Genomic DNA, 111673 nt, shown 5'->3' on the forward strand with positions numbered 1-111673 from the left:
GCGCGCGGCGTCGAGCCCGAGCACGCTGGCGACGGCCACCGCCGCCGCGATGGTGCCCAGCGTTCCCGTCAGGTGCCAGCCGCCGGGATGGTGGAGCGGAGCCGCGCGCCCGACGCGCACGCCGGCCTCGAAGCCCAGCGCATAGGCGATCATCAACTGCCGGCCGGTGATTTTTCGGGTTTGCGCGACCGCCAACAGGGCCGGCAGGATCGGCGAACTGGCATGGAGAATGACCCCTCCCATATGGGTGTCGTCGAAGTCGAGGATATGCCCCATCTGGCCGTTGGCCATCGAGGCTTCCAGCAGGCCCATGCGCAGCGTGTGGCCGAGCACGGGAGCGGCCTCGCTGGAGTTCAGCGCGGCCAGCGTGCGAATCAGCGTGTGCGCCGTCGCATGGCGGCTGCCGGCCAGCGCGCAGCCGATCCAGTCGAGGACGCCGCGCCGCGCGGCCTTGCGCGCCTCCTCGCAAAGGTCGTCATAGCCGGCATCGGCGACAAACGCCGCGAATTGCCGGGTCAGCCCGAGGCCGAGCGGAGCCGCCCCATAGTCTACCGTCGCACGGCCTTGATCCGTCATGCCTGATGCCTCATCACCTTGTGCCTGTATCCCCGGGAGCGCCGCCGCTGCCCATCGGCGCCGATTGACTTACGGGCCAGGCACCCATTATTGCATACAAATGAATACCGAATGCAACACTCGATGTCCGCAATCGCGAGGAGCCGGCGATGCCGCATTCTGACGGATCTGGTATTTCGCCTCAGGCGCAGCGGCTGGCCGCCTATGTATCGGCGGCGCTCGATACGCCGCTGCCGCCCGAGGTCGCGCTGAAGACCCGGTGCCACATACTCGATACATTCGCGGCGATCGTTTCCGGCTCGCGGCTGAAGGTCGGCCGGCTGGCCACGGCTTTCGCCGAGGCGCAGGGCGGCAAGCCGGAGGCGACCCTCATCGGCACGGCGCAGCGCGTCCCGGCTGTCGTGGCAGCCCTCGCCAACGGCATGTCCGCGCATGCCGACGAGACCGACGATTCGCACCTGCGCGGCCGATTCCATCCGGGTTGCGGCATCCTGCCCGCCGCTTTCGCCGCCGGCGAGGCCTGCGGCTCCAGCGGCGAAGACCTCATCCGCGCGGTGGCGCTGGGCTACGATGTCGGCGCGCGCGCGGTGATGTCGCTCGGCTTCGCCCGGCCCGACACCGCCCTGCACAGCAGCCATAGCCTCGGCCCGCTTTTCGGCGCGACGGCCGCGGCGGCCGCGCTCTATCGCCTCGGTCCGGCACAGGTCCGCCACGCCTTTTCCTATGCGGCGCAGCAGGCATCGGGCATCCCCTTCTGGCAGCGCGATTCAGAGCATGTCGAGAAGGCCTTCGACTTCGGCGGCATGGGCGCGCGCAACGGCATGACCGCCGTGGCGCTCGTCGCCGCCGGCTTCACCGCCGTCGACGACCCGTTTTCCGGGCGCCACAGCCTGTTCACGGCCTTCGCCGAGAACCCGGACCCGGAGGTGCTTGTCGCCGACCTCGGCACGCGCTTCGAAATCATCGATGCGTCGATCAAGAAATGGTGCGTCGGCTCGCCGATCCAGTCGGTCCTCGATGCGGTCACCGCCCTCATCGCCGCGCACGATATCCGTCCGCAGGAGATCGCCGGCGTCACCATCACGGTGCCCGACGACCGCATCCATATCATCGACAACCGGACGATGCCGGCCGTCTGCGCCCAGCACCTGGCCGCGCTGGCGCTGAGCGACGGCACCGTCACCTTCGAGAGCACCCACGACGAAAGCCGCATGAGCGACCCGGCGGTGCTCGCCATGCGCAGCAAGATCCGCCTGCTGCCAAGCGCGGAGTTGACGGCGGCGCGCCCGGCAAGACAGGCGATCGTCGAAATCGAGCGGATCGGCAAGGAGACCGTGCGCCACCACGCCAAAGCGGTGCGGGGAACGCCGGACAATCCGATGGCGGTGCCGGAGATCGTGGCAAAGGTCGAGGACCTGATCTCGCCGGTGATGGGCAAGGCCCGCACCGAGGCGCTGATTGCCGCTGTCCTTGCGCTCGACACGCTCGGGACGGTGCGTGACCTCGGCCCCCTGTTATCTTTGCAGGACAGCGGCCAGTGATGGAAAATCCGCCCGATTTGTCCGGCATGACAGTGCCGCCCATTCACGCTATGGGTGGTTCACAGGTGACGGCAGGCGGCGGATTGTTTCCATGACGGATCGGGCTGGACGATGAGCAAAGGTCCCGTGGACCCCAAGCTGCGCGGGGAAACCGCCTATGCGCGGCTCAAGGAAGAGATCGCGACCGGCAAGATGATGCCCGGCAGCCGCGTGCGCGAGGTCGAGATCGCCGACCGCCTCGGGGTCAGCCGCACCCCGGTGCGCGAGGCCCTGCGCCGCCTCGAAGCCGACGGGCTGGTCACGCATGCCCCGCATATGGGAGCGGTCGTGGCGACGCTCGACCACAGCGCGGTGATCGAACTCTACGCCATGCGCGAAATCCTCGAAGGCACGGCCGCCCGCTTCGCCGCGCGTCATGCGTCGGAGGTGGAAATCCAGGACCTCGCCTATCTGGTGGAGACGGAATTGGACCGCGCGGAGGACCCGGCCGCGCTGGCGCAGATCAACCGCGCCTTCCACTCCGCGCTCTACCATGCCGGCCACAACCAGTTCCTGCTCAAGGCGCTGGGCGCGCTTTCCGATGCCATGATCCTGCTCGGCGGCACGACGCTGGCGGTGGACAGCCGCTCGACGACCGCCCATGAGGAGCACATGGCCATGGTCAAGGCCATCGCCGCGCGCGACCCGGACGCGGCGGAAGAGGCGGCGCGGGAGCATATCCGCAACGCGCAGCGCGTAAGGCTGAAGCTGCTGCGGGCGGCCATGGTCGACAACCACTGACCGCCCGGCGGGGGAAGAAGCTATCTTCGCCCGGCTATGGGCGCGCCGAAGAATTCCCGCCTGGCATCGTCGCCGACCAGCCGCAGCCGCGCCAGATGGCGCAGCAGGCGCCGCGGCCGCGCCAGCGCCTCGCGGCTGAGGAAGTATTTCTTGACCAGGCTCGGCGCCTTGCTGTGCGAGCCGCCATGCGCGACGCGGTAGACGGCACCGCGAAACGGCAGCGCGACAAGCGGCGTGCCGCGCCCGGCCAGGATGTCGGCGATGCGCACATGGCTGCCCAGCATCGTCTTTATCCAGTCGAGCGAGGCATCCTCGAACCGGTCGGGCAGGCCATAGAGGTCGGCGCGCACGATCAGCGACGTGCCGCACAGGTGGTTGAACTCGTCGTAGCCGAGCAGCAGCCGCCCGCCGTCGTCCCAGATATAGCCACGCTCGATGGTCCAGCCGTTGGCCTGCGGATTTTCCGCCACATGGCCGGCGATGCGGGCGCTGACGAAATCGTCGTCGTCGACGATCATGAAGAAGCGGCTGTCGCGGGCGGCGAGCATGCCGGCCAGCACGCGGCGGCCCTTGTCGGCGCGAAAGGCGTCGTAGACGGCCTCCAGGTCCGCCTCGCCCATCTCGTGAAGGTCGTTGGGTGGGAAGGTGACGCGCACGACGTCGAAGCCGCGCGGCAGGGGCGGCAGGTCGGCGCCCTCGTTGGCGACCACGAGCGCGCGCCAGCCCGGATGCGCCTGGCTGGCGATGGAGGCTGCGGTCTGCGAAAGATTCGCCCTGAGCAGGCCCCAGTCGCGGGCGTTGTCCTGATGGCGGACTGGAATGATGAAGGTCAGCATCGTCAGCTCCGCGCTCAGGCCGCAGCCTTGCCGGCGATGTCGCCCGCAACCTGCCTGGCCCAGGCAATGCCATCGCCCAGCGACTTCGCCTGGTAGGACAGGTCCGTCCCGCCGGAGAACGCAGCCATGAAGCGGCGCACCTTGCCGTAGCTGTTGTCGAGCACCGCGTGCGGGCGGCCGATCAGTAGCGAGCAGATATGGACATGCAGCCGGTCGGTGACGATCGTGCGGCCGCGCGAAATCTGCTTTATGCCGCGCCGGAAACGATTGTGCGCGGCGGCATCGAGCTTGGCGAGCCTGAGTTCCGCAGGCTTCAGCGACAGCAGCGCCGACGCGGCCCCGAAGGCTTTCGAGGCCTGCACGCTGCGCGGCGATTCCGTTATCCAGTCCTCGACCGGCAGGTCGGGCCAGGCCGAAAGATCGGCATCGCCCGCCTTCTCCCGGTCCACCCGCAGCATCGCCAGTACCGGCAGGGTCGGCTCAGCCGGCTCCACCGGGCCGATCGCGAAGGCCATGTCGGGACAGAGCTTGATCGCGCAATCGAAATTCCTGTCGGCGAAGGCCTTCGATTCCTCGTCGCGGACAAGCAGCGTGAAATTCCTGTGTCTGCCGATGGCGCGTGCGCTTTGCTCGATACGCTCCGGCGACTGGTAGTGGATCGACTGCGGGAGCTGGACGACAGGCCGGTCGGGAAACAATTCCAGCACGCGCTCGCGAAAATCCTGGTGCGCGCCCCAGATGTCGCCGAAATTGCCGCCGCCATGGATGAAGATCGGCCCGCTCGGCATCGCCCGTTCGAGCTGCCGTGCCGAGAAATCGTCGAGCCGCGAGACATAGGCCGGCCGCTTGCCGTGGCGGGCGGCGAGATAGGCCATCTCGCCCAGCCAGATCGCCGAATCGCCGCAATTGCGGATGTCCGGGAAATCGAGGATGGCCAACGGCTCCTCGGCCGGAACGTGGTCCTTGAGGCATTCGTGGATGGCGGCCTCGAGCCTTGCGATCAGCGCCAGCCGGGATTGCGTTTCCATCGTCTCTTTCTCCATTCGATCGCGACCGAAGCCTGTCCTCAGGCCGGGCGCAGCTTCGCCAGAACCTTGCCGAGAATGCGCTGCACTTCCGTCTCCGGCCCCTGCGGACGGCCCATCAGTTCCCACAGGAGGAAGGTGGCGGCGCAGTAGAGGAAGCCGCCGAGCGCCACCAGCGTCGCCAGTTGCAACGCAAGCATCGGCCGGTCGGCGGTGTGGGCAAGCTGGCCGTTCGCCAGCGCCACGCCTGCCGCCATCACCGCGACGCTCGCCAGCGCGCGCAAATTCGCCTGCAATTGCCTCAGCACCGGCAGGTCGATGAGGCGCCGCACCAACACCATGTTGACGGCGGCGCTGGCGAGGCCGGTGAAGACCCGGCCGACGACGACGCCGGGAAGGCCGGCAACGAGCAGGCCGGCGATCATGATCGGCACCCGCACCAGCAGCATCTGCGTGTCGCGGATGAACAGCAGCCGCGTCTGGCCCCTGGCCATGCCGAGCGGCTGCACCAGCGACCCCAGCGTCTGCAGGGCGAACACCGAAGCCAGCGCCTGGATGATGAAGATCACCGGCACCCATTTTTCGCCGAGCGCCAGCCGCACCAGCGGGTCGGCGACGACGGCGACTCCGATGCCGGCCGGCAGCGCCACGGCGGTGAGCAGCGCCTGCGCCCGCTGGTAGGCGGCGGCAAGCCGCGCCGGATCGTCCTTGATGCTGGCGAAGCCCGGATAGATGGTCTGCGTCAGCGGCATCGTTGCCTCGCGCGTCGGCATCATGGCAAGGTTGGAGCCCACCGAATAGTAGCCCAGCGAGGTGTTGCCGAGCATCTTGCCGACCAGCAGATAATCGAAGCGCCAGTTCAGCGTGTTGACGATCTGGCCCGCCGTCAGCCACGCCGAGAAGGAGAAGAACTCGCGCATGTGTCGGAAGCAGATCTTGGGCCGGAACGGCAGCACGAGATAGGAGACCGCGACATTGGTGGCCTGGGTGACCAGCGTGCCCACAACCAGCGCCCAATAGCTGTGGTAGAGGATCGCGATCGCCACCGCCGCGATGAAGCCGGTGAGCTTCTGCGACACGGCAAGCACGAATTCCTGCCAGAAGATCAGGTCGCGCTGGTACATGATGCGGCGCGGGTTGGTGAGGCCGCTCAGAAAGACGCTGAAGCCCAGCGCCAGCATCACCCCGGTCAGCCTCGGCTCGTTAAACAGCAGCGCCGCCGGCCTGGCGAAGGCGGCGAAGAACAGCGCCAGCACCAGCCCGCGCAAGGCGTTGAGGGTCCAGGCGGCGCTGAAATGCGACTCCGTCGGCGCTTCGTGGCGGATCAGCGCCTCGGCCAGCGAAAGTTCCGTCACGGTCGACACGATCACCAGAATGGTCATGCCGAGCGCGACCACGCCGAAGTCGGACGGCGCGAGGTTCCACGCCAGGATGAAGGTGCTGAGCGCCGCCAGCCCGTTGACGATGGCGCGCGCCAAGGAGAGCCACAGGCTCCCCTTGATCAGGCGTGCGGTGACACTGGCCATGCGCTAGCCCGCCCTCGACCGGGCCGGCTGCGCGTCGCGTGCGACGGCGCGGCGCATGGGGTCGAGGCCCCGGCCGGCGTTGAACAGGAAAAGCAGCTTGCGCGACCGGTCGATGAGTTGCAGGCCAATGATGGCGCCGATCACCGCAAGCAGGGGCAACGCGAAGAAGGTGACCGCAAACAGGTCGCTGCCGTAGTTGCCGAACAGGCGGCGGAACGGGATCGCCGCGAAATGGAAGAAGATCGCGTGGCTGCAGAACAGGAAGAACGCATAGGGCTCGAACCAGAGGAAACCGGTGGCGAAGCGCGAGCGCAGGATCACGTCCGTCAGCAGCCAGAACCCCGCCGCCATGGTGATGCGCAGGAGCGTGTCCAGCGTCAGGCGCAGCGTGTCGTCCATCTCCCCGAACAACACGTTCTCGACCCTCAGCGCCAGGTAGAGGGCGACCATGACGGCGAGGCCGGGGAGCAGCCAGCGCGCCGTGCGGTCGATGGCGGGCTCCGCCGTTCTCGACAGGCGCAGCCACATGCCCAGCGCGAAGAACAGCATGAGTTGCGGCCGTTGCAGCAGGTAAAGGTCCTCGCCGAACAGCGTATAGACGACGAGCAGCCCGATCGTGGCGACGGGAAAGCGCTTCAGCGCGCCATAGAGAAGCGGCGAAAACAGGCAACAGACGAAAAGGTCGCGAAGAAACCACAAAGGCACGTCAAGCGGCCATCCGGTGAAGGCGACCAGCGCGTCGGCCATGCCGAGCGCGGTAAAATCCGGCATGTCCTGCCACTTGCCGCGCATCAGGCCGTAGAGCGTGAGCAGCGCCAGCATCAGGAGATTCCATGCCAGCAGCGGCACCCCGAGCGTCTTCAGTTTCGCCACCAGGAGCGGGCGTGCCCCGGCCTTGGCCAGGCTGGAAACGATGAAGAAACCGGAGACGACGCTGAGCAACGAAACCGAACTCAAGCCCGCCAGCCGCGTCAGGACGAAATAGACGAGATCGAAGAAGGAAGCGTCGCGATCGTAGACATTTCCCCCAATACCGGGCGGCACGTGGACGAAGGTCATGAAAAAGATGCAAAGGCCGCGCGCGATCCTGATGCGGTCGGACATCGTCCGGCGGACCGGCTCCAGCGACGGGGCCGGAACCGCGAAGAAGCTGCGAATGGACACGATCGTCTCCTCGATCGGCTTGCTCATTCCGGGCCGCCGCGCAGGGCGGGCCGCTCGACCATGGTGAAGAAGAAAGGGACCTGCCGTTGAAGGCGTTGACCGAGTTCCTGGCTATCGCCCGCCGCGGCGCGGGGCAGAAGCGGGCGCGACTGCGCCTCGACCTCGGCGACACCGCCGTCTATGCGGTCGGCGACGTGCATGGCTGCCTCGACGAACTGCTCGCACTGGAGGACGCCATTGTCCGCGACGCGAAGGAACTGCCCGGCCGCAAGCTCATCGTCATGCTGGGCGACTATGTCGATCGCGGCCCCGCCTCGGCCCAGGTGCTCGACCATCTCGTGGCGGCGCCGCCGCCGGGCTTCGAGCGCATCTGCCTGACCGGCAACCACGAAATGGTCATGCTGGACTATCTCGAAGGCCGCACCAGCCGTTCCGGCTGGCTGGCCATGGGCGCCGAGCCGACGCTGCTTTCCTACGGCATCGACCCCGAGCGCCTGCACCTGGTCTACGGCAGCGACCGGCGCATCGACGACGTGATCCGGGCGGCGATCCCGGCCGAGCATGCCGCCTTCCTGCGCTCGCTGCCGATCATGATCGAGGCCGAGAACTTCCTGTTCGTGCATGCGGGCATCCGCCCCGAACTGCCGCTCGACCGGCAATCCGACCGCGACCTCGTCTTCATCCGCGACGAGTTCTACAAGGCAGCCCACCTGCTCTCGCGCTATGTGGTGCATGGGCATACGCCCGTCACCGAGGCCAGGCGCGACGGCATGCGGGTCAACCTCGACACCGGCGCCTGCTTCAGCGGCAAGCTGACGGCGCTGCGCCTGTGGCAAAACAGCGGCCGCTACCTGACGACCTGAGCGCGCCATCACGCCGTCTCCATCCGGTTGGCGGGCCGGTCGGAGGCCTGCGGCTGCTCGATATAGTAGGACGTGTAGCGATCCAGGTACTGCTCGGCGCTGCCGAACAGGCCATAGCGCGGCAGTTGCTTGATGTCGGTCTTGTTGAGGACGAGGCCGAGCGTCTTGGCGGCGATCTGCGGATCGGCCTGCAGGGCCGAGCGCACCAGCATGCGCGGCGTCGCTCCCCATTCCGCCACCAGCACGAAGCCGTCGGCCAGCGGCGCGAAGGCCCTGGCGTCGACCACCGGCCCGAGCGGCGGCAGGTCGACGATGATGTAGTCGAAGGACTGCCTGGCCTGCTCGATGAGGTCGCGCATGCCCGGCCCCGAAATGAGCTCGCCGGTATGCGGCAGGCGGCCGCGAATGACCGTGGGCAGGATGGCGAGCCGGGTCTTGCGGTCCACCAGGAGCGCGCTCTGCCAGCGCTGCTCGCCGCCGACCACCGCTTCGACCAGCCCCTTCTCCGGCACCAGCGGCAGGCTGCGGCTGAGGCCCGGATTGCGCAGGTCGCCGTCGACCAGCAGCGTCTTTGCGCCGTTGGCGGCCAGCAGGCCGGCGAAATTGGCGGCAACGGTGGTCTTGCCTTCATGCGGCAGCACCGAAACGAAGCCGATGACCTTGCACGGCTTGCGTTGCAGGACGACGTCGCTGGCGAGCTTCACGTTGCGCAGCGTCTCGGCGAAGGACGAGGCCGGCGCGTTGATCGCCACGCGCAGGATGCGCGGTGTCGTGGTTTCCCGCGCCGACTGCGCCTGCTCCACTCCCGCCACGCCGTTGGCCGACGTGCGGCCCCGGAAAGCGGAACCGACGATCGGCAGGTAGCCGAGGAACTTGACGTCAAGCGCCTCCTGCACGTCTTCCGCGGTGCGGAAGAAGCGCTCGCGGAATTCGCGCAGCGCGCCCGCCCCGGCGCCGGCGAACAGGCCGAGCACCAGCGACAGGCCGAGCACCAGCGTCTTGCGCGGGCTTGATGCGGCGGTCGGATCGCCGGCCTGCGAGATCACGCGCGCCTGCGCGATCGGGAACGAACGCTGCTGCGCCGCCTCCGAATAGCGCGAGAGGAAGGATTGATAGAGCGTGGCGAGCGCCTGCGCCTTCTGCTGGAGGCCCTGCAACTCCACGCCGGACTGGCCCGACTGCGAACTCTGGGTAGACAGATCGCCGACATTGGCGCGCAAGGAGGCCTCGCGCGACTTCGCCACCTCGTATTCGTTGCGGTAGCTCTCGGTCAGCCGGTTGAGTTCGCCGAAAATCTGCTTGGTAATGTCTGCTTCCTCGCGACGCAGCGCCACCGCCTGCGGGTGGTCCTCGCCATAGCGCGAGGAAATGTCCTGCTCGCGCTTGGTCATGCTGAGGTAGCGGGTCCTGAGATCGGTCAGCACCGAGGTATTGGTGCCGCTGCTGCCCTTCTCGATCGGCACCGTGGCGTTCTTGACCGCGTTTTCCGGGCCGCCGTCGACGATCGCCTTGAACTGCGAATAGCGCGCCAGCGCGTTGGCGGTGTCGGCCTGCGCCAGGATCAACTGGCTGTTCAGGTCGGAAAGCTGCTGGTCCGACACCAGTTCGCCGCGCGCCGCCGTAAGCCCATGGGCGGCACGGTATTTTTCGACCTCAAGCGCCGCCTCCTGCGAACGCTGGCGCAGGTCGTCCAGCCGCCCCTGAAGCCAGACGGTGGCGCGCTGGGTGGCGTCGAAATTGGCGTCGAGATGATCGGACAGATAGGCCTCGGCATAGGCACGCGCGATCGAGCCGGCCAGCTTCGGGTCGTTGTCCGAATAGGACACGGCGATGACGAGGCTGCGGCCGACCCGCTCGGCGGTGAGGTTCTGCTGCAGGATCGCCACCGCCCGGCCGATCTTGCCGTCCTCGACCGAACCGGTGGAAGCCGGCCGGCTTGAGAACATCCCCAGCACGCCCTTGACCCTGGACTTCGCCCAGCCGACCGGGGAAACCGGCGGGTTGAGGAATTCCTCGTTGTTCTGGAGGTTTTCGGCCTTGACCACGGCGCGCGCCAGCCGCGCGGACTTCAGGATCTCGACCTCGCTCAGCACCGTCGCATCGCCTTGCGGCGCCGTCGGGGGCGACTGCCTGTCCTCGGCGAATTTGGTCAGGCTGTCGTCGAGCAGGATGTTGCTCGACGCCGTGTATACGGAAGGCGTGAACAGCAGGTAGACCACGCCCAGCGCCAGTCCCAGCGCGCCGAACAGCGCCACCACCCGCATCTGCCGCTTTGCCGCGGCCAGCAGGCGGTCGAGGTCGATGAAGCCGTCCGGCTCCTCGGCCGGAATGGGCTTGCTCAGGGGAAAACGTCCTTGGGTCATGACATTACCGGTCCGTCGTCTGGCGGAAAATGACAGCCACGGCCGCGAAGGTCTGACCCTTGGGGCCGTGGCGGAAGCAAAAGTTCGAATCGATCAGGCCGCTTCGCTCTGGCGTGCCTGCCGGGCGACGATCGCCTCGATCGGCTCCAGCACCAGATCGCGGATGTCGTCGCGGGCCAGCGCGAAGGCGACGTTGGCCTGGATGAAGCCGTCCTTGGAGCCGCAATCGTACATGCGGCCGTCAAAGGGGCTGGCGAAGAAATCCTGCGTGCCGGAAAGTCGCAGCATCGCGTCCGTCAACTGGATCTCGCCGCCGGCGCCGCGCTCCTGGTTGTCGAGCAGGCCGAAAATCTCGGGCTGCAGCACGTAGCGGCCGTTGATGTAGAAATTGGAGGGCGCCGCCGACGGTTCCGGCTTCTCGACCATGCTGGTGATGGAAAAGCCCTTGCCGATGGCGGGACCCTTGCCGACGATGCCGTAGCGGCCGGTATCGAGCGGATCGCACTGCTCCACCGCCACGACGTTGCCGCCGGTGCGCTCGTAAAGGTCCATGGCGCCGGCCAGGCAGCCGCGCTCGCCGAACGACACCATGTCGGGCAAAAGCAGCGCGAACGGCTCGTCGCCGATGACGTCGCGGGCGCACCAGACGGCATGGCCGAGGCCGTGCGGCGCCTGCTGGCGGGTGAACGAGATGGTTCCCGGCCGCGGCTGCATGCGGTCAAGCGTCGAAAGCTGCTCGGTCTTGCCCGAGCGGGAAAGCGTGTCGAGCAATTCCGGCTGGATGTCGAAATAGTCCTCGATGATATGCTTGTTGCGGCCGGTGACGAAGACGATGTGCTCGATACCGGCTTCCAGGGCCTCGTCGACGGCGTACTGCACGACGGGCCGGTCGACGATGGTCAGCATTTCCTTCGGCATCGCCTTGGTGGCGGGCAGGAAGCGCGTGCCAAGGCCGGCAACCGGGATCACTGCTTTTCTGACTTTTTTCATCACATTCCTATTCCAGTTGGCCCCCTGCCAAACTCGAATTCCTCAGTGAGCCTGCGCCGCCTTCGGGGACGCCGACAGCCGGCGAAGCCTTGCCGCGATCGGCATCCTGAGATGACGCAGCGCCGCCGGATCGCTGAGCACGACGCCTGCCGCCTTCAACGGCGCGCGCTGCTTGAGGTGGCGGACCAGCGAGAGAAAGGATGCGCCCTGGCGCAGGCTGCGGGTGCGCCGCGCCTGCGCCGCCAGCGCCAGCCGGTCCAGATCGTGACCGCTGACGAAGGCCGCGTCGGCGCTCAGCATCGCCTCGACGTGATGCAGTTCCAGCACCCGCGAGACGGAGCCGGCCCGCACATGGTAGCGATAGCCGGCGTTGGGATCGACCACGCAGCGCGCACCGTGCGCCAGCGCCGAGGCCAGGAACAGATAGTCCTCGCCGATGCGCAGCGTCTCGTCGTAGCGCAGGCCGGCCTGGCGCAGGAAACGCCGCTCGAACACCGGTTTCATGTAGCCGTAGGAGAAGGTGTCCTCGAACAGCAGGCTGGTGCCGATCAGTTCCACCAGCGAAAGATACGTATGCGCGGCAAGCCGCTCCGGCGCGAACATGGGCTCCCCGGCCTCGGCGTCACCCTGCACGACTTCCAGATTGTCCACGGCGACGGAGGCGCCGAACACCTCGGCCTGGCGGATCATGCGCGCCATCCGGTCCGGATGAACCGTATCGTCAGCGTCGAGCACCGCCACGAAGCGGCCGGCCGCAATCGCGAGCCCGGCATTGCGGGCGCCGCCCGGTCCGCGGTTCCTGCCCAGTTCGACCACCTGCACGAGATCGCGCGGATACCGCGCGGCCATCGCCACCGTGCCGTCGCTCGAGCCGTCGTCGACGACGACGACTTCCACCGAAACGCCGCGCTGGGCCAGCGCGCTTTCGATCGCGCGACTGATCGAGTCCTCGGCGTTGAAGGCGGCGATCAGGAAGCTGACGTCAGGCTGCATGGCGCTTCCCTTCGATCGGGGCTTCCACCGGCTCCTCCGCCACGACATCGTCGCCATATTGCTGGATTTCGCGGACGCCCAGCATGCCGACGATGACGCCGACATGCAGGATGCCGCGCAGGATATGGCGGTTACGGCTGCCGGTGGAGGCAACCGAGAGCAGTGCCGAGCCGAAGCAGTAGCCCGCCTTGGCCAGCGCCAGCAGGCTTTCGCGCGCCAGGGCCGGAAGCGAGCGTCCCTCGGCGGCCAGCCGTCCGTGCGTCTGGCCACTGCGGAAGCGCCGCATCGCCAGCCAGGAGAAGCTGGCCCGATGCGCCGGCACCTGCTCGCGCGCCGGCGCATCGGGCGCATAGGCGATGCGGCCGCCGGCCCGATAAAGGCGGGTGAAATAGTCGGTGTCCTCGCCGCCGCTGCGGCCGAGCGGCAGGCTGAAGCGCCGTCCCGCGACCACCGGCGAGGCTAGCCGCAACAGGGTGTTGCCGGAATAGCCGGTGCGGATCGCGCCATCGACGAGGGTCGGATAGGTCGAATGGAAATCGCCCTCGCGCATCCAGCGCGGCGCGGCGTCGTCATAGATGGCCAGCACCGGCGCCAGCACGGCATCGGCTCCCGTGGCGTTGGCCACCGACAGGAACTCTGTCAGCCAGTCGCTCGACACGATTTCCTGATCGTCGTCCATGAAGATCAGGAAGTCGCCATTGGCGGCCTCCAGGCAGGCGTTGCGGGCCAGCGAGATATTGGACGCCGGGCAATGGACATAGAGCATCTCGAACGGCAGGCCGGCGGCGAGCGCATAGACCAGCGCCCGGGCGCTCGGCACCGAATCGTTGTCGGCGACAATGACACGCAGCCCGATCTGCGGCGGCACCTGCAGTTCAGCGAGCGAACGCAGCGTCTGTTCCAGTTGCGGCCTGCGGAAGGTGCAGATGCCGATGTCGATGCGGACGGCACGGTTCATGGCGCTGTGGCTCCCCGCTTCCAGGAAAGGGCAAGCTGCATCCAGAAACCGGCGGACCAGGCCAGATGCATGACCATCGCCGAAACGCCGGCGAGCGGCCCGAGGGGGTCGCGTTCGGCCAGCGCCAGCCAGACGCCGTAGCCAAGGCAGGCGGCGACCCACACGCCGGCCGGGATCAAGGCCGAGAGGCTGACGAAGGCGAGCAGCGCGCCGGCCACCACCGGCAGCACCATCAGCGGCAGCATCTGCCGCAGCCGGGGCACGGCCTTGTGCTTGAGGATGTTCTTCGCACGGCCCCGGCCGTAGCCGAGATATTGCCTGAACAGGCTGCCGACCGAAGCGCGCGGGAAATAGGTCATGAATGTCTTGTCCGTCATCCAGATCCGATAGCCGGCCGCCCGCAGCCGGAAGTCGAGTTCGGCGTCCTCGTTGTGGCTGAAGCTTTCGTCATAGCCGCCGACCTCGCGGAAGGCGGCCACGCTCATCAGCGCATGGTGGCCATGGTCAGTCCAATGCCCGCGGATGCCGGCGCGATGGGGCGAGCCGCCATTGCCGAGCCGCGAGTTCTGTGCCGTCGCGGTCGCCCGCTGGAAGGCGCCGATGCCTTGCGTGACCATCGACACGACCACCGATTGGGCTCCGGTAGCCTCGGCCTCCTCGAGCAGCCGGTCGCAATAGTCGTCGGGGTAGCCGCCATGCGCGTCGATGCGGATGAAACGGTCGAAGCCATCGCCATAGGCAGCAACGGCTAGGTTGACGGCGGCGGCCTGCAGCCGCAGCGGATTGTGCAGCAGCACCACGCGCGGCTCCTGCGCCGCGATCTCCTCCGCGATGCGCATCGTGCCGTCCGTGCTGCCGCCGTCAGCAACGACGACCAGCATGTCCAGCCGCTGCGCGGAACCGGCCAGCCAGGCGAGAAGCCCGCCGATATGGGCCGCCTCGTTCAGGCACGGGATCACCACCATGCAACGCCCGGCCGGCGCGGCATCGATGAGGCCCGTCTGCTTGTCCCCGATCATGCTGCGGCCTCCAACAGGACCTCGCCCTCCGCCCGCGAGCCGGCGAGGCTCGCCAGGCGCTCGACCAGTGCGCGGCAATCGCCGATGCCGGCAACCCACTCGGTGCCGTCATGGGCAGCCACGCGCTGCCGCAGGGCGAGATAGCTTTTCGCGTCGATGCCGGACAAAGCGGCCTCCAGTCCCTCCACCGACGCATCATCGAGCAGTACGCCAAGCCGGCGTTCCGAAAGGAAACGCGCCGTCTCGGTGCCGGCCATCGCGATCGGCACGACGCCGTAACGGCAGCCTTCGTAAAGGCGGTTGGGCAGCAGCCAGGCCGAATTCAGCCCTTCCTCGAAGAAGTCGATCGCCCAGGAGAAATGCACGTCGCCATAGATGGCGGCGAGATCGTCGGGATTGCGGTACGGACCGCCGAAGCGGATATGCGGCTCGGCCGCGACGAAGCCATCGAAATCGTCGAACTCGCGATAGGCGGGACGGCCGCGAAGCACGACCTCGAAGCGGCCGCCGGCCTGCCGCGTGAAGGCAGCGAGCAGGTCCAGCGACTTGCGGCAGCGCAGCGCGCCGAACCAGCCGATGCGCCACGGCTCGCCGGCGGCCGGCGGCGCGGCTTCCCGGGCGGAAACCTGGGGCGCGCCAAGTTCCAGTACCTTGTTCGGCAGCAGCATGACCGGGGCCTCGGACTGCCCGAAGCCGGCAAAATAGTCGCGCACGAAGGCCGGCGAACTGGTGATCAACAGGGCCGCATCGCGGCCGAACCAGCGCTCGATGCCGCGCATCGCCCTGCCGACCGGGCCGCGGTCGAGCAGCAGGCGATGGATGTCGAGGCATTCATAGACCAGCGGGATGCCGCCGCCGAAGATCGCCCTGGCGCGGTTGGCGAGCGCCAGCATTTCGAGATTGCGTCCGATGATGACGTCCGGCCGGGAAACATGGCGGAGCCTGCCTGCCAGCGCCATCGCGGCAGTCGCCACCGAAGCCAGCCGCTGCGTGAACTGGCCATCCTCGGTACGGCCGAGCTCGATCGCGGTCGAGCCATCGGAATGGGCCGGCGCCTCGCCGCGCCGGAAACCGGCCAGCGTCACCGCCGCACCACCGGCTTCCAGCATCGCCACGCGGCGATGCACGGCCGGGTCGGCCAGGTTGTGGACCAGGTAGAGGATGCGCAGCACTGCCGGCCTCCTACTGCGACTGCGTCTTGCAAACGATGGATTCGGGGAACTGGCAGGCGTCGCCCTCGGCCGTGAAGGAAACACGCTCCACCTCGGCGGCAAGCGGCTGGCCGGGATCGCTGAACGCCCCCATCCACGACTTCAACGTGTCGCTGCCCCAGACGCTCAGATAGATTTTTGAAGGATGGCTGGGCAGTACGGCGGGATCGGTGACCTCGCCGCCCAGCTTGCTGTCGACATACCAGGCGATGCGGTCCTTCTGCCAGACGAAGGCGTAGTCGTGAAAATCCCTGTCCGCGCCGCCCGGCACCTCCACCAGGTCGGCCGGGCCACGGCTCTTGCCGTCGACGTAGCGGTTGATCTGGACCTTCGAGGGATCCTTGCCGAGTACCTCGAAATCGATCTCGTCATGCGGCTGCTTGTGGACCGGGCCGATATAGGTGAAGAACCCGGTGTTGAGGCCGGAACCGGCGACCGCCTTCATACGCACCTCGAAGGTGCCGTAGCTGAAGCGCTGGTTGGTCTGCACCTCGCCGCAGACATAGTCGCGGTCCTTGATCTTCTCCTTGGCGAAGCCGAGCCTCAGCCGGCCGTCCTTCACACTCACCTGCTTCTTCGACCAGGTGCAGTTCTGGTGATCGCCGTTTGCCCAGCCGTCGGAGATGTACCAGCGCGCGGTGTTGAGCTTGTCGAAATTCTCTACGAAGGATTTGCCTTCCGCAGCCTGTGCGGGCGCCGCGACCAGGGCCGTGAGCGGTGCCGCCACAAGCCCCGCCAGCAACCATGCGGAGCCGTGTGAAAGAGTTCCGGAATGCAGTTTCATCGTGCCGCCTTTCGTTGTGGCGCCGCCTCCGCTCAGCGCCCGATTGGGGTTGTTCGCTGCAGTGCAATAGGGCTGCCGCAGGCTGATAATGTGGCGTGCGCCGTTATTGCCGCAGACGGGGCGGTAACTTTTTATGATGGCCGTTAAGCAGGCGGTCGGACAAAAACGATGCGGGGAACGGCCTAGCCCTTCGATTTTCTGTAGAATACGGCCGATCGGGCGCCGGCCTACCGTTCACGATTGTGACGATTATTCGACCTGCCGGCCTTGCCCGAACCGGTGCGCCCCCTACCGTCGAACCGGCGGATCGCCGCCGCGAGGATAGAGACATCGTGGCTGCCCCGGCACCCGACAAATTTCAGCCTGAATATGCTGGTCTTGAAAGCCACGCTTTCACCCCGAGTACCCCAAAGGACGACGATGAAGTGCAGCGTCATCATTCCCTATTATCAGCGTGAGCCTGGCGTCCTTCGGCGCGCACTGGAATCGGTGTTTTCGCAGACGCACGACGACTTCGATATCATCGTCGTCGACGACGCCTCGCCCTCGCCGGTGGAAGCCGAACTCGGCGCGCTCACGCTCGAGCAGCGGGCGCGCATCGCCGTCATCAAGCAGGCCAATGCCGGCCCCGGCGGGGCGCGCAACACCGGCCTCGACCACGTGCCGGCCGACAGCGCCTGCGTCGCCTTCCTCGATTCCGACGACGAATGGGCGGCCGACCACCTGAAGACGGCGACAGAGGCGCTTGCCCGCTTCGATGCCGACTGCTTCTTCGCCTCCATCGAGGGCGGCGAGGCCTTCTACTATCATTTCGGCGTCACCGACCTTGCCGGCAGCACCGCGATCGAACGGCTTTGCGACGACCCGCCGCTGGTCGAAATCCCGGACCTTGCCAGCGTCATGCTGCGGAACTGGAGCTTCCTGCACCTGTCCTGCATGGTCATCGGCGCGCGTCTGTTGCGCACCACCCGCTTCGAGGCGGCGCTCAGGCTCGCGGCCGAGGACGTGCTGTTCTTCCACGACTGCATCCGCGGCGCGCGACGCGTCGTGCTTGGCGAGAACATCGGCGCGACGCGCGGCGAAGGGCTCAACATCTTCCACGGCGTCAGCAGCGATTCGCCGCAATTCCTGCAACAGCAGTTCAACACCTGGGTAGCGCTCGACCGGCTGGAAAGCCGCTCCAGCCAGCGGCCGGAGGACCGCGCCTCGATCCGCTCCTACAAGCAGACGGCAAGGCGGCAGGCGCTGTGGGGACAGGCCAGGCTGATGCGAGGCCACCGGCCGCCGCAGCTCGGCCTGCTGGCGCAATGGGCCTGGCGCGACCCGCAGATCCTGCGCAGCGCCGTCGAACTGGCCATCGCCAAGATCGCCAGGTAGGCCAGCCATGCAGCCGTTTCACTGGGAATCACAGCACGGCAATTTCGGCGACGACCTGAACCTGTGGCTGTGGGACTTCCTGCTGCCGGGCTTCCGCGACGTGCATCCCGAGATGCTCCTGGTCGGCGTCGGCACGGTGCTCAACCAGAACCTCTTGCCCCAGGGCCACAGGAAACTGGTGGTCGGCAGCGGGTTCGGCTACGGCGCCGTGCCGGACTTTTCCGATGGCGGCGAATGGGACATCCGCTGCGTGCGCGGGCCGCTGACGGCCGCGAAGCTCGGGCTCGACGAGAGGCTCGGCATCGTCGACCCGGCGGTGATGGCCGCCGACATGCCCGAGTTCCAGGGATTGCCGAAAATCCACGAGGCGATCTTCATCCCGCATTGGGAATCGACGGTCGGCGGCATCTGGCCCACCGTCTGCCAGGCCGCCGGGCTTGCCTATGTCGATCCGCGCGACGAGGCGAAATCGGTGATCACTGCCATCGCCGGCGCGCGGCTGGTGGTGGCGGAATCCATGCACGCAGCCATCCTCGCCGACGCCTTTCGCGTGCCTTTCGTCGCCGTCACCACCTCGCGCCAGATCAACAGCTTCAAGTGGCAGGACTGGGCGTCGTCGCTCGGCCTCTCCTACCGGCCGCGCCAGGTGCCGATCTCCTCGCGGGCGGAAGCGATCAGCAAGGGCGCGCGCTTCTGGGGCGTCGATTTCGAGCGCAAGGCGGCTGTCGTCGATCCGGCCGCGCGGCAGGCGCAGGGCGAAACCGCGACGATGACACGCGCCGAGCCCCGATCGGCCTTGCGTTCGGTGGCCAAGCACGTCCTGGCGGCGCCTTCCGTGCTGGCGCTGCGCCAGGCCCGCAAGGCCGAGCCGCAGCTTAGCGCCGACGCCGTGCTGGCCGAGCGCAAGGAGCGGTTCCGCACCGTCCTTGCCGACATCGGCCGCGCCTATTTCTGAACGGCGCGCGCTTCGAGAAGATAGCGCGGCAACGGCCTGTCGGCCGGTTTCATCCTCTTCTTGAGCCCATCGAGCTTGTCGGCGCCGACCCCGCCGAGGATCGCCGGCAGGGCGAAGGGATGCGACAGGGCATGCAGCCCCGCGGCCGCCAGCCCGTTGCGCGCCTTGACGTCGAGGAAGCGACGGAGCTCGTAGCGGGCGCGTATGTGGCGCTCGTGGCGGCGCAGCGCCGCCTGAGCGGGGCCTTTCACCGTGGGCAGGGCCAGCATGGCGCGGTCAGCCTCGCAGAGGTTCTTGAGATCGGCGGTGGCATGGCGGCCGCTCAGCGAATCGGCGCGCACCACCGCCCCATAGCCGCAGCCGTGAACCACCTTGTAGCGGGCCCCCTTTATAAGGGCGCGCGCGTAAAGGTCATAATCCTCGCCGAGCCGCAGGCTCTCGTCGTAGCGAAGCCCCTTTATGTCGAGGAACGCCCGCCGCATCACCGGCTTCAGGAAGCCGATCTCGCCACGCGCGGCGCCGCGGCGCGAAATATTGCCGGCGATGAACGAGGCCGCGTCGAGGAAATACGGCTTGGCCTCGAAATCCGGCACCTCGGGCTCCAGGGAATCCGCATCGCGCGCCTCGACGAAAACGATGTTGTCCGCGACGAAATCCCAGTCGTCTTCGACAAGGAGCCTGTCGAAGCGACCGGCCAAGAAAAAATCGTCGGCATCGAGAATGGCGATCAGCGGAGCGTTCGAATGCGCGATGGCGTGATTGCGGGCGTAGGACGGCCCCTGGTTGTTATCGAGGCGCAGAATACGCAGGCGGCCGCTGGCGTCGTCGGCGCCAAGAGCGGCCTCGGACGTCCGGTCCGCCGATCCGTCGTCGACCACCACCACCTCCGCGACATGGGCGTCGCGCAAGGCGGAGGCGACGGCGCGCCCGATCGTCCGGGCGGCATCCTTCGCCGCAATGATGACGCAGACTGTGGCGGTTGAAGCCATCCGTACCTCTCACTCTGTTCTGTCCCGCCCGCCGCGCGGACCGGTTGACAGACACGAAAGGCGTTTTGATGACCGCCCGGAAAAGATCGCGAGGCCCGGAAGACCCAAGCGATCCCGTCCATCAAGGCAAATGTGTCAGCGCAGGGCTCGCCGGCCCTTCTTGGCGGCGGCGGGCGCAGGCTCCGGGCGCGCTTCGGCGCCGGTCTTGCCGCGAGCGGGCGAGCGCCAGACCACCACCAGGATCGCTGCGAAATAGCCGGCCTGGATGACCACCGCGCAGATCGCGGTATTGATCAGCGTCGTCCAGAAGGATTGGGTCGCGACATAGGTGACCACGGCAAACACCACCAGCGCACCGATGAAGCCGCGAAGAAACAGGGCAAAAGACATATCAGCCCGTCATGCCGCGACAGTACTGCATGCCATGATAGTTCACGCGCAAGTCTACCTCCCGCCGAGGAAAACGCCGCTGCTGCGTAGCCGTCACATGCGATATCGGTATCTGTGCCGGAGGCGCAAGGTCGATCCACAGCCGTATAACCAAGCATATAAAACGGCTGAACGGCAGGCAACATGCAACATACGTCTTATCGGGCGTTGCGGGTGTCAAACCGGGTTTTCGCATGGCCTCCATGGCGAAGAGACATCTTCGCCAACCGACGGGATGCAAGTCACACGCCGATTATATACTGTTCACATCGGCGGTAAATTCAATTCGTTCACACCAAGTCGCAACCTCAATTAGGGAACGTTACAGATTTATTGTTTTAACCCATAATAACCACTTAAGTTATCAAATTCTGTTTCTAGATAAAACGGCGAATCTCCCGTCGGAATCCATCAATGTGACCGCATGACACAATTTATGATCATCATTGGATTCGCCTGACCTATTTTTATCGCACCTGCGTCATATCTCCCGTCCTATCCATAAGCATGTTGCATTGCAGCATTTGCATCTGACGATCTACATCGCGGAGCGGCAAGAATGTCACAGACGAGACTGGCAGAGAGACTTCCCCAAGCGTATCCGGAGGAGGACGAATCACCCCCGATCGGCGGCACTTTCAAGCGTTTCTTCGACATCACGGCGGCGCTGGCGGGCCTGACCCTCATCAGCCCGCTGTTCCTGATGCTGATGCTGCTGGTCAAGTTCTCGGACGGCGGCAAGGTGTTCTACGGCCACCGGCGAATCGGCCGGAGCGGCAAGGTCTTCCACTGCCTCAAATTCCGCACCATGGTGGAGGACGGCGATGCCGTGCTCGCCGCCTACCTCGCCAGGAACCCGCAGGAGCGCGAGGAATGGCTGGCCACGCGCAAGCTGCAGAACGATCCGCGCGTGACCCGCGTGGGCGCCGTGCTGCGCAAACTCAGCCTCGACGAACTGCCGCAGATCTTCAACATCCTGCGCGGCGAGATGAGCTTCGTCGGGCCGCGCCCGGTGGTCCGCGACGAACTGAAGATGTACGGCACGTCCGCCAGCTTCTACCTGAAATCCCGCCCCGGCCTGACCGGCCTGTGGCAGGTGAGCGGCCGCAACGACGTCTCCTACCAGGCCCGCGTCGCTTTCGACCGGCACTATGTCGAGAACTGGTCGTTCGTCTTCGACCTGAAAATCCTGATCTGGACGGTGCCGGCGGTGTTCACGTCGCGCGGCAGCTACTGAGCGCGGCGACGTTCCCCGACCAGCCAAACAAAGGAAGCCCGGTTTGATTCGCATGTTGCAAAAAACCCGCGCCCTGCTCGCCGTCGGCGTCCTGCTGATGGCGACGCCGGTCCTGGCCCAGCAGGCGCAGACCGAGCCGTACCGGCTGGGCACCATGGACAAGCTGCGCGTGCGGGTCGCCGAGTGGCAAAGCGCCGAGGGCGCCTTCCGCGACTGGTCCGCGGTCAGCGGCGACTACGGCGTAGGGCCGGCCGGAACCATCTCGGTCCCCTTCGTCGGCGAACTGTCGGTTGCCGGCAAGACCACCGAGGACGTCGCCACCGCGATCAGCGATGGACTGCAGCAGAAGCTCGGGCTTCCCGATCGGCCGGAAGCCTCCGTCGAACTGGCGGAATTCCGCCCGATCTTCGTTTCCGGCGACGTGCAGACGCCCGGCCGCTACCCCTATGATCCACAACTGACCGTGCTGAAGGCGCTCAGCATCGCTGGCGGCATGCGCCGGTCGGAGACGGGCCAGGGCGGCGCGCGCGACTTCATCACGGCGCAGGGCAATTACGACGTCATGGCCGCACAGCGTGACGGCCTGCTGGCCCGCCGCGCCCGGCTGGAAGCCGAAGCCGAAGGCAAGGACCAGATCGATTTCCCGCCGGAACTCGCCAAGACCGCCGCCGGCAAGAAGCTGATGGCCGACGAGACCAACCTGATGCAGGCGCGCCAAAAGCGGCTGCGGCTGCAACTTGCGAGCCTCGACGACCTCAAGCGGCTGCTGCAGGCCGAGATCGAATCGCTGCAGAAGAAGATCGCCACGCAGTCGAGGCAGACGGACCTTTCCCGCGAGGAACTGAAAGGGCTCGGCAACCTCGCGGGCAAGGGCCTGGTGGTCAACCAGCGCGTGCTGACGCTGGAGCAGACGATCGCCGAACTGGAAGGCAAACTGCTCGACATGGATACGGCCATCCTGCGCGCCAAGCAGGATATCGCCAAGGCGACGCAGGACGCGATCAGCCTGCAGAACGACCGCGACACCGAGATCGCCCAGGCCCGCCAGCAGACGGAATCCGACCTGGATGCGCTCAACCTCAAGATGGGCATGTATTCCGGCCTGATGACGGAAGCGCTGGAACGGGCGCCCGATGCCGCCCGCAATGCCGGCGGCCGCAACCCGCCCGAGACCCACTTCACGATCGTGCGCACGGACGGCAACGGCAAGGCCGGCGAGGTCGAAGCCGACGAGAACACGCCGGTATTGCCCGGCGACGTCATCAAGGTGGAGGTCACGCCAACCGTCGTCAACTCCAATTGACCTTACCCGCAGGAACGGACCGGAGCCCGAGCGGCTCCGGAAGGGACCGATGAGAATCGTCAAGGCCAGATTCGTCAATCCCGACCACAATCTCTGGTACGGGCTTTTCGCGGTGGCGATCTCGATCTTCGTGTTCGCCTACTCGATCCGCTTCGGCAAGGTTTCCATCCTCGCCTATTACGGGCTGTGGCTGCCGCTTATCCTCGTCGATTACCGCAAGGCGCTCGGCAATCCGGGCGACCTCGGCTGGATCGTCCCCTTTGCCGCATTCGCCTGCCTGTCGGTGTTCTGGTCGGCGGCGCCCGGCATCAGCGCCCGTGCCTCGGTCCAGTTCGCCTCGCATGTCGTATGCGCGCTGATCGCGGCCCGCACCGTTTCCGTCAGGACGCTGACGCTCGGCTCGCTGCTCGGCACCCTGCTCGTCCTGTTCTTCTCGGTGGCCTTCGGCCAGTATCACTTCGACCCGCTCGACGGCAGCTATAGTTTCGTCGGCGCCTTCCCGTCCAAGAACCAGCTCGGCCTGTTCGCGTCGCTCGGCGTCTATTTCGCCTTTGCCGCGCTCGTGGTGCTGGGCGAACGCGGCCTCTGGCGGATCGTGGCGCTCGCCTGCGGCGCCCTGTCAGCCGTGATGCTGCTGAAGTCGCAGTCGGCGACTTCGATCATCGCGCTGGCGGCAGTGCTGGCGATCATGACCTGCCTCAAGCTGGGCGTGATGTTTTCCCCCAGCGTGCGCAGGGGCGCGCTGCTGACCGGCACGATGCTGGCCGTGGGGGCGGTTCTCGTCGGGCTCAATCTCGGCGGCCTCGACCTGCTGCTGGCGGCCTTCGGCAAGGACGCCACGCTGACCGGCCGAACCTACCTGTGGTCGCAAGGCTGGGCCGCCGCTGCCAACGCACCGTTCTTCGGCGTCGGCTACCAGGCCTACTGGGTGCAGGGATTCTCCGAAGCCGAGCGGCTGTGGGAGGAATTCTACATCGGCAGCCGCAGCGGCTTCCATTTCCACAACACCTTCATCGAAGTGGCAGTGGAACTCGGCCTCGTCGGGGTGGCGCTGCTCGTGGTGGTGATGCTGCGCACTTTTGCCGGGCACATGCGGCGGGTCGTCAGCGATGCCCATAACGAGGATTCCCTCGTGCTGTTCGGCGTCGTCGCCATGCTCGTGGTGCGCGCCTTCGTCGAGGTCGACGTCATCAACCCCTATGTCGTCGGCTCGTTCCTGCTGTTTTATTCCGCCGGCCGCCTGGCGGCGGCGCGCGGGGCGCGGCGCCCGCTGTTCCAGACCGCGGCACGGCGGCGGCAGCGCGCCCTGCCCGGCTCGGCACCGTGAAACGGCTCTACGCGATCCAGTATCTGCGCGCCGTCGCGGCGCTGGGCGTCGTCGTCTTCCACGCCGCCGAGCGCACCGGCACGCATTTCGCCATCGGCGCGGCCGGCGTCGACGTGTTCTTCGTCATCAGCGGCTTCATCATGTGGGTCCTTGCCGGCACCCGGACGACGACGCCGGCCGCCTTCCTGCGCGAGCGCATCGAGCGGATCGTACCGCTCTACTGGATCGTCACCGGCGTGATGATCCTTGGTGCCCTGCTCGCCCTGTTCCCCAACCTGCGGCTTACGCCGGGCTACGTTCTTTCCTCGCTGTTCTTCATCCCCAGCCGCTCGCCCGGCACCGGAGACATCTGGCCGGTGCTGGTGCAGGGCTGGACGCTGAATTACGAGATGTTCTTCTACCTGCTGTTCGCAGGCTCGCTCTTCCTGCCGTCCCGGTGGCGGCTGCCGGCGCTCACGACGCTGTTCCTGTCGCTGGTGGCGGCCGGACGACTGCTCACTCCCGAGACGCCGCTGCTCAGGACCTGGACCGACCCGCTGCTGCTGGAGTTCCTGCTCGGCATGGCGCTCGGCAGGCTGTGGCTGCACGGCACGATGGTGCCGCCGGCACTGGGTGGCGTGCTGATCGTTCTCGCGGTCGCCGGCTTTGCCTTCGTCGGCATCACCTATCGAGGTTTCACGCCCTTCGTCCTCGGGCCGCTCGCCGCCGCCCTCGTCCTCGGGGTCCTCGCCTTCGAGAAAACGGAGAAGGTGGCGCGCCTGCCGCTCGCCGCCTATCTCGGCGACGCCTCGTACTCGATCTACCTGTGGCACACGCTGGCGATCTCGGTGGTTGCAAAGGCGGGACCGATGCTGGCCCTGCCGCCGGCGCTTACCTTCGCCGCCGCCGTGCTGGGCGGCACGGCGATCGGGATCGCTGTCCACGAGGTTGTTGAAAAGCCCATCGCGGCCTTCATGAAGGCGCGCCGGCAACGGCAGCGTCCGGCGGCCCTTCCCGGCCGGGCGACGACTCCGGCGCCCTGAAGAAATCGGGTTTTCTAGAAAGAACCGTTTCGGAATTCGTTCGCCGCCTGCGGGCGAACCGCACTGGCCGCGGCAGCGCGGCGCGGCTGTTCCGGCGCGGTCGAGCCGGCATGGAAATCCTCGCAGAGAATGCCTTTGTTGTGGGCGAAGCGCTGGAAGGCGAGGCGTACATCCTTGCCTGTCCGCTCGCCCTTCATCGCCTTGCGGCACACCTCGATGGCACCGGCTCGGTCGAGATCGGAAATACCGTTCCAGTCGACCAGCGTCGCATAGGCGTCGAAAACGTCCTTGACGGTCTTGGGAAATCCGAGGCCGACAAAGACCGAAACGGGGCGATCGAGACTGGCGTTGGTCATTTCGTGAATCTCCTGTTTGCTGTCACCCCTCTCAACGCCTGAAACCCGCCTTCACCACGGCGACAACCGTCACAAATGGCGATGGCGCGAGAGACTTTGTGATGGCTGCGGCCCTGTCCGTGCCCGAAAAGCGGCCCATGTGACGATTTTTCGACAAATTTGTTACAGGAGGAAGACCATGGCACAGACCGTTCTTCCTGCCGGCCGGCCCGACCAGGCAGCAATCGGGTGGCGCGAGCCGGCAACGGTCATCTGGATCACCGCGCTCGGCGTCGTCGGCATCGTTACCGTTGCCTCGGCGCTGGGCGCGGTCCTCTACCCCGGCATCCGGCCGCAATTGCTGCAGGAGGACGGCATCGTCGAGACGGCCAGCGCCCTGACCTTCCTGCTCGCCGTCCTCGGCTCGATTTACGCGATGATGCGGCGCGGCCCGAGCTTTCCCCTCGTCCTGGCTGGACTGATCGGCTTCGCCGAACTGATGGACGAAATCAGCTTCGGCTCGCGGATTTTCGGGTTCGAGCCTCCCCCGCTATACGGCGGCGGCGAACTGGACGGCTTCCACGACCTGCTCATCCTCGTCTACCGGCTGGCGCGCGACCTCAATCCGGAACTCGCCTGGCTCTGGGTCGGGGCGCTGTTCGCGGGCTCGGTCATCGTCGCCCTGTTTGCGCTGTCGCAGATATGGAAAGGCATCCGCGGCGGCACGACCCGGCTGTCGAACCATGTCCTGCTCTTCCTGCATTTCGGCTTCATCGGCCTGGCGCAGGTCATCGACGTTTCCACCTCCTCGCATGTCATGGCGGCCATGGAAGAGGTGTTCGAACTCGATGCGGCGATCGTGCTCGTTGCCTATGTCGCGCAACAGGCGCTGGTACCGCGGCAGCGGTCGCAGCCGGTGGTGCCTTAAAGTACCGGCGCCATCATCCCGACCGCGTTCTGGACGAGGCGCGTGTGGAACGGCCAGGCCTTGACGGCGTCGAGCGCGACGGGGTGCGAAACGCTGAGATAGGCCTGCTGGCGCGCGCGGATGGCGGCGGTCACGTCTTCGTCGGCGACCAGAAGGTTGTTCTCGAAATTGAGCTGCATGCTGCGGCGATCCATGTTGGCCGAACCGACCAGCGCCATGGCGCCGTCGATGGTCATCGACTTGGTATGCAGCAGCCCCAGCGGATATTCGTAGATCCGCACGCCGTTGGAAAGCAGGTCCGCGTAGCTGCTGCGGCTGGTCGCTTCCACCAGCCAGGAATCGTTGTGCCGGGGAAAGATGATCGTCGTCTCGACACCCCGGCGCGGGGCGGCGCACAGGGCGTGCAGGACCGCCTCGTCCGGCACGAAATACGGCGTCGTGATCATCAGTTCCCGGCGCGCGGTGTAGATCGCGCTGGCGAAGGAATCCGACATGGCGTCGCCGCGCGTCATCGGCCCGGTGCCGTACATCTGCGCCACGCTGCCCGGCTCGAAGCGTTCCGGCGCGGGGCCGGCAGCCGCCAGCCCCTGCAGCGGCTCGCCGGTTTCGGCGATCCACGTGCATAGGAACAGATACTGCGCCTGGCGCACGACGGGCCCTTCGCAGCGCAGGAAGATATCCACCCACGGCGCATATTTCGGCTTCACCCGGAAGGCGGCGTCGGCACAGTTCTGGCTGCCGCAATAGGCGATGCGGTTGTCGATGATGGCGATCTTGCGGTGGTTGCGCAGGTCGACGCGGCCGAGCGCCAGGTGCCCGAGGCGCGGGATGTCGTTCAGCATCGCGACCAGCGTCACTCCCGCCTCGCGCAGTTGCCGCCAGCGCAGACCGCGAATGAAGGCGCGCGAGCCGAGGCCGTCGGCCATCACCCGGCAGCGGACCCCGCGGCGCGCGGCAGCGGCGACGGCATCGGCGACCTTGCCGCCATTGTCGTCGTCGAGCCAGATATAGAAGCTGATGTGGACATGCTCGCGCGCCTGCCCGATGTCGCGCACGAGAGCCTCGATGGCACTGTCGCTGTCGCGCATCGGCTGGTCGGCGGCGGCCGTCGGATCGCCAAGAAGCACGATGCGGTTGCCCGCCACCGGGGACAGCCCGTTGATCGACCGGCAGAGATCGAACTGGGCGGCGGCCCCCGGCGCCACGAAAGCCGGCGCATAGGCCGCATCGTCCGGCCGCGCGGTCTGCTGTTCCGCCAGACCCAGCCTGCGGATGCGCTCGCGCCCGATGCTGGTTTCGCCGAGCAGCAGATAGGCGATGACGCCGAACAGCGGCAGGAACATGATCACCGCTACCCAGGCTACACGGGCAGCCGGCTCCCGGTTGGGCCGGGTGATGGCGCGCGCCACCGTTACCAGATGGATGACGAACAGCGACAGGTTGAACACCGCCAGCACGCTCGGGTGAAGCGTATCCAACAGGGCCGCCATCTCATCCTCCGTCTCCGCCAGTGGCCGGCAAGCTAGCGCGTTCGAGCCACGCCCGACAACCGGTCGTGCTCGTGCCTGTTCGGATCGGGTCCGGGGGGCTTGGACAGGCCGGCGCTATTTTCTATACCCGACAGGGACAAACCCGGCGCCGGCGTCTTCGTTCGCATCGGCACGCAGTGGGAAGGGGCAGATGGCAGCGACGAAACCGCCGGCAAACCGTTCGCTGCACGAGCAGCTCCTGCACGAATTCCGCAGCGACATCATCTCGCAGCGCTGGCCGCCGGGATACCGCTTGCCCTTCGAGACCGACCTGGCCGACAGCCACGGCGTCTCGCGCATGACCATGAACAAGGTGCTGACGCAGTTGACGCGGGAGGGATTCCTGGTACGGCGGCGCAAGCTCGGCACCGTCGTCGCCCGCCCGCACGCGCAGGCGGCGGTAATGGAAATCGCCGATATCGCCGCCGAGGTGCAAGCGCTGGGGCAGGCCTACCGGTTCGAATTGCGGGAGCGCAAGCTGCGCCCGCCGCGCCCGGGGGAGATCGTCGGGGCGGGCATCGATGAGGCCTCGAAGCAGCCCGTCCTCTACCTTCTCGGCATTCATTTCGCCGACGAACAGCCCTTCTGCCGCGAGGAACGCATCATCAACCCCGAGGCCGCGCCCGGCGCGCTCGACCAGGATTTTTCCAGCGTCGCGCCGGGCCAGTGGCTGTTGCAGGAAATCCCCTGGAGCTCGGCCGAACACCGTATCCGCGCGGTAGGCAGCAGCGGCGCGGTTGCCCGCGACCTCGGCCTGCAGCCAGGGGCAAGCTGCCTCGAGGTCATCCGCAGGACCGAGATTTCCGGCAAGTGGGTGACGCTGGCGAGCCAGACCTATCCCGGCGATCGCCACGAACTGACGGCGCGTTTCGAGCCACGCACCGAGGCGGGCTGATTTTTTTCGCCTGGCGGTCAGCCGGCGATAAGCACGTCCAGTACCAGCGCGCCGGCGAGCGCCGACACCAGTTCGGGAGCGGCGGCAGCGAGGTCGACGAGGTCGAGCCGTACAAGCCCGGCCCGATCCTCCAACAGCAGGGCAAGCCGTGCGCGCTGGCCCTCGGTCCCGCGGCCGGGGTCGAGCGGACCACGAATCACGCTCGCCGTCAGCGGGCGGCGCACCATGACGTTGAAGTCAAGCAGCGCCGGGCCCTCAAGCAAGGCAGCGGCGGGCTCGTCGCCGGAAAAGGCGAAGGGCTCGCTTGCGGCGTCAAGGCGGCGTTCCTGATCGCCCACGGTCAGGGCTATCGCGCCGCCTTCGAGCACGGTGAGCACCCGGTCCACGCCCGGAAAAGCGGAAAACGGGCCGGAGGCCGCGACAAGGGCCGTGCTGATGCGCCAGTCGAAATCCTCGAAGCCGGCGCCCGCCGGCGCGACGGCGATTTCGGCCGTTTGCCCGCCGCCGTTCTTCCAGGGGCGGTACACCCGTTCCGACAGCCGGAAAATCCCCGTTTCGGTCATGGTCTCATCTCTCCGATGCACCGGCATCCTGCCTTGCCGGCCCGGCCGCCCGCAAGCCTCAAAGCGAGCCGGAAAGGGCAGCCAGAAACTGGCCGTTGTCGGCCTCGGTGCCGATGGAGACGCGCAGCCACGTCTCGTAGCCCGGCTGCTTCCACGGCTTGACGATCACGCCCTTGTCGAGCAGCGCTTCGGCGAGTTCGACGGACGGACGGGCAGCGTCGAAGAAGAGGAAATTGCCTTTCGACGGCAGCACGCGCAGGCCGAGCGCTTCGATGGCGGCCTTGACGCGGGGCAGTTCGCGCCGCACCAGCGCGGCGGCAACGGTTACCGATCCGGGATGGTCCAGCGCCGCCTCGGCCGCCGCCTGCGCCATCAGGTTCACGTTGAAGGGCGTGCGGGCGAGATCGAGCCCGCGCTTCAGTTCGCCGCTGTTGGTCATGGCGTAGCCGACGCGCAGCCCGGCCAGTCCCCAAGCCTTCGAGAAGGTGCGCAGGATCACCAGCGGCCCGCCATGCGTCGACAGTCGCGTTTCGCCGGAGCCATAGTCATCGCCCTCGGCATATTCGTGATAGGCCTCGTCGAGGCAGGTCACCGCCTCGGGATGGACGGCGTCCAGCACGCGGCCAAGCTCCTGCGGCGACAGCCACACGCCAGCCGGGTTCATCGGATTGGCGAACAGCACCAGCCGCACCGGCTGCGCCACCGCCCGCACCAGCGCCTCGACATCGACGCCGCCTTCCGGCGTAAGGCCGATGCGGATGACTTCGGCTCCCATCAGCCGTGCATAGTCCTCGTGAAGCGTGAAGGACGGGTAGAGCGTGACGACCTTGTCGCCCGGCCGCAGGATGGCGCGCGCCAGCACCGCCAGAAGGTCCTCCGAGCCGTTGCCCAGCACCAGCCGGTCGGCCGCAATACCGTGGCGCGCCGCCAGCTTCGCGGCAAGCGTGCGGCCGACGGGATCGGGATAGATGGCGATGCGCTGCAAGGCTGCTTCGAGCGCCTGCCGCACCGCCGGGTCGGGCCCGAGCGGATTCTCGTTCGAGCCGAGCTTGGCGACACGGCTCACGCCGGGCCGGCTGGCGACTTCCGCGACGGTCAGGCCCGCATTGTAGGGCGCCAGGGCCGCCAGTTCCGGACGCAGGTGCGATGATGGCAAGGACATGGATTTCGGGCCTCTCGGGAGCGATGATGTCCTGCCACCCTAAGATAATATGTATATACTTGTAAAGATGGCGGCGCGGATTTTCCCGCCATGACCCGGCGATTTCTGCCTAGTAGCTTCGGGTCAGGCCGTTTTCGTTGGCGACGTGGTGGCCGGGCTGGAACGCCACCCGGACGATGGTGATCGGGCCAAGGTCGTTCCAGGTGATGCGGGAAAGGATCAGCAAGGCCTGCCCCGGCTGCGCCTGCAGCAGCCGTGCGTCGCGCCAGTTGGCGTTCTCGGCGGAGAACGCCAGTTCCGCCCGCAGATAAGGCGCGTTGCGCACCAGCCATTCATTGGCGTTCAGTTGCCACAGATCGACCCCGGCAAGGCTCGGCGCGGCGCGCGGATTGATCCAGCGATCCTCCAACTGGAAGGGCTGGCCATCGGCATAATGAACGGCCCGCATATGGACCAGCACTTCGCCCTTAGACAGGCCGGTGCGCTCGGCGAGCGCATCGGGAACGGGGCTCAGGCGCTGCGCGACGACGCGATGGCTGTAGGCCATGCCGGCCTGCTCCACCTGCTCGCGCACGATGGAAATGGTGAAGGTCGCCTTGCGCACCGGATCGACCGCGACGCGCGTGCCGGCCCGGCGCCGACGATCCAGCAGCCCCTCGTCGGCCAGCAGTTGCAGCGCCTTGTTGACGGTGGCGCGCGCCGCGTCGAACTCGATCGCAAGGTCCGCCTCGTCCGGGATGCGGTCGCCCTGCCGCCATTCGTGTTCGACGATGCGGCGGCGCACTTCGCTCGCGATGTGCTGCGCCTTGGTGGAGGCGGGACCGGCCGGCTTGTCGATCACATCCGTTCCTGCAACCGGCCGATGCAAGCGAGATAGTCGGCCGTGATCCGGTCGTGGTCCGGGTGACGGCCGCCCTGCACGACATGGCGGCCGCCCCCCCAGACATCGCGCACCAGCCCGTCATGGCCGGCGAAGATCAGGCTGTCCAGCAGCGCGTCGCCCTTGCGGCCGGCAAGCACCGGGTTGTCCAGCGAGACCGCGCACAGATCGGCCCACAGGCCGGCAGCGATGGCGCCGGTTTCACGCCCCGCCGCCGTCGCGCCGCCGTCGAGGCCGGCTTCATAGAGCACCCGGCCGGTGGAGCGATCCGGATCGGCCAGCACGGCACGAGCGGTGTCGCGCAGGCGCTGGCTGTATTCCAGCGTGCGCAGTTCTTCGGTCAGCGAGATGCGGACGTTGCTGTCCGAACCGAAGCCGAGACGGCCGCCTGCCTCCTTCCAGATCGTACCGTTGAAGATGCCGTCGCCGAGGCTGGATTCGGTGATCGGGCACAAGCCCGCGACGGCGCCGGTCGCCGCCAGCCGGCGGGTCTCGTCCTCGGTCAGGTGGGTGATGTGGATCAGCGTCCAGCGGCGGTCGGGGTTGTGGTTGTCGAGCAGCCATTCGACCGGGCGGCGGCCGGTTGCCGCCTGCACTTCCTCGATTTCCGGGACCTGCTCCGCCAGGTGCATGTGCAGCGGCCGCCCAGGGCGCAGCCCTTCGCAGATGGCCAGCGCCTCGGCGCCGACGGCGCGCAGCGAATGCGGCGCAATCCCGATGCCGGCATCGGCCGGCAGGTGCCGAAGGGCCGCCTCCGCCGCGTCGAGCAGGGTGGCGAATTCGTCCGGCGTCGTGCCGAAGCGCTGCTGGCCGGGGCCGAGCGGTCGGCGGTCGAGGCCGCCGAACTGGTAATGCACCGGCAACAGGGTCAGGCCGATGCCGGTACGGGCGGCCGCGGCGGCGATGCGCTCCGACATCTCGGCGATATTGGCGTAATGCTTCCCGCCGGGCTGATGATGCAGGTAGTGGAATTCCACATTGGTGGCGTAGCCCGCTTCCAGCATCTCCATCTGCACCAGCGCGGCGATCGCCTCGACGTCCTCCGGCGTCAGGTGGTCGAGGAAACGGTACATGATCTGGCGCCATGTCCAGAAGGTGTCGCGCGGCTGCGGCCCGCGCGCTTCCGAAAGGCCGGCCATGGCGCGCTGGAAGGCGTGTGAATGGAGATTGGCCATCGCCGGCAGCAGGAGACCCAGCTTTTCGCCTGCCGGAGCCGCGCCGGCCTCGACCCTGGCGATACGGCCATCCACGCCGAGATCGACACGGACGTCGTCCGCCCAGCCATCCGGCAGCAGCGCGTGGCGTGCCCAAAGTGTCGTCATTATTCCGATCTCCTCTCGCCGTCTCGACCCTGAAGCCGACGTGGATAAGTTTAGACATAGAGCGAGAATAAGTCTAGACATAGAAATGCGATTATGTTTAGACTTAGAAAAATCACGGACAGGGTAGGAGCGTGCCGGATGCAGGTTCTCAGCAATGCCGCAGTCGCAATCGTGGACGAGGGTGAGACGGGTTACCGGCTCGCCGAGCGCGCCTCGATCGTCATCGACGGCAGCGCCATTGCCTGGGTCGGCGCCGACGCCGACCTGCCGGCCGCCTATCGCGGCGCACCGTCCCGCGACCTCGAGGGGCGCGTGGTCACGCCCGGCCTGATCGACTGCCACACCCACATCGTCTATGGCGGCGACCGCGCCCGCGAATTCGAGATGCGCCTGGAAGGCGCCAGCTACGAAGAGATCGCGCGCGCCGGCGGCGGCATCCTTTCCTCCGTGCGTAATACCCGCGAGGCGAGCGAGGAAGAACTGCTCGCGCTGGCGCTGCCGCGCGTCGACACGCTGCTTTCCGAAGGCGTCACCACGCTGGAGATCAAGTCGGGCTACGGGCTCGACATCGCCACCGAACTGAAGATGCTGCGGGTCGCGCGCCGCATCGGCGAGGAGCGCCCGGTGCACGTCGTCACCACCTGGCTCGCCGCCCACGCGCTGCCACCTGAATTCAAGGACGACCGCGCCGGCTATATCGAGAAGGTGGTCATCGCCGGCATGAACCAGGGCCATGCCGAAGGCCTGATCGACGCCGTCGACGGGTTCTGCGAGGGCATCGCCTTTTCCGTCGAGGAAATGGCGCGCATCTTCGACCACGCCAAGACGCTCGGCCTGCCCATCAAGCTGCATGCCGAGCAGCTTTCCGACCTGCACGGCGCGGCGATGGCGGCCGGACATGGCGCGCTCTCGGCCGACCACCTCGAATATCTCGGCGCCGACGGCATCGCCGCCATGGCCAAGGCAGGGACCGTCGCCGTGCTTTTACCCGGCGCGTTCTACACGCTGCGGGAAACGAAATACCCGCCGCTGCAGGCGCTGCGCGAGGCCGGCGTGCCGATCGCGCTCGCCACCGATTCCAATCCCGGCACCTCGCCGCTCACCTCTCTCCTGTTGACCATGAACATGGGCGCGACGCTGTTTCGCATGACGCCGGCCGAGTGCCTGCGCGGCGTGACCCGCAACGCGGCCCGCGCGCTGGGCCTGTCCGACCGCGGCGTGATCGCGCCCGGCGCCCGCGCCGACCTGGCCATCTGGGACATCAAGCATCCGGCCGAGCTTTCCTATCGCATCGGCTTCAACCCGCTGCACGCCCGCATCTTCGGAGGCCAATATGTCTGAAATCGTCCTGACACCCGGCAAGGTCACGCTGGCCGACCTGGAGCGCGTCTGGCGCGAGGGGCTCACCGTGCGGCTGGCCGACAGCGCCCGCCCCGGCATCGCCGCTTCCGCTGCCCGCATCGAAGCCGCCGCCAGCGGCAACGTGCCGGTCTATGGCGTCAACACCGGCTTCGGCAAGCTCGCCTCCATCAAGATCAAGAGCGAAGACACGGCCACCCTGCAGCGCAACCTCATCCTGTCGCATTGCTGCGGCGTCGGCGAGAATGTCGAGGAAGAGACGGTGCGCCTGATCATGGCGCTCAAGCTGCTCTCGCTCGGGCGCGGCGCTTCCGGAACCCGCCCCGAGGTGGTAGCGCTGATCGAGGCCATGCTGGCCAAGGGCGTGCATCCGGTGATCCCCTCGCAGGGTTCGGTCGGCGCCTCGGGCGACCTCGCGCCGCTGGCGCACATGGCCGCCACCATGCTGGGCGAAGGCCGCGCCACCTACCAGGGCAAGGAGATGGCGAGCGCCGAGGCGCTGGCGGCCGCCGGCCTGAAGCCGGTGGTGCTGGCCGCCAAGGAAGGGCTGGCCCTGATCAACGGCACGCAGGTTTCGACCGCCTTCGCGCTGGTCGGCTTCTTCGAGGCGTTCTGGGCTGCGCGCAACGCGCTGGTGTCGTCGTCGCTGTCGACGGACGCCATCATGGGCTCGACCGCACCCTTCTTCGATGAAATCCACCAGTTGCGCGGCCATCGCGGCCAGATCCTTTCCGCCAAGGTCATCCGCGAACTGATGGACGGCTCGGAAATCCGCGAGAGTCATCGCGTCGGCGACACCCGCGTGCAGGACCCCTACTGCATCCGCTGCCAGCCGCAGGTCACCGGCGCCTGCATCGACCTCCTGACGCAGGCCGGCCGCACGCTGGAGATCGAGGCCAACGCCGCCACCGACAACCCGCTGGTGCTGATCGAGAGCGACCAGATCGTCTCGGGCGGCAATTTCCACGCCGAGCCGGTGGCGTTCGCCGCCGACCAGATCGCGCTGGCGATTGCCGAGATCGGCGCCATCTCGCAGCGCCGCATCGCCCTGATGGTCGACCCGGCGCTCAGCCACGACCTGCCGCCCTTCCTCACCCCGGCTCCGGGCCTCAACAGCGGCCTGATGATCGCCGAAGTGACCTCGGCGGCGCTGATGAGCGAGAACAAGCATCTCGCCACCCCCTGCTCGACCGACTCCACCCCGACCTCGGCCAACCAGGAAGACCACGTCTCCATGGCCGCGCATGGCGCGCGCCGGCTGAAGCGCATGAACGCCAACCTCGCCCAGATCGTCGGCATCGAGGTGCTGTGCGCTGCCGCCGGCGTCGAGTTCCGCGGCCCGCTGAAGACGTCGGCCCCGCTGCAGGCCGTCATCGCCCGGCTGCGCAAGTCGGTCTCGGCGCTCGACCAGGACCGCTACATGGCCCCCGACCTCGCCGAGGTCGCCTCGCTCGTCCGTTCCGGCGCGCTGCTCGAAGCCCTGCCGAAAGGCATGCTCGACGAGGTTCGTCCGTGAATCCGGTCGAAGTTGTTCGGGGCGAGGGCCCGCTGGTCCTCGGCCTGCCGCATACCGGGACCTGGCTGCCTGAGGCGATCCGCGCGAAACTCAACGCGCGCGGCCGCATCCTCGCTGACACCGACTGGCATATCGAACGCCTCTATGACGGGCTTTTGCCGAACGTGACGACCGTGCGGGCGACGTTCCACCGCTACGTGATCGACGCCAATCGCGGCCCCGACGATGCCAGCCTCTATCCAGGCCAGAACACCACCGGCCTGGTGCCGGTGACGGATTTCGACGGCGAGCCGATCTGGATCGAGGAGCCGGACGCGGCAGAGATCGCGCGGCGCAAGGCGGAATTCCACGCGCCCTACCATGCCGCTCTCGCCGCCGAGATCGATCGCGTGAAGGCGACGCACGGCGTGGCGATACTCTACGATTGCCACTCGATCCGGTCGCATATCCCGTTCCTGTTCGAGGGCATCCTTCGCGACTTCAACATCGGCACCAACAGCGGCGCTTCCTGCGACCCACGCATCGAGGCGGCAACCTTCGACCTGTGCGCCGCTTCCGGCCGCACCCATGTCTTGAACGGCCGCTTCAAGGGCGGCTGGACCACGCGCCATTACGGCCAGCCCAAGGACGGCGTCCACGCCATCCAGATGGAACTGGCGCAATCCACCCATCTTGCGGCCGAGGCCCCGCCCTTTGCCTATGACGAGCAGAAGGCCGCTGCGCTGCGCCTCACCCTCGGCGCTATCCTCGCGAAGCTTGCCGCCCTCGCCCCGGAACTGAAGGCATGAGCGGTCCACTTACCGGCATCAAGGTCCTCGACCTATCGCGCGTGCTCGCGGGGCCGTATTGCACGGCGCTGCTGGCGGATCTCGGCGCCGAGATCATCAAGCTGGAGCCGCCGGCCGGCGACGACTACCGCCATATCGGCCCGTTCAAGGACGGCGAGAGCGCGCTGTTCACGCTCAACAACCGCGGCAAGAAGAGCGTCGTGCTCGACCTGAAAAAGCCGGCTGACCTCGAACTGGCTGAGGCGCTCGCCGCCCGCGTCGACGTGGTGGTGGAAAATTTCCGCCCCGGCGTCGCGGCCCGGCTCGGGCTGGGCGCAGAGGCGCTGCGCCAGGCCAATCCGCGGCTGATCTATTGCTCCATCTCCGGCTTCGGACAGGAAGGCCCGTTCAAGGACCTGCCGGCCTACGACCTCGTGGTGCAGGCCATGTCCGGCCTGATGGCCGCGACCGGCGAGGACGGCGGCGCGCCGCTGAAGACCGGCGAGAGCATCGCCGACCTGATCGCCGGCCTGTTCGCAAGCTGGTCGATCATGGCCGCGCTCGTCCAGCGCAACGCCACCGGCGAGGGTGCGACGCTCGACATCGCCATGTATGACGCGCTGTTTTCCATGCTGACCACCAGCCACGCCCAGCATTTCTACGGCGGCGTGCTGCCCGGCCGCGTCGGCAACCGCCATCCGCTTTCCACACCCTTCGGCTGCTTCAGGACCAGCGACGGGCAGGTGGTGATCGCCGTGCTGAACGGCGGCCAGTTCCAGCGCCTGGCGGGGCTGATCGGCAAGCCGGAGATCGCGGCCGACCCGCGCTTTGCCTCCGACTCGAGCCGCACCGAGCATGAGCCGGCGCTGCGGGCCCTGATCGAGGCCTGGTCGACCCGGTTGACCACCGAGGAGGCCGTCGCGGCACTCGCCGCCGAGGGCCTGCCGACCGCGCCGATCTGGGACATCGCACAGGCTGCCGACAACGAGCACGCCGCGATGCGCGGGCTGGTCAGCACGCTGGCGCACCCCGTTCTCGGCCGCACGCCGATCGTTGGCCAGCCGGTGCGTTTCGACGGCGCCAAGCCGGTGGCCACGACAGCCGCGCCGAACCTCGGCGGCGACATCGAAACCGTGTTAAAGGAATTCGGCCTGGAGGCGCTACCCCATGCAGATTGACGACGCCTGGCATATGCTGTCGGAAGAGGAACGCCTGTTCTGCGAGGTGCTGGAACGCATCTGCGCCGACAAGATTTCGCCGCTCGCCGCCGAGACCGACGAGACTTCGCGCTTCGTGCATGCGCAACTGGCGACGCTCGGCGAAGCCGGCATGATGGGCGCCAACCTGCCGGAAGCCTATGGCGGCAGCGGTATCTCCGCGTCGGCGCTCTTGCGCGCCGTCTCGATCGTCGCCGGCGCCTGCGGCTCGACCGCCTCGGCGCTGACCGCGCACTATCTGGCGACCGATTCCATCCTGATCGGCGGCACGGAAGCGCAGAAACAGGAATGGCTGCCCAAGGCCGCCAGCGGCGAAGTGCTCGCCGCCTTCGCGCTCACCGAGCCCACCGCCGGCTCCGACCCCGCCGACATGAAGACGCGGGCGCGGCGCACCGAAAAGGGCTGGCACCTCAAGGGCACCAAGTGCTTCATCTCCAATGGCGGCGTCGCCGATGTCGTCGTGGTCTATGCGGTGACCGACCCCGAGAAGGCGCATCGCGGCATCTCGGCCTTCCTCCTGCCCAAGGGCACGCCTGGCTTCGAGGCCGGGCCGGCGGAAAAGACCATGGGCCTCAAGGGCGGCCATGTCTTCACGCTCAACCTCGATTGCGAGCTGCCTGAAAGCGCGCTGCTCGGCGAGGAGGGCAAGGGCTTCCGCACCGCCATGCAGGTGCTCGACAACGGCCGCATCGAGGTCGCCGCACAGTGCCTCGGCCTTGCCGGCGCCGCGATGGACGCGGCGATCGCCTATGCCAAGGAACGCGTCATCGGCGGCATCGCGCTGTCGGAGCGGCAGGGCATCCGCTGGATGATCGCCGACATGGGCGTCGCCTGGCGCTCGGCGCTGCTTCTGTCGCAGGAGGCGGCGCGCCAGCGCGACCTGGCGCACGAGCATGGCGGGCGTTTCTCGCTGGCCTCGTCCATGGCCAAGCTCGGCGCCTCCGAGGCGGCGGGCAAGATCGCCGACACGGCCCTGCAACTGCACGGCGGCTACGGCTACACCCGCGACTTTCCCATCGAGCGGATCAACCGGGACCTGCGCATCATGCGCATCTACGAGGGTTCCAGCGAAATCCAGCGCATCATCATTTCCGGCAATATGCTGGCCTGACAGGAGGCGAACCGTGAGCAGCAACCCAAGACACAATACCCGCGACATCTTTCCCCCGACCGGTCCCGAGATCACCGCCAAGAGCTGGCTGACCGAGGCGCCGATGCGCATGCTGATGAACAACCTGCATCCCGACGTCGCCGAGAACCCGCACGAGCTGGTGGTCTATGGCGGCATCGGCCGCGCCGCCCGCACCTGGAAGGATTTCGACCTCATCGTCGGCGCACTGAAGAAGCTGGAAAGCGACGAGACGCTGCTGGTGCAGTCGGGCAAGCCGGTCGGCGTCTTCAAGACGCACAAGGACGCCCCGCGCGTGCTGATCGCCAATTCCAACCTCGTGCCGCACTGGGCGACGTGGGACCATTTCAACGAGTTGGACAAGAAGGGCCTGGCCATGTACGGCCAGATGACGGCCGGCTCGTGGATCTATATCGGCTCGCAGGGCATCGTGCAGGGCACCTACGAAACCTTCGTGGAGGCTGGCCGCCAGCACTATGACGGCAACCTCAAGGGCAAGTGGATCCTGACCGCCGGCCTCGGCGGCATGGGCGGCGCCCAGCCGCTGGCCGCTGTCATGGCCGGCGCCTGCTGCCTGGCGGTGGAGTGCGACGAGACCCGCGCCGACTTCCGCCTGCGCACCCGCTATGTCGACGCCAAGGCGCACACGCTGGACGAGGCGCTGGCGCTGATCGAGCAGTGGACGAAGGCCGGCGAGGCGAAGTCCGTGGCGCTGATCGGCAATGCCGCGGAAATCTTCCCCGAACTGGTCAAGCGCGGCGTGCGCCCCGACATCGTCACCGACCAGACCTCGGCGCACGATCCGGTGCACGGCTACCTGCCGCTCGGCTGGACCGTCGCCGAATGGCGCGCCAAGCAGGAGAGCGACCCCAAGGCCGTGGAAAAGGCTGCCCGCGCCTCGATGAAGCAGCACGTCGCCGCCATGGTCGACTTCTGGAACGCCGGTGTGCCGACGCTCGACTACGGCAACAACATCCGCCAGATCGCGCTGGAAGAGGGCCTGGAAAACGCCTTCGCCTTCCCCGGCTTCGTGCCGGCCTATATCCGGCCGCTGTTCTGCCGCGGCATCGGCCCGTTCCGCTGGGCCGCCCTGTCGGGCGATCCGGAGGACATCTACAAGACCGACGCCAAGGTGAAGGAGCTGCTGCCCGACAACAAGCACCTGCACAACTGGCTGGATATGGCGCGCGAGCGCATATCCTTCCAGGGCCTGCCGGCGCGCATCTGCTGGGTCGGCCTCGGCGACCGCCACCGCCTCGGCCTCGCCTTCAACGAGATGGTGCGCAACGGTGAGCTGAAGGCGCCGATCGTCATCGGTCGCGACCACCTCGATTCCGGCTCGGTCGCCTCGCCGAACCGCGAAACGGAAGCGATGAAGGACGGTTCCGACGCCGTTTCCGACTGGCCGCTGCTCAACGCGCTGCTCAACACCGCCTCGGGCGCGACCTGGGTGTCGCTGCATCACGGCGGCGGCGTCGGCATGGGCTTCTCGCAGCATTCGGGCATGGTCATCTGCTGCGACGGCTCGGAAGACGCGGATGCGCGGCTCGCCCGCGTGCTGTGGAACGACCCCGCAACGGGCGTCATGCGCCACGCCGATGCGGGCTACGAGATCGCGATCGACTGCGCTCGCGAGCACGGGCTGAACCTGCCCGGTATTCTTTAAGCCTTTCGCGCACCACCGGTCTCTGGCGGTGCGCGACAAAATCCAATAGCTAGTCGAACTGGCGATGGTCGCTCAGTTCATCAGGGAGAATACCAAATGAAGTTTTCCACGACACTCAAATCGGCCGTGTTCGGCCTTGCAGCACTTGGCCTTGCCGTGCCCGCCATGGCCGACCAGCTTTCCGACATCAAGGCGGCCGGCAAGATCGAAACGGCCACCGACATGCACTACGCGCCGTTCGACATGCTCAACAACGGCACCTATGAAGGCATGACCAAGGACCTGTTCGACGGCGTCGCCAAGGAACTCGGCGTCGAGCCGGTCTACCAGGACATTCCGTGGACCGCCGAACTGCCCGGCCTCGAGGTCAAGAAGTTCGACATCGTCATCGCCCCGGTCACCATCACGGCCGAGCGCCTGCAGCGCTATGCCTTCACCCTGCCGATCGCCGACGCCACCGTCTCGCTGGTGCGCGCCGCCAGCAACACCGAGCTGAAGAAGCCGGAAGACATCAAGGGCAAGACCGTCGGCGTCCAGCAGGGCACCGCGCAGTTCAAACAGCTCCAGGCTTATGGCGAGAAGCTCGGCGGCGTCACCGTCAAGGAATACGGCACCACCGACGAAGCCTATGCCGACCTCGCCGCCGGCCGCCTCGACGCGGTCGCCGGTTCGCTGCCGAACCTGACCTACCTGGTCAAGAGCCGTCCCGAGACCTTCGCGCTGTTCGAGCCGGCCCAGTTCGGCGAGCCGACCTACTTCGCCTGGGTGGCGCGCAAGGACGCCGACAGCGAAAGCTTTGTCAAGGCCGTCAACGACGCCGTGCTCAAGATGACCGATGACGGTCGCGTCAAGGCGATCCAGGAAAAGTGGCTCGGCACCTACACCGAACTTCCGCGCGAAGTTCCCACCAAGTAACGACGAGTCGCGGGCGGGAGCGATCCCGCCCGCAAGCCTCGCGGCAATCGGAGCACCGATGTTTTCGATCTCCACCTTTCTGAACAGTTTCGAGCCGCTCTTCTGGGCCGCTCGCTACACGCTGTTGATTTCGGGGCTGGGCATTGCGCTCGGGCTGGTCGTCGGCGCGCTCATCTGCGCGGCCGCGCTGTCCGGCGTCACCTGGCTGCGCCGGTTCGCGGCGGTCTGGGTCAGCTTCCTGCGCGGGGTCCCGCTGCTGGTCCAGCTTCTTCTGTGCTATTATCTTTTGCCGGTCATCGGCATCAACGTGCCGGCGCTGGTCGCCGCCGTGGTGACGGTCGGCATCTGCTCCAGCGCCTATGTCTCCGAAATCTGGCGCGGCGCCATCATCTCGCTGCCCATCGGCCAGACGGAGGCGGCGACGGCCATCGGCATGCACCCGCGCGACATCTGGAATCGGGTGATCCTGCCGCAGGCGTTCCGCATTTCGCTGCCGGCGCTGATCAACGAGCTGATCCTGCTTGTCAAGGCCTCGTCGCTGGTGTCGGTCGTCGGCATCCTTGAAGTGACGCGCGCCAGCCAGGCACAGGCGGCCACCACCTTCCGCCCGCTGGAAGTCTACATCGCGGCAGCCTGCATCTACCTGGTCATCAATCTCTGCTTCGCGGCGCTCGGCCGCTACCTCGAGCACAGGATGGCTGTGTAATGGACCTGAGCATCCTGCTGCAATACTGGCCGATACTGCTGAGCGGCTTCGGGCTTACCATCCTTTGCTGGCTGCTGGGCACCGTCTTCAGCATGGCGCTCGGCCTCGTCATCTCGCTGGTGCAGCGCTACGGGCCTCGTCCCGTCGGCTGGCTGATCCAGGTCTATATCGAGATCATCCGCGGCACGCCCTTCCTGGTGCAGCTCTTCGTGCTCTACTACGGCGGCCCGCTGCTGGGCTTGCGCCTCGACGCGCTGCCGGCGGGCATCCTCGGGCTCAGCGTCTACGGCAGCCCCTATTTCGCCGAGATCTTCCGCGCCGGCTACCTGGCGGTGCCGACCGGCCAGCTCGAGGCGGCGCGCGCCATCGGCATGTCGGAACTCACCATCGTGCGCCGCATCCTGATGCCGCTCGCGCTGGTGTCGGCGCTGCCGTCGCTGGTCAATTTCGCCATCATCCTCACCAAGGAGACGGTGATCCTGTCCATCATCACCGTGCCTGAACTGATGTATTCGGTGCAGCGCATGTCCACTGAGACCTTCCGCTACCTGGAAGCCAACTTCATTCTCGCGCTGTTCTTCTGGCTGCTGGTCGAAACCATCTCGCGCTTCGGCCGCAAGCTGGAAACGCGCATCACCAAACATCTGATCGAAAGGACGTAGGATGGTCGAAGCCTCATCCGTCGAGATCCGCAAGGTCACCAAGTTCTACGGCCCCTTCCAGGCGCTGAAGGAAGTTGACCTGTCCATCCAGCCGGGCAAGGTGACGTGCCTGATCGGGCCTTCCGGCTCGGGCAAGTCCACGCTGCTGCGCTGCATCAACTTCCTCGAGGAATATGATTCCGGCGAGATCACCATCGACGGGCAGCTGATCGGCTACGCCACGCCCGGCGGCCGCAAGATGCCGGGCCGCAAGCTGCGCGAAATGCGCCGCTCGATCGGCATGGTGTTCCAGCAGTTCAACCTGTGGCCGCACATGACGGCGCTGCAGAACGTCGCCGAAGGCCTCATCCGCGTGCGCGGCCTGCCGAAAGCGGATGCCGAGGCCCGTGCCGCCGAGGCCCTGAAGAAGGTGGGACTGGCCGACAAGATGGCCAACCACCCGGCGCGCCTGTCCGGCGGCCAGCAGCAGCGCGTCGCCATCGCCCGCGCCATCGCCATGGAACCGCGCCTGATGCTGTTCGACGAGCCGACTTCCGCGCTCGACCCGGAACTGGTGGGCGAGGTGCTGAGCGTCATGAAGACGCTGGCTTCCGAGGGCATGACCATGGTCGTGGTGACGCACGAAATGGGCTTTGCCGCCCATGTGGCGGACCAGGTGGCCTTCATGGAAAAGGGCGAACTGGTGGCCGTGGACGCCCCGAGCCATATCCTGCACAACCCCGAAGACCCGCGCATCCACGCCTTCCTGCGCACTTATCACGAGCGCAACAGCTTCTGAGCGCCATTGCAGGCGCCGGCGCGCTCTGGCACTGATGGCATTTCCGTTTTGCCGTCAGCGCGCGTGATGGAGGCGCCTCAGCCATGGTGGAACTCAATCGGCAAAGCGCCTCGGCGCTCGCCCGCATGATCCGCGCGGGCGAGACGACGGCGAGCGCGGTGATGGGCGCCCATCTCGACCGGATCGCGGCGCGCGAGGCCGAGGTCGGCGCCTTCGTCTACCTCGACACCGAACGCGCCATGGAACTCGCCGAAGCCGCCGACCGGCAGCCAGCCCGGGGACTGCTGCACGGCGTGCCCTTCGCCATCAAGGACATCATCGACACGCAGGACATGCCGACCGCCTGCGGCAGCGATCTGTTCGCCCACCGCCGGCCGACACGCGACGCCGCCTGCGTGCGCAAGATGCTCGACGCCGGCGCCATTCCGCTCGGCAAGACCGTCACCACCGAATTCGCCTATTTCCGGCCGGGCAAGACCGCCAATCCGCACAACCTTGGCCACACGCCGGGCGGCTCGTCGTCGGGTTCGGCGGCGGCCGTCGCGGACGGCATGGCGCCGCTCGCCTTCGGCACGCAGACGGCCGCCTCGCTGATCCGGCCGGCGGCGTTCTGCGGCGTCTGCGCCTTCAAGCCGACGACCGACACGTTCGACGTCAGCGGCGTGCTGCCGCTCGCCCCCAGCCTGGATACGCTCGGCTTCCTGGCCCGGCAGCCAGACGATTTCGGCCTCGCCTATGCCGTCATGACGGGGAGCCCGTTGCCCGCGCCCGGCGCCTTCGCCGACAGGAAGCCTCGCATCCGCCTGATGCGTGGTCCGCACTGGCAGGAGGGATCGCCGGAGATGCGCGAGGTCGTGGCCCGCGCCATGCGCATCCTGTCGGAGCATGGCGCCGAAACCGGCGAGGTCGACCATCCGCCGCTGTTTCGCGAGCTGACCGACGCGCAAAAAGCCGTCATGGCCTATGAGGCGGCCAGCACCCATGCGCGCCTTTACGACGAGAACCGCGCCGGCGTCAGCGACCAGTTCGCGGAACTGGTCGAGGCCGGCCGCAGGATCACAACCGAGCAGTACAGGGCGGCGCTCGACATGCGCGACCGCGCGAAGCCGCTGGCGGAAGCGCTGTTCGCCGACTGCGACGCGCTGCTCATGGCTTCCGCCCCCGGCGAGGCCCCGCAGGGCCTCGGCTCCACCGGCGACCCGCTTTTCAGCCGCATGTGGACGCTGCTGCAACTGCCGGCCGTGGCGCTGCCGCTCGGGACCGGGCCGCAGGGCCTGCCGCTCGGCATCCAGTTGGTCGGCCGCCGTGGCGGCGACGAAAGGCTGCTCGCCGTCGCGCAGTGGGCTCACGACCGCTTCGCCGCCTCGGCCTAAAAGGCGCTTGACGGAGGCCGGCATTGGCCGCAGAGGCAGCGGAACGAAGAAGGTCGGGGTCTACCGCGATGATCGAGATGTCGCCGGAAACGGCAAGGGGGCTGGAGTTGGGGATCGAGGGCTGGCTGGAGGCGGTTGCCGCACATTTCGGCTGCGTGTGGCCGATGGAGCGGCTGGTCGGCGAATACGACCTGAACTTCCGGGCTCGGGGCAACAACGGCCCGATCATCGTCAAGGTGATGCGCGCCGGTTGCGACCCCGCCTATGTCGCCATGCAGATCGAGGCGATCCGCCACGCCCTTTCCGTCGATCCGCACCTGCCGCTGCCGGAAATCGTCGGCGAGCCCCTCACCCTGCGCGACGATAGCGGGCAGGAGCGTATCGCCTGGGCGCAACGCGCCCTGCCCGGCAAGGCGCTGGGCGCGCTCGCGCCGCAATCGCTGCCGCTGCTGGAAGAACTCGGCCGCGCGGCGGGGCGGCTCAGCCGCACGCTACAGGGGTTCGAGCACCCGCAACTCGACCGCCCGCAGAAATGGCGGCTTCCCGACGGCGGCTGGATCGCCGCGCATCTGCCGCTCCTGCCGGAGGCGCGCCGCCCTCTCGTGCAGGCGGCGCTGGAGGGCTTCGAGGAGCTGCGCCCCGCGCTTGAACGACTGCCGCAGCAGGCCATCCACAACGACCTCAACGACTGGAACATCCTGATCCGCCAACAGGTCGCCGCGCAGACCGCCGTCGCCGGCTTCATCGACTTCGGCGACATGACGCGCGCGCCGGTGATCTGCGACCTGGCGATCATCGCCGCCTATGCGATCCTCGACCGCCCTGACGCCGAACAGGCGCTGGCCGCGCTCACCGCCGGCTACCATGCCGCCTTCCCGCTGACCGAAGCCGAACTGGCGATGCTGTGGCCGCTGGTGCGGATGCGGCTGGCGGTCAGCGCCGTCAACTCGACCGTCGAGGCTAGGGCCAGGCCCGACGACCCCTACGTCACCATATCGCAGGCGCCGGCCTGGCGGCTCCTGGAACGCACCGACCTCGACGCGGCGCGCATCCTGCAGCGGCTGCGGCTGGCCTGCAGGCTGCCGGTCACCCCCGAGGCGCCGGCGATCCTCGCCTGGCTTGCCGCCGAGCGGCATCGCTTCTCGCCGGTCGTCGAGGCCGACGTCGCGGCCTTTACGGTCCACGACCTTTCGCCATCGGGCAGCCTGACGCCGGAAAACCCCTTCGCGCTGACCCCGGCAGAGGCGGCGACGCTCGGCGTCGCCGAGCCGTGCTGGATCGGACGCCACGGCGAACCGAGGCTGGTCTACACCGAAGGCGCCTTCGTCGGCCCGACGAAAGCGTCCAACCGCCGCACCGTGCATCTGGGCGTCGACCTTTTCGCACCGGCCGGCACGGCGCTGCGCGCCCCGCTGGCGGGCACGGTGATCACGGCGGGAAGCGAGGAAGGCGCGCAAGGCTATGGCGGCATGGTCGTGCTGCGCCACGACACGCCGGCCGGTTCCCTGTTCACGCTGTGGGGACACCTGGCCGCCGATTGCGCGGGGCTCAAGCCCGGCCAGCGTATCGCCGCCGGCGAAGTTTTCGCCCATATCGGGACGCTCGCGGACAACGGCGGCTGGGCGCCTCACCTGCATCTGCAAATGGGCTTCGACAACGACCGCGACTGGGACGGCGTCGCCGATGCCGACGACCGCGCGGCGCTGCTAGCCCGATTCCCGAACCCGGCGGCGCTGCTCAACCTCGCGGACGACCATGTCGCCTTTGCCGCGACCGACGAAGCCGAACTGCTCGACTACCGGCAGGCGCATTTCGCCGCCAACCTGAAGCTCAGCTACCGCCAGCCGGTCATGTTCGTGCGCGGCTGGAAGCATCATTTGTTCGACCAGTGGGGCCGGCCCTATCTCGACGCCTACAACAACGTCCCGCATGTCGGCCATGCCCACCCCAGGATTCGCGCCGTGGCGGCCAGCCAACTGGCGCGGATGAACGCCAACACCCGCTACCTGCATCCCGCCCAGCGGGCCTTCGCGCAGAAGCTGATCTCCAAGATGCCGGCCGGACTGGAGGTGTGCTTCTTCGTCAATTCGGGCTCGGAGGCCAACGAACTGGCGCTGCGCCTCGCCCGTGCCGCTTCCGGCGGCTACGACATCGTGACGCCGGACCACGGCTATCACGGCAACACCACCGGCGCGACGGCGATCTCGGCCTACAAGTTCAACAAGCCGGGGATGGGCGGGCGCCAGCCCTGGGTTCACCTGGTCGACGTGGCCGACGACTATCGTGGCCGCTTCCGTGCCGACGACCCGGCCTGCGGCGAACGCTATGCCGCGCAGGTCGACGACGCCCTCGAGGAGATCGCCGCCGGAGGCGGCCTCCTCGCCGGTTTCATCGGCGAAGTCTTTCCCAGCGTCGCCGGCCAGATCATCCCGCCAGCCGGCTATCTCGCCTCGGTCTATGCCCGCATCCGCTCCGCCGGCGGCATCTGCATCGCCGACGAGGTCCAGACCGGCCTCGGCCGCCTCGGCGACGCTTATTTCGCCTTCGAGCAGCAGGGCGTCGTTCCCGACATCGTCGTGCTGGGCAAGCCGATCGGCAACGGCCACCCCCTCGGGGTGGTGATCACCACGCGCGAAATCGCCGACCGCTTCGCGCAAGGCGCCGAATTCTTCTCGACCTTCGGCGGCTCCAACCTGTCGTGCCTGATCGGCAAGGAGGTGCTGGACATCGTCGACGACGAAGGCCTACAACAAAACGCCGCCATTGTCGGCAACCGGCTTCTTTCGGGGCTGCGTGCGTTGCAGGATCGCCATGCCTGTATCGGCGAGGTGCGGGGGTTCGGGCTTTTCACCGGCGTCGACCTCGTCGAGGACCGCGACAGCCGCGCGCCGGCCACGGCGATCGCCGACCACGCCATCAACCGGCTGCGCGAGATGCGCATCCTGATCGGCCGCGAAGGGCCGGCCGACAACGTCCTCAAGATACGCCCGCCGCTCACCATCGATGCCGAAGGCGTCGATACGATCTGCGCAGCGCTGGACACGGCGCTGGCCGAAATCCAGCCATAGAGGCGCACGATCATCCCGTCGGATGCCGTTCCCTCATCTTGCTCTTGGAGCGCGGATCGTGCCTATATGCCGCCATCAACCGGCGCTAATATAATGGCCCCGGCAGGGGCTCCCGGACCATAAGCACTTCCATGCTAAAAAGAATCTCGATTTTCGCCAGTGGATCGTTGATCGGCGCGGTCATAGACTATGTTTCGACCATCTCGCTGAACAATGTCTTCGGTGTCGACCCCGCCGTCGCTCTCGGACTGTCGATGATCCTGAGCTCCTGCGTCGTCTTCCTGTTCCACCGCCACATCACCTTTCCTGAAGCGCACGGGAACACCGCTTACCGGTTTCTCCTCTTCATTGCCGTGACCTTGCTGGTCTTCCTGCTGCGCGCGGTGCTCCTGAAGGCGTTCCTCTATGCCGGCCTGGCCCTGGCGATCGCGCTTTTCCTGGCGATCGGGCTCGCTTCGCTCATGAATTTCGTCATTTCCTCAACCGTGACTTTTTCAAAGAAATTATCATGACGAAGAAGATACTTTGCATAGTCGCCCCGATTTACAACGAATCCCTGTCCCTGGCCGATTTCCTCGAAAAGCTCTCCACCGAGGCTGACGATATCCAGGAAAAATTCTCGATCCGGGTCGACTACATATTTGTCGACGACGGCAGCCGGGACGATTCCTTTTCGCTGCTCAGGGAATACGATTTCGGCGAGCGGCACGTTCGCCTTCTCCAACTGTCCCGCAATTTCGGCAAGGAGGCTGCGCTGTCGGCCGGCATCGACGCCGCCGATTACGCCGATGCGGCGGTGCTGATGGACGCCGACCTCCAGCACCCGCCGGAAATGATTTCCGATTTCGTCCGCATCTGGCTGACCGAGGGCGCCGACAGCGTCTACGCCTACAAGTCAAGCCGCCGCCAGTCCGAAGGGCTGATGAAGGCCGCGCTGGCACGGACGTTCTTCTGGGTCATGAACCGCAATTTGCGCTACAAGATCCATCAGGATGCCGGCGATTTCCGCCTAATCAACCGGCGGATCATGACCGCCCTGCGCAGCCTGCCGGAGACGGACCGCTTCATGAAGGGGCTCTATGCCTGGGTCGGCTTCCGCCAGGTCGCGCTGCCGTTCCAGCCGCCGCCGCGCCTGCGCGGGACGAGCAGCTACAACCCCCTGCGGCTGCTGTCGATGACGCTCGACGCCATCACCAGCTTCACCACGACGCCGCTGCGCCTGATGGCGATGGCGGGCATCGCGATCGCCACGTTCAGCGCGGCATACGGCATCTACGTCATCATCCAGCACTTCTTTTTCCCGACGGTGCCCGCCGGCATCGCCTCGGTGCTTGCGCTGATCGCCTTCTTCGGCGGCATCCAGATGATCTTTCTCGGCCTGCTCGGCGAATATGTCGGGAAATCCGTCCTCGAGGCCAAGAAGCGGCCGATCTACATTCTGGCCGAAGACATCAGCCGGGGGGAGGACGCGCTTGAGGATCGCGGATGACTTCGGCCTGGGGCGCCGGCACGACCAAGTCATCCTCTCGCTGATCGAGGCCGACCGGCTCGACGGCACCTCGGTCATGATCAACGACGCCATCGAGCCCGGAGCGCTGGAGCGGCTGCGGGCCTTGCGGCAGGCCGGCGCGAAGGTCGGCCTGCACCTGAACCTGACGCAGCCCTTTGCCGGCGGCGCCCCGACCTGGCCGCTGGCCACGCTGATGCAGCCGCTGCCCGGCAAGGGGCTGGTCGACGCCGCCGCGGCTGCGTTCGACCGGCAGGCGCGCGACTTCGTCTCGCTTTTCGGCTCAGGCCCCGACTTCTACGACGGCCACCAGCATTGCCACTGTTTCCCCGCGATGGCGCCGCTGGCGGCACGCCTGCCCCGCGAGCCGGCAACGTGGATGCGCGTTCCCCTGCCCGCCGCCTGGCGGGAGCGGATGCTCAACCTCGCGGCCGGCGGGCCGAAGGTGGTTCTGATCATGGCATTGGCCGCACGGGCGCGGGCGGTCTTCACCTCGGCCGGCTGGCCGGTGAACCGCGACTTTTCGGGCTTCCTGCGCCTCGACGACCCGGCCAGCGTGCGCACATGGCTGCCGCGCCTGTTGGAAGCGGCGGACAAGGAATGCCTCCTGATGCTGCATCCCGGCGATGCGGCCGACCCCTTACAGTGCCCCGGCCATGCCCCGGAAAGCCGCGCGGCCGAAACCGAAATCCTGCGTGAAAGTGCTCCACGATGACAAGGAACCGCGCCATCCTCTGGGGACTGGTCCTGCTGCTCGCCGCCCGGCTTCTGGCCATGCTGTGGGTGCCGCTCACCGATTCTACGGAAGCCCGTTACGCCGAAATCGCCCGCAAGATGGTCGAGACCGGCAACTGGATCACCCCCCAGTTCGACTATGGCGTGCCGTTCTGGGCAAAGCCGCCGCTGCACACCTGGCTGTCCGCGCTCGGCATCGAAATGTTCGGCCCGTCGCCCTTTGCCGCGCGGCTCGGCATCCTCTTGGCCGCCATCGCAACGCTCGCCATCCTGTGGCTGTGGGCCTCGGCCTTCACCGACCGGAAAACCGCGTCGATCGCGACGCTGGTCGCCGCCAGTTCCGCCGTGTTCTTCGTCTCGTCCGCCTTCGTCCAGACCGACATGGTGCTGACGCTCGGCGTCACCGCCAGCATGGCCGGCTTCTACGGCGGCATCAGGGGAAGCCGCGCCTGGGGGTGGCTGTTCTTCCTCGGGCTCGCCATCGGCCTGCTGGCCAAGGGGCCGATCGCCGTCATCCTGTCGCTGCTGCCGATTTTCGTGTGGGTGGCCTGGTACAGGGAATGGAAAAATCTCGCGCGCCTTCCCTGGGTCGCCGGGACGGTAGCCTGCCTCGTCCTGTCGGTGCCGTGGTACGTGGCGGCCGAAATCGCTACGCCGGGCTTCCTGCACTACTTCCTGATCGGCGAGCATATCCAGCGCTTCCTGCAGCCCGGCTGGAAGGGCGACCTTTACGGGGCCGGGCGCGAGCATTTCCGCGGCGCGATCTGGCTGTTCTGGCTCGGCGCCGCACTGCCCTGGAGCCTGTCGCTTCCGGTGCTGGCCTGGCGCCTGCGAAAAAGCGGCGCCGCGCCGACCGAACAGGCTCCGCTCCATCTTTATCTCCTCCTGTTCGCCCTCACGCCGATGGTGTTTTTCACGGCGGCCGCGAACGTGCTTTTGGCCTATGTGCTGCCGGGAATACCGGCAGCGGCCCTGCTGGCCGTCCTGCTCTGGCAGCGCACCGGCTCGTCCGGCGCGCGGGAACTGACGCTGGGCGTCGCCGCCATGCTGCTGATCTCGGTCGGGCTCAGCATCGCCTGCCTGACCCCGGCCGGCCGTTCGGCGCTGCCGACCGAGGCCTACCTGGTCGCGGCCTACCCGGGCCATGGCCGCCTCGCCATCCTCGAATCCCGCAGTTTCTCGGCCGAGTTCTATACGCAGGGCAAGATCACCCGGATCGGCACCCCGGCCGGGCTTGCCGGGTGGCTCTCGCCGGGAGACGGCGTGCTGGTGCCGAAACGCAAGCGCGAGGAGGCCGTCGCGGCCGTCGGCGATACGCTGCAATTCGTCGCCGAGGACCGGAAATACCTGCTCTTCGTCAAGGAATGAGCGGGCTTCCCGCCCGCGCTGCTCAATCCATGCGCAGGCGATAGCCGACCCCGGTTTCCGTCAGGATATGATACGGCCGCTCCGGGTCGGCCTCGATCTTCTGGCGTAGCTGGCGGACATAAATGCGCAGATACTGCACGTCGGTCTCGCCGCCCCAGACCTCGCGCATCAGCATGCGGTGGGTAAGCACCTTGCCGGCATGGGCGACCAGCATGCGCAGGATGTCGTATTCCTTCGGCGTCAGCTTCACCTCCTCGCCGCGCACGCACACGACGCGGCGTACCAGATCGACTTCGAGGTCGCCGCTGCGGAAGGTCGGCGGCTCGCCCTTCTGCTGCAGCCGGTGCCTGAGCGCGGCACGGATGCGGGCAAACAGTTCCGCCGTGCCGAACGGCTTGGTCACGTAGTCGTCGGCGCCGAGATCGAGCGCCTCGACCTTGCCGTGCTCGTCGGCGCGGCTCGACAGGACGAGGATCGGCACGGCGTTGCCGCCCTCGCGCAAGGCGCGGATCACGTCGGCGCCGTCCATGTCGGGCAGGCCGAGGTCGAGGATGACGAGATCGGGAGGGGAGCGCCCGGCCTCGGCAAGGGCGCCCTCGCCGTTCGAGGCTTCCGTTACCTGAAAACCCTGCGAGGCAAGGCTGGTACGCAACAGGCGGCGGATCGGCGGTTCGTCGTCGACGACCAGGATCGTGGCGGCATTCGTGGTCATGGCGACGCCTCCCGCTGGCCGGTTTCCGGTACCGGCAGGGTAATGGTAAAGACCGCGCCCCTGCTACCCGTCCGGGTACTGACCTCGATCGTTCCCGCCATCGCCTCGACGAAGCCGCGACAGATGGCAAGACCCAGGCCGGTGCCGGCGCGCTGGCTGTCGGATTTGCGGATACGGTAGAACTTGTCGAACACCCGCTCCTTGTCCGCTTCGGGGATGCCCGGCCCTTCGTCCATCACCCGCAGGCTGACCGTCGCGCCGTCGCGCCTGGCGTCGATGCGGATCGTCGTTCCGGCGCAGGCGTATTTCGCGGCGTTGTCGAGAAGGTTGAACAGCACCTGCTCGAACAGGACAGGGTCCAGCTTCACCATGGGCAGGTCCGGCGCCAGCGCCGTCTCTACGCGATGGCCGGCCAAAATCCGATCCGCGCGCCGCAACGTGCTGCCGACCACCTCACCGATATCGACCAGCGCCATGGTCGGCACCACCGCGCCCGATTCCAGCCTGGTCATGTCGAGCAGGTTGGCGATGAAGCGATTCAGCCGCTCCGCTTCCTCCTGGATAGTGGAAAGAAGCGCCCTGCGGTCGTCCGCCGTCAGGTCCGGCAGCGCCGCCAGCCCGTCCGCCGCGCCGAGGATCGAGGCGAGCGGCGTCCTCAGGTCGTGCGAGATGGAGGTGAGCAGCGCCGCCTGCAACCGGTCGCGCTCGACAGCGCGCTGCGCCTTGTCGAAATCCTCCGACAGGGTGATGCGCTCGATGGCAAGGGCCGCCTGGTCCGACAGGGCGTCGAGCAGGCGCTGCCCGTCGGGGTCGAGCAACGGACCCTGCTTGTCGCTGTCGATGCCGATCACCGCCACCGGGCCGCGCCCCGTCCGCATCGGCAGGAACAACCGCTTCGCGCCCGGCAGCGTGTCGGCGCCGCGCCCGGCCGGCCGGTTGTTCTCCCACGACCATTTCGCCGCCGCCAGGTCGGCTTCCTCGGCAACGTCCTCGGGCGGCCAGGCGGTCTTGAGCTCGAGCGTGCCGTTCTCGTGCAGGAACAGCACGACCCGCACCTTCAGCATGGAGGCGACCTGCGAGGAAATCGCCCACAGGAGGTCATCCATCGAGGCGATGCCCGCAAGCTTGCGGCTGAACAGGTAGAGGTCCTCGGTGATGCGGGCGCGCCGTCGCGCCATCATCGCCTGCGCGCGCACGCTGGCCGTAAGGTTGGAGGCGACCAGCGCCACCACCAGGAAGAAGAACAGCGCCACCACGTTCTCGGGGTCGGAAATGGTGATGCTGAAATAGGGCGGCAGGAAGAACAGGTTGAAGGCGAGAACGCTGAGCAGGCTGGCAAACAGCGCAGCCCCCAGGCCGAAGGCGACGGCGCTGACCAGCACGGCGGTAAGGAAGACCAGCGCGATGTTCTGCACGTTGAGGAAGCGGGCGAGCCCCTCCCCGCACCCGACCGCGACGGCAACCAGCACGGCGCTGACCAGATAGGGCCGCACGTCGAACGACGCAGCGGCCGCGCGCGTGTCGACGCCCTTTGCCACTGGGGCTTCGCGCTCGTCGCCGCTGACGACGTGGACGGCGACATTGCCGGCTCGCCGCACGATCTCGTTAGTGATCGAGCCGGACAGCAATTCGCGCAGGCGCGAGCGCTCGCTGCGGCCGATGACCAGATGGCTGAAATTGTTCCTGGCCGCATAGTCGAGGATTTCCCCGGCCAGTTCGCGGCCGGGCACCGTCACCGCCTCTCCGCCCAGCCGCTCAGCCATGCGCAACGCCTCGGCGATGCGGTCACGCGCCGGTTCGTGGAGGCGCAGCGAATGCGGCGTCTCGACATAGAGCGCGGTCCACGGCGCACGCAGCCGTTCCGCCATGCGGCGCGCATAGCGTACCAGCGCCGCCGCCTTCGGGTCCTCGTTGATGACGACGAGGATGCGGTCTCCAGCCGACCAGGGGCCGGAGATCGCGTGCGCCTGCATGTGGGAGAGCAGTTGCTGGTCGACACGCTGGGCGGTGCGGCGCAGCGCCAGTTCCCGCAACGCCGTCAGGTTGCCGGCCGAGAAATAATGCGCCAGCGCGCGTTCGGCCGTGCCGGGGACATAGACCTTGCCCTCCTTCAGCCGCTGGATCAGGTCGGCCGGGGTGAGGTCGATCACCTCGATCTCGTCCGCCCGGTCGATGAAGGCGTCCGGCACGGTTTCGCGGACCTGGATACGGGTGATCTGCTGGACGACGTCGTTGAGGCTTTCCAGATGCTGGATGTTGACGGCCGTGTAGACGTCGATGCCGGCTGCAAGCAGATCCTCGACGTCCTGGTAGCGTTTCGGATGCCGGCTTGCGGGCGCGTTGGAGTGCGCCAGTTCGTCGACCAGCACCAGCGCCGGCCTGCGCGCCAGGATGGCGTCGAGGTCCATCTCCTCCATGCGCCGGCCATTGTAGTGGACCTGCCTCAGCGGCACGAACTCGAAACCGTAGACCAACGCCTCGGTCTCGACGCGCCCATGCGTCTCGATCAGGCCGATAACGACATCAACGCCGGCGCGCCTCTGGGCGGCAGCGGACAGCAACATCTCGTAGGTCTTGCCGACGCCGGGGGCCGCGCCGAGGAACACCTTCAGGTGGCCGCGCGTCTCCGTCGCCGCTTCGCGCAGAAGAGCCTCGGGGTCGGGACGCTTGGGTTCGCCATTCTGGTCCGGCATCGGTCGTGCCCTCAAGCCGCCCTTTCAGTGCTGTCGCCGGCGGCGACGCCGGAGCATTGCCACCATCCGGCGATTGCGCAAGGGGCGTTTAGCGTCATTGCGGCTTGGTCGCATCCAGCGCGAGGTTGAGTTCCAGCACATTCACCCTCGGCTCGCCGAGCAGGCCGCCGGATCGCTGTTCGATATGCGAAGAAACGAGCGTCTTCACGGCCTCCTGCGCCAGCCCGCGCGCCTTGGCGACACGCGGCACCTGGAAAAGGGCCGCTTCCGGCGAAATGTCCGGATCGAGGCCGCTGCCCGAAGCGGTGACGAGGTCGACCGGAACCGGCGTTCCGGGATTTTCCTTCTCCAGCGCTCCGGCATCGGCCTTCACCCGCGCGACCAGCCTGGCGCTGGTCGGGCCGAGGTTGGAGCCGCCGGAACTGGAGGCGTCGTAGCCGCTGCCGGCGGCGGACGGGCGCGGGTGGAAATAGCGGTCGGCGCTGAACGCCTGGCCGATCAGCGCCGAGCCGACGACATGGCCGCCGCGCTCTATCAGGCTGCCGTTCGCCTGAACCGGAAAAACTGCCTGCGCGATGCCGGTGACGGCCAGCGGATAGACGAGACCTGTGAGGACGATGAACGCCGCGATCATGAACAGGGCGGGGCGGATATAAGCGTACATTTCGACTGTCCTTTCAGGCAAGGCCGACGGCGGTGATGACGAGATCGATCGCCTTGATTCCGAGGAACGGCACGATCATGCCGCCGAGGCCGTAGATCAGCAGGTTGCGCCGCAGCAGCGCGGCGGCGCCGATGGCGCGGTATTTAACGCCCTTCAGCGCCAGCGGGATCAGCGCGATGATGACCAGCGCGTTGAAGATGATGGCCGACAGGATTGCGCTCTCGGGCGAGGAGAGCCGCATGATGTTGAGCGCCTGGAGCTGCGGATAGAAGGCGACGAACATCGCCGGGATGATGGCGAAGTATTTCGCAACGTCGTTGGCGATGGAGAAGGTGGTCAGCGAACCGCGCGTCATCAGCAACTGCTTGCCGATCTCCACCACCTCGATCAGCTTGGTCGGATCGCTGTCGAGGTCGACCATGTTGCCGGCCTCGCGCGCGGCCACCGTGCCGGTGTTCATCGCCACGCCGACATCGGCCTGCGCCAGCGCCGGCGCGTCGTTGGTGCCGTCGCCGCACATGGCGACCAACTTGCCCTTGGCCTGTTCGGCGCGGATCAGCTCCAGCTTGTTTTCCGGCGTCGCCTGGGCGAGAAAATCGTCGACGCCGGCCTCGGCCGCTATTGCGGCGGCCGTCATCGGGTTGTCGCCGGTGATCATGACGGTGCGGATGCCCATCTGGCGCAGCGCCGCGAAACGTTCGCGGATGCCGCCCTTGACGATGTCCTTCAGGTGCACGATGCCGAGCAGTCGGCCGTCGCGCGCCACCGCCAGCGGCGTGCCGCCGGATTTCCCCACCCTCTGCGCGATCTGCTGCAACTCGCGCACGCCTTCCCTGGAATGCGCGACCGCGACGCGCGCGTCGGCGAGCATCGCATCGACCGCGCCCTTGCGGATACTGGCGCCGTCGAGATCGACGCCGCTCATGCGCGTCTGCGCGGTAAACGGCACGAAATGCGCATGCAACTCGCCCATCCCGCGGCCGCGGATGCCGTATTTCTCCTTGGCGAGCACGACGATGGAGCGGCCTTCCGGCGTCTCGTCGGCCAGCGAGGAAAGCTGCGCGGCATCGGCCAGTTCACGTTCGCTGACACCTTTGAGCGGCAGGAACTCGGTCGCCTGCCGGTTGCCCAGCGTAATCGTGCCGGTCTTGTCGAGCAACAGCGTGTCGACATCGCCGGCCGCCTCGACGGCGCGGCCGGACATGGCGAGCACGTTGAAGCGCACCAGCCGGTCCATGCCGGCAATGCCGATGGCCGACAACAGCGCGCCGATGGTGGTCGGGATCAGCGTCACGAACAGCGCGACCAGCGAAACGACGGGGATAGCGCCGCCGGCATAGTGGGCGAAGCTCGGAATGGTGACGACGGCCAGCACGAAGATCAGCGTCATGCCGGCGAGCAGGATGTTAAGGGCGATCTCGTTCGGCGTCTTCTGCCGCTGCGCGCCCTCGACCAGCGAAATCATGCGGTCGAGGAAGGTCGAGCCGGCCGCCGCCGTGATCCTCACCTTGATCTGGTCGGACAGCACCTGCGTGCCGCCGGTGACGGCCGAGCGGTCGCCACCGGATTCACGGATGACGGGCGCGGATTCGCCGGTGATCGCGGCCTCGTTGACCGAGGCGATGCCTTCAATCACCTCGCCGTCGGAGGGGATGATGTCGCCGATCTCCACGACCACGACATCGCCGACCTTGAGGCTGGTCGCCGGCACCAGTTCGTAGGTCGAGCCATCGGGGGAGAGGCGCTTGGCATCGGTCTCGGTGCGCGTTCGGCGCAGCGCGTCGGCCTGCGCCTTGCCGCGCCCTTCGGCCACGGCTTCCGCAAAATTGGCGAACAGCAGCGTGAACCACAGCCACAGGATGACCTGGAAGGAAAAGCCGAGCCGGCTACCGCCGAAGACGAGGTCGCGCAGCAGAATCAGGGTGGTGAGCATGGCGACGATCTCGACCACGAACATCACCGGATTGCGGATCTCGATGCGCGGATCGAGCTTGGCGAAGGCCGAGCGGATGGCCGGGCCGACGATGGCGGGGTCGAAGACGCTGATTTCGGTGGTTCGGGTCATGATACAGGCCTTCAGAAGGTCTGCCCGGCGAGCATGGCGAAATGCTCGACGATCGGGCCGACGGCGAGTGCGGGGAAATAGGTCAGGCCGCCGACGATCAGGATGACGCCGATGAGCAGGCCGACGAACAGGCCGTTATGCGTGGGCAACGTGCCCGCCGAAGCCGGCACGGTCTTCTTTGCCGCCAGCGAGCCGGCGATGGCCAGCACCGGCACGATGACGAGGAAGCGGCCCATCAGCATCGCAAAGCCGATGGTAAGGTTGTACCAGGGCGTGTTGGCCGAAAGCCCGGCAAATGCGCTGCCGTTGTTGGCCGCACCCGAGGTGTAGGCGTAGAGGATTTCCGAATAGCCGTGCGGGCCGGCATTGGCGAGCGAGGCAAGGCCGGCGGGCAGCACGACGGCCACGGCGGTGAAGCCGAGGATGGCGAGCGGCAGCGACAGCACGGCGAGCATCGCCATCTTCACCTCCTTCGCCTCGATCTTCTTACCGAGATATTCGGGCGTGCGGCCGACCATCAGCCCGGCGATGAAGATCGCCAGGATCACGAACAGCAGCATGCCGTACAGGCCGGCACCGACGCCGCCGACGATGACCTCGCCAAGCTGCATGTTGACGAACGGGATCAGGCCGCCGAGCGGAGTAAAAGAGTCCAGCATGGCGTTGACCGCGCCGCAGGAGGCCGCCGTGGTGACAACCGCGAACAGGGAAGACGCGGCGATGCCGAAGCGCACCTCCTTGCCTTCCATGTTGCCGCCGTCGATGCCGAGCGCTGCGAAGGCAGGATTGCCTTGGGCTTCCGCCCAGTAGGCGACGGCGACACCGGCGAGGAAGAGCACGCCCATCGCCGCAAAGATCGCCCAGCCCTGGCGCTCGTCGCCGACCATGCGGCCGAAGACATTGGTCAGCGCCGCACCGATGGAGAAGATCGACACCATCTCGACCAGGTTGGTCAGCGCCGTCGGATTCTCGAACGGATGCGCTGAATTGGCGTTGAAGAAGCCGCCGCCATTGGTGCCGAGCATTTTTATCGCAAGCTGCGAGGCGGTCGGACCGACGGCGATGGTCTGCCTGGCACCCTCCAATGTGGTGGTGTCGACAGAGGCGCCGAGCGTCTGGGTAACGCCCTGGCTGACATAGAACAGCGCGGTGAGGATCGACAGCGGCAAAAGCACATAGAGCGTCGCGCGCGTCAGGTCGGCCCAGAAATTGCCGACCGTCCTGGCCGAGGCGCTAGCGAAGCCGCGGATCAGCGCCATGGCGATGGCGATGCCGGTCGCGGCCGAGACGAAATTCTGCACCGTCAGCCCGGCCATCTGGACGAGATAGCCCATGCTGCTTTCGCCGCCATAGCCCTGCCAGTTGGTGTTGGTGACGAAGCTGACGGCGGTGTTGAAGGCCGAATCCGGCGACACTGCCCCCATCTGCATCGGGTTGAGCGGCAGGAAGCCCTGCAGGCGTTGCAGGGCGTACAGAAGCACGAAGCCTGTCGCGTTGAAGGCCAGCATCGCCGCAAGATAGGTCAGCCAATGCTGCTCCTTCCGCTCGTCGATGCCGGCGCCGGCATAGAACAGGCGCTCGACGGGCCGCAGGACGGGCGAGAGGAAGGTGCGCTCGCCCGCCATGACCCGCGTCATGTACCAGCCGAGCGGTTTTACCAGCGCAATGACGAGCGCGCAGAACAGCGCGATCTGGAGCCAGCCGTTCACGGTCATGGGTTGTCTTTCTTTTTCGGCATGTTCTTGTCCCGAAACCGGGAGCCGCGTTCCGGAAACATGCTCAGAACCTTTCGGGGCGCAGCAGCGCATAGACGAGGTAGGCGAGGATGAGCGCGGCCGCGAAGCCGCCCAGCGCGTAGTCGAAGATCACCGCCGCCTCCTCAGAGCCGTTCGCCGGCGAGGCCGTAGAGGGCAAGGAGGGCGAAGCCGCCGAGGCCGATCGCGAGCATCAGTATGTCGAGCATTGCACCGTTCTCCATCGGCCCCTTGCCAGGCCGCGAAAGCCGGCGATGCAGGCCGTGTTCAGGCCCGTAGACTTCGGCGTGTCGGCGTAGGTTTTCGAGGGCAGGCGGAAGGCGCGCTCATAGTATTTTCATATAGAGGCCCGCCTTGTCGGCCCGAGCTTGGCCATGCCGCAGGCTGGGCCGGAAGGGTCCGGCGACCGGGCTCGCTACACAGACCTCAATGGGGTTGCCGCCTGCACAAAATTATTGTACACAATAATTGTATCCATATTTAACCTGAAACGGGAAAGCGCCAAGCCAGGCGCTGACGGGACTGTGGACTGTCCCGGCCCCCGCAGCCGGAAAATCATAGGCCCCAGCACCGGGCAGGAGCAGAACAATGCATCGTCTTTCATCCATCCTTGCCGCGATCGCGCTGCTGTTCGTATTCGTTCTCGCCACCACGACAGGAAAAGCCATGAGCAACACTGCCCTGCATGCCGCCGCCGAGGCCGGCGATACCGCCGCCATCGAGAAGCTCCTTGCCGACGGAACGCCGATCGACGCGCGGGACGGCAGCGGCGCCACGGCCCTACTGGTCGCCACCCACGCCAACCAGGTCGAATCCGCCAAGGCGCTGATCGAGGCCGGCGCCGACGTCAACGCCAAGGACAATATCGAGGACAGCCCGTATCTCTATGCCGGCGCGCGCGGCCATCTCGAAATCCTCAAGCTGACGCTCGCGCACGGCGCCGATCTCAAGAGCACCAACCGCTATGGCGGCACCGCTCTCATACCGGCGTCGGAGCGCGGCCATGTCGAGACCGTGCGCACGCTGATCGAGGCCGGGGTCGATGTCGATCATGTGAACAAGCTGCATTGGACGGCGCTGCTCGAGGCGATCATTCTGGGCGACGGCGGCGAACGGCATCGCCAGATCGTCGACCTGCTGGTCAAGGCGGGAGCCGATGTGAACCTCGCCGACGGCAAAGGAGTGACGCCGCTCCAGCATGCCCGCGCAGGCGGCTACAAGGCGATCGAAGCCATCCTCGTGGCAGCCGGCGCGCATTAAAACAGGAAACCAGGCCATGACCGAAGACTATCTCAGCGAAGCCATCGAACTCGCACGCGCCAATATCGGCAAGGGCGGCCGCCCGTTCGGCGCCGTCCTAGTCCGGGACGGGGCGGTGCTCGCCACGGCGGTGAACGAAATCCACGCCACCAACGACCCGACCTCGCACGCGGAAATGAACGCCGTGCGCGCCGCCAGCCACAAGCTCGGCTCGCCGGACCTCAGCGGCAGCGCCGTCTATGCCAGCGGCCACCCCTGCCCCATGTGTATGGCGGCGATGCGGCTTGCCGGCGTCGAGAAGGTTGCTTACGCCTATTCCAACGATGAGGGCACGCCGTTCGGGCTTTCGACGGCGGCGATCTACGAGGACCTCGCCAAGCCCTTTGCCGAGCAGTCCATGACGATCCGCCATGTGCCGGTGCGGCCGCAGGGCAAGCCGGACCTTTATGCCGAGTGGACCGAAGCGCGGAGCAGGCAGGCCTGACCATGGCTTCCGCAGAACCTTCGCGCGCCGCGCGCGTGCTGCTGCTGGCGGCCGTTGCCCTGGTGGGCCTCAACCTGAGGCCGTTCATCACCGGCATCGGGCCGCTGGCGGCCGATATCGCCGCGCAGACCGGGCTCGACCTCAAGGGCATCTCGCTGCTGACGCTGGTGCCGATGTTCCTGATGGGCATCTTCGCCTTTGCCGGCCCCTTCCTGCAATCGCGCGTCGGCGCGCGGCGCTCGGTCATCGCCTCGCTGGTCGTGCTCGTCATCGGCTCGCTGCTGCGGCTCACCGCGACGCAGGGCTGGCAGATGGTGGGAACGGCCGCGCTGCTCGGCGTCGGCGTGGCGGTCATCCAGGCCGTGTTCCCCGGCATCGTCAAGAAGCAGTTCCCGCACCATGTCGGGATGGTCATGGGGCTTTATTCGGCCGCGCTGATGGGCGGCGGCGCGCTCGGAGCGCAGGCCGCGCCGCTGGTCGCGAACGCGGCCGGCGACTGGCACAGCGGCCTCGCCTGGATGGCAATTCCGGCGGTGCTGGCGCTGCTGCTGGCGGTCTTCACGCTGCCGCGCGACGGCGGTGCCGCCAACGGCCGGCTGAGCGCGCTCGCGCTGTTGCGGCGGCCACGCGTCTGGCTGCTCATGGCCTGTTTCGGCCTCGTCAACGGCGGCTATTCCACCGCCGTCGCCTGGCTGGCTCCTTTCTACCGCGAATACGGCTGGAGCGCTGCCGCGAGCGGCACGCTGATGGCGGTCATGGCCGTCTTCCAGGCACTGGCAGCGCTGTTCCTGCCCATGCTTGCCCGCAGCAACGACCTCAGGCGCTGGCTGTGGCTGACGCTTGCCATGCAGGCCATCGGCTTTGCCGCGCTGGCATTCTGGCCGGAGGCGTCGCCGGTGCTGTGGGCGGCGATCCTGGGCGCCGGGCTCGGCGGCTGCTTCTCGCTGTCGATGATCGTCGCGCTCGATCACCTGCCCGACCCGGCCGAGGCCGGCGCGCTGTCGGCGCTGATGCAGGGCGGCGGCTTCCTCATCACGGCGCTGCCGCCATGGATCGTGGCGGCGCTGCACGACGCCACCGGCGGCTTTACCGCCGGCTGGCTCCTGCATCTGGCCTGCGCCGTCGTGGTCGCGGGGCTGTACTGGCGCGTTTCCCCGGCAGGTTACGCCAAGGCCATGAACGCCGCCCTGCCCCCTCCCCCGACAGTCGACAGGCGCGTTCCTTCCTGAGCCACGTGCGGGCCACGCCGGCCGCACGAAAGGGTGGCGGCAGGCAGCCCCGATGCGCTACAGGAAGAAGAACCGCGAGGGGTATCATGGCTGAGGCTTTCATCTGCGACTATATCCGCACGCCCATCGGCCGCTTCGGCGGCGCGCTGTCGTCGGTGCGCGCCGACGATCTCGCGGCCGTCCCCATGAAAGCCCTGATGGAGCGGAACCGGACCGTCGACTGGCAGGCCGTGGACGACGTCGTCTACGGCTGCGCCAACCAGGCCGGCGAGGACAACCGCAACGTGGCGCGCATGGCGCTGCTCGTCGCCGGCCTGCCGCAAACGGTGCCCGGCGCCACGGTCAACCGGCTGTGCGGCTCCGGCATGGATGCCGTCATCGCCGCCGCGCGCGCCATCAAGGCCGGCGAAGCCGACCTTTTCATCGCCGGCGGCGTCGAATCGATGAGCCGCGCGCCCTTCGTCATGCCCAAGGCCGATACCGCCTTTTCGCGCCAGGCCGAGATTTTCGACACGACCATCGGCTGGCGTTTCGTCAACCCGCTGATGAAGGCGCAGTACGGCATCGAATCGATGCCGGAAACGGCCGAGAACGTCGCCGAGGAATTCGGCGTCTCCCGGGCGGATCAGGACGCCTTTGCCGCGCGCAGCCAGCAAAAGGCGGTGGCCGCGCAGCAGAACGGCCGGCTGGCCAAGGAAATCATGCCGGTGACGCTACCCCAGCGCAAGGGCGAGCCGGTCGTCGTCGACCACGACGAGCACCCGCGCCCCGGCACCACCGTCGAAGCGCTTTCCAGGTTGCCGGCGCCGTTCCGGCAGGGCGGCACGGTGACCGCCGGCAACGCCTCGGGCGTGAACGACGGCGCGGCCGCGTTGATCGTCGCCTCGGAGGAAGCGGCCAGGCGGCATGGACTGACGCCGATCGCCCGCGTCCTCGGCGCGGCGGTGGCCGGCGTTCCCCCGCGCATCATGGGCATGGGGCCGGCCCCGGCGACGAAGAAGCTGTGCGCGCGGCTCGGCCTCGAGCCCGCCGATTTCGACGTCATCGAACTCAACGAGGCGTTCGCCTCGCAGGGGATCGCCGTGCTGCGGGAACTCGGTATCCCGCAGGACGCCACCCACGTCAATCCGAACGGCGGTGCCATCGCGCTCGGCCATCCGCTCGGCATGTCTGGCGCGCGCATCACCGGCACGGCGGCGCTCGAACTGCGCGAGCGCGGCGCCCGGTTGGCGCTCGCCACCATGTGCATCGGCGTCGGGCAAGGCATCGCCATCGCACTGGAGCGCGCCTGACCGCGCCCCACCCGCGCCGTTTTCCCCTCGCCACAAAGCCGGCGCGCGCCCCCTTTCCTTTCTCGCCGTGCCTCGCCTATACTCGGCCACCTTCAATCCATCTGGTGAATAATGCCACCCGTCAAAAAGGAAGTCCGACCGTCCAGCCGCGCCGGTCGCGTACGCACGCCCGCCTTCATCAAGAACCTGCGCGGTGTCCGGAACTGGAAGGAAGCCAGCGCCTGGCTGGAATATCGGGGCATCGAGGACATCGAGTGCATCACGCCCGACCAGGCCGGCATTCCCCGCGGCAAGATGATGCCGTCGAAGAAATTCACCTCCAACACCTCGCTGGCGCTGCCGTCGGCCGTGTTCATGGCGACGATCTCGGGCGGCTACCCGGAAGACGGCAACGGCTTCCAGTACCCGGAAGACGACGGCGACCTCAAGCTGCTGCCCGACCTGTCCACCCTGACCGTGGTGCCCTGGGAAGAGGATCCGACCGCCGCCGCCATCTGCGACCTCGTCCACCAGGACGGGCGCTCCGTCGCCTTCGCGCCGCGCAACGTGCTGAAGCGGGTGATCGGCGCCTATGACAAGCTCGGCCTGAAGCCGGTGGTGGCGCCCGAGATCGAATTCTACCTGGTCCAGAAGAACCCCGACCCCGACTATCCGCTGACCCCGCCGGTCGGCCGCTCGGGCCGCGCCATCGGCGGCGGCGCCGGTTATTCCATAGCCGGCGTCAACGAGTTCGATGAGCTGATCGACGACATCTACCATTTCTCCGAGAGCCAAGGGCTGGAGATCGACACGCTGATCCACGAGGAGGGTGCCGGCCAGCTCGAGATCAACCTGCGGCACGGCGACCCGGTCGAGCTTGCCGACCAGGTGTTCATGTTCAAGCGCACCATCCGCGAGGCGGCGCTGAAGCACGAGATCTACGCCACCTTCATGGCCAAGCCGATCCAGGGCCAGCCGGGCTCGGCCATGCACATCCACCAGTCGATCATCGACAAGAAGACGGGCAGGAACATCTTCACCGCCGACGACGGCTCGGAAACGGAAGCCTTCACGCACTTCATCGGCGGCATGCAGAAGCACGTGCCGAACGCGCTGGCGATGTTCGCGCCCTATGTCAATTCCTACCGGCGGCTGACGCAGGGCGCCTCCGCGCCGGTCAACACCATGTGGGGCTACGACAACCGCACCACGGCGTTTCGCGTGCCGCGCTCCGACCCGGCGGCCAGACGCGTCGAGAACCGCATCCCCTCGTCGGACGCCAACCCCTATCTGGCCATGGCCGCCTCGCTCGCCTGCGGGCTGATCGGCATGAAGAACAAGGCTGTGGCGACGCCGCCGGTGGTGACCACGGCCAACGAGGACCAGATCGATCTGCCGCGCGGCCTGCTCGAAGCCGTGGACCTGCTCGAAGCCGACCACGAGCTTTGCGAGATGCTCGGCAACCCCTTCACCACCACCTACGCCGCCATCAAGCGCGCCGAGTTCGAGACGTTCATGGAAGTGATCAGCCCGTGGGAGCGCGAGTATCTGTTGCTGAATGTGTGAGGTAGGGGAGTAGGGGAGTAGGGGAGTAGGGGAGTAGGGGAGTAGGGGAGTAGGGGAGTAGGGGAGTAGGGGAGTAGGGGAGTAGGGGAGTAGGGGAGTAGGGGAGTAGGGGAGTAGGGGAGTAGGGGGAAATGCCTGATAGGGGAGGCACCTATCAAGACCTTATTGTCTGGCAACAGGCCGTGGAGATGGCCGTCGAAATTTACACCGCAACCCGGCTTTGGCCGAAGGAAGAACTCTACGGTTTGACCAGTCAGGTTCGACGAGCCGCCACCTCGATACCGGCCAATATTGCAGAAGGGTACGGGCGAGAGCAGCGGGGGCCCTATGTCCAGTTTCTCAGGGTAGCCCAAGGCTCGCTGAAGGAACTGGAAACCCATCTCCTGATCGCGGAGCGTACGGGTGTCGCATCCGCGGATTCTATTTCCCCTTTGCAGGCCCGCGCCGACAGCGTCGGAAAACTGCTACGCCTGCTGCTCCGCAAATTGACCGAGACCTAGCCTCCCCCTACTCCCCTACTCCCCTACTCCCCCACTCCCTTACTCTCTTCCCCCTCCCGGTTCCCCATGTCTCATCCCTACCAATCCCCCATCTCCCCCGGCCGTTCCTGGTACGAGGACAGCGCAGGTGAGCGCCCAACTTATCCTGCGCTCTATGGGGATCGGACCTGCGACGTCGTCATCGTCGGCGGCGGCTTCACCGGCCTCTCGGCGGCCGCGCATCTGGCCAAGGCCGGCGCCGATGTCGTCCTGATCGAGGCCCATCGCTTCGGCGACGGCGCTTCCGGCCGCAACGGCGGCCAACTCGGCACCGGGCAGCGCGCCTGGGCGGAAGAGATGGAGGCCGACCTCGGTTTTACCCGCGCCAAGGCGCTGTTCGACCTGGCGGAAGAGGCCAAGGCGCATCTCCTGGATTTCGCCGCCGCCAACGCGATCGATATCGATTTCGTTCCCGGCCAGCTCTCGGTGGCGCACAAGCCGCGCTACGTCGCCGGCTACAAGGCCCATGCCGAAATCATGGCCAACCGCTTCGGCTATCCGCACCTGTCCTTCATGGACGCGCGGGAAACGGAGGAACGGCTGGGCTCGCCGCGCTATTTCGGCGGCGTGCGCGACACCGGCACCGGCCATATCCACCCGCTGAAGCTGGTGATCGGCACCACCCGGGTGGCGGCGCAGGCAGGGGCACACCTGTTCGAGCAGACGCCGTCTACCGGGATCGCATCGGCCGGCGGCAAGGTGCGGGTGACGACGCCCTCGGGCACCGTCACCGCGCAAAAATGCTTCGTCACCGTCAATGCCTATGGCGGCACGCTGGAGCCGGTGAGCGCCGCCCACATCATGCCGATCGGCTCCTTCATCGGCGCCACCGTGCCGCTCGGCGACGACACGCCGGTGCTGCCGGGCGGCGAGGCGGTGGATGATTCCCGCTTCGTCGTGCGCTATTTCCGCAAGGCGAAGAACGGGCAGCTCCTGTTCGGCGGCCGCGAAATCTACGCCGTCAGCGACCCCAAGGACATCCATATCGGCATCCGCAAGCAGATCGCCGAAATCTATCCCGCGCTGAAGGACGTGGAGATCACCCATGGCTGGGGCGGCTATGTCGGCATCACCCTGCCGCGAACGCCGTTCGTGCGCGAAGTGATACCCAACGTGATTTCGGCCGGCGGCTATTCCGGCCACGGCGTCATGCTGTCGAACTTCGTCGGCAAGCTCTACGCCGAAACCGTTTCGGGAAACCGCGACCGGCTGAAGCTGATCGAGGAGCTGAAAATCCCGCCCTTCCCCGGCGGCAGAAAGCTGCGCGCGCCGCTGCTTTTCCTCGCGCTCAACTGGTACGCGCTGCGCGACCGGTTCTGAGCCAGGACGACGCGATGGCATCGAGGTGGTTGACGATGCTTTCGAATTCCTTAACAAAGGCGTAGTGATGCCACAATCTTCAGTCTAGGGTAGCGCAACCAGACAAGAACCAGCGATATAGGCTGGCCGGGTCATTGCCGATTTCGACAATATAAGGCGAAACGGCTCCGACCTTCGGTGGAGAAGGCAGGTAGTGAAGGGGTTCTTCATTTTCGGCAGACCCAAACGGCGACGCCTGGCGATGACGTTCGGCTATGAATGCCGCCCGTCGTTCTGGCGCAGCGTGCGGTCGAACTCGCACCTGGTCATCGCCGGGCTGGGCACGGCCTCGTTCCTGGGCATCGCCGGGCTGGCGCTGTGGCTGGCCATGCCTTCGGGCGAGCGGGCGGCCTTTGCCGATACCCGGCACGAAGCCGCCGAAAGCCAGCTCGCTGCCGCGACCGCCGTAACGGAGCCGGCGGCGGCGGCGGAAGCATCGACCGCGCAGGCCACTCCGCGCGGCGACGAGGTCACGCCCGAAACCGCCGCCGCCGAGGCACAGCTTCCGACGCTCAAATCCAACAATATCCGCTGGAAAGACCCCAACGCCCCGGACAAGCCGGCGCCGGCAGCTTCGGCCCAGGCTTCCCGGCAGGCCGTCGACACCCAGGCTGCCGCTGCCGACGCAAAGCCGCCGGAAGAGGGCGACGCCTCGCCGCTCGCAGCCTTCGCCGCCGCCAACCGCGCCCAGGTGGGCAGCAATGCCGCCCCGACCGGGGCCAAGCCGGACACCGCCGCGACCGCCGCCATCCCGACCGCGAAGCCGAAGATCGACCCGGCGCCGGCCAAGGAGGCAAGCGCCGCCAACGGCCGCACCGTCCATGCCGTCACCATGCGCTCCGGCCCCAAGAAGGGGGCCTCGGCGATGACGACCGTGCCCGCCGGCACGGGAGTGCAGGTGATCAGTTGCAGCCAGTGGTGCGAGATCATCTACAAGGACAAGCGCGGCTGGGTCTACAAGACCTACGTCAAGCGCGACTGACGCAGCATCTGCCTACCGCACGGGCCGTCAGATGCAGCGCCCGCCATCCACCTCCAGCGCAACGCCGGTAATGAAGCTCGCCTCGTCCGAGGCGAGCCATAGCGCGGCGTTGGCGATATCGAGCGGCGTGGAAAGGCGGCCAAGCGGAATCGAGGCGCGGAATTTCTCGCGGATTTCCGGCGTATCGGCGCCCATGAATTTTTCCAGCATGCCGGTCTGTCCGGCAACCGGGCACAGGCAGTTGACGCGGATGTTCTTGGGCGCAAGCTCCACCGCCATCGACCGGGTCGCGGTGATCGCCCAGCCTTTCGAGGCGTTGTACCAGGTCAGCCCCGGGCGCGGCCGCAAGCCGGCGGTCGAGGCGGTCGTCAGGATCACGCCGCCGCCCTGCCTTTCCATGATCGGCACCACTCGAAGTGCGGCGTGGTAGATCGCCTTCATGTTGACCGCGGTGATGAGGTCGAACGTCGCCTCGTCCACGCCCAGCATGTCGCCGTTGCGGTGGGTGTAGCCCGCATTGTTGACCATGACGTCGATGCGGCCGAACCTGTCCATCGCCGCGTCGATCATGGCGTCGAACTCGGCCGATTGCGAAACGTCCACGGTAACGGCAATGGCCGCCTTGCCGATATCGGCGGCGACCCGCTCGGCCCCCTTGCCGTTGAGGTCGGCGACGGCGACCTTGGCGCCTTCCTCGGCGAAACGCCGGGCCATGCCTTCACCGAAGCCGGACGCGGCCCCCGTGATGACCGCTACCTTGTCTTTCAGGCGCATGATTTTCACCCGTGGTTGAAGACGATGGTCTTGGTCGCCGACATGTCGTAGAGCGCCTCGAAGCCCTTTTCCCGGCCGTGGCCGGAGCGCTTGAAGCCGCCGAAAGGCAGTTCGATGCCGCCACCGGCGCCATAGCCGTTGACGAAAACCTGGCCGGAGCGAACCCGCTTGGCGACGCGGTGCTGGCGGCCGCCGTCGCGGGTCCAGACCCCGGCGACGAGCCCGTAGTCGGTGCCGTTGGCGAGGCGGATCGCCTCTTCCTCGCCGTCGAACGCAAACAGGGTCAGCACCGGGCCGAACACCTCTTCGCGGGCGATGGCGGCGGCGGGATCGACCGTGCCGAACAGCGTCGGCGCGAAATAGAAGCCGCCGGCCGGCGCATCCGCCTGGATGGACCCGCGCGCCAGCACCGGGATGCCGGCCTGTTCGGCCTGCTCGACCAGGGCGGAGACACGCTGCCGCTGCCTGGCGCTGATCAGCGCGCCGAGGTCGAGGTCGGCGTCGTGCGGGCCGGCGACCAGCGCGGCAAAGCGCTTGGCCAGGGCCGCCGCCACTTCGTCGTAGAACGGCCGCTCAACCAAGACGCGGCTGCCGGCCGAGCAGGTCTGGCCGCCGTTCTGGATGATGGCGTTGACCAGCACCGGCAGCGCCTTGTCGAGATCGGCGTCGGCGAAGACGATCTGCGGCGACTTGCCGCCCAGTTCCATGGTGACGCCGCGATTGTTACCGGCCGCCGCGCGCTGGATGGCGGCACCGGTGGCGGGCGAGCCGGTGAAGGTGACGTAGTCGACGCCGGGATGCGCCGAAAGGGCCGCACCCGCCTCCGCCCCGAGCCCGGTGACGACGTTGAACACGCCTTCGGGCAGGCCTGCCTCGAGCGCCAGTTCGGCGATGCGGATCGCGGTCAGCGAGGCGTCCTCGGCCGGCTTCACCACCAGCGTATTGCCCATGGCAAGCGCTGCGCCCGCCACCCGGGCCAGGATCTGCAGCGGGTAGTTCCATGGAATGATGCCGGCGACGACGCCATGCGGCTCGCGTAGCGTCAGCGCGGTATAGCCGTCGAGGAAGGGAATGGTGTCGCCGTGGATCTTGTCGCCGGCGCCGCCGTAGAACTCGTAGTAGCGCATGGTGGCGGTGACGTCCGCCCGGCCCTGCCGCGCCGGCTTGCCGGTATCACGCGATTCCAGCGCCGCCAGCTCGTCGCCGTTCTTCTCGACCAGCAGGCCGAGGCGGGTAAGGATGCGCCCGCGCTCCACCGCCGGCATCCTCGCCCAAGGCCCCTCGTCGAAGGCCCGGCGCGCCGCCTGCACCGCCCTGTCCACGTCGGCCACGCCGGCACGCGGGATCGAGGCGAAAACCTTGCCATCCGAAGGACAGACGACATCGAGGCGCTCGCCCGAAAGAGAATCCGCCGGCTTGCCGTCGACCAGCTGCATGAAGGCGCGATCCTGAGCGACGCTCGCTGAAAGGTGAGAACCCATGTCCTTTTTCTCCTTTGGCTTCTCCCGCTCGAACCCTATGTTGCACAGGCGAAGGCATGGTGACTATCGCCTATCGGTCTGCCATCGTGCTGGACCAGTGATCGTTTTGATGCTGTGACACCAAGGCACTGGTCAATCTAAATCGATTAGATTATATCAACTCCGGCAAGATGAGCCGGCGCCGGAACGGACCCCAATGACGAGCCAGATTATTCCCGTGGACCCTTTCGATTTCATCATCTTCGGCGGCACCGGCGACCTTTCGGAAAGAAAGCTGCTGCCGGCGCTCTACTACCGGCAATGCGACCATCAGTTTTCCGAGCCGACGCGCATCATCGGCACCTCGCGCTCCAAGATGAGCGACGAGGAATTCCAGGCCTTCGCCAGGAAGGCGATTTCCGAGCATGTCGCCAAGGAAGACATCGACGCCAAGGAACTGGCGAAGTTCCTGGAACGGCTTTCCTATGTGGCCGCCGACGCCGTCAGCGGCACCGGCTTCGACCAGTTGAAGAAGAAGATCGGCGAAAGCGACCGCATTCGCGCCTTCTATCTCGCCGTATCGCCCTCGCTGTTCGGCGACATCTCGCACAAGCTCAAAGAGCACAAGATGATCACGCCCAATTCGCGGATCGTCGTCGAAAAGCCGATCGGCCGCGACCTCGCCTCGGCTCATGCGCTGAACGATCTCATCGGCAGCGATTTCCACGAAAGCCAGATCTTCCGCATCGACCACTATCTCGGCAAGGAGACGGTGCAGAACCTGATGGCGCTGCGCTTCGCCAATGCGCTCTACGAACCCTTGTGGAACTCGGCCCATATCGATCACGTGCAGATCACGGTGGCCGAAACCGTGGGGCTCGAGGACCGCGTCACCTATTACGACAAGGCCGGCGCGCTGCGCGACATGGTGCAGAACCACATCATGCAGCTGCTCTGCCTGGTGGCCATGGAAGCCCCTTCCTCCATGGACGCCGATGCGGTGCGCGACGAGAAGCTGAAGGTGCTGCGGGCGCTGAAGCGCGTCAACGGCACGGAGGCGCCGAAAGAAACGGTGCGCGGCCAGTACCGTGCCGGCGCTTCCGCCGGCGGCCCGGTGCAGGGCTATGTCGAGGAACTGGGCAGCCCCAGCAACACCGAGACCTTCGTCGCCATCAAGGCCGAGATCGCCAACTGGCGCTGGGCCGGGGTGCCGTTCTACCTGCGTACCGGCAAGCGGCTGGCAAGCCGCGTCTCGGAAATCGTCATCGAGTTCAAGCCGATCCCGCATTCCATCTTCGCCGGCGAGAGCGCCGGGCCGATCTTCCCCAACCAGCTGGTCATCCGCCTGCAGCCCGACGAGGGCGTCAAGCAGTTCATCATGATCAAGGATCCCGGTCCGGGCGGCATGCGGCTGCGCCAGATCCCGCTCGACATGAGCTTCGCGCAATCCTTCAAGGGACGCTCGCCGGACGCCTATGAGCGCCTGATCATGGACGTGATCCGGGGCAACCAGACGCTGTTCATGCGCCGCGACGAGGTCGAGGCGGCATGGAAATGGATCGACCCGATCCAGGACGCCTGGGCCACCGGCCAGCAGGAAGTGCAGGGCTACACCGCCGGCACCTGGGGCCCCTCCGCCTCGATCGCGCTGATCGAGCGCGACGGGCGCACCTGGCACGAAAGCAACTGAGCGGCATGAAGGGCAACTTTTCCTGGCACGGTTTTGCGACCCGCGACGAACTGGCATCCGCCTTCGCCGCCGTCGTCGCCCGCCATCTGGCCGAGGCCATTGCCGAACGCGGCGCGGCCTTCCTTGCCGTTTCGGGCGGCACCACGCCGGCAAAGTTCTTCGCCGCGCTGTCCACGCAAGCCATCGCCTGGGAAAAGGTTGTCGTGACGCTGATCGACGAGCGTTTCGTGCCGGCGACATCCGAACGCTCCAACGCCCGGCTGGTAGACGCAAGCCTGCTGCAAAACGCAGCTTCACGAGCCAGGTTCGTTCCGCTCTACCACGAGGCGGAAAAGATCGAGGCGGCAGCGGTGGTGGCCGACGCTGCCCTGCGCAGGCTGGCATGGCCGCTCGACGTCGCCGTGCTCGGCATGGGCAATGACGGCCATACCGCCTCGTTCTTCCCCGATGCGGCGAACCTGCCCGCCCTGCTCGACCCGGCCTCGCAGAGGACCATCCTGCCGGTTCATGCGGCAAGCGCCGGCGAGCCGCGCCTGACCCTGTCGATGGCCCGGATCGTCGAGGCTCGCTTCCTGGCGCTGCATATCGAAGGCGCGGAAAAGCGGGCCACCTTCGACGCAGCGATGGAGCCGGGACCGGCAAAGCCGATCCGGACCGTCATCGACGCCTCGGCGAAACCGATCGAGGTTTTCTGGGCGCCTTGAGGCGCCATCACGCCCCTACCCTCGAGCGGTGACGGCAAAGGTGGGGCGCTTCGTAGGAACGCCACGTCGCCGGGATAGCGCCATGACCGCCAGACACGACATCGAAACCATTACCGACCGCATCCGCGAGCGCTCCAAGGCCAGCCGCGAAGCCTATCTCGCCCGCATCGCGCAGGCGCGCGGCAGCACCGCCAACCGCTCCGTGCTTTCCTGCGGCAACCTTGCCCACGGTTTTGCCGTCTGCAGCCCTTCGGAAAAGGTCGCGCTCGGCGGCGACCGCGTTCCCAACCTCGGCATCATCACCGCCTATAACGACATGCTGTCGGCGCACCAGCCGTTCGAAACCTACCCGGCACTGATCAAGCAGGCGGCGAAGGAAGCCGGCGGCATCGCCCAGGTGGCGGGCGGCGTGCCGGCCATGTGCGATGGCGTGACGCAAGGCCAGCCGGGCATGGAACTGTCGCTGTTTTCGCGCGACGTGATCGCCATGGCGGCGGCCATCGGCCTGTCGCACAACATGTTCGATGCCGCCGCCTTTCTCGGCGTCTGCGACAAGATCGTGCCCGGCCTTTTGATGGCCGCCCTTTCCTTCGGCCACCTGCCGGCCGTGTTCATTCCGGCCGGGCCGATGACCAGCGGCCTGCCCAACGACGAAAAGGCCAAGGTGCGCCAGCTTTACGCCGAGGGAAAATGTGGCCGCGCCGAACTGCTCGAAGCGGAATCGAAATCCTATCACGGGCCGGGCACCTGCACCTTCTACGGCACGGCCAACTCCAACCAGATGCTGATGGAGATCATGGGCCTGCATCTGCCGGGCGCCTCGTTCATCAATCCGGGCACGCCGCTGCGTGATGCGCTGACCAGGGAAGCGGCAAAACGGGCGCTGGCCATCACCGCGCTCGGCAATGCCTACACACCGGTCGGGGCGATGGTCGACGAGCGCGTCATCGTCAACGGCGTGGTCGGCCTGCACGCCACCGGCGGCTCGACCAACCACACCATCCACCTGATCGCCATCGCCGCCGCCGCCGGCATCCGACTGACCTGGCAGGACATTTCCGACCTGTCGGAAGCCGTGCCGCTTCTGGCGCGGGTCTACCCGAACGGGCTCGCCGACGTGAACCATTTCGCCGCCGCCGGCGGGATGGGCTTCCTCATCCGCGAACTGCTCGACGCCGGCCTGCTGCACGAGGACGTGCAGACCGTGTTCGGCGAAGGCCTGCGCCCCTACGCCATCGAGCCGAAGCTCGGCGCCGACGGTTCCGTACAGCGCGAGCCCGCGCCCGCAACAAGCGGCGACGAGAAGATACTCGCTCCCTTCCCAAAAGCCTTCCAGCCGACGGGCGGGCTCAAGGTGCTTTCCGGCAATCTCGGCCACGCCATCATCAAGACTTCGGCCGTCAAGCCGGAGCGGCGCGTCATAGAAGCCCCGGCCAGGGTGTTCGACGACCAGGCCGAACTCAACGACGCCTTCAAGGCCGGCGAACTGACGGGCGATTTCATCGCCATCGTCCGCTTCCAGGGGCCGAAGGCCAACGGCATGCCGGAACTGCACAGGCTGACCACCGTGCTCGGCGTGTTGCAGGATCGCGGCCAGCACGTGGCGCTGGTGACCGACGGGCGCATGTCGGGAGCCTCCGGCAAAGTGCCCGCGGCGATCCACGTCACGCCCGAGGCGCTGGAGGGCGGGGTGATCGGCAAGGTGCGCGACGGCGACCTCGTGCGCCTCGACGCCGAAGCCGGGACGCTGGAACTCAAGGTACCGGATGCCGAACTGGCGCAGCGCCCGGCGCCGGTCGCCGACCTGTCGGCCAATGCCTTCGGCTTCGGCCGCGAACTGTTCACCGGCTTTCGCGCCATGGCCACCCGGGCCGACCTCGGCGCCAGCGCGTTCGGAACGGCCTGAGGCGCTAAAGCCGGATCAGTAGGTCGTGCGCCGTTCTTCCGACGGCGGACGACCGAACTGCTGGCGGTAGCTCTGCGCGAAATAGGAATGCGAGGTGAAGCCGGTGGCGATCGCCACGTCGAGGATCGGCATGTTGGTCTGCCGCAGAAGCTCGCGCGCCCGCTCCAGCCTCAGGCGCATGTAATAGCGGCCGGGCGTCATGGTGAGATGGCGCAGGAACAGCCGCTCCACCTGCCGCACCGAAAGGCCGGCCGTGCGTGCCAGTTGCAGGGCCGACAGCGGCTCGTCGAGATGGTCGGCCATCAGTTCGACGATCTTGCGCAGCTTGTCCGACTTGCCCGTCAGGTCGCGCTCCGGCCCGACGCGCTGGCGGTCGCCGGCCGAGCGTATGCGTTCGTGCTGGAACTGGTTGGCGACACCGTTGGCAATGGCGGGCCCAAGGTCGCCGCGCACGATCTCCAGCGCCAGGTCGATCGAGGTGGTGCCGCCGGCGCAGGTGTAGCGCTTGCGGTCGATCTCGTAGACGTTGCCGGTGCAGTTGATATCGGGGAAGCGCTCGACGAAGCCGGCGCGGTTCTCCCAGTGGATGGTGCAGCGGTAGCCTTCGAGCTGGCCCGCCTCGGCCAGGAGATAGGAGCCGACCGAAAGCGCCCCCAAAGCGCCACCCCGGCGACCCCAGCTCCGCAGCGCGCCGAGCACCTTGCTCTTGCCGGGGAACTCCGTGGTCAGCCCGACCGCGACGAACAGGATGTCCACGGGCGGAACGTCGGCCACCGCATAGTCGATCTTGATGGGAATGCCGTTGGAGGCCATGACGGCCTCGCCGTCGGCCGAAACCGTGGTCCAGCCGTAGAAATCGCGACCGAGCAGGCGGTTGGCCGAACGGAACGTATCGATCGCCGCCGCCAGCGAGAACATCGAGAACTTGTCGACTAGAAGGAAAGCGAACTGCCGGCCGCCCTGGATGGGATCGATGCTGATCGGCCGGTCCAAGGGGGCGGGTACTGTCGGCAAGGCAGGCGCTTTCGGTCGGTCGGACGGGAATCAGAAGGACGGGCGTTTCAATCCGGCGGCAAGATAGGCGGAAACGAGCGTGTTGGCCATCAGCATGGCGATGGTCATCGGCCCGACGCCGCCCGGCACCGGCGTGATGGCGCCGGCCAGCTTCTCGGCTTCGGCGAAATCGACATCGCCGACCAGCCGCGTCTTGCCTTCGCCCTTCTCCGGCGCGGGGATGCGGTTGATGCCGACGTCGATGACGGTCGCGCCCGGCTTGATCCAGTCGCCCTTGACCATCTGCGGCCGGCCGACGGCGGCGACCAGGATATCGGCGGTGCGCGCCAGCGCCGGCAAATCCTTCGTGCGGCTGTGGGCGACGGTGACGGTGCAGTTGGCGGCAAGCAGCAGGTTCGCCATCGGCTTGCCGACGATGTTGGAACGGCCGAGAACGACGGCGTTGAGGCCGGACAGATCCTTTCCGCGCGCCCGCTCGATCAAAAGCATGGAGCCGGCCGGCGTGCAGGGCACGAAAGCCGTTTCCAGCTCGCCGGTGCCAACCTTGCCGACATTGATGAAGTGGAAGCCGTCGACGTCCTTTTCCGGCGCGATTGCCTGGATGACCTTGCCGGAATCGATATGGCCGGGCAGCGGCAGTTGCACCAGGATGCCATGGATGGCGGCATCGCGGTTGAGATCGTCGATTAGCTTCAGCAGCGCGGCCTCGGAGGTCTCGGCCGGCAAGGCGTGCTGGACGGACAGGAAGCCGCATTCCTTGGCGGTGCGCGATTTCGAGGCGACATAGACCTGGCTCGCCGGGTCCTCGCCGACGATGACCACGGCGATGCCGGGCTGGGGTCCGTTCTTGGCAACCAGATCGGCCGTCATGGCCTTCACCTTGTTCACAACGTCGGCTGCGACGCTTTTTCCGTCGATCAGTTTGGCCATGCCTGGTCTGTCCTGCTGTCGGCGCACGCCGAAGGGATGGCCCCTCGCGGGATCGTGCTTGAAGTTGTAGGTTCATCGCATATTCGTGCGGTGTCGCGCAAATACGCCGGACCCAGCATTCCACGAAAATACCGGGGCGCAATACCGCCCCTGCGCCGCCCGATGCCGTAAACCCGAAATCGATGCCGTTTTACAGGCCTTCCCTCGCGCAGCCCGAGGCTCTAAAGAACGTCTTTCCTCGGAGGATTCCAATGACGATCAGGCTTGTTCTCGCCGGCTGCGGCAATATGGGTTACGCCATGCTCTCGGGCTGGGTCGGTTCGGGCAAGCTCGCAGCGAGCGAGGTCTTCGTGGTCGAGCCGAACGCGGAGCTGCGCCAGCGCGCGGAGGCGCTCGGCTGCCGGGCCGCCGCCGAGGCGGGCGCCATTCCCGCCGACGCCGTGCCGCAACTCGTGGTGATCGCGGTCAAGCCGCAGGTCATCCGCGAGGTAACCGGCGCCTATGCGCGCTTCGGTGACGGCCACACCACCTTCCTCAGCATCGCCGCCGGCACGCCGGTCGCCACCTTCGAGGAGGTGCTCGGCGAGCGCGCCCCGATCATCCGCTGCATGCCCAACACGCCGGCCGCGATCGGCAAGGGCATGATGGTGCTCTACGCCAACCCGCTGGTTTCGCAGGAAACCAGCCAGGCCGTCGCCGACCTGCTGTCGGTCAGTGGCGAGGTGGCGACCATTTCCGACGAGAGCCTGATGGACGCGGTCACGGCCGTGTCCGGCTCCGGCCCGGCCTATATCTTCCATTTCATCGAGGCGTTGACGGCCGCCGCCAGGCACGCCGGCCTGCCGGAGGATACGGCGAAGCTGCTCGCCAGCCAGACCGTCTACGGCGCCGCCTGCCTTGCCGCCGAAAGTTCTGAGGAACCCGGGACGCTGCGCGAGCGGGTCACCAGCCCCAACGGCACGACGGCGGCTGCGCTGGGCGTGCTGATGGGCGAAGACCGCCTCACCAGACTGCTGACGGAAGCCGTGGAAGCCGCAAGGCTGCGGGCGATCGAACTGGGAAAGTAGCCGCTCGCGTCAATTCCCGGCGAACGGGTTGAGGATCGTCAGCTTTCCACGCACCACGAGCCCGTGGTGCATGTCTTGCGACAGCAGCGTGCCGCAATCCGCGGCCAGTGCCGCGGCGACGATCATGCCGTCATAAACCGATAACTGGTACCGATCGGCTATTTCGAGGCCTGCCTCGTGGACGTCCAGCGTCAGCGGAACGACGGCAAGCAGCATCCGATAGGGCGTAACGAACGCCCGCGTCTCGCTCCACGACAGATGCATTTTCCTGCGGGCTACATTGGCCAGTTCGCTCAAGACCTGAACGCTGATGGCGCCGCCTTCGGCGAGTAGCCGTTCAACGCGGCCCGCCTTTTCCTCATCGCCCGACGCCAGATAAAGCAGGACGTTGGTATCGAAGAAGCGAGGCGGCCTATCGGGCATTCGCGTCTTCGCGATCGAACTTGAAATCGGACGGCAGCATGCCGCGGTATTCCCGCAAGCGCCCGATCAGGTCCTCACGGGTAGGCCGGCGAACCAGATCCAACTCGCGCCAGTCCACCGCCCGCAACTCGATCTCATCGCCTTCCCGGAGTTCCAGCGCCTCGACAACGGCGCCGGGGATACGGACGGCAAGACTATTCCCCCATTTCGCCACACGCATGGAACGACCTCGCCATGATATACACTGTACGCAATGTATATCCTAACGGTGCGACCTGCAAGACATCAGCCCTTGCCGTAGAGCATCTCGTCCTGGCGCTTGCGCAGCGCATAGAGCCGTGTCGTGGTGTCAGGCAGCGCGTTGGCGGTGGTCAGCAGTTCGCCCTTCCTGACCGGCTTCAGCACCTTGCCGCCTTCCAGCAGGCCGACCGGGACGGCATTTTGCGCGCGCGCCTCGCCGACCGTCATCGTCCAGGAACGGTAGCAGGTCTCGCCGATGGCATCGAAGGTCTCGCCGGCGGCAAGGTCGCGCTTGGCGACCGCGCAGACCTCGGCCACCGGGCGCGGCAGCGGCACCATGTCGGGCTTGCCGTGCAGCATGATGCGCGCCGCCGTCAGCGGCACTTCCAGCGAGGTCAGGTGATAAGGCCGGAAGAAGCTGTAATAGGGACCGTGGCCGATATGCAGGTCGTCCATGCGCTCGATGATGCGCGGATGCGTCGCCTCGACGATGACGAAAACGCCGGGCGCGACGCCTTTGCCCACCGTGTAGTCGACCACGCCTTTTTTGGCGAGCAGGCCGCCGTCCTCGCGCGGTATCAGCACCCTGGCCAGCGAATCGCGGTCGGCCTTGGGGCCGTGCATGCCGGGCACGTCGGGCACCAGCCCGGTGGCGTTGGCGATGGCGCACATCTCGACCATGGTCTTGGAGCCGTCGACGAACTCGACCAGCATGCGCGGGTTCATGTTGCGGCGCTCGGCCTCCGCGCGATAGTCGTCGGGCACCGCATCGTGGTTGAGCGGATTGTTCTTGCCCTTGCCGGCGGCAACGATGGTGTAGCCCAGCGCCGTGGCGAACTCGATCAGTTCCATGCAGGAGGAGGGCTCGTCGCCGGCGCCGACCGAATAGACGACGCCGAGCCGGTCGGCCTCCTGCTTCAACAGGCAGCCGATGGTGACGTCGGCCTCGACGTTCATCATCACCAGGTGCTTGCCGTGCTCCATCGCCGACAGGCAGAAATCGGCGGCGACGCCCGGCTTGCCGGTGGCGTCGATGACCACGTCGATGAGCGGGTTGGTGACCAGCATCTCGTTGGAGGTGATGGCGATCCTGCCGGCCTCGATCGCCTCGTTGACCTTGGAGGGCGTGTCGGCCTCGCGCGCCATCGCTTCGTCGCCATAGGCGACGCGGATGGCGTTGCGGGCGGTATGAGGGCGGCGCGTCGAAATCGCGCAGACCGAAATGCCCGGCATCAGCATGCCCTGCGTCACCAGGTCGGTGCCCATCTCGCCGGAGCCGATGACGCCGATGCGCACGGGCCGGTTCGCGGACGCCCGCTCGGCTAGTTCGCGGGCAAGACCGGTGAGGGTGACATTGGTCATGACGACATCCGCTGCTGGCGCGGCATGGCGCCCGCAAGCCGAACTCACGCCGTTTTCAGGAAAAGGCACAGGGCGGCCAGCGAGGGAAAACTCCTCGATCCGCCCCTGAAAGCCTTGAAATCAGGGCATTCGGCCTCGGCCGAACGCGGGTTGTGTACCAGCCCCGCGACCCGGCTGCAAGGTGTCATCTGAGGCTCGCTCGACCGCTGCCGGCCCCACCGCCGCGCCGGCCTGGACCGGGTGGCCGACGGTGCGCGAACGCATGCCGCGAAACGGCTTCTCGACCAGTTCGTGAAGCAGCGCCGCGTAGCCGACAGACAGCACGCCGGCGAAGACCAGGACGGAAACCGTGGACGCACCCTGACGCACCAGCGCATCGATGAACACGTCGTGGCACAGATAGATGCTGTAGGAATATACCCCTATCCGGCGTGCAAGCGGCCAGTTCAGCGGCCGGAACGGCAAGGCCGACGGCTTGTGCACGGCGTAGAAGAAGAACGGCATCAGGGCCAATCCCTGCAGCGAATAGCGGAACGTCGAGCGGAAGAAGTCGCTGGAAACGATGAAGGTCGGCAGCAGCAGGCAGGCCGCGGCGACGAGGATCGGCCATGCCGCCCAGCCCTCCGGGAAACGGAAGCCGCGCCACTCCAGGAGCGCCAGCAGGCACCCGAACAGGATCGAATCGATGCGCGTGTCGCTTGAAAAATAGATCGTCCATTCGTCGGTGCCCCACAGGGCGATGCGCGCGCAGCGCCAGGCAAGCACCAGCACCACCAGCGCGACGATGTGGCGGATGCCGATCGCGCCCCTGAACAGCAAGATGAAAAGCAGTGGAAACAGCAGGTAGAAATGTTCCTCCACGGCAAGGGACCACAGGACCCCGGTGCCGCCTAGCCCCTGATGGGCGGGGCCATAGAGGTTATAATAGTTGCTGAAGAAAAAGATCTGGCTCGCCAGCGAACGGGCGTCGATCTCGCCCGAAATCAGGCCGAACCAGCAGGCCACCGCCGCGAGCGCCAGCGTGACCAGCAGCGGCGGCAGCAGGCGGATCGCCCGGCGGCGGTAGAACGCCGACAGCGAAATCGAGCCGTAGCGATCGGCCTCACGGGTAAGCAGCGTCGTGATCAGGTAACCGGAAAGGAAAAAAAAAGCGTCAGGCCGAAACTGGCGGGGACGAAGCGCGACAGCCCGGCATGCGAAAGGAACACGATCAGGATCGAAACCGCGCGAATGCCGTCAAGCGAGGGAATGGCCTTGCCCGCGGTGGCAGCGGCCGGCGCCGAGAGGCGCGGGCTCCCGCCAAATGTTCCAGCCGTCACGTTCATGCCGTTACCCGCCGACGCGGTCGTGGATGCGTTGCCGATGAAGCCAACGCTTGCGGCAGAACAATACGAGGCCGGCGCGCGAAAGAAAAACCCCGCCACCTCCCCAAATCGGCGACACCGGCCACAGCCATTATGATGAAGGACCCGCCTGCCCGAGACCGATAGAATGGCTGGAGAAGCCACAGCGCAGGAAGACGATGGAGGCGTGGTGACAAGCTATGGCCGCATCCGCTTGGGCAACGTCTCGATTCCCTGGCGCGGGATCGAGTGCTGGGGGGTCCCGATCGCCCTCTATCTGCAAAGCGACGCGACAGGCGGCCTCAGTGCGAATGTGATCCTCCTGCCCGCCTTTGCCATAACGGTCATGCTGGTCGCCAACAACATCGAGCAGATTCTGCTGACGCTGCGGCATCGCCCGCTCATCACCTTCCTGTTCGTGTTGCCGTTCCTTTCGGTGGCCTGGTCGACCAGCGGCTCGATCAGCCTGCGCCGGGCGCTCGCGCTCACGCTTTCCATGGCGCTCGCCTATATCATTGCGATCCGCTTCACGCCGCGGCAGTTCCTGTTCGTCATCGTGGCGGCCCTTTTCCCCGCCCTCCTGTTCAGCCTCGTCCTGCTGGTCGTCGCCCCCTCCACGGTACGGATGCCGGACGGCAGCATCAGCGGCCTGTTCTCGCACAAGAACCTGCTCGGCTGGCATGCTGCCGTGGCGCTGCTGGCGGGCGCGATCCTGACATGGGAGGGGGCGGTTTCGCGGCGGCTAGGGCTTATCGTCGTGGCGACGAGCCTTGTTTGCCTGCTGGCGTCCGGCTCGGCGACGGGCCTGCTGTCGGTGCTGGTCGCTCTTTTGCTGGTGCTTTTCTTCCGCCGGCTCAAGCGCCTCAAGGGAATCGGACGGGTGGCGCTCGTCCTGCTCACACTGAATGGGGCGGGAGCGGCCTATTTCATCGGCTCCGAGATCGTCGTGCCTTCGCTCGCCGCCCTCGGAAAGGACACCAGCCTTACCGGGCGCGTCCCCATGTGGCGGCTGGAGGACGAGGCCATCGCGCAAAAGCCCCTGCTCGGCTACGGCTACCAGGCGTTCTGGAGCGGCGGCAGCAGCGCCGGCTGGAAGATCAAGGCGGAGATCGACTGGGGCAGCCCCAACGCGCACAGCGGCTACCGCGACATATTGCTGTCGTTCGGGCTCCTGGGCTTCGTGCCGTTCATGGTGCTGGTCGTGCGCACGCTGGTAAAAGGCGCCAGCCTGCATATCGCGGCGCCGGACAATAGCTGGCTCGGGCTCAACGTGCTGATCGGCATGCTTTTGACGATCAACGTCACCGAGAGCATCTTCTACATGCCCTACAACTTCCTTTTCATCATATTCGTCGCGGCGCTGCTGATGATCTCCATCCGCAAGCCCGACTTCTATGTGCCCCGCCAAGTAACCGGGTTCTCACCGGCCACCGCCGCGCTGTCCTATAGCCGGCGGTGACCGGCACGCCCGGTCGGATGGTGGAATGAAAAGGAAACTGGTGCTGCCAGAGAGGATTGAACTCTCGACCTCTCCCTTACCAAGGGAGTGCTCTACCACTGAGCTACGGCAGCGTCGCGGGCTGTTTCCTTGATTTTGACGGTTTCGTCAACAGGTGAAAATGCGACTCTGTGCAGAAGATGGCTCAACTGCGCCGGAATAACCGGCAGCAGCGCCGTCGGGGTCGCATCGCGGCGACACCGGGGCGTTGGCTTCGGAGTGTCCCTGATGCGGCCGTCTCCTGCCAAGCCGGCGCGCGCGGAATGGCTTGCCGTACGGGCCCGCGCGCGTAAATTACGTGTGGATCGGCGAGTCTGCGCTGTCGGATCGACATGCGCTCGCCACAATCGCGACCATGACTGCCAACAAGGGTCGGGACGACTACATGGCTCATAAGGACAGCGAAGCGAATGACGCCGCCGCGCAACGCAAGGCGCGGCTGGCCGAGGCGTTGCGCGCCAACCTGCAGAAGCGCAAGGCGCAGGCGCGTTCGCGCCGGGCGGGCCAGGCCGACACCCGGCCTGAAGGGCTCGGCGCCGGCCGGGAGGAAAAAGAGTGATCGCGGGATCGCCGTTGGCGCAAGCCGCCGCGCAATCCTATTTCTTGAACCGGGGACACCGATAGTCTAGAGGACCTCCCTCAACCGATTGAAACCGGCTTGCCTGCCGGAAAGGCTGTTTTTCATGGATCGCATCAGGATTGTCGGCGGCAACAAGCTGGCCGGGACCATTCCGATTTCGGGCGCGAAAAACGCCGCCCTCCCCCTCATGATCGCCTCGCTGCTGACGGACGATACGCTGACGCTGGAAAACGTGCCGCATCTGGCCGACGTCGAGCAGCTCATCCGCATCCTCGGCAACCACGGCGTTGACTATTCGGTCAACGGCCGGCGCGAAAACCAGCGGGAAGGCTATTCGCGTACCATCAACTTTTCCGCCCGCAACATCGTCGACACCACTGCGCCCTACGAACTGGTGTCGAAGATGCGCGCCTCGTTCTGGGTCGTCGGGCCGCTTCTGGCGCGCATGGGCGAGGCGAAGGTGTCGCTGCCCGGTGGCTGCGCCATCGGCACGCGCCCGGTCGACCTGTTCATCGAAGGCTTGCAGGCGCTGGGCGCCGAGATCGACGTCGAGAACGGCTATGTCATCACGCGGGCGAAGAACCGCCTCAAGGGCAACCGCTATGTCTTCCCGAAGGTTTCGGTCGGCGCCACCCACGTGCTGATGATGGCAGCCTCGCTGGCGCGCGGCGAGACCGTGCTCGAAAACGCCGCCCGCGAGCCGGAGATCGTCAACCTCGCGGAATGCCTCAACGCCATGGGCGCGAAAATCTCGGGCGCCGGCACCTCCACCATCACCATCGACGGCGTCGACGGGCTATCGGGCGCGCGCGTGCGCGTGATCCCGGACCGGATCGAAACCGGCACCTATGCCATGGCGGTAGCGATGACCGGCGGCGACGTGATGCTGGAAGGGGCGGAGCCGGACCTGTTGCAGTCGGCGCTCGACGTGATCGGCCAGACCGGTGCCGAAATCACGCCGACCAATGAAGGCGTCCGGGTGCGCCGCAACGGCGCGGGCATCTCGCCGGTCGACATCACGACCGAACCGTTCCCCGGATTCCCCACCGACCTGCAGGCGCAGTTCATGGGCCTGATGACCATGGCCAAGGGAAAATCGCGCATCACCGAGACGATCTTCGAGAACCGTTTCATGCATGTGCAGGAGCTGGCGCGGCTTGGCGCGCGCATCACGCTTTCGGGCCAGACAGCCGTCGTCGAGGGGGTGGCTGCGCTGAAAGGCGCGCCGGTGATGGCGACCGACCTGCGCGCTTCGGTGTCGCTGGTCATCGCCGGGCTCGCCGCCGAAGGCGAGACGACCGTCAACCGCGTCTACCATCTCGACCGCGGCTTCGAGCGGCTGGAAGAGAAGCTTTCCGGCTGCGGCGCGACCATCGAACGTATTTCCGGCTGACGCGCCATGGTTGCGCTGCCGGCGGAGACCGCCTAACAAAAGGCTGACAGCAACCTTTTCGCAGGTGCGAAACACGCATGGACGCCCTCAAGCTCATCGCGCTCGATGAACAGGACCTCGGCATCGTCTCCGCCTGCGCGCAGGACGCCGTCATGCGGGTCGGCGATCTCGAATACCTGCCCGCGGCCAAGCGCTTCATCCTGCCGATGAACCGCTTCGCCTGGGAGAAGCGGTCGAGCTTCTTCCACAAGCACAACGAGCGCCGGCAAAGCGTGTTGCATTTCGACCGGGTGCTGGGCGTCAAGCTCAGCGGGATTTCCCGCGACAAGCCGGCTGAAGTGCTGTCGCTGCTGGCGATCAGCTTCGTGCCGATCCGCGAGCCGGCCGGCATCGTCGAGCTGATCTTCGCCGGCGAAGGCGCCATCATGCTCGAAGTCGAATGTATCGAGGCCCGCCTTGCCGATCTCGGCGGCGCCTGGGAGGCCTCGCGCCCCGCACACGGAATCTGAAATCCATGGCCATCACCCTTCGTCGATCCGACGCCGATTTCGAGCAGCGCTTCGCCGCCTTCCTCTCCACCAAGCGCGAGGTGTCGGCGGATGTCGACGCGGCGGTGCGCGCCATCCTCGCCCGGGTGCGCGCCGAGGGCGACGCAGCGCTGATCGACTACACGCGGCAGTTCGACCGCGCCGATCTCGACACGCTCGGCATCGCCGTGTCGAAAGACGCGATCCGGAAAGCCTATGCCGAAGCCGATCCGGCCACCGTCGAGGCCCTGAAGCTGGCACGCGAGCGAATCCATGCCCATCACAGCCGCCAGATGCCGAAGAACGAGCGCTACCGCGATCCGATCGGCGTCGAACTCGGCTCGCGCTGGACGGCGATCGAGGCGGTCGGGCTCTACGTACCCGGCGGCACGGCAAGCTATCCGAGTTCGGTGCTGATGAACGCGGTGCCGGCACGGGTCGCGGGCGTCGAACGCATCGTCATGGTCGTGCCGGCCCCCGGCGGCGCCATCAATCCGCTGGTGCTGGTCGCCGCCGACCTCGCCGGCATTTCCGAGATCTACCGGATCGGCGGCGCGCAAGCCGTTGCGGCCCTCGCCTACGGCACGCAGACCATCACCCCGGTGTCGAAGATCGTCGGACCGGGCAACGCCTATGTCGCGGCGGCCAAGCGGCAGGTGTTCGGCACGGTCGGCATCGACATGATCGCCGGGCCATCCGAAGTGCTGGTGATCGCCGACGGCTCCAACGATCCGGACTGGATCGCCGCCGACCTCCTGGCGCAGGCCGAGCACGACACGGCGGCCCAGTCGATCCTCATCACCGACGATCCCGCCTTCGGCCGCGCGGTCGAACAGGCGGTGGAGAAGCAACTGGCGCGGCTGTCGCGATCCGAAACGGCGGCGGCAAGCTGGCGCGATTTCGGCGCGGTGATCCTGGTCGATTCCTTCGAGGCGGCGCTGCCGCTCGCCAACCGCATCGCGGCCGAGCACGTTGAACTCGCCATCGACGATGCCGAGGCCTTCCTTTCGCGCCTGCGCAACGCGGGCGCCGTATTCCTCGGCCGCCACACGCCGGAAGTCATCGGCGACTATGTCGGTGGCTCCAACCACGTGCTGCCGACGGCGCGCTCGGCCCGGTTCTCGTCCGGCCTTTCCGTGCTCGATTTCGTCAAGCGCACCTCGGTCCTGAAGCTCGGCGCCGAACAGTTGCGCGAGCTTGGACCGGCCGCGATCGCGCTGGCCACGGCGGAAGGCCTCGACGCCCATGCGCGCTCCGTCGCCATAAGGCTGAACATGTAGCCGCCATGTCGAACAAGGCCGCCGACCACGCCAGGCTGATCGACGTCGAACTCGACGAAACCATCAGTCGTTCGACCCCCGATATCGAGCATGAGCGGGCGGTGGCGATCTTCGACCTGATCGAGGAAAACAGCTTTCGCCCGGTCAACGACGACGGCAGCGGCCCCTACACGCTGAAGCTGTCGCTGGCCGAGCGACGGCTGGTCCTGGCCATCGCGCGCGCCGATGGCGACCCCGTGGTGACGCATATCCTGTCGCTGACGCCGTTCCGGCGCATCGTCAAGGACTACTATCTCATCTGCGAAAGCTATTACGACGCCATCCGCTCCTCGACCCCCAGCCAGATCGAGGCGATCGACATGGGCCGGCGCGGCCTGCACAACGAAGGCTCGCAAACGCTGATGGACCGACTGTCGGGCAAGATCGAGATCGATTTCAATACCGCGCGCCGCCTGTTCACGCTGGTTTGCGTGCTGCACTGGCGAGGATAAACTGTCCAGCCGCCAACCTCGCTCCATCCTCTTCATGTGCGGCATGAATGCCGTACGCTCGCCGATGGCCGAGGCACTGACGCGCAAAATGCTGCCGACGACCGTCTTCGTCGCTTCCGCCGGGGTGCGCAGCGGCGAGCGCGACCCGTTCGTCGACGCCGTGCTTGCCGAAGAGGGCCTGTCGCTCGGCGACCATCGCCCGCGCACGCTGGACGATCTCGAGGACGACTATTTCGACATCATCGTCACGCTGGCGCCGGAAGCCCATCACGCCGCGCTGGAACTGACGCGTTCGCTGGCGGTCGAGGTCGAATACTGGCCGATGCCGGACCCGACGACGATCAGCGGGACCCGCGAACAGATCATGGCCGGCTACCGCGACGTGCGCGAGCGCCTCAAGGCGCGCATCGGCCAGCGTTTCGGCACCGCCGGCCAGCAACCGCACCCTTGATTAAGCGTGTTCACAAACTGCGGATTATACTATAGGTTCCGCGCAAAATTCGCGGCCAGCCGCCGCAAGCCATCCGAGAAAAGGGTTCGAATGCCGAAGGAAGAAGTCCTCGAGTTTCCGGGAGTCGTCACGGAATTGCTGCCCAACGCGATGTTCAGGGTGAAACTCGAAAACGAACATGAAATCGTCGCCCACACCGCCGGGCGCATGCGCAAGAACCGCATCCGCGTGCTCACCGGTGACAAGGTCCTGGTCGAGATGACGCCCTACGACCTGACCAAGGGCCGCATCACCTACCGTTTCAAGTAAGATCGACGATCGGGACGGCCGGACCGGATGAGCAGTTCACAGACGCTTGTGCTTGCTTCGGGATCGCCGCGCCGCATCGAACTGTTGCAGCAGGCAGGCATTGAGCCCGACCGGATCTTTCCGGCCGGCATCGACGAGACGCCGCTCCGGGCCGAGCATCCGCGCTCGCTGGCCAAGCGCCTGTCGAAGGAAAAGGCCGAGAAGGCGCTCGCCGCCCTCACGAAAGAGGCCGACCACGGCGCCGGCTACATCCTTGCCGCCGATACGGTCGTCGCAGTCGGGCGGCGTATCCTGCCCAAGGCTGAAACGGCCGACGAAGCCACCTATTGCCTGCAACTGCTCTCCGGCCGGGCGCATCGCGTCTATACCGGGGTTTGCCTGATCGCTCCCGGCGGCAAGCTGCGCCAGCGCCTGGTCGAAACGCGGGTGCGCTTCAAGCGGCTGCCGCGCGAGGAGATCGCGGGCTACCTGGCCAGCGGCGAATGGCGCGGCAAGGCGGGCGGCTATGCGGTGCAGGGGCTGGCCGGATCGTTCGTGATCAAGCTCGTCGGCTCCTACACCAACGTCGTCGGCCTCCCCCTTTATGAAACCGCGGCCCTGCTCGCCGGCGAAGGCTTCAAGATCCACGCCAACTGGCCGTCGGGCGAGCGCTCGTGAGCGAGGGCGAAAAAGCCAAGGTGACGCCGCTTCGCCCGAGGCGGCCGTGCCCCGAATGCGGCAGGCCCTCGGCGCGCGACACCTATCCGTTCTGCTCCGTGCGCTGCAAGAATGTCGACCTCAACCGCTGGCTGAGCGGCGCCTATGTCATCCCCGGCGAGGACGCCGAGGATACGCCGGACGGCACGCCGGAACAGGACTGACCGGGTCCGATTCGAGGCCTGCCCCAGGGCCGGAAAACAAAGCCCCGGAAGGCTTTGGATTTCTTCGTCGAAATCGCCTTCGCAGCGCTGGACAGGTTCGATTCTCGTGCTATAACCCTCGCGCTTTCAGGGGGCGCGAGGACGTCGCCGAAAGAACGAATGCGGTTTCCCCACGCATCGGCGATGGTTGGCCCAGGTAGCTCAGGGGTAGAGCAGCGGACTGAAAATCCGCGTGTCGGTGGTTCGATTCCGCCCCTGGGCACCATTCCCTTCTCCAACATGGTCCAGCAGTTCCCAATAAACCCGGAATTCTGCGGGTTTCAGGTCATCGTTCGTCCGCTATCGCTCGATGCCATCCGGTTGCATCCGACAGTTTTCAGGGATTGTTGGGGGTACGATCAACGATGATGCGCTACGATACCCCCAGGTGGCCCTCTCTGACGCAGCGATTCGCGCACTCAAACCATCGGTCACCGCTCGCAAGTACGCCGATTCCGAGGGATTGTTCATCTATTTGACTCCAGGCGGCTCGAGTTGCGGCGCTGGAAATTCCGGTTCAACGGCAAAGAAAAGCTCATGGCTTTCGGTAGCTATCCGGCCGTATCCCTTGCCGATGCCCGAAAGCGACGAGATCAGGCAAAAGTAATTCTTGCATCCGGCCGCGACCCGTCCGTCGAGGCCAAACTCGACAAGATCAGGAAAGCGGAGGGTGAAGCGAATACATTCTCGGCGATCGCAGACGAACTGATCGCCAAGGACGAGAGAGAGGGCCGCGCGAAGGCAACGATCTCAAAGAAGCGATGGCTTCTTGACATGGCGCGGTCGGATATCGGGCCGCGCCCGATCGCGCAAATCACACCGGCAGAAATTCTTCAATGCCTGCGCAAAATCGAACGCGCTGGCAACTACGAGACGGCACGTAGGATGAGGGGGCAGATCGGTGCGGTTTTTCGATTTGCGATCGCGACTGCCCGCGCGGAGACTGATCCGACACTCGCCTTGCGCGGCGCACTGACCGCGCCGACAGTAACCCATCGCGCCGCCATACTCGACACAAAGGCCTTCGGCGCCCTGCTATGCGCCATCTGGAGTTATGACGGCCAGCCGGAAACAAAAGCCGCATTACAGCTTCTGGCCTATCTTTTCCCACGACCTGGCGAACTTCGGTGGGCTGAATGGAACGAATTCGATCTGGCTGCTGAAACGCCAATATGGGTAATTCCAGCTGAGAGAACAAAAATGCGGCGCGAACACCGCAAGTTCTTACCGGTGCAGGCGGCGTCAATCCTGCATGAACTCAATCAGATCACCGGCGATGGAAAACTCGTTTTCCCATCAGTGAGGTCGCGGCGTCGCGCGATATCGGACAACACGACAAATGCTGCATTACGCCGAATGGGATTTACAAAAGATGAGGCGACCAGTCACGGCTTTCGATCGTCCGCCTCTACGATGCTGAACGAAAGTGGTCTCTGGTCGGCCGATGCCATCGAGCGGGAGCTTGCACACATGGATCAAAGTGAAGTTCGCCGTGCCTATAACCGCGGCCCACACTGGGATGAACGCATCCGAATGCAAACGTGGTGGGCGGACGAGATCGACCGGATGCGAAATCGCGCCGAGATCATGCCGTTCGAAGCGCGGCGATGAAGGACTTAACCCATAGCAGGCAATCGAGCAGGCATTCGCCGTGAGTCATGGCCCATGGTGACGGCATTGATCGCGGTTGTTTTGCGGCGTGGGCTGGGCGTACCACCGCTGGCAGACTAATGAAGGGCATTGCACATCTGGCCGAAGGCTTCAGCGTCCTGCGTCTCGCGCGCTGTACGGCTCATCCCTGCCAGCGGGCAAGCTCTATGAAAGCGGCCGCGCCTTCGTTCCCTTCGTAAAAAGTGACCTATACGAGCGGCTTCACGATAGCCTGCCGAAGAAAGACCGAGAGGCACTTGCCGAAACGAACGCTCTTCGCCGCGCGGCTGCCGACGCAGCGGCGGCGGCGAATGCGGAACCCGAAAGCTTCACCCTTCCCGACGATTGGTCGAAGATCGTGGTCGGAGATCTTGTACTGGCCTATGACGCCGAGGGCGAAGCCTGGTTTGAAGCCTATATCGTCGAAGTCAAAGGCGTCCACGACCTCCTCCTGCGCTGGCGCGGCTGGCCGGATTTGCCGAACTTCGTTCGAACCCGAACCTGCATCGCTTTGATGCACCCATCCTACCCGATCAATACCGCGCGCTGAGCAACGCCATGGTTGTGCGACCGCAGGCGTCGAGATCATCGACATGGTAGAGCGGGATGCGCCCGCTGTAGGTCATCAGCGGACCGCCGCCGATGCTGGCCAGTTTGTTGAGCGTGGCAACGGCAATCGGGATGCCGTGCTTTTCCATAAGGTAGGCAGGAACTTGTGAGCGGCGTAGACGAGGCGGCATTGGGGATTCGAGCACGATCTTTTCTCGCTAGTCGCCCCTTCGCCAGATATTCGCTTATCGATGGCCGTACGTCTACTGCTTGGATCACTTCGGAAGAACGCGATCAGGTCGCGTCAATCAACAACCCACCGCTCGCCGACACGCAGCCCCAGAATGCTTCCTTTGCTGAGCATGTGGTGGGTCTGCTGATAAGTGCGCCCGATGAATTGGGCGATGTTCTCCACGCCCCAGATCAGGTCCAGCTTGTCGTCGTCTTCCATTTGGCAAAGGTAGCGGAAGGACTGGCGCGCGGCTACTCGACGCGACATGATATGCGACATGGATTGACGCCCGCCCAGCCGGCGCGATGGTGCAACCCTATGCGCAGCCGACTATCGGGAGTCTGTGAGCGCACGATGGGTTGTGATCGAGGACGTCCATGGTTCGCCGCCAGCGCCGTTTGCGGCCGTCCTCGTTTCTGGCTGACGTTGGTCTTTTTGAGCTTCGGCCTACAGTCCCCGCAGTCTGGAAAACGCTCCTGATGGGGCCGGTAGATTAGCCCAAAGACCAACGATTACATCCAGCTTTTCGAGTGACATTGTGGCGAATCTCAATAACCTGTGACTGGGCTACGGGGCAGATTCGATCATGACGCGGCACAACCGCGACAAGGCGCTTCTACGCATTCAGCTTCTTCTCGACCGCTACACGCACGACGCGGCCGAAAAGCCGATCTTCGCTGCTTTTCTCAAACCGCTTGGCATATGCAAGCGCCTTGGGTGTATCGCCATCGCACGCGTCCATGATGAACGACGCAATCTTCGTGATTTCGGCTTTTGTGAAACCTTCACGCACCTTGCCGTGATCGGATTTTGGCAGGAGAGATTCGGCCAAGGTGACACGTCCGGCAGTTTCTAGCTGCCGTCTCAATCTATCCCACACCTCATCGTTGACATCGTTGGAAGGCATTCAGTCTATCCAATCAGTCCCCTATGCATCCGATAGTTGAGGAATTGACAGTGTGCAACCGCTAGACCAGGAAAGTGGCAATCATGGTTAACCGGCATCTCGAAGTTTTGGAGTTCGCGTCGCACATAAATCGGTATCCCGACTTAAAGTCGCTCACCGCCGATTTTTCTCAGTTGATGAGCCAATTCGGCTTAACGTCATTCATTTTCACAGGGCTCCCAAGCGCGGGATACGACGTCGCGCCTCTAATCGTCTGCGACCATTGGCCGGAAGGCTGGACCGATCGCTACCGGGATCAGAACTATTTCGCTGAAGATCCTGTCGGTCGGTGGTCAATCACGAAGCGTCGGCCATTCCGGTGGCAAGATGCACAGAAGGCGACGACGCCGACACCGATCAGACGCCAGATAGCGGGCGAGGCGTGGGAACACGGCCTTGCCGATGGCATCGCCTACCCGCTGCACGGAGAAACATCTGCAGTCGTGTCATTGGCATCGGAAAGTAATCTCTCCATTGACGCTTCCGACGAGGCATCGATTTTTCTTGCAGTCAGTTATTACAAATCAGCGGCCGAGGATATCGAGCGTCTGTCGCGCAAGCATGACAAACCCGCACTCACCTATCGCGACATAGAACATCTGAAGTGGATGGCCGCCGGGAAAACCGCCTGGGAAACTTCCTGCATCCTTTCTATCTCGGAAAGCGCGGTGAAGGTTCATCGTGCGACGGTTCGCCGGAAGCTTGGCGTAGCAACTACAACCCAGGCTATCGCGGTTTCCGTACAGCGCGGCATTATTCCCCTGTAAGTTGTTTTTTGTAGCCGTCCGGACAGTGACGAATCAGACCGCTTAAATCCGATCCTCTCCCTGCAAATCAGTTTTGCGGGGAGGCGGAAAATGGAAATGCACGTCGTGACGGCGGCCAATCGTCATTGCTATAAACATGAATTGATTGAATTTTTCCGGGCTAGGCACGCCATCTATGTCCATGAGAAGCACTGGCGCGAAGACGACGGTTCCGGCTTCGAGGTCGACCAATTCGATACGGATGCAGCAACCTATCTGATTGGCGTCGACGATGGCGACGTCATCTGCGGGACGCGCCTTTTGTCGACGACACTGCCTCATATGGCAGATCAGGTGTTCCCTCACCTATCGAACCTAACGGGTGTCGTCAAATCGCCAACAGTGGCGGAGTGGACCCGAGCATTCATTGTTCCGGAAAGGCGTGAGAACGGCATCGGGCCGATCAAGGGGCAGATTTGCGCGGCTGTCATGCAGTTCTGCCTGCAAGAAGGAATCGAGGAGGTCGGCGGCATCCAGGACCTTTACTGGATGCGGATGTGGAAGCGTCTCGCTTGGGAGGTCAATCCGGCAGGCACGCCTGCCAAGGTCGCGGGCCGCTGGTGTGTCGTGGCCTACATGCAAGTCAACGAGGCGGCCAGAGACAATGCGTTGGCCTCAACCGGGATCACGTCGCACGGCTTAGTTCAGAAAGGCCCGTATCAACCGTTCGTGACCGAAATCGAACGGAGGATCGCGATGTGAGCTCGTCGCAGCGACAATCACGAGAGCAGGTGCGAACGGCGGCAACCAAGCAGAAAATGGAGAGGTTGGACTACGTTCGCCAGATGCTCCGCGAACTGCGTGACATGGTGGAAGCAGAGGACGAACAGTTTCTCACATACCTTATCGCCATGGCTCATTTTGCAGCATCTGACGTGATCCGGGAGAAGCACCAAAATATCAGTGCAGTCCATAAATTGAAGGCCGCCGGCTAAGGGCGATGGATTATGGAGCCATAGGAGAAGGTCTGATGAGAGTAGATGTCCTGATCAATTGGGAGGACGATTCCAACATGTGGACGGCCACCTCTGGTGCCGTTCAGTTGGCCGCCGAAGACGCATCTCTGACCAGTCTCAAAAACCGTATTCCCCCGCTTGTCGCCAAATTATCCGGTCTTCGTGTGGAGGATTGGACATCGTCACACTGGAGGGCAAACACCCATCTGGATACCGGTTCGATTCAAAGGAGGATTGGCAACGATGGGAGAGCAGGAAGGATTCTACGGACGAGGGTTGGGAAGGACCGAAAGGCGACCTATCAAAAACTGACTTGAAGAGGGCACGGTAATCAACATGAGACACGAGATCAAAAGCGACCCCAAGACGGATAGGATCATCGCGCGCCTCGCCGAAGGCAAAATCATTGAAAGCGAGGAAGTGGCAACGGGCGTTGTCCTGGACTACGACAGCGCTGGCGAAGTTGTAGCCATAGAGGTCGACAGGATTGCCGCCAGGCGTCGCAACGCGCTTTCCTAATCAAACGGAACCGTGGGGGAACTTCATTCCCCCGCTTAGTTTCGTTCAGCGAGACACAGCCATCAGGTTCGCCTCATCCCAGAACAGGTCAGGATCACCGCGGTGCGGCTTGTTGCTCATGATTGCAAATGCTGGCTGGGGACGAGATGGGCGCGGCGATTGCCTGAGACCGGCCCGACCGACTGATGCCCCCACCAATCGAATCGAGCCACCATTCCCGCCATGAGGAGGCCGCTGCCCGCTGCTGGTCGCGCTCAGGGCCTGTATGGGCTTGGCTGGCGAAGCGGGCGCCCACAGTGCCGACGCGGGGCCGGATTGTCTTGAGCGTCGTCATGGGTGCTGCCTGTCGCCTATGCCTGGTGGGCGATGGACTGGTGGCTTGCGGGGCAATCGACATTGCCGCATTCCCACGATACGGCCTCCTCTAGTCGCCCGCTTTGCGATAACTGGCGCCGATCGTCGGCGAAACGAGGGGATGACGTGTTCTATTGCCGCGACCACTTACATCTGCTTTTCTTACGGTGGCAGGGGGCGTAAATGGCAGACTACAAAATCGATGTTCCGCGCATCCGTGATCGCGATCTTTTCACGTTTTTTCGCGAAGTTTCGACAGCAATTGGGTCAACCCAACTTAAATATCTTAGAAACGGGCGCAGCCGGGAGTATTGGCGTTAACCTCGCCGATGCTGATGGGGCAGACGGATTGTATTTTGCAAAATCCGGGTTTTTTTCAATCAGCGCCATCTCTACCAATGCAAATGGCATCTCTGTTAGCATCAACAGACAGACGAGCGAACCAGACTCCACAACTGACCGACTCTCCATCAACAATAATGGGAACACTCAACAGGTCCAGCGAGACCTTATTCGAACGATAAACGAGCTTGTAGATCGGATGTTCGTTTTCGGCCCGGAGCCATTCACCGGGCTATTTCACAACCAAAAATCCTTCACCGCGCTAATCAAATCTCATCAGCAGATGCTCGCGAGCCTACAAGGGACCGCGACCAACATCGCAGAACAGTTGGCGGCGGCTCGATTGAAGCTCGAGCAGGAGTATGCCGAGCGCCAATCGAAGCTCGAAGAAGAATTTCAGAGAAGACAGGCTGATTCCGAAGCCGCATACGAGAAACATCACTTCCTCGGCGCGGGATATCGCTTTGCTCGATGGCCGGTACGGGACATAGCTGCCGTTGATGCCATAGCCAGGGTGATGGCCGCCGACATTCTCGGTTTGATAAGTCGGCCAGAATGAGCGAACTTTCGACGGCCGAAGCTGGCCGACGTCCATATTCGCGATCGTGTCAGTTGCCTCGATGAAGTGGGCCTTCACATAGGCGAAGCGGGCGCCCTTCGGGCCGTTCCGCATCTTCTCGACCTCGACGAAGGTGGCGCCGCCCTTGCCCTGGTTCACCCTGACCACGGCATCGGCACGGTCGAAGAACACCCGGCTGCCCCGCATACCGCTATTCTCGTTCTTGCCCGTGTGGTGGATGGACAGGAAGGCGCATTCCAGTTAGCGGGCGGTCCTGTCGGCATTGCTCATGTATTCCGACGCGGCGGTAGCTTCGTCCTGGCTTTTCGGCCCGAAACTAGCCGCCAGCGTGTCGACGATGACGGCGGCAATCGGCAGATTGAAATTCTTGGCGAGGGCCTGTGCGGCACCAACTACGGCAATCCGCGTAGAATTGCTGACAAGCCCGTCGGCCGGCGCTTCCATGATCGCTACGGGCAAGGTGGAAGGATCGAGGCCGAGTTCTCGCGCGGCAGCAACGAGGCGGACCTTTGCACCTTCGATGTCTTCGCCGGCCACGTAGAGGACACTTCCGCGGCTGATCATCCTACCTGCCCACTGGAGCCCGCCAGCCACGGCAACACCGGTTCGGATCGCGATGCCGGTTTTGCCGACTCCGCTCGGGCCGTAGATCAGGCAAGGACCAGCCGGGAGGACATCGGGAATGATGATCCGGCGGCGCGGCTTATCATGCAGCAGCGCACGTTCGATTTCTGCGATGGTGACAAATGCTGTCACAGATCAGGATCCTTTCTGCTCGGCCGCGTTGGCATGACGAATGGCTTCGCCTGCCGGGGCGTGAGCCCAAAACGATTGCGGAGTTCGGGAACGACGCGGCCCTGCCGTTGCCTGATGGTTTCGCGGTTCGCGACGTACCAGCGCGCCGCTGCGAATATGGCTTGCTCGGCCACCTGTTTTGAGATGGGAGCATTCATCGGCCAGCCCTTTCCAGAACGGCCGCTCGGCGGTCCATGTGGTGCCTATACGCCCGGGAGTGAACCCGGGCGCGGCGTGCGTGGTAGTAGGCCAGGAGGGCGAGGAGGAGCCTCATTCGAGGCCCTACAAGTCGCGCATCACGAGGATGAAGGCAAAGTCTTCTTCGATGATGACGCTACAGGGGACGGAATGCATCTCAGAATAGTCTACTTAAATTTTGCGTCGGATAGCAACGCTTCCGGGTTCGCCAGAGCGTGCCGCCGAAATGTGATTTCGGCGGCTGCCGCCAAGATCGGCATTTGAAGAGCGAAGCTAGGCTCAGGACCTATTGATTTGGATTGCGCTGTGATTCACGGCTTCTGCTACGGCCCGCACAGGACGCTCTATAACCGCTTCATCCGCCGGAGCCGGCTCGGCGCCACCGTCGGGCGTTTCTACTACGAGAGCCACGACCAGCTCCGCCGCCATCTCGCCGACTTCGTCGCCGCCTACAACTCCGCCCGCCGGCTGAAGACCCTAAGAGGCCTCACGCCTTACGAGTTCGTCTGCAAGGCATGGGCTTCGCAACCGGAACGCTTCAGGCTCAATCCGCTCCAGCAAATGCCGGGACTAAACATCTAAGTGCCTCGTAGGCGTTGATACCGTCTCCATCCCGTTCAGGGTGTGGCCAGATACGGCTACGGCGGTCCACTAAGGCGGCAGGTCCAATATAACTCGCCGCACCGGATGGCCGGCCTGGACAGCGCTACCTGACTATCCATCGTTTCTCAGAGCTGCGGGACGAGCATCACCGGTCGGCTGCCACCACAACCGGTCCGGCCTGAGATAGTCCGGATCGTTCCGGCCGACGACCAGCCCACCCGGCCCTGCCCCGCGTTCGGGCCGGAAGAACCGGCAAATCTTCTGGGCTGCTGTCGGACCAGTCCTCAAACAGATTCATGGTCGTCCAAGGCCATTACCGCAGCGGTCGCCGGATAGGTCCAATTAAACATGCGTACTTTTGCTACGCTGGTACTTCTACGGCACTTTCATTCGGCAGCTTCGACCGTTTTCTCCGCCGACCTGATCCGTGCCGCGCAATATTTGAACTCGGGGATCTTCCCGTAGGGGTCGAGCATCGGGTTGGTGAGCCTGTTGGCGGGGCTTTCGTTGAAGCAGAAGGGCATGAAGACCATGCCGTCCGCCACTTCGCGGTCGGCGCGCAGGATCGCCTCGACGGTACCCCGGCGAGTCTCGACCTGCACAATGTCGCCGACGCCAAGGCCCTGCCGCTTGATCTCGTAAGGATTCATGGCGGCGATGCCGTAGGGCTCGATGGCATTGAGCACGCCGGCGCGCCTGGTCATGGCCCCGGTGTGCCAGTGTTCGAGCATGCGTCCGGTCGTCAGCACCAGCGGATACTGGTCGTCCGGGACTTCGGCAGGCGGCGTAAGGTCGGCCGGCACGATGCGGCCGCGACCGTCGGAGGTCGGGAAGCCGGAGGTGAAGACGATCTCGTTGCCCGGCACATCCGGACCGTCGGCCGGATAGATGACCGACTCTTCGCGCTCGATGCGCTCCCACGAGATGTTGGCGAGCGAAGGCATGACGTGCGCCATCTCGGTGTAGACCTCCGAGACGTGGCTGTAGTTCCAGTTGAGGCCCATGCGGCGCGCCAACTCGATGATGATATCGAGGTCCTGGCGGGCCTCGCCGGGCAGGTCGAGCGCCGGGCGGCCGATCTGCACCTGGCGGTTGGTGTTGGTGTAGGTGCCGAGCTTTTCGGCATGCGCCGAGGCCGGCAGGATCACGTCGGCATGCCAGGCGGTTTCGGTCATGAAAATGTCCTGCACCACCAGATGGTCGAGCCTGGCCAGCGCCGCCCGGGCATGAATCTGGTCGGGATCGGACATGGCCGGATTTTCGCCCATGATGTACATGCCCTTGATCTCGCCGGCATGGATGGCGTCGATGATCTCCACAACGGTGAGGCCCTTCTTGGGGTCGAGCGTCTGGCCCCAGAAGTTCTCGTATTCGCTGCGAATGTCGACGTTCTCCACCGACTTGTAGTCGGGATAGTACATCGGGATCAGGCCGGCGTCGGACGCGCCCTGGACGTTGTTCTGGCCGCGCAGGGGATGCAGGCCGGTGCCGGGGCGCCCGACCTGCCCGGTGATCAGGGCCAGCGCGATCAGGCAGCGCGAATTGTCGGTGCCGTGGGTATGTTGCGAAAGGCCCATGCCCCAGAAGATCATGGAGCGCTCGGACTTGGCGTAAAGGCGCGCCACCTCGCGCAACACCGACGCCTCGATGCCGCAGACCTCCGCCATTGCTTCCGGCGAAAAATCCTTGACCTTCTTCTTCAGCGCTTCGAAGCCCGAGACGTTGGCCTGGATATATTGCTCGTCATAAAGCTTTTCTTCCACGATCACGTGCAGGAGCGCGTTGAGCATGGCCACGTCGCTACCCGCCTTGAATTGCAGCGAGTGGGTGGCGTAGCGCATCAGGTCCTGCCGGCGCGGATCCATGATGATCAGCTTGAGGCCCTTCTTGGCCGCCTGCTTGAAATAGGTCGCGGCGACGGGATGGTTGGTGGTCGGGCGCGAGCCGATGATGATGACGCAGTCGGCCTTCATGGCGTCCATGAACGGCGCGGAAACGGCGCCGGACCCGACTCCCTCCATAAGGGCGGCCACCGAGGAGGCATGGCACAGTCGGGTGCAGTGGTCGATGTTGTTGGTGCCGAAGCCCAGCCGGACAAATTTCTGGAACAGATAGGCTTCCTCGTTGGAGCCCTTGGCAGAGCCGAAGCCGGCCAGCGCCTGGCCGCCGTCTTCCTTCAGGATTTTCTTCAGGCCGCCGGCGGCACGCTCCAGCGCCTCCTCCCAGGTCGCCTCGCGGAAAACGGTCAGCGGATCGACGTCGCGCAGGTCGATGTCGCCGGCCTTCGGCGCGTCGTCGCGGCGGATCAGCGGCTTGGTCAGGCGCTCGGGGGACATGGCGTAGTCGAACCCGAAGCGGCCCTTCACGCACAGGCGGTTCTCGTTGGCGGGGCCGTTGCGACCATCGACCTGGACAATCCGGTTGTCCTTGACCGCGACCTTCGTCTGGCAGCCGACGCCGCAGAACGGGCACACCGAATCCACGACCTTGTCGAACTCCTGGACGGCCCTGGTCCTGAAGGACGGCTCCATCAGCGTTTTTTCGTAGAGCGCGCCCGTCGGGCAGGCCTGCACGCACTCGCCGCAGGTCACGCAGGTAGAAAGCCCCATCGGGTCATGCATGTCGAACACCGGGACCGTATGGCCGCCACGGTCGGCCATGCCGATCACGTCGTTGACCTGGACCTCGCGGCAGGCGCGCACGCAGGCGTTGCAGGCGATGCAGGCATCGAGGTTGACGGCGATCGCCGGATTGGAAACGTCGAATTCGGCCACTTCGGCGTCGTTGAACTTGGACGGGAAGCGCGCGCTGCCCGAAATGCCCATGGAGGACGCCCATTGCCAGAAGTTCGACTGGTTGTCGGGGCCTTCATTGGCCGGCCGCATATTGCTGGCCAGCAGTTCGAACACCATCTCGCGCGACTTCTTCGCGCGTTCGGTCGCGGTCTTGACCACCATGCCCTTGGTCGGCTTGCGGATGCAGGAAGCCGTAAGCACGCGCTCGCCGTCGATCTCCACCATGCAGGCGCGGCAATTGCCATCGGTGCGGTAGCCCGGCATGTCGACATGGCAAAGGTGCGGAATCTCGTTGCCCTCGCGCTTGGCGACCTCCCAGATCGTCTCGCCCTCGGCTGCCGAAACCGTCCTGCCATCCAGGGTGAATTCGATTGTACCCGCCATCTCAGAGCTCCTCACGGAAGTGCGTCAACAGGTGGTTGACCGGGTTTGGCGCGGCCTGGCCGAGGCCGCAGATCGACGCATCTCGCATGACTGTCTCAAGGTCGCGCAGAGCCTGCTCGTCGATCGCTCCCTTCTGCAACAGGGAAACCATCTTGCCGGTTCCCTCGCGGCACGGCGTACACTGGCCGCAGCTTTCATGCTTGAAGAACTTCAGCAGATTGACGGTCGCCGCCTTGGCGCTGTCCTTATCCGAGAAGACAACGATGGCGTGCGAGCCGACAAAAGCACCCTGCTTGGCCAGTTCGCCGCCGAAATCGAGGGGGATGTCGCCCATCGAGGCCGGCAAGATGCCGCCCGAAGCGCCGCCGGGCAGATAGGCCTTGAAGGTGTGGCCGGGAGCCATGCCGCCACAATGTTCTTCGATCAGCTCGCGCACGGTGATGCCGGCCGGCGCCATCTTGACGCCGGGGTTCTTCACGCGGCCCGAAACGGACCACGAGCGGATGCCCGGATGGCCCGGCTTGCCGAGCCCGGCGAACCATTTCGCGCCCTTTTCGACGATATCGCGGATCCACCAAAGCGTTTCGACATTGTGGTTGAGCGTGGGCCGGCCGAACAGGCCGACCTCGGCGATATAGGGCGGGCGGTTGCGCGGCAGGCCGCGTTTGCCCTCGATCGATTCCAGCATCGCGCTTTCCTCGCCGCAGATATAGGCGCCGGCGCCCCGGCGAAGCTCGATGAAGCCCGGCGCGGCAAGGCCGGCCGCCTCGAGCGCGGCGATCTCGGCGCGCAGGATGGAAAGTACCGCCGGGTATTCATCACGCATGTAGAAATAGATGCGCTGCGCCTCGACGGCATGGGCGGCGATCAATGCGCCTTCCAGCGTACGGTGGGGGTCGCGCTCCAGGTAAACCCGGTCCTTGAACGTTCCGGGCTCGCCCTCGTCGCCATTGATCGACATCAGCCGCGGGCCGGCATAGGAGCGCACGAACTCCCATTTCTTGCCGGCGGGGAAGCCTGCGCCGCCGAGGCCGCGCAGGCCGGCGTCCTGCATCGTCGCCATCAGCGTTTCGGCAGTAACCTCGCCGCTACGCACTTTTTCGAGTAGTCGATAGCCGCCCTCGGCACGATAGGCGGCAAGACCGGCATACTCCGGCACCTTTACCCCGATGTCGCCGCTCGCAGCCATCTGCAGCAGGCCCTCGACCGTGGCGTGGTCGACCTCTCGGTCACCGATGCGGGCCGCGGGCGCACCGGCGCAGCGACCCATGCAGGGCGCGCGCACGACACGCATGGCGGCCGGGTCGGCTCCCTTCTGCAACGCGGCCACCAGCGCCTCCGCGCCCGCCAGCATGCAGCTTACCGAATCGCAGACCCGGATGGTGAGCGCCGGCGGCGGCGCCTCGCCCTCTTTCACCACGTCGAAATGATCGTAGAACGAGGCGACCTCGTAGACTTCGGCCTGCGCCAGCCTCATCTCATGCGCCAGCGCCCGCAGGTGCCCGGCCGACAGATGCCCGTACTTGTCCTGAATGAGATGCAGAAACTCGATCAGGAGATCACGTCGCCGCTCCTTCGACCCCAGCAGCGCCCGAACCTCGTCGAGGGCGGAATCGTCCAGAGGCCGCCCCTTGGGCCCCCGATCCTTCCGCCGCCTTTCCTGCATGGTCATTTCCTGATCTCCTCGGGCGAAGCGCCCGCCCTGTTTAACGCCACCTCGCCCAGCCAAAGATGTTGGGTATGAGGCACGATGTATTCTCTACACGACCCGGACGAGCCTTCGCGCGAGCATGCGACCATCATGAGCATTTGCGCAACCATGGCATGCTGTCGCGGCGCTATTTCTTGCGGATCAGGAACACATGCCCGTCGCCGTCGCGGTGGATGGATTCCAGGCCATCGCCCGTTTCGTTGAGCAGATTGGGAATGTCGATGGCCGCCAGCGGATCGGTGCAATACACCTCCAGCCGCTCTCCTGAATTCAACCCCTTGAGGGTTTTACGGGTTTTCAGCGCCGGCAGTGGGCATTTCAGGCCCGCGAGGTCGAGTTTGGTGGTCATCATGACCGCACTATCATGCCCGATCGGCAAAGCGATCGTCAATCGAACCGTTCCGGGCTTCCGGCGCCCCGGACCGGTTACTCGTCGTCGGGCGATCGGCTGAAACCCGCTCGCTGCAGCGCCTGCTCCATGTCGGGCGACCGAAGGGCGGCCAGGAACGCCAGCACCGCCGGTCGTTCCCCGCGCTGCGAAACCAGCGCGAAATCATAATGCTCCTGCATCAGCGGTATGAAGCCGAGCCCGGCGGCCCGCGCCACCGGCTCGATGGTGACGCCCCAGTCGGCGCGATTCTGAACGACCGCGGCGGCGACGGCATTGTGCGAGCGCGGCTGGTTCCAGTAGCCGTCAGGACGGGCCGAGCCGAGCAACTGGTCGATCAGGATGCGCGTGCCGGCACCCTGGTTGCGGTTGACCATCAGGCATTCCGGATCGGCAAGGGCTGCCTGCACCGCCTGTTCGACACTGCGCCTCTCGAAACGCGCGTCGCCGGGGCGAAACACAAGGCCCTGCATGCGCCGCCAGCCGGAGACGAGTTCGAGGCCTTCGCCGAGAAACGGCGCGTTGTAGGTCTGGGTCTTGGGGTCGAAAAGGTGGATCGGTGCAAGATCGCATTCCCCCCGCTTCGCGGCGGCGAGCCCGCCCAGGCTGCCGACCGCCAGGGACCGCACCGATATCCCCTGCCGCGAGAGTTGGCTCATGACGAGATCGAGACCGGTACAGTGGCTGCCGATGACGACGAGATCGGGCACGCGCAGTTGCGGCGTGAACAACGTCACCGGCACCTTGCTGCCTGCCGGCAAGTGATCGGAGAGAGCTTCGATGCGGACGAAACCGTCGGCCTGGGTGAAGGAGGTAATCGCCCCCGATCCCTTGCCGGTCGCATAGGCCGCAAGTCCGTCACGCCCTTGCACCAGCGAGACCATCACGAATTCGGTGCGCCCGAGTTCGGACGCAACCCGCAAGGGAAGCTGCGCGTCCAGCTGAGCATCGACCCGCGGCGGCAACCCCGCCATGCGCCGCAACACCGGCACTACCATGTCGTGAAAGGTGAACATGGCCGAGGTCGGGAACCCGGGCAGGATGACGACCGGCTTGCCGTCGCATACCGCGAGACAAAGTGGCTTTCCGGGCTTGAGCGCAACGCCGTGAGCGATAATTCCCGGCTTTCCGAGACGCTCGATAATGCGATAGCTGACGTCTCCGGCTCCCTTGGAGGTTCCGCCGGACAGGACCAGGACATCGTGCGAAGCGAGCGCCTGGCGCATCGCCTTTTCAAGCCTGGCCTCGTCGTCCGCGAACGCGCCGAGGAAATCCGCCTCTCCCCCGTTTTCGGTAACCGCGGCACATATGATCGGCCCGTTGGCGTCGTAGATGCCCGCCGGTCGCAACGGCTTACCCGGTTGCACCAGTTCATCGCCGGTCGAGAGGACGGCGACGCGCAGTTTGCTGGCCACCTTTACCCGCGCGGTTCCGCAAGCCGCGAGCATTCCGATCTCGCGCGCGCCGATGATCGCCCCTGCCCGCAACACGACTTCGCCGCGGGCGATATCCGATCCGGCGCCGGATACGAACTGCCCGGGCGAGACGGCACGCCCTACTTCGATGTCCCCCGCCTCCACCGGCTGGGTATGCTCCACCATGACGATCGCGTCGGCCCCGCGCGGCAGCGGCCCGCCGGTAGCAATGGCGGTCGCGGTTCCAGGCAGGACCGAAAGCTGCGGGGAGTGGCCGCAGGCAATCGTCTCCGCGTTGAGCCGCAACCGGACCGGATGCAGTTCGGAAGCGGCGGCCAGGTCGGCCGCGCGCACCGCAAAACCGTCCACGTTGGAACGGTCGAACGGGGGGACATCGCCCGGCGCCGTGACGTCCTGCGCGAGGGCGAACCCGAGTGCTTCGGACAACTCCCGTTCCTCGACCGGCACCGGCCGGGGAAACAACGCATCTTCGAACCGCGCCAGTGCTTCCTCTCGCGACAATATCGTCAGAAACTGTTTCTGCGCGGTGCTCTGCGGGTTTGCAGGCGGAGACTTCATCATGCTTGCCAATTCAGTTCGGACTGCGGAGTAACGTCGCGGCGACGGGCGTGCCGGCGGCATATCCTTCGCTATCGCCTGGCACCGCAAGCCACGCATCGGCAAGCCGCATGGCTTCCAGCGACAAGTCGCCGACAGCAAGCGGCACCCAGTTGTCCTTCTCGCGAGCGAGCAGGACGATCTCGGCCAGTCCGACCCTCGATGCGATCTTGCGCGCAATCGGCAACGTAAGGCTGACGCGTCTTGCCCGGCCCGACAAACGGTCCAGGGCAGGCTGGACGAATGCAAGAAAGCCCGCGAACACATGGTCCGGCAAGCCGGCCAACGCGACCAGCGGCGTGCTGCCAAGCCGGCCGATCGCGGTGGTCTCGCCGGCCCGGACGGCGACGCGATGCGCGACCAACACACCGCCTTGCGCCAACGCCCGGGCCGTCATGTCGGTACGGCCGTCGCCAGTGCCGCCTACCAGGAGAAGCAAGTCGCAAGCCTCGCCGGCAAGCGCAGCCGTGACAGATGCCGCATCGCGAGTCACGGTCTCGATCGCGGTGACCGTCGCGTTCGAGGCGGCCACGCTTTCGGCGATGAAGCGCGCCGAAAAAGTCTCGCCGTTTGCCGCAGCGACATCGATAACGCGCACGCGTGGGCTGCGCACGGCAAGTTCGCTCAACCTCATCTTACGGGCGACGAGCAGGTCGGCTGCTCCTATCACCTCGCCTTCGACGACCGGCGGACGGTGTGCCGCCATGTCCTCGCCCACGCGGCGCACGCCCTGACCGGGCGCAGCCTCGCCGACGGCAAACGAGAGGGGGCCGTCGCAATCGATGAGATCGACATGCAACACGCAGTCGCATCCTTGCGGCATGGCATCGCCTGCCTCCACCCAGGCCGGGGCGGCCGGCAGCGCCACGGGCGAATAGCCGGACGCCCCCACCAGGTCGAGCGCACGACACGCCCAGCCATCGATCGCCGCCGTATCCCTCGGCGGGAGAGGCGACGCGACGGGCGGCGTGCCGGCGGCAACACGTCCGAGCGCCTCTTCAAGCGGGACGAGACGGGAGGCAACCGGGCCGACGCCTTCCAGGAGGGCAGCGAGCGCCGCTTCCAGACTGGTCAAGGTTCCGGTCGGTTGGTGAGTTCTCATCATCGCACCGATGATGGAACAGATGCCGACCGCTTTTGCAACAGACCTTAGGAGCGCGCCCCATCAGCGTTAGGGAAGAACAGTTGCTGGCCATCGATCTTGTAGTCACCGATAGCCTTCTGGCCTTCCGGGGAAATCAGCCAGTCGACGAATGCCTGGCCGGCTTTCACCTTGACGTTGGGGTGTTTCTCCGGGTTCACCAGCATGACGCCATACTGGTTAAACAGCCGCTTGTCGCCCTCGACCATGATGGCCAGGTCGCCGCGGTTCTTGAACGACAGCCAGGTACCGCGATCGGAAAGAACATAGGCGTTCATGGCGGATGCCGTGTTGAGTGCGGCCCCCATGCCCTGCCCGATATCCTTGTACCACGGCCCTTTCGCCGTCTCGATATCGACGCCGGCTTCCTTCCACAGCTTGAGTTCCGCCGAATGGGTACCGGACCTGTCGCCGCGCGAAACGAACGGCTCCTTCCTGGCCTCGATAGCGACCAGTGCAGCCGTGATGTCCCTGGTCCCGCCGATGCCGGCAGGATCGCTCTTCGGGCCGACCAGCACGAAGTCGTTATACATCACGTCGAACCGCTTCACGCCGAAGCCTTCCTCGAGGAACTTCTCCTCCTGCGCCTTGGCGTGGACGAACACCACGTCGGCATCGCCCCGGCGGGCGGTGTCGAGCGCCTGCCCGGTACCCTGCGCCACCACCTTTACCTCGATGCCGGTCTTCTTCTCGAACAGCGGGAGAATGTGCTCGAACAGGCCGGAATCCTGTGTCGATGTCGTCGAGGCGACGACGATCGACTGCTCCTGCGCGAGGGCCGGCGCAGGGCCGGCCAACAGGGCGAGCATTCCAAGGGCCAAGAACATCCGGCGGTGCAACATGACAATCTCCGTTCAGGTCGGTCAAAAAACGAGGTCGCCGCGCACGAAGGCTGCGGCTTGCGGCGTTGCGGGGCGGTCGAGGAACGCGTCGGCTTCGACATGCTCGACAAGGCTCCCCCGCACGAGGAACACGACATCGCCGGCGAGCCGGCGCACCTGGCCCAGATCGTGCGAGGCCATGACGATCTTGGTGCCCGAGCGAGCGGCGGCGAGGATGATTTCCTCCACGAAGCGCGTGGCCGCGGGATCGAGGCTGGCCGTCGGCTCGTCGAGCAGGAGAATCTCCGGCTGGCGCGCCAGTGCCCGCGCCAGCGCCAGCCTTTGCTGCTCGCCGCCGGACAGCCGGCGCGCCGGCCGCGCGGCGAGCGCGCCGAGGCCGACGCTGTCGAGCAACTCCTGAGTGCGCCGGGCGCGATCGCCGCGCGGGCAGCCGGCATGGCCGAGCCCGTAGGCGATATTGGCGGCAGCGGAGCGCCGCAGCATCACCGGCTTCTGGAACAGGATCGCCCGGCGACCTGGCCCGCTTTCCGTCCTTCCGCCCCAGGTGACGATGCCCCGCGAGGGGGCGAGCAGGCCCATGCACAAGCGAAGCAGCGACGTCTTGCCCGAACCGTTGGGGCCTACGACGAAGGTCGGCGCCCCCGGCCCGATCGTCAGGCTTATCCGATCGAGGATGGTCGTCGCGCCACTGGTCAGCGACACGTCGTCGAGGGCAAGGGGAAGATCGCTCACCGCGGCCCGCATCGCTACCCGGTCCTTTCCAGGGCCCATAAGCGCACGCCCCAGGCGGCGGCGTTAACGAGCAGAATGAGGAAAATCAGGATGATGCCGAGCCCCATCGCAAGGGCAAGATTCCCCTTGGAAGTCTCCAGCGCGATGGTCGTGGTCATGGTACGGGTAAAGCCGTCGATATTGCCGCCGACGATCATCACCGTGCCCACTTCGGCGGCGGCCCTGCCGAAGCCGGCAAGCAAAGCGGTGACGAGGCTGAAGCGGCTGTCCCATAGAAGCGTCATGACCCGGCTGGCCCGGCCGACGCCCATCGCACTCAACTCATCGCGGTACTCGAGCCACAGATCCTCGACCGTCTGGCGCGTCAGCGCCGCGATGATGGGCAGCACCAGCAGCGCCTGGGCGATGACCATGGCTGTCGGCGTGAACAGGAGACCGAACTCGCCCAGCGGCCCGGAGCGCGAAAGCAACAGATAGACGGTGAGGCCGACCACGACAGGCGGCAGCCCCATGAACCCGTTCAGCACCACGATGACGGCCGCGCGGCCGGGGAAGCGAGTCAGCGCCAGGATGGCCCCTAGCGGCAGGCCGATAGCTACCGCCGCCGCCACCGCCGCCAGGCTGACCGACAGCGACAGCCTGACGATGGCGAACAAGGTGGCATCCCCGGACGCGATGAGGTGCCAAGCGGTGACCGTATTCGACATATGCCCCTGCAACCAATTTTCCCTTTGTCCTGCATTTTCTCCCTATAAGTCAAACTATTGAATATACGCGCAAATATGCATACAGGTGCAGGATGGAACTTTTGACGACATCCGAAGCCGCGGATTATCTTCGCCTGGGGGAGCGCAAGCTCTACGAACTCGTTGCCGAGGGGCGTATCCCGTGCAGCAAGGTGACGGGAAAATGGCTGTTCCCGCGCCATGAACTAGACCGCTGGGTCGTGGCGGGGCTGATGCGGCCGGAGGGCATGAGCGCGTCCGAACCGCCGTCCATCGTCGGGGGGAGCCAGGACGATCTGCTGGAATGGAGCCTGCGCCAGTCGGGCTCGGGGCTCGCCACCCTGTCGGAAGGCACCGAAGGCGGCGTCGCGCGGTTGCTGCGGGGAGAAGCCGCCGTCGCCGCGATCCATTTCCACGGCGAGGCCGCCGATGCCAATGTCGCGGCGGCGGCCGCCATGCCGCAGCTTTACGACGTGGTGCTGGTCGGCTTCGTCCGCCGCGAGCAGGGCCTGCTGCTGCCGCACGGCAATCCCAAATCGCTGCACAGCCTGGACGACGTGCTGGCGAGCGGCGCCAGGATAGCCGGCCGCCAGCGCGGCGCCGGGGCGGACATGTTGCTGAACCTGCTGCTGGCGAAAGCCGGCGCGGCCCACGGCGATCTCAACCTGCTGGAACCGCCCTGCCTCACCGGCCCGGACCTCGCGGCGGCGGTGCGGACCGGCCGGGCGGATTGCGGCATCGCCTCGCGCGCCGCCGCGCGCGCCGCCGGTCTGGAGTTCATGCCGCTGCTCTGGGAGAATTTCGACCTGCTGCTGCGGCAGCGGACCTATTTCCAGCCGTCGTTCCAGGCGCTGCTGAAATTCCTGCCGTTACGGCCCTTCGCCGACCGCGCCGCCGAGCTTACCGGCTACGATACGAGCCCGGCCGGGCAGATCCGGTTCTTCAAATAAGCCTTTAAGCCTTTTCTCCAGACAGGAAAAACGCAAGCGCGCCTTTCGCGCTCTATCCGAGGTCTATCTCGCCTTCCACGACATGCTGCAGGCCGGCGGTTTCCGAGGTGATCACGGCCTTGACCTTCAGCTTGCCTTTTCCTTTCAGGCCCTTCTGCTCCACCGCCTTCTCGATCGCCTGCTGCGAGGTCACCCCGACCTGCTTGAGGAACTTGCGCATGGAGATGTTGAAGGGGTCGGTTTCCATATCCCTGGTCATGTCATTGCCTCGACAGTGTGAACGGTTGGGTCGATCCGGCAGGTTCGGCCCTGCAAGGAAAGCTGTAATCAATCGAGCATGAAACGGCCCCGGGTGCAAACGAAACGCCCGCCGCCCGGCACCGGCTGCCGTGCTCCGGAAACCGGCGGAGCGGGGCTCAACCGTCCAGCTTGCCCGGCGATACCGTCCGTTCGCGCAAATAATCGTCCGTGGTGCGCGGAACCGGCCGGGGGGCCGCCTCGTAAGGATCGAAGCCCTCGTTCGTCACGGCTTCGACGCGGCATTTGTCGCACATGCGCACGACATCGAGCCGCCTCGCATTGTCGCCGGCAAACATCCAATGCTTGCCTTCCAGCTTGGCGACGATGCGCTCAACCGTGCTTTTCGTTCCAAAAGGCGTATCGCAACGGATACAGCGGAACGGTTCCTCCTGCTTGACCACGCGGCGCGGCGCTTTCCACGCCTCGAAATCCAGTTGCGGCCTGAGCGCAATCGCCTTTTCGGGGCAGGTCGCGGCGCAGAGCCCGCATTGCACGCATATGCTCTCGTCAAAATACAGGGCCGGCCGCTCCTCGCTGTCGGAAAGCGCGCCGGTCGGGCAGGCCGACACACAAGACAGGCACAGCGTACAGGCGTCGCGGTCGACATCGAGCCCGCCGAACGGCGCGGACGCCGGCAATTGCGTACACGCCACTGGCGTTGGCGCGGCTTCGTAGAGTTCGATCACCGAATTTTTCAGCAGGCTGCGCTTGTCGCCGAGCGGCAGGAACGTCGCCGGTTTCCGCGCGGCCGCCTGTGGCGCTGTCCGGTCCAACGCCGCTGCCAGGATATCCGGATCGTCCGCCTCGATCACAGCGCCGACATCGGCCCCGTAACCCAGCGCCTTCCCGAGCAGGTTGGCAATGGTGACATTTCTGGCGAGGCCGGCGAGATCGTGCTTCGCGTGCGCCGAGCAAAGCGCCCTGACCGCCACCGCACCCCAGGCGACCGGCGCGGTCCAGGCCTCGACCCCCAACTGGGTTATCTCGTTTACCGCAACCGGCAACACGTTTGCCGGCAAGCCCGGGCCGAAGCGCGCCAGCGCGTCGATCAGCGCCTCGCCATGGTCGCCGTCGTGGAACAGCACGACCGGATCGGTTCCGCCCGCGTCGCGATAGGTAAACAGGAGCGTACGCAAACGGCGAAGCAGGGTTTGCGAATCCGGGAAAGCATAGGCCGCCGCGCCCGTCGGGCAGGCGGCCGCGCAATTGCCGCAGCCGGCGCAGATATCCGCATCGATGGCAACGTGATCGCCGGCCGGCGTGATCGCGCCCGTCGGGCACAGGTCGAGGCAACGGGTGCAGCCGGTGATGTGCGAGCGCGAATGGGCACACAGGTCGGCGGTAAAATCGATGTAGCGCGGCTTGTCGAACTCCCCGACGAGAGCGGCCGCTTTGGTGATCGCGCCGGCGAGGCCCGCCCGGTCGGCGGGATCGGCCCGGACATAGCCAGCTCTCAACTCATGGGCCGGAAACAGGGGAGTGCCGCCGGAAAGATCGAGAATGACGTCCGCCTCCGATCGCGCGCCGTCCCGCGAGGGGCCAAAGCGCAGGCGCTCGCGCGACGACGGCGACGGGATCGCGAAGTCGTCGATCGTCAGTTCGAACGCGCCGAGATAGCCCTGCGCATTGCGGACCGTGCCTTTCACGACGGGAAAATCCCAAACCGGGTCAGGCGTGACGTCGCCCGGCCGCGTAAGCAGCACCGTGACGTCCATCCCCTCGGCAAGCTGCCGGCCTGCTTCGATGGCCGCTTCATCCCGCCCGTAGACGAGCACCACGCCGCTGCTGGTGAGCGTGACGGTCGCGGGAGCCGCGACGGGTTCGGCCGCCATCGCCACGAGCGCCGCCGCCTTAGGCCCGGCCTTTGCGCCCTCTCTCGCCCAGCCGGCCTTCTCGCGGATATTGGCGAAGACAAGCTCGCCGGCAAAACCGGCATCCTGCGCGACCTCGAGGAAAAGCGGCGCCTGCTGCGTGCAGGCGATCGTGACGGCCTCGCCCTTGCCCAACGCGCTTTTGACCCGGTCGAGTTCGGCGCCACAGAACTGGTCCCCCGACCGGACTTCCGCATGCGCGCATCCCCGCGTCACGCTGTTGCCGAAATCCGGCATGGTCCGCTCGCAGGAGCAAACGAAGACCGTGCGTGACCTTTCCGGGTCCATGGCTTTTACTCCCCGTATCGCGCCGCCACTTCGCTCGGTAGCGCCTCCACTTCAGAAGTATTATAGGAACAACAGGCCCGTCGTCACCACAAATGGACCGGCAATATGTTTCAGAGCACGCTGGCGATGCCGCACGCCCTCGACCTGCCCCCGCCCTACAGCCTGGTCTCGCTGCGGGAATCGGGCGATGCCTTCGCGCATGCCTGCGCCGTTGCGGCGCAGGAAGGAGCGGGCACGCTGGTCTGGGTAAGGCGCGAGGACCTGGCGGAATTCGCCGTCGTACTGGAGCCGGAAATCCCGCTCACCGAGGCGCGGCTTGCGCTCTATGCCGGGATGAACGCGCTGGCCGATGCACTGGCCGCGCTCGCGCCGCCGTCGCGTCCGATAAGCTTCGACTGGCCCGACGCGCTTCGTAT

The 111673-nt window shown here is 66.1% G+C and carries 108 protein-coding genes, 2 tRNA genes and 1 pseudogene (2 of these 111 running past the window's edge); 59 read left to right on the forward strand and 52 right to left on the reverse strand.

What is annotated here, in order from left to right:
• Positions 1-576: the beginning of an MmgE/PrpD family protein gene (locus ACFOHJ_RS08535; RefSeq protein WP_378220067.1), read on the reverse strand. The gene continues 804 nt to the left of window position 1, outside the view; 576 of the gene's 1380 nt are visible here — the first part of the coding sequence; it begins with the start codon at positions 574-576; its stop codon lies off the left edge, out of view.
• A 149-nt stretch (positions 577-725) separates the two neighbouring features.
• Here ACFOHJ_RS08535 and ACFOHJ_RS08540 point away from each other — a divergent pair, with 149 nt between their 5' ends.
• Both ACFOHJ_RS08540 and ACFOHJ_RS08545 read left to right on the forward strand, forming a co-directional pair.
• Positions 726-2117 carry an MmgE/PrpD family protein gene (locus tag ACFOHJ_RS08540; RefSeq protein WP_378220068.1) on the forward strand — a complete coding sequence of 464 codons (1392 nt, stop codon included), beginning with the start codon at positions 726-728 and terminating at the stop codon, positions 2115-2117.
• A 111-nt stretch (positions 2118-2228) separates the two neighbouring features.
• Positions 2229-2897: a GntR family transcriptional regulator gene (locus ACFOHJ_RS08545; protein ID WP_378220069.1), complete on the forward strand. Its 669-nt coding sequence runs from the start codon at positions 2229-2231 to the stop codon at positions 2895-2897.
• A gap of 20 nt (positions 2898-2917) precedes the next feature.
• Here the strand turns inward: ACFOHJ_RS08545 and ACFOHJ_RS08550 are convergent, their stop codons facing one another.
• From ACFOHJ_RS08550 to ACFOHJ_RS08565, 4 genes are read right to left on the reverse strand one after another with little or no spacing between them, the layout of a single operon-like run.
• Positions 2918-3739, reverse strand: coding sequence for a galactosyl transferase (locus tag ACFOHJ_RS08550; RefSeq protein ID WP_378220226.1), 822 nt, complete (start codon positions 3737-3739; stop codon positions 2918-2920).
• 8 nt (positions 3740-3747) lie between these two features.
• Positions 3748-4761 (reverse strand): polysaccharide pyruvyl transferase family protein, encoded by a 1014-nt coding sequence (locus tag ACFOHJ_RS08555; RefSeq protein WP_378220070.1) that lies wholly within the window; start codon positions 4759-4761, stop codon positions 3748-3750.
• 38 nt (positions 4762-4799) lie between these two features.
• Positions 4800-6284: a lipopolysaccharide biosynthesis protein gene (locus ACFOHJ_RS08560; protein WP_378220071.1), complete on the reverse strand. Its 1485-nt coding sequence runs from the start codon at positions 6282-6284 to the stop codon at positions 4800-4802.
• Positions 6285-6287: 3 nt separating this feature from the next.
• Positions 6288-7475 carry an acyltransferase family protein gene (locus ACFOHJ_RS08565; protein ID WP_378220072.1) on the reverse strand — a complete coding sequence of 396 codons (1188 nt, stop codon included), beginning with the start codon at positions 7473-7475 and terminating at the stop codon, positions 6288-6290.
• A gap of 59 nt (positions 7476-7534) precedes the next feature.
• Between ACFOHJ_RS08565 and ACFOHJ_RS08570 the strand changes: the two genes are divergently transcribed.
• Entirely contained in the window at positions 7535-8311 is a 777-nt protein-coding gene (locus ACFOHJ_RS08570; protein ID WP_378220073.1) for a metallophosphoesterase, read from the forward strand.
• Positions 8312-8319: 8 nt separating this feature from the next.
• On the opposite strand, the gene ACFOHJ_RS08575 is transcribed toward ACFOHJ_RS08570, so the two are convergent.
• The 7 genes from ACFOHJ_RS08575 to exoK all read right to left on the reverse strand — a co-directional run bounded on the left by ACFOHJ_RS08575 (position 8320) and on the right by exoK (position 16629).
• Positions 8320-10674 carry a Wzz/FepE/Etk N-terminal domain-containing protein gene (locus ACFOHJ_RS08575; RefSeq protein ID WP_378220074.1) on the reverse strand — a complete coding sequence of 785 codons (2355 nt, stop codon included), beginning with the start codon at positions 10672-10674 and terminating at the stop codon, positions 8320-8322.
• A 93-nt stretch (positions 10675-10767) separates the two neighbouring features.
• Entirely contained in the window at positions 10768-11664 is an 897-nt protein-coding gene (locus ACFOHJ_RS08580) for a UTP--glucose-1-phosphate uridylyltransferase (RefSeq protein WP_378220075.1), read from the reverse strand.
• 42 nt (positions 11665-11706) lie between these two features.
• Positions 11707-12657 (reverse strand): glycosyltransferase family 2 protein, encoded by a 951-nt coding sequence (locus ACFOHJ_RS08585; protein WP_378220076.1) that lies wholly within the window; start codon positions 12655-12657, stop codon positions 11707-11709.
• Positions 12647-13615: a glycosyltransferase gene (locus ACFOHJ_RS08590; protein ID WP_378220077.1), complete on the reverse strand. Its 969-nt coding sequence runs from the start codon at positions 13613-13615 to the stop codon at positions 12647-12649. The genes ACFOHJ_RS08585 and ACFOHJ_RS08590 overlap by 11 nt, the downstream gene beginning before the upstream one ends.
• Positions 13612-14634, reverse strand: a complete 1023-nt coding sequence (locus tag ACFOHJ_RS08595) for a glycosyltransferase family 2 protein (protein ID WP_378220078.1) — start codon at positions 14632-14634, stop codon at positions 13612-13614. The genes ACFOHJ_RS08590 and ACFOHJ_RS08595 overlap by 4 nt, the downstream gene beginning before the upstream one ends.
• Positions 14631-15806 carry a glycosyltransferase gene (locus ACFOHJ_RS08600; protein WP_378220079.1) on the reverse strand — a complete coding sequence of 392 codons (1176 nt, stop codon included), beginning with the start codon at positions 15804-15806 and terminating at the stop codon, positions 14631-14633. Before ACFOHJ_RS08600 ends, ACFOHJ_RS08595 begins: the two co-directional genes overlap by 4 nt.
• Positions 15807-15816: 10 nt before the next feature.
• A complete protein-coding gene (exoK, locus tag ACFOHJ_RS08605; protein WP_378220080.1) occupies positions 15817-16629 on the reverse strand; it encodes an endo-1,3-1,4-beta-glycanase ExoK in 813 nt (270 codons plus the stop codon).
• Between the two features lie 420 nt (positions 16630-17049).
• On the opposite strand from exoK, the gene ACFOHJ_RS08610 reads away from it, so the two are divergent.
• Positions 17050-18006, forward strand: coding sequence for a glycosyltransferase family 2 protein (locus ACFOHJ_RS08610; RefSeq protein WP_378220081.1), 957 nt, complete (start codon positions 17050-17052; stop codon positions 18004-18006).
• Between the two features lie 7 nt (positions 18007-18013).
• Positions 18014-18961 (forward strand): polysaccharide pyruvyl transferase family protein, encoded by a 948-nt coding sequence (locus ACFOHJ_RS08615; RefSeq protein ID WP_378220082.1) that lies wholly within the window; start codon positions 18014-18016, stop codon positions 18959-18961.
• Here the strand turns inward: ACFOHJ_RS08615 and ACFOHJ_RS08620 are convergent.
• A complete protein-coding gene (locus ACFOHJ_RS08620) occupies positions 18952-19950 on the reverse strand; it encodes a glycosyltransferase family 2 protein (RefSeq protein ID WP_378220083.1) in 999 nt (332 codons plus the stop codon). The two genes, ACFOHJ_RS08615 and ACFOHJ_RS08620, sit on opposite strands and share 10 nt — an antisense overlap.
• A gap of 135 nt (positions 19951-20085) precedes the next feature.
• Complete coding sequence (locus ACFOHJ_RS08625) at positions 20086-20340, reverse strand: exopolysaccharide production repressor protein (RefSeq protein WP_378220084.1); 255 nt, start codon at positions 20338-20340, stop codon at positions 20086-20088.
• A gap of 598 nt (positions 20341-20938) precedes the next feature.
• On the opposite strand from ACFOHJ_RS08625, the gene ACFOHJ_RS08630 reads away from it, so the two are divergent.
• The 4 genes from ACFOHJ_RS08630 to ACFOHJ_RS08645 are packed head-to-tail and all read left to right on the forward strand — an operon-like array spanning position 20939 to position 25268.
• Positions 20939-21616, forward strand: a complete 678-nt coding sequence (locus ACFOHJ_RS08630) for a sugar transferase (protein ID WP_378220085.1) — start codon at positions 20939-20941, stop codon at positions 21614-21616.
• A gap of 52 nt (positions 21617-21668) precedes the next feature.
• Positions 21669-22919, forward strand: a complete 1251-nt coding sequence (locus ACFOHJ_RS08635; protein WP_378220086.1) for a polysaccharide biosynthesis/export family protein — start codon at positions 21669-21671, stop codon at positions 22917-22919.
• 49 nt (positions 22920-22968) lie between these two features.
• The gene (locus ACFOHJ_RS08640; protein WP_378220087.1) at positions 22969-24246 is read left to right on the forward strand and encodes an O-antigen ligase family protein; all 1278 of its coding nucleotides are present in this window, start codon (positions 22969-22971) and stop codon (positions 24244-24246) included.
• Positions 24243-25268, forward strand: coding sequence for an acyltransferase family protein (locus tag ACFOHJ_RS08645; protein WP_378220088.1), 1026 nt, complete (start codon positions 24243-24245; stop codon positions 25266-25268). Before ACFOHJ_RS08640 ends, ACFOHJ_RS08645 begins: the two co-directional genes overlap by 4 nt.
• A gap of 14 nt (positions 25269-25282) precedes the next feature.
• Here the strand turns inward: ACFOHJ_RS08645 and ACFOHJ_RS08650 are convergent, their stop codons facing one another.
• Positions 25283-25624 (reverse strand): DUF982 domain-containing protein, encoded by a 342-nt coding sequence (locus tag ACFOHJ_RS08650; protein WP_378220089.1) that lies wholly within the window; start codon positions 25622-25624, stop codon positions 25283-25285.
• A gap of 178 nt (positions 25625-25802) precedes the next feature.
• On the opposite strand from ACFOHJ_RS08650, the gene ACFOHJ_RS08655 reads away from it, so the two are divergent.
• Positions 25803-26531: a hypothetical protein gene (locus ACFOHJ_RS08655; protein ID WP_378220090.1), complete on the forward strand. Its 729-nt coding sequence runs from the start codon at positions 25803-25805 to the stop codon at positions 26529-26531.
• Here the strand turns inward: ACFOHJ_RS08655 and cls are convergent.
• Entirely contained in the window at positions 26528-28021 is a 1494-nt protein-coding gene (gene cls / locus ACFOHJ_RS08660; protein WP_378220091.1) for a cardiolipin synthase, read from the reverse strand. The genes ACFOHJ_RS08655 and cls overlap by 4 nt on opposite strands.
• Positions 28022-28211: 190 nt before the next feature.
• On the opposite strand from cls, the gene ACFOHJ_RS08665 reads away from it, so the two are divergent.
• Entirely contained in the window at positions 28212-28955 is a 744-nt protein-coding gene (locus ACFOHJ_RS08665; protein WP_378220092.1) for a UTRA domain-containing protein, read from the forward strand.
• A 17-nt stretch (positions 28956-28972) separates the two neighbouring features.
• Here the strand turns inward: ACFOHJ_RS08665 and ACFOHJ_RS08670 are convergent, their stop codons facing one another.
• The 4 genes from ACFOHJ_RS08670 to ACFOHJ_RS08685 form a co-directional block, all read right to left on the reverse strand.
• Positions 28973-29518: a HutD/Ves family protein gene (locus tag ACFOHJ_RS08670; RefSeq protein WP_378220093.1), complete on the reverse strand. Its 546-nt coding sequence runs from the start codon at positions 29516-29518 to the stop codon at positions 28973-28975.
• 58 nt (positions 29519-29576) lie between these two features.
• Positions 29577-30680, reverse strand: coding sequence for a histidinol-phosphate transaminase (hisC, locus tag ACFOHJ_RS08675; protein WP_378220094.1), 1104 nt, complete (start codon positions 30678-30680; stop codon positions 29577-29579).
• A gap of 109 nt (positions 30681-30789) precedes the next feature.
• Positions 30790-31521 carry a GntR family transcriptional regulator gene (locus ACFOHJ_RS08680; RefSeq protein WP_378220095.1) on the reverse strand — a complete coding sequence of 244 codons (732 nt, stop codon included), beginning with the start codon at positions 31519-31521 and terminating at the stop codon, positions 30790-30792.
• Positions 31518-32882, reverse strand: a complete 1365-nt coding sequence (locus tag ACFOHJ_RS08685; protein ID WP_378220096.1) for a formimidoylglutamate deiminase — start codon at positions 32880-32882, stop codon at positions 31518-31520. The genes ACFOHJ_RS08680 and ACFOHJ_RS08685 overlap by 4 nt, the downstream gene beginning before the upstream one ends.
• A gap of 138 nt (positions 32883-33020) precedes the next feature.
• On the opposite strand from ACFOHJ_RS08685, the gene hutI reads away from it, so the two are divergent.
• The 16 genes from hutI to ACFOHJ_RS08765 all read left to right on the forward strand — a co-directional run bounded on the left by hutI (position 33021) and on the right by ACFOHJ_RS08765 (position 51648).
• Positions 33021-34223: an imidazolonepropionase gene (gene hutI / locus ACFOHJ_RS08690; RefSeq protein ID WP_378220097.1), complete on the forward strand. Its 1203-nt coding sequence runs from the start codon at positions 33021-33023 to the stop codon at positions 34221-34223.
• Positions 34216-35757 carry a histidine ammonia-lyase gene (gene hutH / locus ACFOHJ_RS08695; RefSeq protein WP_378220098.1) on the forward strand — a complete coding sequence of 514 codons (1542 nt, stop codon included), beginning with the start codon at positions 34216-34218 and terminating at the stop codon, positions 35755-35757. Before hutI ends, hutH begins: the two co-directional genes overlap by 8 nt.
• The gene (gene hutG, locus ACFOHJ_RS08700) at positions 35754-36545 is read left to right on the forward strand and encodes an N-formylglutamate deformylase (RefSeq protein ID WP_378220099.1); all 792 of its coding nucleotides are present in this window, start codon (positions 35754-35756) and stop codon (positions 36543-36545) included. Before hutH ends, hutG begins: the two co-directional genes overlap by 4 nt.
• The gene (locus ACFOHJ_RS08705) at positions 36542-37702 is read left to right on the forward strand and encodes a CaiB/BaiF CoA transferase family protein (protein ID WP_378220100.1); all 1161 of its coding nucleotides are present in this window, start codon (positions 36542-36544) and stop codon (positions 37700-37702) included. The genes hutG and ACFOHJ_RS08705 overlap by 4 nt, the downstream gene beginning before the upstream one ends.
• Positions 37692-38852 (forward strand): acyl-CoA dehydrogenase family protein, encoded by a 1161-nt coding sequence (locus tag ACFOHJ_RS08710; protein WP_378220101.1) that lies wholly within the window; start codon positions 37692-37694, stop codon positions 38850-38852. Before ACFOHJ_RS08705 ends, ACFOHJ_RS08710 begins: the two co-directional genes overlap by 11 nt.
• 13 nt (positions 38853-38865) lie before the next feature.
• Positions 38866-40536, forward strand: a complete 1671-nt coding sequence (gene hutU / locus ACFOHJ_RS08715; protein WP_378220102.1) for a urocanate hydratase — start codon at positions 38866-38868, stop codon at positions 40534-40536.
• A gap of 96 nt (positions 40537-40632) precedes the next feature.
• Entirely contained in the window at positions 40633-41451 is an 819-nt protein-coding gene (locus ACFOHJ_RS08720) for a transporter substrate-binding domain-containing protein (RefSeq protein WP_378220103.1), read from the forward strand.
• Between the two features lie 58 nt (positions 41452-41509).
• Positions 41510-42157, forward strand: a complete 648-nt coding sequence (locus tag ACFOHJ_RS08725; RefSeq protein WP_378220104.1) for an amino acid ABC transporter permease — start codon at positions 41510-41512, stop codon at positions 42155-42157.
• Positions 42157-42819, forward strand: coding sequence for an amino acid ABC transporter permease (locus ACFOHJ_RS08730; RefSeq protein WP_378220105.1), 663 nt, complete (start codon positions 42157-42159; stop codon positions 42817-42819). Before ACFOHJ_RS08725 ends, ACFOHJ_RS08730 begins: the two co-directional genes overlap by 1 nt.
• 1 nt (position 42820) lies before the next feature.
• Positions 42821-43597 carry an amino acid ABC transporter ATP-binding protein gene (locus ACFOHJ_RS08735; protein ID WP_378220106.1) on the forward strand — a complete coding sequence of 259 codons (777 nt, stop codon included), beginning with the start codon at positions 42821-42823 and terminating at the stop codon, positions 43595-43597.
• Positions 43598-43680: 83 nt separating this feature from the next.
• Complete coding sequence (locus ACFOHJ_RS08740) at positions 43681-44970, forward strand: amidase (protein ID WP_378220107.1); 1290 nt, start codon at positions 43681-43683, stop codon at positions 44968-44970.
• Between the two features lie 68 nt (positions 44971-45038).
• On the forward strand, positions 45039-48038 hold the full coding sequence (locus tag ACFOHJ_RS08745; RefSeq protein WP_378220108.1) for an aminotransferase class III-fold pyridoxal phosphate-dependent enzyme: 3000 nt from the start codon (positions 45039-45041) through the stop codon (positions 48036-48038).
• A gap of 131 nt (positions 48039-48169) precedes the next feature.
• Positions 48170-48550, forward strand: a complete 381-nt coding sequence (locus ACFOHJ_RS08750; RefSeq protein WP_378220109.1) for a GtrA family protein — start codon at positions 48170-48172, stop codon at positions 48548-48550.
• A complete protein-coding gene (locus tag ACFOHJ_RS08755; RefSeq protein ID WP_378220110.1) occupies positions 48547-49527 on the forward strand; it encodes a glycosyltransferase family 2 protein in 981 nt (326 codons plus the stop codon). Before ACFOHJ_RS08750 ends, ACFOHJ_RS08755 begins: the two co-directional genes overlap by 4 nt.
• The gene (locus ACFOHJ_RS08760; RefSeq protein WP_378220111.1) at positions 49511-50260 is read left to right on the forward strand and encodes a ChbG/HpnK family deacetylase; all 750 of its coding nucleotides are present in this window, start codon (positions 49511-49513) and stop codon (positions 50258-50260) included. Before ACFOHJ_RS08755 ends, ACFOHJ_RS08760 begins: the two co-directional genes overlap by 17 nt.
• A complete protein-coding gene (locus tag ACFOHJ_RS08765) occupies positions 50257-51648 on the forward strand; it encodes an ArnT family glycosyltransferase (protein WP_378220112.1) in 1392 nt (463 codons plus the stop codon). Before ACFOHJ_RS08760 ends, ACFOHJ_RS08765 begins: the two co-directional genes overlap by 4 nt.
• A 22-nt stretch (positions 51649-51670) precedes the next feature.
• Here ACFOHJ_RS08765 and ACFOHJ_RS08770 read toward each other — a convergent pair whose 3' ends face one another.
• The 6 genes from ACFOHJ_RS08770 to ACFOHJ_RS08795 all read right to left on the reverse strand — a co-directional run bounded on the left by ACFOHJ_RS08770 (position 51671) and on the right by ACFOHJ_RS08795 (position 59651).
• Positions 51671-52360, reverse strand: coding sequence for a response regulator (locus ACFOHJ_RS08770; RefSeq protein ID WP_378220113.1), 690 nt, complete (start codon positions 52358-52360; stop codon positions 51671-51673).
• Positions 52357-55053, reverse strand: coding sequence for a DUF4118 domain-containing protein (locus ACFOHJ_RS08775; RefSeq protein ID WP_378220114.1), 2697 nt, complete (start codon positions 55051-55053; stop codon positions 52357-52359). Before ACFOHJ_RS08775 ends, ACFOHJ_RS08770 begins: the two co-directional genes overlap by 4 nt.
• Positions 55054-55147: 94 nt before the next feature.
• Positions 55148-55717 carry a potassium-transporting ATPase subunit KdpC gene (gene kdpC / locus ACFOHJ_RS08780; RefSeq protein WP_378220115.1) on the reverse strand — a complete coding sequence of 190 codons (570 nt, stop codon included), beginning with the start codon at positions 55715-55717 and terminating at the stop codon, positions 55148-55150.
• Between the two features lie 13 nt (positions 55718-55730).
• Entirely contained in the window at positions 55731-57782 is a 2052-nt protein-coding gene (gene kdpB / locus ACFOHJ_RS08785) for a potassium-transporting ATPase subunit KdpB (protein WP_378220116.1), read from the reverse strand.
• A gap of 11 nt (positions 57783-57793) precedes the next feature.
• The gene (gene kdpA / locus ACFOHJ_RS08790; RefSeq protein ID WP_378220117.1) at positions 57794-59497 is read right to left on the reverse strand and encodes a potassium-transporting ATPase subunit KdpA; all 1704 of its coding nucleotides are present in this window, start codon (positions 59495-59497) and stop codon (positions 57794-57796) included.
• 64 nt (positions 59498-59561) lie between these two features.
• On the reverse strand, positions 59562-59651 hold the full coding sequence (locus ACFOHJ_RS08795) for a potassium-transporting ATPase subunit F (protein WP_378220118.1): 90 nt from the start codon (positions 59649-59651) through the stop codon (positions 59562-59564).
• Between the two features lie 551 nt (positions 59652-60202).
• Between ACFOHJ_RS08795 and ACFOHJ_RS08800 the strand changes: the two genes are divergently transcribed.
• The 8 genes from ACFOHJ_RS08800 to ACFOHJ_RS08835 all read left to right on the forward strand — a co-directional run bounded on the left by ACFOHJ_RS08800 (position 60203) and on the right by ACFOHJ_RS08835 (position 68226).
• Entirely contained in the window at positions 60203-60796 is a 594-nt protein-coding gene (locus ACFOHJ_RS08800) for an ankyrin repeat domain-containing protein (RefSeq protein WP_378220227.1), read from the forward strand.
• Positions 60797-60812: 16 nt separating this feature from the next.
• Positions 60813-61280 (forward strand): nucleoside deaminase, encoded by a 468-nt coding sequence (locus ACFOHJ_RS08805; protein ID WP_378220119.1) that lies wholly within the window; start codon positions 60813-60815, stop codon positions 61278-61280.
• A gap of 2 nt (positions 61281-61282) precedes the next feature.
• The gene (locus ACFOHJ_RS08810) at positions 61283-62509 is read left to right on the forward strand and encodes a cyanate transporter (protein WP_378220120.1); all 1227 of its coding nucleotides are present in this window, start codon (positions 61283-61285) and stop codon (positions 62507-62509) included.
• 86 nt (positions 62510-62595) lie between these two features.
• Positions 62596-63801, forward strand: coding sequence for a 3-oxoadipyl-CoA thiolase (gene pcaF / locus ACFOHJ_RS08815; protein ID WP_378220121.1), 1206 nt, complete (start codon positions 62596-62598; stop codon positions 63799-63801).
• Positions 63802-63912: 111 nt separating this feature from the next.
• A complete protein-coding gene (locus ACFOHJ_RS08820) occupies positions 63913-65346 on the forward strand; it encodes a glutamine synthetase family protein (RefSeq protein WP_378220122.1) in 1434 nt (477 codons plus the stop codon).
• A gap of 131 nt (positions 65347-65477) precedes the next feature.
• Positions 65478-65846, forward strand: coding sequence for a four helix bundle protein (locus ACFOHJ_RS08825; RefSeq protein ID WP_378220123.1), 369 nt, complete (start codon positions 65478-65480; stop codon positions 65844-65846).
• A 66-nt stretch (positions 65847-65912) separates the two neighbouring features.
• Positions 65913-67205 (forward strand): NAD(P)/FAD-dependent oxidoreductase, encoded by a 1293-nt coding sequence (locus tag ACFOHJ_RS08830; RefSeq protein WP_378220124.1) that lies wholly within the window; start codon positions 65913-65915, stop codon positions 67203-67205.
• A 241-nt stretch (positions 67206-67446) separates the two neighbouring features.
• Positions 67447-68226, forward strand: a complete 780-nt coding sequence (locus tag ACFOHJ_RS08835; protein ID WP_378220125.1) for an SH3 domain-containing protein — start codon at positions 67447-67449, stop codon at positions 68224-68226.
• A 27-nt stretch (positions 68227-68253) separates the two neighbouring features.
• Here ACFOHJ_RS08835 and ACFOHJ_RS08840 read toward each other — a convergent pair whose 3' ends face one another.
• Both ACFOHJ_RS08840 and ACFOHJ_RS08845 read right to left on the reverse strand, forming a co-directional pair.
• A complete protein-coding gene (locus ACFOHJ_RS08840) occupies positions 68254-69000 on the reverse strand; it encodes an SDR family oxidoreductase (protein ID WP_378220126.1) in 747 nt (248 codons plus the stop codon).
• Between the two features lie 5 nt (positions 69001-69005).
• Entirely contained in the window at positions 69006-70481 is a 1476-nt protein-coding gene (locus ACFOHJ_RS08845) for an aldehyde dehydrogenase family protein (RefSeq protein ID WP_378220127.1), read from the reverse strand.
• Positions 70482-70677: 196 nt separating this feature from the next.
• Here ACFOHJ_RS08845 and zwf point away from each other — a divergent pair, with 196 nt between their 5' ends.
• The 3 genes from zwf (at position 70678) to edd (ending at position 74760) form a co-directional block, all read left to right on the forward strand.
• Positions 70678-72150, forward strand: coding sequence for a glucose-6-phosphate dehydrogenase (gene zwf / locus ACFOHJ_RS08850; RefSeq protein ID WP_378220128.1), 1473 nt, complete (start codon positions 70678-70680; stop codon positions 72148-72150).
• Entirely contained in the window at positions 72132-72854 is a 723-nt protein-coding gene (gene pgl, locus ACFOHJ_RS08855; protein ID WP_378220228.1) for a 6-phosphogluconolactonase, read from the forward strand. Before zwf ends, pgl begins: the two co-directional genes overlap by 19 nt.
• Before the next feature lie 82 nt (positions 72855-72936).
• Positions 72937-74760 (forward strand): phosphogluconate dehydratase, encoded by a 1824-nt coding sequence (edd, locus tag ACFOHJ_RS08860; RefSeq protein ID WP_378220129.1) that lies wholly within the window; start codon positions 72937-72939, stop codon positions 74758-74760.
• Positions 74761-74775: 15 nt separating this feature from the next.
• On the opposite strand, the gene ACFOHJ_RS08865 is transcribed toward edd, so the two are convergent.
• Together ACFOHJ_RS08865 and folD are read right to left on the reverse strand one after the other, a co-directional pair.
• Positions 74776-75774, reverse strand: coding sequence for a GlxA family transcriptional regulator (locus ACFOHJ_RS08865; protein WP_378220130.1), 999 nt, complete (start codon positions 75772-75774; stop codon positions 74776-74778).
• A gap of 30 nt (positions 75775-75804) precedes the next feature.
• On the reverse strand, positions 75805-76704 hold the full coding sequence (gene folD / locus ACFOHJ_RS08870; protein WP_378220131.1) for a bifunctional methylenetetrahydrofolate dehydrogenase/methenyltetrahydrofolate cyclohydrolase FolD: 900 nt from the start codon (positions 76702-76704) through the stop codon (positions 75805-75807).
• 251 nt (positions 76705-76955) lie between these two features.
• Here folD and proC point away from each other — a divergent pair, with 251 nt between their 5' ends.
• Positions 76956-77771 (forward strand): pyrroline-5-carboxylate reductase, encoded by an 816-nt coding sequence (gene proC / locus ACFOHJ_RS08875; RefSeq protein WP_378220132.1) that lies wholly within the window; start codon positions 76956-76958, stop codon positions 77769-77771.
• Positions 77772-77780: 9 nt separating this feature from the next.
• Here the strand turns inward: proC and ACFOHJ_RS08880 are convergent, their stop codons facing one another.
• From ACFOHJ_RS08880 to ACFOHJ_RS08900, 5 genes are all read right to left on the reverse strand, one after another.
• Complete coding sequence (locus ACFOHJ_RS08880; RefSeq protein ID WP_378220133.1) at positions 77781-78194, reverse strand: PIN domain-containing protein; 414 nt, start codon at positions 78192-78194, stop codon at positions 77781-77783.
• Positions 78184-78414, reverse strand: a complete 231-nt coding sequence (locus ACFOHJ_RS08885; RefSeq protein WP_378220134.1) for an AbrB/MazE/SpoVT family DNA-binding domain-containing protein — start codon at positions 78412-78414, stop codon at positions 78184-78186. The genes ACFOHJ_RS08880 and ACFOHJ_RS08885 overlap by 11 nt, the downstream gene beginning before the upstream one ends.
• A gap of 65 nt (positions 78415-78479) precedes the next feature.
• Positions 78480-79796 (reverse strand): NAD(P)H-dependent oxidoreductase, encoded by a 1317-nt coding sequence (locus ACFOHJ_RS08890; RefSeq protein ID WP_378220135.1) that lies wholly within the window; start codon positions 79794-79796, stop codon positions 78480-78482.
• Between the two features lie 120 nt (positions 79797-79916).
• The gene (locus tag ACFOHJ_RS08895; RefSeq protein WP_378220229.1) at positions 79917-80924 is read right to left on the reverse strand and encodes an acyltransferase family protein; all 1008 of its coding nucleotides are present in this window, start codon (positions 80922-80924) and stop codon (positions 79917-79919) included.
• Complete coding sequence (locus ACFOHJ_RS08900) at positions 80921-81121, reverse strand: hypothetical protein (RefSeq protein ID WP_378220136.1); 201 nt, start codon at positions 81119-81121, stop codon at positions 80921-80923. The genes ACFOHJ_RS08895 and ACFOHJ_RS08900 overlap by 4 nt, the downstream gene beginning before the upstream one ends.
• A 166-nt stretch (positions 81122-81287) precedes the next feature.
• On the opposite strand from ACFOHJ_RS08900, the gene ACFOHJ_RS08905 reads away from it, so the two are divergent.
• Entirely contained in the window at positions 81288-82598 is a 1311-nt protein-coding gene (locus ACFOHJ_RS08905) for an O-antigen ligase family protein (protein WP_378220137.1), read from the forward strand.
• Between the two features lie 38 nt (positions 82599-82636).
• On the opposite strand, the gene ACFOHJ_RS08910 is transcribed toward ACFOHJ_RS08905, so the two are convergent.
• A tRNA-Thr gene (locus tag ACFOHJ_RS08910) sits at positions 82637-82711 on the reverse strand.
• A gap of 194 nt (positions 82712-82905) precedes the next feature.
• On the opposite strand from ACFOHJ_RS08910, the gene ACFOHJ_RS08915 reads away from it, so the two are divergent.
• The 12 genes from ACFOHJ_RS08915 (at position 82906) to ACFOHJ_RS08970 (ending at position 90767) form a co-directional block, all read left to right on the forward strand.
• Positions 82906-83196, forward strand: a complete 291-nt coding sequence (locus tag ACFOHJ_RS08915; RefSeq protein WP_378220138.1) for a hypothetical protein — start codon at positions 82906-82908, stop codon at positions 83194-83196.
• A gap of 124 nt (positions 83197-83320) precedes the next feature.
• Positions 83321-84610: a UDP-N-acetylglucosamine 1-carboxyvinyltransferase gene (murA, locus tag ACFOHJ_RS08920; protein WP_378220139.1), complete on the forward strand. Its 1290-nt coding sequence runs from the start codon at positions 83321-83323 to the stop codon at positions 84608-84610.
• A 77-nt stretch (positions 84611-84687) separates the two neighbouring features.
• Complete coding sequence (locus ACFOHJ_RS08925) at positions 84688-85119, forward strand: DUF2948 family protein (protein WP_378220140.1); 432 nt, start codon at positions 84688-84690, stop codon at positions 85117-85119.
• Positions 85120-85124: 5 nt separating this feature from the next.
• The gene (gene hisD, locus ACFOHJ_RS08930) at positions 85125-86417 is read left to right on the forward strand and encodes a histidinol dehydrogenase (RefSeq protein WP_378220141.1); all 1293 of its coding nucleotides are present in this window, start codon (positions 85125-85127) and stop codon (positions 86415-86417) included.
• A 5-nt stretch (positions 86418-86422) separates the two neighbouring features.
• The gene (locus ACFOHJ_RS08935) at positions 86423-86908 is read left to right on the forward strand and encodes a UPF0262 family protein (RefSeq protein WP_378220142.1); all 486 of its coding nucleotides are present in this window, start codon (positions 86423-86425) and stop codon (positions 86906-86908) included.
• Between the two features lie 43 nt (positions 86909-86951).
• Positions 86952-87359, forward strand: coding sequence for an arsenate-mycothiol transferase ArsC (locus tag ACFOHJ_RS08940; RefSeq protein WP_378220143.1), 408 nt, complete (start codon positions 86952-86954; stop codon positions 87357-87359).
• Positions 87360-87449: 90 nt separating this feature from the next.
• Positions 87450-87668, forward strand: coding sequence for a translation initiation factor IF-1 (infA, locus tag ACFOHJ_RS08945; protein WP_091517499.1), 219 nt, complete (start codon positions 87450-87452; stop codon positions 87666-87668).
• Positions 87669-87695: 27 nt separating this feature from the next.
• Positions 87696-88325 (forward strand): Maf-like protein, encoded by a 630-nt coding sequence (locus ACFOHJ_RS08950; protein ID WP_378220144.1) that lies wholly within the window; start codon positions 87696-87698, stop codon positions 88323-88325.
• Positions 88322-88528 (forward strand): DNA gyrase inhibitor YacG, encoded by a 207-nt coding sequence (yacG, locus tag ACFOHJ_RS08955; protein ID WP_378220145.1) that lies wholly within the window; start codon positions 88322-88324, stop codon positions 88526-88528. The genes ACFOHJ_RS08950 and yacG overlap by 4 nt, the downstream gene beginning before the upstream one ends.
• 190 nt (positions 88529-88718) lie before the next feature.
• Positions 88719-88793 (forward strand) — tRNA-Phe (locus ACFOHJ_RS08960).
• Between the two features lie 269 nt (positions 88794-89062).
• Complete coding sequence (locus ACFOHJ_RS08965) at positions 89063-90178, forward strand: tyrosine-type recombinase/integrase (RefSeq protein ID WP_378220146.1); 1116 nt, start codon at positions 89063-89065, stop codon at positions 90176-90178.
• Between the two features lie 88 nt (positions 90179-90266).
• Complete coding sequence (locus ACFOHJ_RS08970; protein ID WP_378220147.1) at positions 90267-90767, forward strand: hypothetical protein; 501 nt, start codon at positions 90267-90269, stop codon at positions 90765-90767.
• Here ACFOHJ_RS08970 and ACFOHJ_RS08975 read toward each other — a convergent pair.
• From ACFOHJ_RS08975 to ACFOHJ_RS08985, 3 genes are all read right to left on the reverse strand, one after another.
• Entirely contained in the window at positions 90751-90915 is a 165-nt protein-coding gene (locus ACFOHJ_RS08975) for a hypothetical protein (RefSeq protein ID WP_378220148.1), read from the reverse strand. The two genes, ACFOHJ_RS08970 and ACFOHJ_RS08975, sit on opposite strands and share 17 nt — an antisense overlap.
• Positions 90916-91070: 155 nt before the next feature.
• A complete protein-coding gene (locus ACFOHJ_RS08980; RefSeq protein ID WP_378220149.1) occupies positions 91071-91277 on the reverse strand; it encodes a hypothetical protein in 207 nt (68 codons plus the stop codon).
• A gap of 337 nt (positions 91278-91614) precedes the next feature.
• Positions 91615-91905, reverse strand: coding sequence for a hypothetical protein (locus ACFOHJ_RS08985; RefSeq protein WP_378220150.1), 291 nt, complete (start codon positions 91903-91905; stop codon positions 91615-91617).
• An 83-nt stretch (positions 91906-91988) separates the two neighbouring features.
• Here ACFOHJ_RS08985 and ACFOHJ_RS08990 point away from each other — a divergent pair, with 83 nt between their 5' ends.
• From ACFOHJ_RS08990 to ACFOHJ_RS09005, 4 genes are all read left to right on the forward strand, one after another.
• Entirely contained in the window at positions 91989-92711 is a 723-nt protein-coding gene (locus tag ACFOHJ_RS08990) for a LuxR family transcriptional regulator (RefSeq protein WP_378220151.1), read from the forward strand.
• Positions 92712-92801: 90 nt separating this feature from the next.
• Positions 92802-93452, forward strand: coding sequence for an acyl-homoserine-lactone synthase (locus ACFOHJ_RS08995; protein ID WP_378220152.1), 651 nt, complete (start codon positions 92802-92804; stop codon positions 93450-93452).
• Positions 93449-93685 (forward strand): hypothetical protein, encoded by a 237-nt coding sequence (locus ACFOHJ_RS09000; RefSeq protein WP_378220153.1) that lies wholly within the window; start codon positions 93449-93451, stop codon positions 93683-93685. The genes ACFOHJ_RS08995 and ACFOHJ_RS09000 overlap by 4 nt, the downstream gene beginning before the upstream one ends.
• A 357-nt stretch (positions 93686-94042) precedes the next feature.
• On the forward strand, positions 94043-94225 hold the full coding sequence (locus ACFOHJ_RS09005) for a DUF2283 domain-containing protein (protein WP_378220154.1): 183 nt from the start codon (positions 94043-94045) through the stop codon (positions 94223-94225).
• 991 nt (positions 94226-95216) lie between these two features.
• Here the strand turns inward: ACFOHJ_RS09005 and ACFOHJ_RS09010 are convergent.
• Genes ACFOHJ_RS09010 through ACFOHJ_RS09020 form a run of 3 tightly spaced genes read right to left on the reverse strand, consistent with a single transcriptional unit; the run spans position 95217 to position 96454 of the window.
• On the reverse strand, positions 95217-95687 hold the full coding sequence (locus ACFOHJ_RS09010) for a hypothetical protein (RefSeq protein WP_378220155.1): 471 nt from the start codon (positions 95685-95687) through the stop codon (positions 95217-95219).
• A 54-nt stretch (positions 95688-95741) separates the two neighbouring features.
• Positions 95742-96257 carry an AAA family ATPase gene (locus ACFOHJ_RS09015; RefSeq protein WP_378220156.1) on the reverse strand — a complete coding sequence of 172 codons (516 nt, stop codon included), beginning with the start codon at positions 96255-96257 and terminating at the stop codon, positions 95742-95744.
• Positions 96254-96454 (reverse strand): hypothetical protein, encoded by a 201-nt coding sequence (locus ACFOHJ_RS09020; protein WP_378220157.1) that lies wholly within the window; start codon positions 96452-96454, stop codon positions 96254-96256. The genes ACFOHJ_RS09015 and ACFOHJ_RS09020 overlap by 4 nt, the downstream gene beginning before the upstream one ends.
• 418 nt (positions 96455-96872) lie before the next feature.
• Here ACFOHJ_RS09020 and ACFOHJ_RS09025 point away from each other — a divergent pair.
• Positions 96873-97076, forward strand: a pseudogene (locus ACFOHJ_RS09025) (IS3 family transposase); the annotation flags it as partial.
• A gap of 407 nt (positions 97077-97483) precedes the next feature.
• Here ACFOHJ_RS09025 and fdhF read toward each other — a convergent pair.
• From fdhF to ACFOHJ_RS09065, 8 genes are all read right to left on the reverse strand, one after another.
• The gene (fdhF, locus tag ACFOHJ_RS09030) at positions 97484-100276 is read right to left on the reverse strand and encodes a formate dehydrogenase subunit alpha (protein ID WP_378220158.1); all 2793 of its coding nucleotides are present in this window, start codon (positions 100274-100276) and stop codon (positions 97484-97486) included.
• A 1-nt stretch (position 100277) separates the two neighbouring features.
• A complete protein-coding gene (locus ACFOHJ_RS09035) occupies positions 100278-101948 on the reverse strand; it encodes an NAD(P)H-dependent oxidoreductase subunit E (protein ID WP_378220159.1) in 1671 nt (556 codons plus the stop codon).
• A gap of 166 nt (positions 101949-102114) precedes the next feature.
• Positions 102115-102378: a sulfurtransferase TusA family protein gene (locus ACFOHJ_RS09040; RefSeq protein ID WP_378220160.1), complete on the reverse strand. Its 264-nt coding sequence runs from the start codon at positions 102376-102378 to the stop codon at positions 102115-102117.
• Positions 102379-102413: 35 nt separating this feature from the next.
• Positions 102414-104372 (reverse strand): molybdopterin biosynthesis protein, encoded by a 1959-nt coding sequence (locus tag ACFOHJ_RS09045; RefSeq protein WP_378220161.1) that lies wholly within the window; start codon positions 104370-104372, stop codon positions 102414-102416.
• A gap of 10 nt (positions 104373-104382) precedes the next feature.
• Complete coding sequence (locus tag ACFOHJ_RS09050) at positions 104383-105513, reverse strand: molybdopterin-binding protein (protein ID WP_378220162.1); 1131 nt, start codon at positions 105511-105513, stop codon at positions 104383-104385.
• 44 nt (positions 105514-105557) lie between these two features.
• Positions 105558-106391 carry an extracellular solute-binding protein gene (locus ACFOHJ_RS09055; RefSeq protein ID WP_378220163.1) on the reverse strand — a complete coding sequence of 278 codons (834 nt, stop codon included), beginning with the start codon at positions 106389-106391 and terminating at the stop codon, positions 105558-105560.
• A 21-nt stretch (positions 106392-106412) separates the two neighbouring features.
• Positions 106413-107135, reverse strand: coding sequence for an ATP-binding cassette domain-containing protein (locus tag ACFOHJ_RS09060; protein WP_378220164.1), 723 nt, complete (start codon positions 107133-107135; stop codon positions 106413-106415).
• A 2-nt stretch (positions 107136-107137) separates the two neighbouring features.
• A complete protein-coding gene (locus tag ACFOHJ_RS09065) occupies positions 107138-107830 on the reverse strand; it encodes an ABC transporter permease (protein ID WP_378220165.1) in 693 nt (230 codons plus the stop codon).
• Positions 107831-107922: 92 nt separating this feature from the next.
• Here ACFOHJ_RS09065 and ACFOHJ_RS09070 point away from each other — a divergent pair, with 92 nt between their 5' ends.
• The gene (locus ACFOHJ_RS09070; RefSeq protein WP_378220166.1) at positions 107923-108798 is read left to right on the forward strand and encodes a substrate-binding domain-containing protein; all 876 of its coding nucleotides are present in this window, start codon (positions 107923-107925) and stop codon (positions 108796-108798) included.
• Between the two features lie 52 nt (positions 108799-108850).
• On the opposite strand, the gene ACFOHJ_RS09075 is transcribed toward ACFOHJ_RS09070, so the two are convergent.
• Both ACFOHJ_RS09075 and ACFOHJ_RS09080 read right to left on the reverse strand, forming a co-directional pair.
• A complete protein-coding gene (locus ACFOHJ_RS09075; RefSeq protein WP_378220167.1) occupies positions 108851-109057 on the reverse strand; it encodes a DUF6494 family protein in 207 nt (68 codons plus the stop codon).
• 157 nt (positions 109058-109214) lie between these two features.
• Entirely contained in the window at positions 109215-111257 is a 2043-nt protein-coding gene (locus tag ACFOHJ_RS09080; protein WP_378220168.1) for a 4Fe-4S binding protein, read from the reverse strand.
• A 105-nt stretch (positions 111258-111362) separates the two neighbouring features.
• Between ACFOHJ_RS09080 and ACFOHJ_RS09085 the strand changes: the two genes are divergently transcribed.
• Positions 111363-111673, forward strand: the beginning of a protein-coding gene (locus ACFOHJ_RS09085; RefSeq protein ID WP_378220169.1) for a biotin/lipoate--protein ligase family protein. 436 nt of this gene lie beyond the right edge of the window; 311 of the gene's 747 nt are visible here — the first part of the coding sequence; it begins with the start codon at positions 111363-111365; the stop codon falls past the right edge of the window.

This window comes from Aquamicrobium soli, from assembly GCF_042646345.1.
GTDB classification, from domain to species: domain Bacteria; phylum Pseudomonadota; class Alphaproteobacteria; order Rhizobiales; family Rhizobiaceae; genus Mesorhizobium; species Mesorhizobium soli_A.

Excerpts from the sequence above, each read along its gene's own strand:
- cls (WP_378220091.1), bottom strand. The coding sequence starts at position 28,021 with ATGGCGGCCCTGTTGGATACGCTTCACCCGAGCGTGCTGGCGGTGTTC.
- ACFOHJ_RS08540 (WP_378220068.1), top strand. The coding sequence starts at position 726 with ATGCCGCATTCTGACGGATCTGGTATTTCGCCTCAGGCGCAGCGGCTG.
- edd (WP_378220129.1), top strand. The coding sequence starts at position 72,937 with ATGACCGCCAGACACGACATCGAAACCATTACCGACCGCATCCGCGAG.
- ACFOHJ_RS08810 (WP_378220120.1), top strand. The coding sequence starts at position 61,283 with ATGGCTTCCGCAGAACCTTCGCGCGCCGCGCGCGTGCTGCTGCTGGCG.
- ACFOHJ_RS08620 (WP_378220083.1), bottom strand. The coding sequence starts at position 19,950 with ATGGCTTCAACCGCCACAGTCTGCGTCATCATTGCGGCGAAGGATGCC.
- ACFOHJ_RS09010 (WP_378220155.1), bottom strand. The coding sequence starts at position 95,687 with ATGCGGGGCAGCCGGGTGTTCTTCGACCGTGCCGATGCCGTGGTCAGG.
- ACFOHJ_RS08735 (WP_378220106.1), top strand. The coding sequence starts at position 42,821 with ATGGTCGAAGCCTCATCCGTCGAGATCCGCAAGGTCACCAAGTTCTAC.
- ACFOHJ_RS08725 (WP_378220104.1), top strand. The coding sequence starts at position 41,510 with ATGTTTTCGATCTCCACCTTTCTGAACAGTTTCGAGCCGCTCTTCTGG.
- ACFOHJ_RS09055 (WP_378220163.1), bottom strand. The coding sequence starts at position 106,391 with ATGTTGCACCGCCGGATGTTCTTGGCCCTTGGAATGCTCGCCCTGTTG.
- ACFOHJ_RS09060 (WP_378220164.1), bottom strand. The coding sequence starts at position 107,135 with ATGCGGGCCGCGGTGAGCGATCTTCCCCTTGCCCTCGACGACGTGTCG.
- ACFOHJ_RS09045 (WP_378220161.1), bottom strand. The coding sequence starts at position 104,372 with ATGATGAAGTCTCCGCCTGCAAACCCGCAGAGCACCGCGCAGAAACAG.
- ACFOHJ_RS08730 (WP_378220105.1), top strand. The coding sequence starts at position 42,157 with ATGGACCTGAGCATCCTGCTGCAATACTGGCCGATACTGCTGAGCGGC.
- ACFOHJ_RS08935 (WP_378220142.1), top strand. The coding sequence starts at position 86,423 with ATGTCGAACAAGGCCGCCGACCACGCCAGGCTGATCGACGTCGAACTC.
- hutH (WP_378220098.1), top strand. The coding sequence starts at position 34,216 with ATGTCTGAAATCGTCCTGACACCCGGCAAGGTCACGCTGGCCGACCTG.
- ACFOHJ_RS08545 (WP_378220069.1), top strand. The coding sequence starts at position 2,229 with ATGAGCAAAGGTCCCGTGGACCCCAAGCTGCGCGGGGAAACCGCCTAT.
- ACFOHJ_RS09080 (WP_378220168.1), bottom strand. The coding sequence starts at position 111,257 with ATGGACCCGGAAAGGTCACGCACGGTCTTCGTTTGCTCCTGCGAGCGG.
- ACFOHJ_RS08745 (WP_378220108.1), top strand. The coding sequence starts at position 45,039 with ATGATCGAGATGTCGCCGGAAACGGCAAGGGGGCTGGAGTTGGGGATC.
- ACFOHJ_RS09050 (WP_378220162.1), bottom strand. The coding sequence starts at position 105,513 with ATGATGAGAACTCACCAACCGACCGGAACCTTGACCAGTCTGGAAGCG.
- ACFOHJ_RS08890 (WP_378220135.1), bottom strand. The coding sequence starts at position 79,796 with ATGACCAATGTCACCCTCACCGGTCTTGCCCGCGAACTAGCCGAGCGG.
- ACFOHJ_RS09070 (WP_378220166.1), top strand. The coding sequence starts at position 107,923 with ATGGAACTTTTGACGACATCCGAAGCCGCGGATTATCTTCGCCTGGGG.
- ACFOHJ_RS08975 (WP_378220148.1), bottom strand. The coding sequence starts at position 90,915 with ATGGAAAAGCACGGCATCCCGATTGCCGTTGCCACGCTCAACAAACTG.
- ACFOHJ_RS08880 (WP_378220133.1), bottom strand. The coding sequence starts at position 78,194 with ATGCCCGATAGGCCGCCTCGCTTCTTCGATACCAACGTCCTGCTTTAT.
- ACFOHJ_RS09065 (WP_378220165.1), bottom strand. The coding sequence starts at position 107,830 with ATGTCGAATACGGTCACCGCTTGGCACCTCATCGCGTCCGGGGATGCC.
- ACFOHJ_RS08805 (WP_378220119.1), top strand. The coding sequence starts at position 60,813 with ATGACCGAAGACTATCTCAGCGAAGCCATCGAACTCGCACGCGCCAAT.
- kdpB (WP_378220116.1), bottom strand. The coding sequence starts at position 57,782 with ATGACCCGAACCACCGAAATCAGCGTCTTCGACCCCGCCATCGTCGGC.
- ACFOHJ_RS08755 (WP_378220110.1), top strand. The coding sequence starts at position 48,547 with ATGACGAAGAAGATACTTTGCATAGTCGCCCCGATTTACAACGAATCC.
- ACFOHJ_RS08985 (WP_378220150.1), bottom strand. The coding sequence starts at position 91,905 with ATGCCTTCCAACGATGTCAACGATGAGGTGTGGGATAGATTGAGACGG.
- ACFOHJ_RS08595 (WP_378220078.1), bottom strand. The coding sequence starts at position 14,634 with ATGATCGGGGACAAGCAGACGGGCCTCATCGATGCCGCGCCGGCCGGG.
- proC (WP_378220132.1), top strand. The coding sequence starts at position 76,956 with ATGACGATCAGGCTTGTTCTCGCCGGCTGCGGCAATATGGGTTACGCC.
- exoK (WP_378220080.1), bottom strand. The coding sequence starts at position 16,629 with ATGAAACTGCATTCCGGAACTCTTTCACACGGCTCCGCATGGTTGCTG.
- zwf (WP_378220128.1), top strand. The coding sequence starts at position 70,678 with ATGACGAGCCAGATTATTCCCGTGGACCCTTTCGATTTCATCATCTTC.
- ACFOHJ_RS08830 (WP_378220124.1), top strand. The coding sequence starts at position 65,913 with ATGTCTCATCCCTACCAATCCCCCATCTCCCCCGGCCGTTCCTGGTAC.
- ACFOHJ_RS08800 (WP_378220227.1), top strand. The coding sequence starts at position 60,203 with ATGAGCAACACTGCCCTGCATGCCGCCGCCGAGGCCGGCGATACCGCC.
- hisC (WP_378220094.1), bottom strand. The coding sequence starts at position 30,680 with ATGTCCTTGCCATCATCGCACCTGCGTCCGGAACTGGCGGCCCTGGCG.
- ACFOHJ_RS08720 (WP_378220103.1), top strand. The coding sequence starts at position 40,633 with ATGAAGTTTTCCACGACACTCAAATCGGCCGTGTTCGGCCTTGCAGCA.
- ACFOHJ_RS08980 (WP_378220149.1), bottom strand. The coding sequence starts at position 91,277 with ATGTCGCATATCATGTCGCGTCGAGTAGCCGCGCGCCAGTCCTTCCGC.
- ACFOHJ_RS08820 (WP_378220122.1), top strand. The coding sequence starts at position 63,913 with ATGCCACCCGTCAAAAAGGAAGTCCGACCGTCCAGCCGCGCCGGTCGC.
- ACFOHJ_RS08940 (WP_378220143.1), top strand. The coding sequence starts at position 86,952 with ATGAATGCCGTACGCTCGCCGATGGCCGAGGCACTGACGCGCAAAATG.
- ACFOHJ_RS08585 (WP_378220076.1), bottom strand. The coding sequence starts at position 12,657 with ATGCAGCCTGACGTCAGCTTCCTGATCGCCGCCTTCAACGCCGAGGAC.
- pcaF (WP_378220121.1), top strand. The coding sequence starts at position 62,596 with ATGGCTGAGGCTTTCATCTGCGACTATATCCGCACGCCCATCGGCCGC.
- ACFOHJ_RS08925 (WP_378220140.1), top strand. The coding sequence starts at position 84,688 with ATGGACGCCCTCAAGCTCATCGCGCTCGATGAACAGGACCTCGGCATC.
- ACFOHJ_RS08840 (WP_378220126.1), bottom strand. The coding sequence starts at position 69,000 with ATGCGCCTGAAAGACAAGGTAGCGGTCATCACGGGGGCCGCGTCCGGC.
- ACFOHJ_RS08885 (WP_378220134.1), bottom strand. The coding sequence starts at position 78,414 with ATGCGTGTGGCGAAATGGGGGAATAGTCTTGCCGTCCGTATCCCCGGC.
- ACFOHJ_RS08650 (WP_378220089.1), bottom strand. The coding sequence starts at position 25,624 with ATGACCAACGCCAGTCTCGATCGCCCCGTTTCGGTCTTTGTCGGCCTC.
- ACFOHJ_RS08575 (WP_378220074.1), bottom strand. The coding sequence starts at position 10,674 with ATGACCCAAGGACGTTTTCCCCTGAGCAAGCCCATTCCGGCCGAGGAG.
- ACFOHJ_RS08845 (WP_378220127.1), bottom strand. The coding sequence starts at position 70,481 with ATGGGTTCTCACCTTTCAGCGAGCGTCGCTCAGGATCGCGCCTTCATG.
- ACFOHJ_RS08670 (WP_378220093.1), bottom strand. The coding sequence starts at position 29,518 with ATGACCGAAACGGGGATTTTCCGGCTGTCGGAACGGGTGTACCGCCCC.
- ACFOHJ_RS09020 (WP_378220157.1), bottom strand. The coding sequence starts at position 96,454 with ATGAATGCTCCCATCTCAAAACAGGTGGCCGAGCAAGCCATATTCGCA.
- ACFOHJ_RS08625 (WP_378220084.1), bottom strand. The coding sequence starts at position 20,340 with ATGTCTTTTGCCCTGTTTCTTCGCGGCTTCATCGGTGCGCTGGTGGTG.
- ACFOHJ_RS08560 (WP_378220071.1), bottom strand. The coding sequence starts at position 6,284 with ATGGCCAGTGTCACCGCACGCCTGATCAAGGGGAGCCTGTGGCTCTCC.
- hisD (WP_378220141.1), top strand. The coding sequence starts at position 85,125 with ATGGCCATCACCCTTCGTCGATCCGACGCCGATTTCGAGCAGCGCTTC.
- ACFOHJ_RS08710 (WP_378220101.1), top strand. The coding sequence starts at position 37,692 with ATGCAGATTGACGACGCCTGGCATATGCTGTCGGAAGAGGAACGCCTG.
- ACFOHJ_RS08995 (WP_378220152.1), top strand. The coding sequence starts at position 92,802 with ATGGAAATGCACGTCGTGACGGCGGCCAATCGTCATTGCTATAAACAT.
- ACFOHJ_RS08640 (WP_378220087.1), top strand. The coding sequence starts at position 22,969 with ATGAGAATCGTCAAGGCCAGATTCGTCAATCCCGACCACAATCTCTGG.
- ACFOHJ_RS08655 (WP_378220090.1), top strand. The coding sequence starts at position 25,803 with ATGGCACAGACCGTTCTTCCTGCCGGCCGGCCCGACCAGGCAGCAATC.
- ACFOHJ_RS08610 (WP_378220081.1), top strand. The coding sequence starts at position 17,050 with ATGAAGTGCAGCGTCATCATTCCCTATTATCAGCGTGAGCCTGGCGTC.
- ACFOHJ_RS08740 (WP_378220107.1), top strand. The coding sequence starts at position 43,681 with ATGGTGGAACTCAATCGGCAAAGCGCCTCGGCGCTCGCCCGCATGATC.
- ACFOHJ_RS08835 (WP_378220125.1), top strand. The coding sequence starts at position 67,447 with ATGACGTTCGGCTATGAATGCCGCCCGTCGTTCTGGCGCAGCGTGCGG.
- ACFOHJ_RS09035 (WP_378220159.1), bottom strand. The coding sequence starts at position 101,948 with ATGACCATGCAGGAAAGGCGGCGGAAGGATCGGGGGCCCAAGGGGCGG.
- ACFOHJ_RS08580 (WP_378220075.1), bottom strand. The coding sequence starts at position 11,664 with ATGAAAAAAGTCAGAAAAGCAGTGATCCCGGTTGCCGGCCTTGGCACG.
- ACFOHJ_RS09075 (WP_378220167.1), bottom strand. The coding sequence starts at position 109,057 with ATGACCAGGGATATGGAAACCGACCCCTTCAACATCTCCATGCGCAAG.
- ACFOHJ_RS08750 (WP_378220109.1), top strand. The coding sequence starts at position 48,170 with ATGCTAAAAAGAATCTCGATTTTCGCCAGTGGATCGTTGATCGGCGCG.
- fdhF (WP_378220158.1), bottom strand. The coding sequence starts at position 100,276 with ATGGCGGGTACAATCGAATTCACCCTGGATGGCAGGACGGTTTCGGCA.
- ACFOHJ_RS08630 (WP_378220085.1), top strand. The coding sequence starts at position 20,939 with ATGTCACAGACGAGACTGGCAGAGAGACTTCCCCAAGCGTATCCGGAG.
- folD (WP_378220131.1), bottom strand. The coding sequence starts at position 76,704 with ATGGCCAAACTGATCGACGGAAAAAGCGTCGCAGCCGACGTTGTGAAC.
- hutI (WP_378220097.1), top strand. The coding sequence starts at position 33,021 with ATGCAGGTTCTCAGCAATGCCGCAGTCGCAATCGTGGACGAGGGTGAG.
- kdpC (WP_378220115.1), bottom strand. The coding sequence starts at position 55,717 with ATGTACGCTTATATCCGCCCCGCCCTGTTCATGATCGCGGCGTTCATC.
- ACFOHJ_RS08990 (WP_378220151.1), top strand. The coding sequence starts at position 91,989 with ATGGTTAACCGGCATCTCGAAGTTTTGGAGTTCGCGTCGCACATAAAT.
- ACFOHJ_RS08555 (WP_378220070.1), bottom strand. The coding sequence starts at position 4,761 with ATGGAAACGCAATCCCGGCTGGCGCTGATCGCAAGGCTCGAGGCCGCC.
- ACFOHJ_RS08950 (WP_378220144.1), top strand. The coding sequence starts at position 87,696 with ATGAGCAGTTCACAGACGCTTGTGCTTGCTTCGGGATCGCCGCGCCGC.
- ACFOHJ_RS08705 (WP_378220100.1), top strand. The coding sequence starts at position 36,542 with ATGAGCGGTCCACTTACCGGCATCAAGGTCCTCGACCTATCGCGCGTG.
- ACFOHJ_RS08665 (WP_378220092.1), top strand. The coding sequence starts at position 28,212 with ATGGCAGCGACGAAACCGCCGGCAAACCGTTCGCTGCACGAGCAGCTC.
- kdpA (WP_378220117.1), bottom strand. The coding sequence starts at position 59,497 with ATGACCGTGAACGGCTGGCTCCAGATCGCGCTGTTCTGCGCGCTCGTC.
- ACFOHJ_RS08775 (WP_378220114.1), bottom strand. The coding sequence starts at position 55,053 with ATGCCGGACCAGAATGGCGAACCCAAGCGTCCCGACCCCGAGGCTCTT.
- ACFOHJ_RS08635 (WP_378220086.1), top strand. The coding sequence starts at position 21,669 with ATGTTGCAAAAAACCCGCGCCCTGCTCGCCGTCGGCGTCCTGCTGATG.
- ACFOHJ_RS08900 (WP_378220136.1), bottom strand. The coding sequence starts at position 81,121 with ATGAACGTGACGGCTGGAACATTTGGCGGGAGCCCGCGCCTCTCGGCG.
- murA (WP_378220139.1), top strand. The coding sequence starts at position 83,321 with ATGGATCGCATCAGGATTGTCGGCGGCAACAAGCTGGCCGGGACCATT.
- ACFOHJ_RS08765 (WP_378220112.1), top strand. The coding sequence starts at position 50,257 with ATGACAAGGAACCGCGCCATCCTCTGGGGACTGGTCCTGCTGCTCGCC.
- infA (WP_091517499.1), top strand. The coding sequence starts at position 87,450 with ATGCCGAAGGAAGAAGTCCTCGAGTTTCCGGGAGTCGTCACGGAATTG.
- ACFOHJ_RS08565 (WP_378220072.1), bottom strand. The coding sequence starts at position 7,475 with ATGAGCAAGCCGATCGAGGAGACGATCGTGTCCATTCGCAGCTTCTTC.
- ACFOHJ_RS08615 (WP_378220082.1), top strand. The coding sequence starts at position 18,014 with ATGCAGCCGTTTCACTGGGAATCACAGCACGGCAATTTCGGCGACGAC.
- ACFOHJ_RS08770 (WP_378220113.1), bottom strand. The coding sequence starts at position 52,360 with ATGACCACGAATGCCGCCACGATCCTGGTCGTCGACGACGAACCGCCG.
- ACFOHJ_RS08685 (WP_378220096.1), bottom strand. The coding sequence starts at position 32,882 with ATGACGACACTTTGGGCACGCCACGCGCTGCTGCCGGATGGCTGGGCG.
- ACFOHJ_RS09005 (WP_378220154.1), top strand. The coding sequence starts at position 94,043 with ATGAGACACGAGATCAAAAGCGACCCCAAGACGGATAGGATCATCGCG.
- ACFOHJ_RS08590 (WP_378220077.1), bottom strand. The coding sequence starts at position 13,615 with ATGAACCGTGCCGTCCGCATCGACATCGGCATCTGCACCTTCCGCAGG.
- ACFOHJ_RS08825 (WP_378220123.1), top strand. The coding sequence starts at position 65,478 with ATGCCTGATAGGGGAGGCACCTATCAAGACCTTATTGTCTGGCAACAG.
- ACFOHJ_RS08905 (WP_378220137.1), top strand. The coding sequence starts at position 81,288 with ATGGCTGGAGAAGCCACAGCGCAGGAAGACGATGGAGGCGTGGTGACA.